Source organism: Bacteroidia bacterium, assembly GCA_041391665.1.
Classification (GTDB): Bacteria; Bacteroidota; Bacteroidia; order J057; family J057; genus JAGQVA01.
In genome coordinates this window covers 115,344-230,686 of the sequence record JAWKNO010000003.1, presented here as the reverse complement: position 1 = coordinate 230,686, position 115,343 = coordinate 115,344, and the positions used below count along the sequence as shown (strand labels likewise).

Sequence of the window (115,343 nt, the reverse complement as noted above, 5' to 3'; positions counted from 1 at the left end):
CGGGGCCGGCCAAAACTGCGCTGGTTTTTATCGGCGATTTTTGCTTGAGTTTATCTTCCAGTTCGGTCAGCTGAGCAGGGGTAAGTCCCCATTCAATAAGAAAGTGGAGAATAGCACCTTGTACTCCGCCTTGCGTTTCACGAGCTTCTGTGGTGAACTTCATGAACAAAAACTCAGGCGTTTGATCTTCTTTCATGCCCAGGTGCATGGCGTTTGCCGGCGGGAGGTAGTAATAGTTGTTTCCGCCGCCGCGATAAACCATGACCGCTGTTCCGTCGTTGAGTTTGAGCTCCATACCGGTTTCGTACTGGAGATTCTGGGCAGGCAGGGCCGAAAACAGGCCAAAAACAAGCATCAGCAGGGGCAGGGAGCGCCTGATATATATGGGTGAAAATTTCATAATGGATGTCATTAAAAATTGGGGTTATGGGTTAATTGGTGGTAATCACATCTTTAAATTTGTCGAGAACTTTTTGACCGTCCTGAACTTCTGCATCCCGGGAGCCTCCGGCCACGATTTGTTTGCCTCGTTCAAGCATTTGGTCGATAAAACTCTGATCTCCTTTTCTCAACTGCTCCGGTACGACAGCAAAAATGTAGTCAGTATTGATTTTCGCTTCCCAGTCTGTTACCATAGGACCTTTTTCTTTATGGGTAAATACCATCCGGTAAGCATATCCCCGGGTATTTTTATCCATATAAATGGTCTTTTCCATATAGGGTTGTTTGCTGTAAAGGCCGATATTCATATTGGTCTCCACTTCCTTCCCAAATTTCTCATATCGGAGCTGAAGGGTTACATTTCGGATTCCCAGATCTGAAAGTTCGTCCAGATCAACCTCATAACGAATATTGCGCGGCGTAACCGGAGGTGCCAGTGTTACCCCCTGCCAGCTTCCTTTTGTCCAGGTCGTATCGTTGGGGGGAAACACATTTCCTCCGCGAAGGCTCCACTGCACTTTGTATTCGTATTCATCAGGCGAAGCGTCCTGTGCTTTGGAATAGGTTACGGTCGCGCGGTTGCCATTTTGCTCAAAGTACGAACGGTCAAAAGTGAGTTGATGCGAAAAATCGTTGGCGCCTTTTACGTTGCGTTGTTTGCGCAGGCTGACCGTTACAAAATTTAACTCTTTTCCCATCATATCTTCGGCATCAAGGTCCATGATGACGTTTACATCACGGTGCTGGAAGAAAGGGTCGTTGAGCAGAACCGTTCCCACACATTTTGGATTATCCCGCACATTGTCGTACCACGATGCGAGGTTTTCGGTCATCTGAAAGGGCTTTTTGATGGCCAGTGCGTAGCTGAGGTTAAATGTGCGTTTCCGCTTTTCGATAATTGTTTCTGCAAACTCGCGACGAAATTTGTATTCGTCGCCTTGTTTGATATTGGGCATATCGAGTTTTTCCTGCTTGCCTGGGGTCGGGATTTCCTGAGCTTCTTTTTCGGTAAAACTATTCAGAAAGTGTTGGAAAAAGGCATCGCGAATAGCGGCTACACGCTGGTCATCTACATTTTCTTCAAAGCGGACAGTGATTACACCTTCCTCTTCCATTTTGCGGTAGAAGGTGCGCAACTCATCGTATTTGAATTTGGTGGTTTTTTTATTTCCGGAACCAAACCAGCCGATCAGTGCGCCGATGGGCCCGCCAGCTATCGCCCCTACTACACCATTAATGGCCTTTTCTCCATAATCTTTTTCTTCCTTGACGGTTTTTGAAAAATAGGCAGAATCCAACAGGTGAAGACTGTCCAGTTTGCTCCAGTCTTCTTCATAAAACCCTCTGGCAGCTGGTACTCGTACCGTATAGTTGTAAGAGAGGTTAATGGAAAGGTCTGCAATCGAACTGGTTTTTTGAAAAGTCGCATCCATCAGTTGTGCGCCTTTTTTGTCGAGTTCGGCGGCAACTGCGATTTTGTTGCCAGGGAAAACAGGTGCTTTTCCTGACATGACGAGCGTTCTTGTGCGTGCGCCTGTCAGGGTTGCAGAAACAATCCGGATGGAATTGTCTCCGTCGGGTTCAATCTCAGCAGCACCTTTGAGCACGGCGCCTTCGTATTTGGCTTTAAGCACCCGGCTCAACTCTGTTTCCTGTGTTTTGGTGAGACCATATTCCATCAACATGTGGAGGATTGCCCCACTGGCTTCGGCATCGGCATTGTTTTCATCGGTAAACTTCAGGAACAAAAACATAGGGGTGCCGTCCGCTTTTTTGGAAAGCCGGAGGTTGGTGGGCATGTAATAATAGTCCTTGGTCTTTTCGTCAGAAAGGGTAGCAGCCGCACCGTAAAGCGTGACGGCAGTTCCATCGGAAAGTGTTACATTAATTTTGTTCTCATTGTCCAGGATTTGCGCTTTCAACTGGCTGTCAATCAGTGTGATCGCCACAATCCAGAGCAGGAAAAACATTCGTGTGATCGTTGGGTATCCCATAGTCAATGGTTAATGGTTAATGGTCAATGGTTAATGATTAATGGGGGAATAGTTCTCTGATCAAAGTGCCGATTGCAAGAATCTGATCAGAATAGGCATATCTCCAGGCAAAAAATATACGGCTGTCCTTAAAGTCTTCGGGGTGTGCCATAAGTTTTTCCATGGCGACTGCATCATCTGCCGAAAACATAAAGGACGCTGCCATTTTCCCTCCGGGGACATTTGCGGGTCCAGCCGATGCCTTCAGCGAGCGGCGCATTATTTCCGCACCTTTGTTGTCAGAAATAATATAAAAGCCGGAGGCTGGCTCCAGGGGCTCTAGTGGAAGCGCTCCGTAAATGACTGCAGTACTGTCCATCTCAGATCTCAGCTTTTCTAAAGCTTCCTCTTCCTGACTGATATTCAGCCCCCAGGTAAGCATGACATGGAGCAAACCTCCGGTAACCGGGCCTTCGTCATTTTCTTTGAAAGTGAGAAAACTGTATTCCGGCTGGGAGTCCTTTCTGATGGAAATCCGCAGGTTTACGGGGAAATAATAAAACTGATGGCGATAATCTACAGACGGATACAGCAAAACCTGTGTCTGATCTGAAAGCGTCAATTTTACCTCTTTGCGCATATCAACCTGCTGGGCAAAACTTCCCGCAAAGGGAAATATGAATATCCCCAGCCAGAGAATCCGCATCATATGGAAATAGTTGCTAGTTGGAACCATTGGCTTTAGGTAATTCGTCGATAAAAATCAATCCGTACTCGTCTTGTCCTTTGTACTCCAGCTTGGACCCATCTTTTTTGATCCAGGTCAGAGAATAGGCTACTTTCTCCTGGTTGTTGGGCAGGGTGATTTCCATGCTTTTGGTCGTGAGATCATCTCCGGGACGAATGGTCTGCCTCACCTTTTTGGCCTGATCAAAAAATGGATAGGCAACTTCCAGAATGATGGCTCTCACGCCTTGTTCTTCCAAACCTGCCAGGTCTCCTTCAACTTCGATTTTGTGCCGGCGAAACGGGGTATATAAATTGATCATTGCTGCGTTGTCTTCTTCCCACGGGGTTACATAACTACCACCTCCCTGAAACTGCCACTGGGTCTGGTACTCGTAGTCTAACCATTGGACGCGGTTGGTGTCCTTAACCGAACCATAAACCATAGAAAGTTTTCCATTAAAATTTTGAAAGGTGCTTCTCTGAATCAGCACAGACTTCATGGTCTCCTGTCCTCCCTGGTGTTTTTTGCGCAGATTGACCGAAACGCTGTTGAGCATGGTGGCAAACTCTTTTTCCAGATCACCATCCACCCCGACAAAAATTTCTCTCTGCTGGAAAGCCGGATCCCATAGGGGCACGTCTCTGAAAAATCGTTCGTCCTGGCCGTATTTATTGTAAAGGTCTCCCGCGTTGAAGGTAATAAAATGGTGTCTGTCGACAGTTGACCGGCCATTGAAGGTCAGTACACTCGTGCCTTCGGTTTTCATGTCTTTGAGTTGGTAACCAACATTTAGCCCAAAACCAGTGGTATTGCGGCTGTTGAGCCCCCCACCGATCATGGCTCCGATGGCATCGGCAAGGCCTCCCTGCTGATCCTGCGGCACGCGCTCCGGCTGCACGGGATCAAACAACATTTTGAGCAGCTTGTCATAGACCGTATTGAGCAGCCCGTCAAGATTCGCATTTTCACCGATGGTTGTGAGGCGAATGGCGTTGTCCCGACGCATACGGTCAAAAGCCAGGCCTACATCTGCGGAGACAAAATAGATACTTCCTCCTGCCTTAAATGCCTCGCTTTTGCGCATTTCCGTCCAGTCTATCTCAAGTTTTGCGTTATAGCTATCTGTCAGTCCGGAAAAATTCAGGTCAAATACGACGGAAATATCCGAAGTTTTCATTTTCAGACTTTCCATTAAAAGTTTAGACTTTTCTGGTGTCAGGTCAAATGTCAAGGCAATTTTGGAGCCTTCCAGCACAGGCGCTTCTCCTGTCGAAAGTACCTCTACGTCTTTTTGGCCCGGTGCAGGTTTGAGGATGGATGAAACCAGGGTATAACGACCTTTATCAAAGATCACGGGGCCCCGGATTTTGACATCCTGATTGTTTAACTTTTCCTGCAGACCTTTTTGCGCATTTTTGATCTGCTCTTCCGGGGTGTCGTAGAGGAATAAAAAGTTCAGTAAAGCGCCGCCACCTGCATCGGTGATGACCGTTCCATTATTGCCGGCAGAAGGTTTGTTGATGACATAACGCAGGAGGGAAAACTGTGGATTCCCCGCTTCATCAGTTGCCAGTTTCCCCTCTGAGGGCAGGTAAAGGTAAGTCAGCGAATCGGTCAACAGGGGAAAACACCATAGCCCGGCTGCCCTCAACCCGCGGTCGATCATGACCTGTTGTGCCTGAACACTGGTTGTCAGCAACAGGGGGAGCAGCAGCAGCAGTAACCGGTGGCTGATATAAAACGAGTGGCTGGAATAAAACCGGTGGCTGAGGCCTCTCGAAGCCACCGGTTTTATACTTATATTTTTTCGGAATTTCATGTGTCTGTTGTTAGCTGTGGGCGGTTATTTATTAAACTCCGAGGGGTCGGGTGGCAGTACAAACATATATTCCCCTTCCAGCACCTGTGTTTTTTGATTGAGGATACCTTTTGTCGAATACCAGGAAATCTGGTAGGCAATAGGTTCACCCGGGTCGTGGTAAAGCGAGATACGATTGGTACTTTCCGAATCATCTGTCCGGAGAATAACAGTCTTATGTACCTGGGCTTTTCCCCCGAGAATGGTCATAAACCGAATTTGCGCAGACCTGATGTCAGCATCCTTAAACAATTGCCTGTCTGCATCTATTTCCAGTATTCGTTTGGTTAATGGCGGGGCAAGGGGAACAGAGGTCGCATTGTTTTGACTCCATTCATTCGCATCTGCCGGGAAAGTAATCGGGTTGGGTATTCCCTTTATGCTCCATACAATCCGGTAATCATAATTGAGCCAGTCTTCTCCTTTGGCTCCCAAACGGGGGTAGGTTACAGTCTGGAAATATTTACCAGTCAGATCTTCCTTTCTGAAAACCAGGTCTTTGGTTACGGATTCCTTGCCATTTCCGGGATCTTTTTTGAAGCTTACACTGACAAAATTGATCAGATCTTCGAATGCATTGGCGAATTCTCCATCTACCTGAAAATGTACATCACGCTTTTGGAAGGCGGCATCGTCGAGGTTGACGATACGGAAGTATTTGTCGTTTTCGCCCAAAGCATCGTACAGTCCGCCGATATTGCCGGAGGTATAAACCGGTACTTTGATGGTGGTGGATTTGCTGAGGTTGAGATAAAATTTATTCACTCTGATATCCTCCCTTTTTTTCATAACAAACTGGTCGTCGGTATAGTAGGGGGTATCATCTGCTCCGAGGAACGTGCGTGCAAACCAGCCGCGATCCTGACGGCCCTGGATTTGACCTTGTTCGACAGCAGTTTCTCTGTCGGGTTGTTTGGCCCAGCCGGTTTCTGCGTCGAAGATCAGTTCGATCAACTTGTCGGTAACCATATTGAGGATATTGTCCATATCCTTGGTATTGATATTCAGGCCGGCGGAGCGGTCAAAAACCTCAATTTTTAGCACCTGGTTTTGACGAAGTTCGTCGGTAATATTGCGGAGCTGTCTTTTGGTATAACCTTCCTGCTTGCTGTAAACACGGCTGAAGTGTTCATATACATTTTCCACTTCTGCGGTAATGACGGCATTGTAGCCTTTGACAGCCGCTTCATAATAGCCGTGGATGGAAACGGAAATGTCGGAAGTCGGACCTTGCAGTGATTCCCAAAGCAATGTTGCACCTGCCTGATTGAGTTTGGCTGCGATTGCCGCTTTGGAGCCGGGGAGGAGCGGCGCAAAACCAGAGGTGATAACAGAGCTGGTAAAAGGATTATCCCCTTCTGTATTGTTAAGGATCGCCGAAATTACCTGAAACGAAGCCAATCCGTTTTCGTCATCTTCAGTCGCCTGCATCATGGGAACCGGGCCTACGATACGTGCACCTGCGACTCTTTTGCCGAGTTCTATTTCTGCTGCGGCAACTACATTTTGAGGAAGGGTGAACTCCACCAGCGCATGGAAAATGCCGCCGTTGGTTTCTTCGCCGCCCTGCCCTACATATTTCATGCACAGAAATTCGAGGCTGCCGTCTTCTTTTGTTGCAAGCCGGGGAAACTGAGGTATATAGTAATATGCACGGAGGTCATCTTTGTCGCGTAAGAGCTGGATGCCATTAACCATTTCACGACCTTCATCATACATGACGACAGCAAAAATGGGCTGGATGGCAGTAAGGAGGAATAAGAAAACAGCAAGTGATTGTCTTATCATAATATTAAGATTTTTGCGTTGGGCCTGGGTGTCGGACTAAAAAAGGAGGAAAAAAAGTGTACTGTTGAAAGTGGTTGATAATCAATCAGTTGTAATACACCTTGTATATGGGCTACATGGATTGGTGCCGTTGGAGATTTTCAGTAAAAGATAAGGGTTTTTGTTTAAAAAATGCAATCGATTTCCCAAATATCAACGAGGTATCTGATATGGGTATTATGAGAATATGAAAAAATTCCCGGAAGAAGGGAGACTGGGGTATTTGCGGGCGTAAAAAGATCATTTTGGTTCCTTTTGTATTCTGTGAAAATTAGACGGGACACCTGACTGGAACCTGACCTGGGAAAAGAAAAATTATAAAACTTTTAGTTGAAAATGAGTTGCGAATTCTACCAGAATAAAAACCGCCGCACCAATGTTTTTGATACGGCGGCTAATAAGGCTGAATAATTACTAATAAGTTTTTTCCTGAAACGATTTTTTAGTTCTTCCGCCTCCGCCAAATCACCACAATCACAATCAAAAGAATCAGCAGTACCCAGATCAGCCAGCCGGGCAATCCATGCGCCTCCAGCCATTGCTGAACCTGCTCCAGAATATTGCCTACCGGCGCGCCTTTGATTTTGACCAGTTTGTCATTGAAAAAAGTAACGCCTTTGATGTCAACCTGAACCTGTTCCAATCCTGTAATGGTTGCAGGCAGCTCCGCGGTATAAGTGCCATCCAACTGATCAACTAATACAAGCGGTTTACCCTGAACGCTCACATTGATCTGACTGAGTCTGTTGGGGCCAATCATATGGCCAAATTTGTTGACTGGTGTAATGCTCAATATATTTCCTTTATCCAGTACCTGAATCTGAAAAGTAGTTTTACCAGCATCCGCTACGCCAAAGTCAATGACTGTGGAAACCAACTGGATTCTTTCATAGTTTCCGATTTTTGCGTGTCTGCCTTTGATGACAAATAGAAACTGATAGTTGCCGGAAAGTTCCGTATCGGTAAATGGCACTGTATATGTCCCGTCGCCGTTGTTGGCAAGCATGATCCTTCGGCTTTGAGGGGTGATTGCTTTGAGAAAATCTTTATTTCCCGCCACCAGGGCATCGTATTTCAGCTGTCCCGCCGGAATCTTTTTCTCTGGCGATTCTCCCTGTAAAGCTGTTTTTGCCTGGGCAAATACGTCGTTGAAATCCTGTCCCGGTTTTGCGAGGATCACATAGACCGAATCGGCATCATTAATCATATAGGACTGGCTGCCGTCGTTGTAAACGAGCTCCGCCCGAAGGGGAACGGTATCGCCCGGCTGAAGCATATTTTTGCCGATCAGCGTATTAAACCTGAAAGCTTCTTCTTCCACAAAAAGAGAAAGGTAGTAATTGCGTGAAGGGCCGTCGTGGCTTACTTCCCAGTTTCCTCCGAAAGAGGATAACCCCTTTTTGCTGAGCATGGCCGGGGTAATGGTGTAAATGCCAGTCAATGGGCCCTGAGCCTGATCAATCAAGGTTACTCCGTCTTTTTTGATCGTAACTTTTATCCTTCCTGTGCTGAAATTGACCAGTTTAAATACGAGACTTTCTGCCTGGTCATCCACGGTAAAGGACTGACTTACAGCACCTCCGTTTGGCAGTTTCCCTGTTCGCACACCGCCAAGTGTCGGCGAATTTCCCCGAAGGTTACTGACCAGGGTATTGTCCCACATGGCCAGGAAGCTGTCAAAATTCCCATCATTCTGAATGGAAAAATGCTGGCCGCCGGTTGTCGTTGAGACGAGGTTCATGATCGCGGCACCTCCGACATCTCCGAGGTGGATGGTGTGAATGGGAATACTTCCGTTGAGGCTGCTAAGATTGAGCGGCAGGGCAGCACCTGAAAAACCATTTCCACTAAACCCGAAGAGCGAACTGACAACCTGATTACCCGCTGCATTGATCGCCGGATCGGTATTTTGTGCACCGTCCGAAAATACAATGATATTGCCGTTTGTCCCTGCCGGGAATTGTTCATGTGCCTTTCTGATCGCTCCGCCAATACAGGTCATACCAAGTGGAGGATTGGCATTCATAAAATTGAGCAACGTACCGGGCGGTGGCGTGGAAAAGTTGGTGGTATGAAGCCCAGATGTGAGCCCAAAGCTGGTAAGTCCCTGCATAGACAGGTGATTGTCGTCAAAAAAGTGAATGCCCATCTGGTCTCCCGCTTCATTGCGGACGGCATCAAACTCCTGAAGAAAGTCGTTGGCGACAAGTTTGAGTGCCGACCATTTGGACTGGTCGGCAAGTCCGGTTGCGGTAATACCGGGAATGAGTCCGTACATACTACCCGAGCGGTCGAGGGTCATCATTACTTTCACGGGAGAGACGGTCGTAACGACAATGGAAAAAGTCTGGGATACATTACCCAGCGGCGAGTTGCCTGCATTGAAGGCGCGTACATTTACATCAATTGTAAAAGTACCTGCCATGGGAGGCACGCCTGTGATAGTGAGCTGTGTTCCCGGATATCGGGTAGTGCCACCTGCCGAAATACAACCAGGGAAAGCTGCGCCATTGCCGGTAATCGTGGTGATCCAGGAGGGCTGGGAAACGACGGTCCAGCAGGCATTGACTTCGCCCGCACCCGCATCGAGAGCGGCGACGATGGTGGTGGTATAAGGCGTACCTACGTTTCCGTTGGGCAGACTCGCTGTGGAAATGGTGATAGCCTGAGTTTGGAGTGTGAAAAAGAAAAATAAGCTGAATAAGCCCCATAGCTTTAAATAAGGGGGCAAACATAGCTTGCGCGAAAGAATGCAAAAACCTTGCATAAGAATAGATTTTAGGTGGAAAACGATACAATCGGATATGTCTATAAGACGGGAGGCAGCGATCTGGTATGACCAATTTGGGAAAATTTTCGGTTTTTGGTTATATATTTTTCCAACCCGCCTATTTATCAATCATCCTTTGATAAACTGATTCCTATTACTATGAAAACCGTTTATTATCAGCAATATGGCTCTCCGCAGGTTTTATCACTGAAAGAGATGCCCAAACCGGTCCCCGGTGCCGGCGAAGTTTTGGTGAAAATTCATGCCGCCAACGTAAATTACGGAGACATAGCCGCCCGAAACTTTGGGAATATTTCTGCATCGGAATTTAACATGCCCGGCATTCTCATGCTTTTTGCACGGCTTTCTTTTGGCTGGAAAAAACCTAAAAGAAATTTACTGGGCAGTGAATTTTCGGGAGAAATTGAATCGGTCGGGGAAAATGTTACTCTTTTTAAACCCGGAGATCAGGTTTTTGGATACACCGGAATGAACATGGGCACCCATGCAGAGTATCTCTGTGTAAAAGAAAATGCAGCGATAGACATCAAACCCTCCCGACTCTCCCATTATGAGGCTGCGGCACTTCCTTCGGTGGGCTGATGGCTCTTGGGCTTTTGCGGAAATTTGATATACATCCCGGCCAGAAAGTGCTGATAAATGGCGCCTCGGGGGCAATCGGCTCCATCGCTTTACAACTAGCCAAACATCGGGGCGCAGAAGTTACAGCGGTTTGCAGTGCGGCAAAAGCAGACTATGTAAAAACATTAGGCGCCGATTTTGTGATGGATTATACCCAAGGAATTTTAAACCAAAACCCGCAGCGATACGACCTGATCCTGGATGTTTTGGGTAAATTAAAATGGGCCGAAGTGCAAAACCTGCTGACCGAAAAGGGCGTTTGGCTATTGGCGAGTTTTAAGACCGACAAGCTCCTGCGCATGTTGGGGACCAATTTTTCTGGCAAACAAAAAGTAATATGTGCACTTGTCAATGACAAACCGAAAGATTTAAAAACCCTCCGGGAATTGGCAGAAAAAAAAGCCCTCAAAGTCATCGTGGACAAAGTTTTTAGACTTGATCAGGTTGCCGAAGCACACACCCACTATGAAACCCCAACCAACGGCGGAAACGTGATTTTGGAGATGGTTTCGGGATCGGCAGAAGAATAAAAATTTTATCCTTTAACCGCAGACAGACCGCTCCGCATGATATTCATTTCCTGAATTGCACCCGATTTGAACATATCCGGCTAAAAACGTATCTTTATGGGTGTTATCTGAGTATATTAGTAAAATGGCAAGAGATAAATATCACCAACATGTTCGGGAAGCATTAGAAAAAGACGGATGGGTTATAACACACGATCCATACAAAATTTCGGTAGGTTTCCGGAAAGGGTATATTGATCTTGGTGCTGAGATAATTGCGGCAGACAAGGGGTCTATAAAAATAGCAGTCGAAATCAAAAGTTTTTTAGGATCGTCCGATCTTTATCAATTTGAAGATGCTTTGGGGCAGTTTTTATTGTATTTGCCTGCTTTACAGAAAAGAGAACCAGAAAGAGTACTTTTTTTAGCCGTACCAGAGTTTTTTTATGAGAGTTTTTTCGACGATCCTTTCTTTGGAGAAGTTGCCGAACTTTATCATTTACGCATGATTGTCTATGATGAACAACAAAAAACAATTGTCAAATGGATCAGGTAAATATTTATAAATCGTTTGTTAAAGAAGTAGTGCTTTCAGTGGCAGCGATGACACCTTCAGACGAATTTTCGGAAACCCAGTCTATTCTGGATGACGAGCGTGGGCATTATGTTCTTATAGATATTGGTTGGAATAAGAAAAAAAGAACCTATTTACCTTTTTTACACATTGATGTAAAGTCTGACGGAAAGGTTTGGATTCAGCATGATGGTACGGATATCATTATTGCAGAGCAACTTGCTCAGAAAGGAATTCCAAAATCTGAAATTGTACTGGGCTTTCGTGCTCCTCATGTCCGCCCAATGATGGAGGATTACGCCGTAGAGTAGATTGCCGTTATTACGGATTTAAATAAAAAACCTCCCGCATCGGATATTGCGACGGGGAGGTCGAGAATAACTACTACTATTACAAACGAGGGGATAATACCTTACGGATGTTCATTTCTGGCTCTGATCGCCAGATCAACCAGATCACCGCCGCCACTGGCTCCATTTGTGGTTGAATTTTGCCATGACTGTACAGCTACCGCTCGTGGCCCTACTTCTCCTTCCCAAAAGCCAAACATAGGCCCCCCTGACTGGCCAGGAAATACATCTGCCTGATGGAAAAATATCTGATGGGCATCGTCCTGGTCGTCGTGGCCATTCATCGTAAACCAGCTCTGATATATGGGTCTTTGCATGCTGGTAAGGTCAGACGGATAACCAATATGCCACCAGGCAGCCAATGGATCCCATGCGTCGGTATAACGTCTCGTTCCCAGCCAGCCGGTGCGATCGCCGATCCGGTCATTCAGTACCAGCACAACGTAATCATACTGCCCTTCATCTCCGTTGCTGAAACCGTCATTGTTGTCCTTTTTCACCCAGTAGATATGCGTGGCATAAGTAGAGCCAAAAGGCGCATTGCCGTCAAAATAGGCGGGCGTGAAGGTAAGCCAGTCGGCAGCATAGCCGGGCGGGGGCGTCCAGTCAATGCCGTGATTGCAGGTAAGCAGATGGCGTGGGCCGATCATCACTCCGCTAAATGGACCAAAATTTGTTTCACACCGACCAAAAGCACTCCAGGGATAGGAAGTATCCTGAAATACCTGCCGCTGATCGGGGTTAAAAATCGTGGTATTATAGCGAAGGTCTTTCAGCATTTTGGATGGAATCCGGTTGATGGCTTTTGCCAGTTGTTGCGGATGTGGATCAAATGAAAGGTGGTCGGGGATAAATGCGGTAAACCGTTTGTCGTACTCCAGAATCTCCTGAGCAGAATACCTTTCTTCCAGCAGTCTGCCCTGCAGAGGTGGGGGAGTGGCTCTTACGCCCAGTTTTACTTTTTTCAGATTGAGGCGAATTTCGTAGCGGGTTTCTTTTTGATTCCCGTGGTTGTTTTCGACAGGGATAACAGAGAATTCTGCTTCGGGAATTTCATCACTGCTGATAAAAAAACTTTGGCTGATATCTCCCCGGTTGTCTGCCTGTGCAGCCCGCGATTTGAATAGCTGGTCAAAGTTGAGAAGTGAGGCAGGTTTGGGCGCATCGGAAAGGGTGAGGTTCACTACCAGGTCGATAATGGTTTCTGCACCGGCATTCCAGATAATACGGCTTTCGCCTACCAGTTGGTCTTCCTGAAATACACAAACATAAAGGTCGGGCCCCAGGAGTTCGGGCAATTGTCTTGAAAAATCAGCCTTTTGAAAGGAGATTGTGTAGTGTCCGTCATTGTCGGTTGTGGATTGACCCAACGGGTCATCGGGAGTCAGGAGGTCTTTGTCAAAAGCCTTGACAGTGAGACCTTTCATAGATTCGCCCTGCCGGTTGGAGATACGCCCGGAAAGCGAGTAAGTTAAAACAGGTTGTTTGGGCATAAGAACGATGTGATAATTGTAACCTTATGTGACGTACAAGCCGATTTAACCTGACCGGGATGGATTTTTTAGGCTGGTGGCCGGACAGGTTGACCGGTAAGCCTGGCGTAGCGCCAATATGCCCAGATGACAATCAAAAATACGCTACCCAGGGAATACAAACGATTCCTGTTCTGAGCTGCCTCGTACCCGGCTGACAGCGATTCGACAGTATCAGCCTCGGCTGGCAGAAGCCCGGATATTTCAGGGGCACTTAGCTGAAAAGTAAGAGTAGGGGCTAAAAAGAGCAGCGTCAACACGAAGATCCCGCTTATTGTCAGAAATTGCTGCCATCGGAGGTCTTTGATAGCCTTGGCTGCCAGGACCGGGTCGGGCAAAATTCCCACCTTGAAAGCGTCGCGGAGGTCGGGGTAATTGCGAAAGTTTAGGGGATTTAGGCGAAAAAATCGACCATCTTTCAACCCGACATACATCGTTTCCATTTTTCCACCTTGAGGCATGCTTACATAGGTGAAAGCGAAGCCGCTGATCTGTTCAAACATAAATTCCTTTTGACCAAAAAGCCCTTTCAACTGTACCCGGCCTCGCTGGATGTGGATGCTGTAATCATCTTTCCACAGGCCAAGAAGCGCAAGCACGGGTGCGGCCAGACCGATTGTGATCAAATGCCAGTAGGAGATCAGGTCATTCCGCTGACTGAAGATGAGCCAGACCATCCCAGCGAAGATCAGCGCGAAAATAGAGGTCACCACGATAAGGGCAACCCCCATTCTGGACTGAATGTCAGATACCTGGACTGTGTCATGCATAAGAAAAGTATGTTATAGCGTGAGACTTTTAAAGATAGATAAGTGGATAAATCCCATGAAATTAACTCATGGAATACCTGACCCGCAACACCCAAAACGGCCCGGAGCTGTTATTCCGGATTCTTCTTCTCTTCCTCATCGCCTCCTTTCATGCGCATGTAGCCCAGTCCTAAGGCAGCCAGCACGCAACCGATTCCGGCAGGGATGCCCCATATTGCGATAAGGGCTGACTTCAGCAATGAATTTCGCCCGGAGGCGTCTGCCCCCTCAGACATTTCGGGTTGACTGATCATGACGATGCCGATAATCAGCAGGGCAATAATCCCTATCCAGGGTCTGATTTTAGTTTGGTAGAATTCCATGATTCAATGTGGGTAAGGGAGTGAATGGGATTTTATAACAATCAATTTTCATTGGAAAACAGAACGTTTTTTGGGGAGGACAGGCTATTCTTAGAAGGCCGGGCCTGAGGTGAGGGTTTGCAACTCCAAACGCTGCTTTACCTTTCCAAAGCTTCCAGAATAAACCTTTGCAGGTTTTCTAATTCCTTTTTCTCTTCCTCACTCTGGCCTAAACTTGCGATCCGAATTCTATTTTCGTCGCTAAACTCGATGTACAGGGTACTCCCATGAAGGTAGGATAAAGCAGTAAAATCTTGTAACTGCTGGCTGAAAACTGGTCTTCCCAGCAGCGTAACGTGAATTTCTTCGTTTTCTAAATCAAAAACAACCTTACGGTCCAAGAGGAAGATAAATCCGAATGCTGCAAAAGCCAGCAACAACAGGAAAAACACCGTGAGCCAACCCGAATCCCCTGATTCTACCTGGCTGTAAAAATGGCATATCTTGATCAGTGCCGCCACTAAAGTAATCAAAGACAATGCTATTTTCCACTCAGAAAACAGGCGCACGATACAGAAACCACCGGGGATGGGTTTTACCCAGTTTTGGAGTTGATACTGCCGGATGGATTGGTAGAGTAGGTGTTCTTTTTCTTTTTCTTGTTCTTGATGTGCCATTTGCTTTGTTTTTTTTGACAGTGAAACCCTTCCTGTATTCGCCTTGACGATTGGAGATGGGTAGGTTAAAACAGGTTGTTTGGATAAAAGAACGATGAGATAATTGTAGCCTAATGTGACGTAGAAGCTGGTTTAGCCTGACCTCCTTGTACCAGTTAAACTCAAGTAGATTCATGTAGGTAGTCAAAAGGCAATTCCAACATTTATTCCTGCTTTGGGAATAAAGCCTGAGCGTGTGAAGAAAATTTTTTCACCAGCTTCGGCCATTCTTCCTTCGATTTTACTGGATCTGTATCCCCCACCTGCCAGTGCTTCCAGACACAATCGGTTCCAGATGATATGTTGGTATCCAACCAATACTCCGCCACTGTAGGCCGTAACATCCATCATATCTGTATGAATACCCTCACTTTCCAGGTCGAAGGTTCCCTTCCCAGTGTTGTAACGAGCCCAGCCACCACCAAAAAAGCCTTTAGGAACGTCGCTGGAGGCATAGGGTCTGAAATAATACCGCACCTCCGGAGTTACACCGACACCGGTAACTGATACCGAGACTTCATCCCAGACGACTGTATGGAATTGTGTCAGGCTCATCCCGAGTTGAAGCGACCATTGGTTGGGGAGGAAACGTTCGTATTGAACCGTTGCGGTGCTCAGGGCAAAATCAATGGGATCTGTTTTGATCCGGTTGTATTGTGAATGAAGCATGCAGGGGAAAAACATTCCTACGAGCAGAGAAATTATCAGGTTTTTCATTTCTATTTGGGATAAATGGTGGATGTTACTGACTGACAATATCGATGGCAAATTTTTGGGTGAAAGTAACCTTTTTGATCCCGGTATCGATCCCTGCGTCGTCTCCCTCAGAGTCTCCAACCATGGTGAAAGTTCCCCATGAGCTTGAGATAACATCGTCAAAAATGTTGGAATCCGTGTACTCAAAAAGTTTTCCCGTCGAGGCACCGGAAACATTTAATATTTTTTTCCCGACAGGTGCCGTGTAAAAGACATGATGGCTACTGTAACCGGATGCAGTAGTCCAGTCTGATTTCGTTTCCTGTGCATGCATATAAAAATACACCCAGGCCTGGCGGTCATTATGTCCTACATAACCGTAAACTTTGGTTTTGGGGCCGTGCCCGGCATATTCCCTGTCTCCGTTGGTATGGGGCGGTATAAATCCGCCAAAGAGGGAAGGTGTAACAGTGATCGTGCTGGTTACCGGTGGGGTATTTTGTTTTTGTATGATGCTCAATCCACCCAGAACAGTACCATTAAATCGGATTTGCAGAAAGTCATAACTGGCCAGAGTTGTCTCCATATTGGAGATATCAATAGTAAACTGATATTCGGTCTGAAACTTCTGTTTGGCTGAAATGTCGAGGCTATCATTGCCCTTCATCAGGAATACCTGATAAAGTCCCCAATAGCGAGAATCCATATCATAGCCATTATACTGGATAACTGCCCTGGTAACGGGATTTTGATTCAGGTCAATGGAGTTCATATTTGACTGGCAAAGGGTAGGAATGACAACGGAAGCTTCTCCCCCCAGAAACCTGATTTTTATGTCCTCCAGTGTCCGGATCGCACGGGTGGGGATTGCGTCCATAATACATACCACATTGCTGGACAAGGCGCCAATGGAGCTATTGATTAACTGCGTAACTTCAAACTTTACGGTTTCCTGAAGGTCGCTGGTCAGTTCCTTTTCCAGATTTTCGAGGGTTGACTGCCAGGCAGAAGAGTTATTCTCGATGGTTGATATCGCATGTTCAATTTCTGCCAGGGTCTCTTCGCGGGTGACTTCAATTTCGTTGATGGTTTCCCGGAACATTTCACATCCGGGGAGAATGATGAGGGCAGCTATGAGGCAAATCATGCCCAGCCGCACCAGATACAGATGCAGGTTTTTCATGTTAATTGGATTTGTTGAAAGGGTATGTTAATTTTTAGGCAACTAGATCAGAAATTAAATTCAAGGCTAATAATGATTCCCTATACCAAATGAGCATGCCAGCCATTAAAAAGTGCGTTAGGTGTTGGGATAGAATAATCAACATTGATTCAATTCAATGGTCAGCAAGTCGGGATTAAAAAGTAAACAGGTGAATTTATGTTGAGATATAAGCTAAAGGTGAGTGATTTTAATTAAAAAATTATTTCAGTAATCGTTTCCAGTCATAGATATTTCTGAGCATTTCTCCGGTTATGCGAATACCAAAATTCATTTGCATAGTTGCGTTTCCTCCAGCATGTATTCCCACTAATAGAGGAATTACACATTCACCGATTTTAGAGGACAACCATATCGGCGCACCGCTCTGGCTCCCTTCTGTATCAGCGAAATGAATAAACAAACGGCTGGAGATTTGTGAATCCACATTTGGTGCCGTGATTTTTTTCAATTGTCCTTCTCCCTGAAGAAGATTCGTTGTTTGAGCGGGATAACCGGCAACTTTTGCTATTTGCCCAAGAATGCATTTTTCGTCAAGACGAACCAGGCTGCCATTTGCGTATTTACCCCAATAGTCATATTTCGTAGCAAACTTGACGGCTGTTTTTAACCGGATGATTCCATAATCCCAGGGGAAATTGACAAAATTTTTATCCAGATTATTTCGAGGAATGGCCTTTCCATAGTTAGGATGCACTTTAAAAGAAGCGGATTCATAGAGACCAAAAGGAGTTTTTTGAGTATTATTCGCTCCAGGTATTACTTCAATTTTTACAAATTTTATCTGATTTGCGGGCTTTCCCAAGCCCATTAATACATGTGCACAAGTAAGTACAAAATTGGGACTGATCAAGATCCCTGATCCTTCAGACCACCCTCCCGCACCGGTTTTGGGATCTTCATACCGCACACGAACTTTACAAATCCAGCGATAAGGCGCAGCAGTAGTTTGAGTGATAGAAACGCGAGTGTCGGGGGGGAGGATTTCTTGTTCGATCGCTAAAAGATTTCGGTCGCGTGTGAATCCACTTCTTTCCATGTCAGCATTTTTTTACGTGGTAGGTTAATTTTTATCAATAAACACCCATCCTAGCGAGGTGAAGGATTTTCCTGATCTGCCTGATTTTTTTCGTAGCAGATTTAAATGTCCTGCAATCTCTTCTTTTGTTGCAAGTCGAATCGGGTAAGGAGTATTGACTCCGTTTACGCCAAAATCAATTCCCCAAACAAATGTATCCCAAATACTGACTCGTTTACCTACTACAATACAGAGAGAGGTTACTGCCCGCCATTTGGTTGTTCCTTGTTGGGGGGTAGGTGCTGGACGATTAGGGCGATCAGAAATATCGGTTCGTAAAGTTCCCTCGTCGTATTCTTTTTGAGTCCAGTAGAAAGGATTATCGTCTTCTGTAGGCAGATCTACTGAAAATGCGGGGAATGACCTATCTCGAAAAAGGGGTTGATTATGGCCATAAACGGTTTGTACCCAGTCTAGCCTTTTTCCTTCACGTCCTGTTCTTTTTGCCCTTAGAACGAATGAACCGTTGGATGAAATTAGGGTTTTATTCGAGATACGCCATTTTATCGGAATATGAATAATATCTCCACGTCTTATTTGAGTTGACAGCTTGCGTTTCTCAACCAGTTTTGCATTCTTTGGATCATTCCATATTTCCCGCCAGTCATCCGGATCAAAACCGTATTCTGCGGCTAATCCAATCAGCGTTTCTCCATAACCTACTCTTACGGGTTCGTAAAAAAGAATAGGGTCTGCTTGTGGGGCAAAATATTCCCGCTGAGTCGGTAGGGGTAAAATTTCCTGATTGATTTCAAACTCGTGGTTAGACCTTCTGCCCCCACGTTGAGCTACCTGAAACATTGTATATTTAGGATTAAAATCCTGATTAGTAGGATAGGGAGCCTCTCCACTAATATTTTTTTTCAATAATACAATTCGTCCTATGGTGGCAGTTGCTGCAACCTTTCCATTTACCACAACCGGCTGCATAAATTCATCCAGATGGGAAAAACCTTTTGCCAAAATGGCTCTTCCGATATGAGTAAAATAACGTCCCCTAAACTCATCTCCATGATTCATCAAAGCTTTAATATCCTTGATTAGAGGAGATCCCTTTCCCACATGTCCGATAAATTTTCCTCCCCGTTCATATTCATCCGGATAACCCCAAACATGCCCTAGTTCATGAGCCATGGTTTTTTTACTAATGTCAATGTGAACATTCACCTCTCGTGCTACTACTTCTGTATTCTTAGGAAAAAAAGGAAGTACCCGTTTTCCCTTTTGAAATACATCAATAACTTTATTAGCATTCTTTTTTTGAGATACGATTTTCACCAAAAATCGTAAAGTGATGCTTTTAGTGTATTTTTTATTAGCATCCATGATCTCAATTCTAGCAGCACGATCCCAGTAGCTGGCGGCTTCTTTAAGAACCTTAATAAAATTGGTTTTTTCTGCACTGCTGAAGTTTTCTCTAAACTTTAAAAATGCGTTTAAAGTGATAATAGCTTCATTGCTCCCGCTGTTGTATAAAAAATTAAAGTTACCGCCAATATAGGGAGCATCAAGATCCGTGTTATGTAGCCAAATCGTTTTTGATATTGCTGCTTGCGGTCGAGTAGCTGCTTTGTCATGAGGCGAATTCATTTCCGCCGTAACATTATTCCTGTCCATTGTGAATTAGTTTTAATGGTGAAAAAATTTATCACACCCCCTGCTCTATCACTGGTGTCTGGCTCGTCTCCAAATCCACGCCGGTCAGGGTGCGATAGGCGGTGCGGTAGCCTTCGATGCTGCTTTCGGCGGCGTTGAGCCACTGTTCAAGTTCTCCGCTGACGCTGGCGTCGGAAAAGTTGAGAACTTCCAAATCCAGCAGGATGGAGCGAATGTTTCTGGCACATTCAATATGGGTTTCAAAGCGGTTGCTTTCGTTGTGGACAGTACCGGTGCCTTTGACTACCAGTTTCTGGTATGCCACAGGAATATACTCCGCCGGGCTGTTGTATTCGGGGGGAATGCCCAGGGTTTGGCGCAGTTCTTCCACGAGTTTTAACCCGGCAATGGCCCATACGATGCCGCTCAGGGTCGTGTGGTAGTTACGTCCGTAGTTGAAGTTGTCAAATGATTTTCTCAACAGACTGATCGTGTCGCGAATGGTAACGAGGGTCGCCGTGGAGGTGATGCCGGTATTGTTGTTGGTAGCGCGAATGGCGGTTCCCAATCGTTTATCTTTGAAAAACTGAAGGGCCAGGTAGATAAACTTATGGAATTGCTGACCAAAGGCGGTATTTACCGATGAATTCAGGCTCAAACTGCGCCCAGCTTCGGTCGTCCAGCCAAATGACCGCCGATAAGCCGCGTCACGATCTCTCACTTTCGAAGAGTTTCCGCTTTCGGTCTGCCGGGTCATGGCTTCCAACACAATCGCAATCATATCGTCTTTTACATCTGGATGCACGGAACCGTTTGACATCGGAATCCCTCCCTGATAAGCGTATTCTTCCAGAATTCGTCCCAGCATCTGGAAGGTGCCCATTCGTTCGATATAATACAGCCATGCCAGATCGCCGATAAACAAGCGTTTGAGTTTTTGATTTTCAGCAACTATACGTCGGTTGCCTTCCAACTTGATACAGGGGGAAGGAAGGCAATGCTGAGGGGGCCAGTCGTTGGTTAGGCAGGGGTTTAATTGTAGAAGTTTTTCCAACCGACTCCGGTCTTGCTGCCCGGACGGAATCTCCTGATGCGGCAATCTACCCGCAACTACATAAGAAAAATACTCCGCAAAAAAATGGTTGACCGTAAGGTTGTTGATATTGGTTTCGTAATCGGGAATACTGTCAGTGAGGCCCAACATTACATCAGCGCAAGGCGGAAATGCCACGGCAACCGATTCGGTTTTGATAAGGGCCTCGTTGATTTTGTTGATGATTACGTCATTTGAAACGGGCGACACCCCCGCATTTTTGATCTGGGTCTGATTTAGTAAGGTGATCAGCGAATTGAGGAATTTTTCTGCATCACCATTAATTACCTGCTCGGTAGGAATCGCTTCCGATTTTTCGGGCAGATTGGTTTCTTGTTGCTTAGCCATAAATGCTTTATTAATCGTTTACAAAATGTTTTAGTTTTTTGAGCCATTCTCCCATCACCTTGTCCAGGTTTTCGGGAGAGAGGTATTGGGATTCCTTCACCAGACGGAATACCGCAAGCTGAGCCGAAGGGCGCAATCCGCGTAGAGTCAGTTTGCCGGATTTTGCACTCGCGGCAATCGGTTGTAGTTTTGCCGGGTGGAGGTTTTCGAGGTCAAAAAGAACGGTCATCGGTTTTCCCGACAACACTTTTAATCGGGTAGTGAACATTGCCCTGCTTACTACGGGCAGGTATTTTCGGCAGGTTTCGAGTAGATGCACCTGTTTTTCCGGTAGATTCTCCAACGGAAAAAGGTTTAGCCATTCTTCCTCCCAAATATCCCAAATACCTTTTCCCCAGACCTGCCGGCACCATTCAAAGTTGAGCAATACGCGCAACCACGGCGGAGGATGGGGGTCTGCATCGGATACCCGTGTCATCATCGCTGGAGGCAAAATCAACAGTTCACGTATTCCGCCTGCCGCAGCAATGCCCGAACAGCCAAACGTCCAGAAGTCGGGGCCAATTTCCGACATCCACATTCCAAACAAATGTTGAATACGCGAAGAACCCCCTTCTCTTTTCAGCACTTCGCCTACAATCTGTGGCCAGAGACCGACCATTCCCAGCCTCACCATCACTTCGTGTCCGGCTTCGTGCAGGATGGAGGTGAGATTCCATTTTTCCAAAATGCGGGAATACGGAATCTGAATCATGGCCATAGGATTGGCGGTGCCATCGGGGAGTCGTACATCCTGCCGTGCGATGGAAGCTCCAAAATGAGGATCCACATGCACCAGTGGCGGTTCAACCAGATGGAGTGCCGGATGATTACGGTAAAGCGCATCCTGTGCGAGTGCATCACACCCCGCCAGTAACGATCCTAATCCGGGGATTAGCCGCTGCGAGAGGATGTCAGCATACATATCAAAAAACTTGTAAGCTTTGGTCAGCCGGAGTTCGGTTTCCCCGAGTGCTGCGTACAACTTACGCTGTATATCCATATCTGCGGGGTTGGATCGGAGCAGTACCTTTATGTGTTCTGTTAGGGGTTGTTCCAGTTTTTCTGCCGAAACATGCAGGGCGTGGTTGAGCGCATTCCATTGCCGGGGAGATATATCCGACTCAGGGGGAAGCGCCACCATTTTCTGCAGCGAGGTAAGGGCTTCGATCCGACGCAGTGTAGCGGCGTAACGATGCAGGGGCGCGTTCATCGGCGACGAGGATTGTCTCGGATGACAATAACAATTTTTTCAATTTCCTCACCAGGTTTTTCACGCAGATTAATGACTCTTACCCCTTTTCCGCTTTGCGAGCGGTGATCTCTTACCCGGGGAGGAGGAGGAGTCTGTGGGCGTCCTGGTGATACTACCGGGGGCGTCGGAGAGGCCTGCTGTAGTGCGGTCTCAAACGCACGGCTTGCCAGGCGATCTGCTTCGATGGGGTCATCAATTTCGTAGTGAATATTGTCAGCGGCAAACTCCATGGCTGTCTGGATGGTATCGGTTACATTTTGAGCAACCTGTTGGTTGGCTTCTTCCGTATTTTCAGGTGCCACCCCCATTGCGGCCACGTCTTTGGTTAATGCTTTGGCTTCTTTCCGTACTGCTTTGATGGCTCTTTTACTCAGAGATTTAGCTCGGGATTTGACATTTTCGCCAAGCAAATCAGTTGCAGCATTTAATCCGTCCATAACGAGGCTTCCGCCAGGAATAAAGCTCGCAAAAGGTCGGGCGAATTTGAGGCCTTTTTTAATAAGACCTTTGGCAAATTTGCTGTTTTTCAGTTTTTTGAACAGTTTCCCGAAGAAAAATTCCCGGTGCATGTCGTCCACAATCTGGTCGAGTTCGCTTTCAAATTCATACTCCGATTCAAACTCACGCTGGGACAATTCGTAGAGACGTTCGGCATAACTTCCGGAGGAATAATCTTCTTCGTACTCATATTCGTTGTCCTCGGGGTCTTCTTCGTATTCGTATTCACTTTCGGGAGAATCCTCTTCGTATTCGTACTCAGATTCATCTCCGTCGAGCATACTTTCGAGTTCGGCTTCCATCTCCTCATCGGAAGGGGTGTGGTTGTGATTTTCCATCTCAAGCTCAAATTCCCGTTCGAGTTGGGACATGGTGTAATTGGATTGATTGCGATTCATAGATAGATTTGTTATAGTTTATGTTAATTCAGCATTTGCCACTTCTTTCCCACTTTTCGCTGTGTACCCAAGGTTTTGCTACTGCTTCACCACCCGCTTTGTCGCATAGCCCTTCTCACTACTCACTGTGAGCGTATAGATTCCCGCAGGCAGCGTGCGCAGGTCCAATTGTGTGCTACCCTGGGCGGCTTTGTCGAGATGTAGCCGGGTGATGAGGCGACCTGCTGCGTCGTTGAGGAGTAAGGTATAGTCGGCGGGCTGGTCGGCGTCGATGAATACACTCAGTATATCAGCGGTGGGATTGGGTGCTACAATCACCTGGGCCTGCAAAGTCTTTCCTGAAAATAGACCGGTCAGCGGGCTCCCTGCATATTTGTACATCCGGGTAGCGTGGTCGCTGGGCTGCCATTCTCCTGCATAGCCGAGGCGGGGACTCCTGAATTTTGCGTTGCCGGCCAGTTCGCTCGTGCCGATTTCTGTCCATGATGTGCCAAGGTCCGTGCTGATTATCGTGCGGAATGGGCCGGTGATATTGTTGGTACGTACCACGGCCAGGATGTAGTATGATTCGGGGATGAGCACGAGAGAGCTGATCAATCCGGGTTCCATTTCCGGGAGATCTGTCCACGTTGTCCCGCCGTCGGCAGTGTAGCGAAGGAGGTAAGAAGGTTCGCCATACTCAGAACCCACGCCGTGCAATGAATCTGCAAAGGAAAGGTCTCCCGCCAGCGCATCACTTGCCGTCCAACTCAATCCTCTGTCGGTGGACCGAAAAGCCCGGACCCAGGTAAAGGAATTAAAATTGAACGTAGAAAACCAAATGGTTTCACCACTGACAAAATAGTTGCCGCTAAATCCATACTCATCCGGCAGTACGGCGGGAATGTTGTTGCTGCCCGTGCGGGTCCAGTTTTGTCCCCCGTCGCTGGTGGTGTAGATCTCGAAGAAAGGGATAGTGTCATTGGCAGATACGGCAGGGTCGCCCATCGCGACGCCGTGTTGTGCGTCCCAGAAATGCACCAGATTGATATAAGAGCTGCCTTCCGCAAATCCTGTTTCAAACTGCCGCTGCCAGGACAGGCCCCCATCGGTGGTGTGCATGATATAGCTGAAATAATCAGCATCGATCCCGGTGACCCAGGCTTCATCGGCACTTATAGGGCAAATATTACTGGCATAGGGCTCTATCCCCAATGGAATTTTCCCGCCCGACCAGGTCGCACCTGCGTCGGCAGTTTTTACAAAAAACAGGCTGTCTATAGGGACCCAGCCATATTGCGTAGAATCGACATCGTATTTCATGGCGACTGCCCAGGCTACGGAGTCATTGTCTTGCGCAATGCGCAGGTCGGAAATGCCTATTGTGTCGGAAAGCACAGGTGTGAAAGCTTGCCACTGGGCCCGGAGGTTTGCTGTGGAGAGGCAAATCAAAAGTAACCCTGCGGCTACGTATCGTATTGAGTTGAAGTTTAGTTTCATTTGTGTTGATGTATAGATGTTGTATTTAAAAGCTTGTCGGTTATTCTTCCTATTTGCACATACCTTTCCCCGTGCGAAACAGGCGCGCACGTCCTATGCGCGATAATTTGACGCATAGGTTGTTTTGAAACTATTTAACAAAATTCTGTACCGGGGAATGGATTCTGCCTATTTCCCCAAATAGAGGATCATGGCTTCGGCGCGGTTGTTGACCTGGAGTTTTTGATAAATGTGATGTACATGCACTTTCACTGTGCCTTCCGAGATTGTTTTTGATGCGTCATTTTCATTGGGGAGTTTTGCGGCGATTTCTTTGTATAGAAGGCCCTGGGACAGCAGGTTTAAAATCAGCCTTTCTCTTTCCGTGAGTTCTTCCAGTGCGATTACCTGCCTGGGTGGCTGATGAAAACTTGATATTACTTTCTTCGCGATCTCAGGACTCATGGGCGCCCCTCCTGCACAAAAATCTTCCAGTTGCCTTTGCAAGGCACCGGGGATGTCTCCTTTTAAAATATAACCTTCTGCGCCTGCTTTCAGTGCCTCAAAAACACGTTCGTCATCGCCGTAAGAAGTAATGATCATAAAACGCATTTGAGGTTTGACAAGCTTAAGACGCAACAAACACTCAATCCCATCCATTTTTCCTGGCAACTTTATGTCCATGAGGACTATGTCCGGATTTTTTATGGGAATTTGGGTGAGCGCATCTTCTGCTGAATCACAACATCCCAGGTAGGTAAATCCCTGAAAGGAATCTATCTCTGATTCCAGCCATTGCTGAAATTCCGGATCATCCTCTACGATCATTACTGTTATTTTTTTCATAGCCTGGGTTGTTATATGACAAATGTACTTTTCGTTATAAAGAGCCGCAATACCACTTTCGTTTATGTGGCTTTGGGGTATGGGGCCTCAATGATGACTTTTGTACCCTGAGGGGTATTGGCCAGCCATTCGACGGTACCATTTATGTCTGAAACCCTTTTTCTGATACTTCTGATCCCTTTTCCGGTAAGATTCGCTGATGCCGAAATACCTTCCCCATCATCAGAAAGTATGATTTTTAGACCTAAATCAGTTAGTAATATTTGTAAATCAATACTTGTTGCTTTTGCATGGCGGGCAACATTCGTAAGCAACTCCTTTACAATGCGCAACATATTTAGGCGAAATTTACCATTGAGCGGGACATCCGTTTTTATTTCATCGATATCAATCCGGTAAATCAACTGTAATGCTTCAAACATTTCTGCTGATTCTCTTCGAATTCTTGCCAAAAGGCTGCTCAATTGGTCCATTTCAGGATCAGTGGCCCAGGAGAGCGCCCTTCGGTTCGTGTCGAGTTCTTCTGCCAGTTCAGAGACATTTTTAAGTGCCTGTATCAATTTTTCAGGCTCTGCGTTTCTTCGGGCTGAAACACCTAATATTCGCAGCCGGGAAAGACCTGTACCGAGTTCATCATGAATATCAGAAGCGATTCTGTCGCGTTGTTCCCGGAGTTTAAGTTCATTTTGCAGGAGACTCTCTCTTTTTTCAGCCTCACGTTGTTGTTTTTCTGCCACCAATTGCTGTTGATTGAGTCTGTAGCGGTAGTAAAAGGCGGTGGCAAAACCAACTATTGCGAGTGCTAAGGTAAACATCAACAGGCGGAACCAGACCGTTTGGGTAAAATGGGGATGAATCGTAAAATGGAAGGCCTTGGGATGTTCCTGCCAAATTCCTTCTGCATTACTTGCGGTGAACTTGAAATCATAGGATCCCGGATTAAGGTTGGAGTAGGTAACAAAGTTTTGTGTTCCCAGATCCCGCCAGGTTGTGTCAAGTCCGATCATTTGCACCTTGTATTGATTGTGGCCCGGGTCCAGATACTCCATCGCAGCCAGGTCAAACTGTATGCTTTTCTGATAGTATTTAAGTTCCAGGTCATTGAGGGTTTCTATGGATTGATGGTCATCTTTCCATAATTCTCCATTTATGTGCAATCCCACAATAGACAGCAGTGGCGCATGGCCCGCATCTTTTACAGAATCCGGGTGAAAACGGTCAACCCCTTGATTTCCCCCAAACCATATAAAACCATTCCGATCCTTAATTCCCGCTCCTGCACTGTATTCGCGGGAGCTCAGTCCATTTCGGGTAGTAAACTGTCGGGAAAAATTGCGCTTGGGATAATAACAATAGATACCCTGGTTGGTACTTAACCATATCCTTTCTTCTCCGTCGGGAACTATCGCATATAGGTAAATTTCGGGTAATCCATTTTTGACCCCAATCAAATCCATGTCCAGTGTATGGTTGTTTATTTTGCCCAACCCGGAAGAGGTCGCAACCCAAATCGTATGCGAAAAAGTATCCTCAACGATGTGGTTAACCAACCCATTTCCCGGGTACGAACGAATAACCGCTAAAGAGTCTTTTCCTATCCTTTCCCAAACATCCAGTCTTTCGCCTGTACCCATCCAAATTCGGCCCTGCCGGTCGGATAGTACATTCAGGATGTATGGATCTTCTGTTACAAAATGAAGACTGTCAAATGCTAGTGTTTTTTTGTTGAAAGTAAATAATCCTCTGTTTGTTGCGATAAGTAATTCAGATTCGTATTCCGCCAAATCGTAAAAAATAAAGTTGAAACCCGTTTGGATAAAAGATACATATAATCCTGTCTTCATATCTCTGATACCCAATCCGGCTTCTGAGATTTCCCACATTACGCCTGATTTGTCTTCCAGAATTTTTGAAAACCGGTTCAAGGTAGTTTGGGAGATATTTCCGTCAGCACTTTGGATATAGGTGTTCCTGGAATTGGCCAGCACCGCGACGGAACTATCTTTGAATGAATAAATTGCCCAAATGGCTCCTGTTTGATTCGGTGCGATGGGTTGAGAAAAAGTGACGGGTGTCAACTGTCTATATTCGACGCCGACACCTTCTACTGAATTCCAAAGGGTATTTGTTTTGCTCAGATGGATAGCTTCTCCCAGTTTGCTTATACTACTTATTAATAATGAAAAGCTATTCTGGGCGGGGTCAAATACGGCTATATCATTTCGCCCAACTTTCACGAGAAATTTCCCATCGGTAAAAGGCGTGATTTTTCTGTGTGTCTGACCTGTTTTATATGCGAAAAAATTGTTGCCGGATTGGTTTTGGCCGGTGTTATCTATTTTTAGTATTCCCTGGCTGGTAGATATCCAAATACGGTTTTCGTCTTCTATTTTACCATCAAAGTAAACGAAGGTATTGTTGAGAATCGGGTATGATTGTTTTTGAACAACGTTTCTCTCCCGGTCATAATTGATGATTTCACAACCTCCGGGAGGATTATCCCAATAACATGCCAACACCTGGCTTACATACCCCTCCGCATCCACTGAGACATGGCAACGTACACCAGGCAAGGGATGAAGATATTGGCTGGTAAGAAGCGTGTCTTTTTGATGGGTATCAAATACAAACAGATTGTTCTGGCAAATGACCCAAAGAAATCGGTCTCGTTCGAGATAAAAAGCGTAGTGGATTTTATTTTTGAGCGATATGCCATGATAAAAAATCCCGTACTGGTCAAAATTGCCACGACTTCGCCTGTAACAGTTGATTCCCGCTTCGGTAGTAAACCAGATATTTCCTTTGCTATCTTCAAAAAAATCGCTTTGAATATTGCGTCCCAGAATGCTTTTCTCAGATGTATCAGGTTTAAAAATCTGGATATGTCTGCCATCAAATCTGTTTAAGCCTTCGAGAGAGCTAATCCATACAAATCCATAAGAATCCTGATAAATGTAGGAATTGGTACTTTGAGAGAGACCCTCTTCAGGGGTAAGGCTATGTGAAGGCAGCGGGACAATCTGAGATTGTCCCGATATCAGGATTCCTGCAAAAAGAATTGTTATGATTCCGATTCTCAACACATAATCATTCTATTTGCGGTTTACAGCTTTTTTCCCAAATAAACTATTCCAGGTACTTTTAAAGAAATCGCCGAAGGCGAGCCTAAGTTTTAATGAGGGGCTCATCTTATAAATTGGTCCATAGGTTATGGGCATTCCTTGGCGTTCGGAAGTCTCTACAGCAACACGAAGCAATTCTTGCTCTCTCCAAATCGGAGGGCAGGGGGGGGCTATAACTAACGAAAGCGCCTGGTCTTCTGATACAGGCCCGGTATTTACTTCTAAATCACTAACAGATCGTACAGGATCTGGCTCAGGCCTTGCAACTAATGTTCGATAGGTTCTCATTATATAAATAGACTTTTTGTTGCTGGTATGTCGCTTATTAGGAAAAGAGGTTAATCCTCGGGTAATTTTGATTCCCGTAGTAGTAGATCTCTCTCCATAATTAAGAAGGTCATTGATTTGGCGGGTCGGAAAAAATGTGAGTCCAAACTCTACAGTATTATCATAAAAGTGAAGATCGCGGGCTGGTATGGGTATATCTAATACAATATTCTCAAACCATTGGGTTACTTGTCCCTTAGGAGAAAACTGAATTTCATAGGTAGCATCGTCATTAAGATATAGCCTACCCACTTTCAGAATGGACTCACCGTTTGACGTCTCCAGCTTTAAGATGAGACCTTTCACTCCCGGACTAGTATCAGAGAGGGCAGGGTTCCCTAAATTCAACATGTTAATCAAGGGGGCTGAATCAAGTATTTTTTCAATATGTGGGTTTTCCATATTTTTATAATTTTTGAATTTTAAATATATTTGATATCTAAAAATACATCTATTATTCCTTGAAAGCAATCTCGGTAAGGTAAACTTTCGTTTATTTCTTTTTTTATTAATTTTGGAAAATTTCCGATCAATGAAAAGACTTCGTATCAAAAATTTAGTACAGAAGTTTAGCTTAACTGTAACTACTTAGGTTCCCTCTCAAGGAAATAAAAAAAAAGGAGAGACCTGAAAAAAAATAATAAATTAGATAAAAAGAGCGCAGATGAACTTACCCGAAACGCTGGAAGGCTGTCATGAGTTAATACGGGAATTAATGGCCCAGGTGTTATCCTTAAGTGAGGACGTGAAGCGTTTGCGTGCGCAGTTGGACCAAAACAGTGGGAATAGTTCGAAGCCCTCGTCAAGTGATGGATTTCGGAAGAAGATTGTGCTGCCGAAGAAGAAAGGCAAAGGGAAGAAGTCGGGGGGGCAGGTAGGTCATAAGGGTCACACGCTGGAGATGGTAGCAGAAGCAGATGAGGTAGTGGCCTTGATACCGGATCGATGTGAGTGTGGAGAAAGTCTGGCGGGGGGGGAACCCCAACTGGCAGCCCGTCGTCAGGTGTTTGATTTGCCCGTTCAAGCGTTGTATGTGCGGGAGTATCAGTCGTATGAATGTCGGTGCCCGAAATGCCGCTCGGTGATCTACCAACCGTTTCCGAAGGAGGTGTCGTCGCCGGTCCAATATGGTTCCGGGGTCAAGGCGCTGGTGGCCTTATTAAACACGAAGTTTCATTTATCGTGGCAGCGGACGAGTGAATTATTTCTGGATTTGTATGGATATTCGATCAACGATCATACGCAGGAACAGGCACTGAGTCAGGCCTACGAGCGGCTGGCGCCGGTAGAAGCCGAAATCAAGGCACAAGTTGCGGCCTCGGCGGTGGTTCATGCCGATGAGACCGGGGTGCGAACGGCGGGGAAATTACACTGGGTGCATACCAGCAGCACCGCCGATTATACCTACGTCTATGGGCATGAAAAGCGGGGTCGGGAAGCGCTGGGAGACGCCTCGATTTTACCGGGATATTCGGGCACACTGGTGCATGATTGTTGGGCTCCCTATTTTTCTTTTGAACACATACGACATGCGCTTTGTGGGGCGCATTTGGTACGGGAACTTCAGGGGTTGAAAGAAAATGGATCCCGTTGGGCCGCCCGGATGCAACGACTGCTCTTCACCCTACATCAAAAAATCCAGACTGAACCGACCTGGCAACTCACCCCGGAAGATCCCTTCTGGCGACGCTACGATCTCATCTGCAAAAGTGCCAATAAGGAAGAACCCCCGCCGATCAAAAATCTCCGCGGAAAACCCCGACAATCCAAGGGCAGGAATTTATACAACCGCCTAAACAAATTTAAATCCGCCGTCTTATTATTTGCCTCACAAACCGATGTGCCTTTTACCAATAACCAGGCCGAAAGGGATATTCGACCGCTGAAGGTCAAACAGAAAAATGCGGGTTGCTTCCGAACCAAAATCGGACTGGATCGCTTTTGTCGGATTTATTCCTTTTTATCCACCCTCCGAAAACGCAACCGCAATGCCCTCAACGAGCTTACCGATTTGTTTGAGGGGAAAAATTCCTTTTTCCCCCTCTTGAGTACCTAAGTAGTTACGCTTAACTTATTCTAATACAACCAAAGAGATGACTCCTTAAGGGTTTTCGTTTCTGGTTCTGATCCTCTTTATATAATGGTCATGTTATGTCGGATGCCTTCCGAAAAACTCTTTACTTTTTGGTTTATATCATTGAATCTCTCCCCGGAAAATTGTACTTTACTTTCCTTGTTCGTAACAATTTATCAATTCTGATTAACTATGGATACTACATCTGCACTCAACGACTCCTCGCGATACTCGCGACTTCAGTTGCGTATGCTGGTCATCCTGCGCATGCTCATTGGATGGCATTTCCTCTACGAAGGCGTGGTCAAACTCTGGAACCCCAACTGGTCGGCCTCTGGTTACCTCATGGATTCCCAGGGGTGGTTTGCCGGCATTTTCCATTCGATGGCTGGCACGCCCTGGCTGCTCAATATTGTAGATTTTGTCAACGTCTGGGGACTCATTATCATCGGTCTGAGTCTCATCCTCGGGCTTTTTGCCCGCTATGCTGCCCTTGGAGGCATTGTCCTCCTCGCTATGTACTACCTTTCTCACCCGGCAATCATCGGCGCCAAATATGCCCTGCCCAGTGAAGGTAGTTACTTGTTTGTCAATAAAAACTTGATTGAGATGTTTGCCCTCGGTGTGCTCTATGCTTTCCCAACCAGTATTTATGTCGGACTTGAAAGGTTGCTGGCCCTCCGCCGTGGCGAATCTGTTCCCAGTGCTGAACCGGTTGCAGCAAAAATGACTGAAAAAGAAACCGTAGCCTGACATTTCCTTTTACCCCAAACGATAACCTATCATGGATAATCATAAAGAACAAAATTCCTCCTCCGGAATCGGCAGACGAGATCTGATCAAAGGCCTCGCTGCGCTGCCCGTTCTGGGTTTTTTCGGCCTTGGTGCCTGGGCAAAAAACAGCTCTGACAAGTCCCTCAAAAATAATATCCTCAACGAACTCAATATCCAGGCTGCGCCTCCGCCACCTTCCGGTGACATGGCCGGTGATCCTATCCGGATCGGGATTGTGGGCTACGGCATCCGCGGCGAACAACTCATGCGCGCCGCAGGATTTGCCAACAGCGAATGGAAAAAGAATATGCAGGAGGCCCTCGCCAAAAATCCGAATGACAACCGTCTTAAAGATTTTATGGAACAGGAAAACCTCAACATCCGCATTACCGGCGTATGCGACCTCTTTGATGTGCGTGCCGAATCTGCCATTGATGCGGGAAGTGTGGACGGTAATACGCCCAAGCGGTACGCGCGTTTTGAAGATATGATTGCCAGCAGTGATATCGACGCGGTGATCATTGCTACGCCTGACCATCACCACGCGCCGATGGCTATGGCCGCCGCACGTGCTGGCAAACATGTCTATGTTGAAAAATGTATGACCCACAAAGTCGGTGAAACTTACGAGCTGTACGACACCGTCAAAAGTTCGGGCATCGTCTTTCAGGTGGGACACCAGCATCGGCAAACACAGAGTTTCCTTACCGCACAGGATATCATCGCCAAAAATGTGCTGGGCCATATTAACCTGATCCAGATCTCTACCAACCGAAATGACGACAACGGTGCATGGCAATACACGATTCACGAAAAAGCAAGCCCGCAGACCATTGACTGGCAACAGTTTCTCGGCAATGCTCCGGCGATTCCCTATAATGCCGAACATTTCTTCCGCTGGCGCAAATGGTGGGCCTATGGAACCGGACTTTCGGGCGACCTGCTTACCCATGATTACGACCGGATGAACTGCATCCTGAAAATGGGTATTCCCGCTTCTGTTACGGCTTCAGGGGGAATCTATACCCACCGCGACGGTCGCGAGGTGCCTGACGTATTTCAGGTTGTGATGGAATTCCCGGAATATACCTCCGGCATCAGCCAGGAGCCTGGAAAAGAGAAAGGCATGACCTTCCTTTACAGTGCGACTTTGGGCAATCAGTATTCCCGCGGCACATTACTCATGGGACACGACGCTACGATGGATATCAGCAATTCGCTGACAGTATATGCAGACCCACGTTCGACACGGTACGAGGCCATGCTCAAAGACAAAGTCATTGCCCCTGAAACGCCCTTGTATGTGTATGATCCACGTGCCAAAGGTGTGGATGGCGTAACCTCAGCGACTGCTGCATACTTCGCCAATAAAGGATTGCTCTATACCTACCGCGATGGAAAGCGTGTGGATCCTACGCACCTGCATATTCGCGAATGGTTGAGCTGTATCCGGCATGGTGGTAACCCCAGCTGTGGTATTGAACAGGGTTTTGAAGAAGCAATTTCCGCCCATATGGCTACGATTTCTGTTCGTACCGGAAGAAGAGTAGAGTGGGACGCAGCTTCGAGACGTATTACCAATATCGATCAAAGTATGATGGAAGAAATCGGCGTAGCCTAAATTTTTCTGAATGAAAAACTTTTGGGCTGTTGCCGCTATATGTATGATGCTGGTTTCCTGCGAAAATAAACCGGAAGGAGTGGTTTTACAGTTCTCCGGTCCCGCGCAGGGGACCAGCTATTCTGTTACCTGCATGGATCCTGCGGGGCGGAATTTTCAACCGTCGATTGACTCGATTTTTGCTGTGATTGACCAGTCTCTTTCCACGTATCAGCCAAATTCCACCATCAGCCAGTTCAACCGCGACGATTCGCTTTCAACGGATGATGTTCATTTTCGGGAAATGGTGATGCAGTCGGGGGAAGTATATCGATTGACAGATGGGCTGTTTGATCCCACGGTGATGCCGCTTGTCAGAGCCTGGGGATTTGGCCCCGAAAAAGTGCCGGAAATAAAGGTAAACAATCTCGACTCCGTCAGGCAGTTTGTCGGATTCACACAATTAGCCCTCAGTACTTCGGATAAAGCGAGCAGATTTTACACCCTTAGAAAAAAGCAACCCGGCATACAACTCGATTTTAACGCTATTGCGCAGGGATATACCGTAGATGTGCTGGCCGACTTTTTTGAAAAAATGGGGATCAGAAACTATATGATAGAGGTTGGGGGAGAAGTAAGGGCGAAAGGAAAAAATCCGGAAGGCAAGTGGTGGACACTGGGTATTGAGCAGCCGCTGGAGATTGAGGGGATCAGCGTCATGTCTGCCATTGCAAATCTGGAAAACCGTTCGCTGGCGACTTCCGGCAATTACCGGAAATTTTATGTAAAGGACGGGGTGAAATACGCCCACACGATAGATCCGCACACCGGATATCCGGTCAATCATACCTTGCTGAGCGTTTCTGTTTTGGCGGAAAAATGCGCAACTGCCGACGCATATGCCACAGCTTTTATGGTAATGGGATTTGACCAGGCGTGGGAGTTTTTGGAGAAACACCCCGAATTGGGCCTGGAAGCCTATTTTATCTCCTCCTCCAAAGGAGAAGGCTGGGACATCCGTATGACAGATGGGATGGAGGCGGTTGTGGAGATGCCGTGATGTTTGTCCAACCAGAAACTTGTGTGCCTCAACCCAGGGTATTTCGACCGGATGCTCGCTATTCGGGAGAATGGGGGCTTAACTTGGTGGGGGGAACAGCGTTTTCATGCTGGGCGCTACGCGAAAACTTAGTTGTTGGTGGCTGTGCTTCTTTCTTTTGCCTTGTCATTCATTTCTTTAGTGCTTTTGAAATTCTAAAATAGCGTTTGTTCAACGCTTCTCTACCACCTTCCATTACCTCACAAACAGCATTTCTAATGTCTTTATCCTGAAGAGCTTTGTTTCCAGCTTTTACAACTTGTCCTCCAACGAAGTCCATATGGACAACATTGTCAGAATTTGCATTTACTGTTATGTTTGGATTGTGAGTAACAATCACCAATTGTCTTTTTTTCTTTAGCTTTTTGAACCCCTCTACAACAAAATTGGAAATAAGTTTAGTGTCTAAATCGTCCTCAGGTTGGTCAATAATTAGCGGAATATCATTTAAAGCTAAAAGCAAGCCTAACATACCTGCCGTTCTTTCACCTGCTGAACCTGCTTGAATATCTTCCTCTCTGCCTTGTTTTTTGAATTTCAAAATCAGTTTGTCTTCTGGAACCCAAACAAGTAATCTGTCAATGTCCTCGGGTGTATTTTGCTTCAAAGAGTCAAGGTGTCTTGCCAAACGTAAATCAAGATTTTTTTTGTCGGCTTCTGTTGCAGAAACGAATTTCTCTATTTCAGATTGTCTTTTTTGCCACCTTGTAGTTTCGTCTTCGTTTATTATTCTTGCTATTAAGCCCCAAGATTGCCCATTATCATCATTAGTTCCATAAATATCATTTGAAAATTCGCCACCTGATTTACGAAGTAGTTCTCTAATTGTAGAATTTGCATTATCAACGTCAGCCATTGGTTGCAATTCAATAATTAAAAATGGATTATCTGCATCTTCAAAAGCACGCCACCTTGAAATGACATCATTACGTTTTGCTCTTAATTCCTTCTCTTTTTCAATAATTGAGTTGTAAAGTTCCTCAAGACCTAAATTTAGAACTGAAAGTTCTGCTTTTTGAGATTCTATCAAACTAAGCTTCTCTGTTAATGTTGACCTACGCTGAATTAAGGTCTCGTAATTTTCAGTTCCTAAATCTTGTATGCTAGCAGCAATTTCAGCATACGCTTGTCTTGCAGATTCAAATTGTTGAAACCAAGAATGAGAGTTTAATTGACCTTGCAGATTTTCTCTATATGGTTCTAATAGTTGAAGAGCTTCTTCAAGTTTTGCCTTTGCTCCGGTAAGAGCAGAATTCATTTCTTGTATGAAACTCAATGAGTCATCAACAACTTTATCAGCAATTGTTTCAGGTACTTCTATTACAGGAGCCGATTGTACTACATTTTGAATCTGTGATATAAAGCCTGAAACACCTGAATTTGTATTTGAGAAAAACTTATTAGTTGCGGTAAGTTTATTGAAGTTGTTTAATGTTTCTCTGTAATCAGAACTTTCAAACAGAGCAACTGTATTGTTTACAGTTCCTAATTGTGCCCTAATATTTGTTTCTTCTGAAATAGCATTATTAAGTTTACGCTTTTGGGCACGCTTAGAAATCCATTGATTAATTAATGACTCTTTTGCTTCCTCCCAAGCTGGTTTGTCGAATTGTGAATCAATCAATTCAATTAGCTTTGATGGATTTCCCGTTAGTGCGTAAAGCTCTTTCTGATTAAAAATTTGTATTGGAAACAGTTCTTTGATGTTTGAAATTGTTATTGGTGCACTCCAATTTCCAGTTGAACTGTCAAACTCTTGGAGAGTATGTGAAGAGTTGTTCCATTTGATTAAGTACAACTTTCCATCTTTGAAAATTTCAATTTCGATAATTGTTTCGTTTCTAAGCATTCCTGTGCCGTTCTTGCGTCCAACTTGATTAAACTTGTCAAACTCAGATTGAACTTCATTTGGCATTTCGTCTATACGTGCTAAGGCAATTCTCAGGTAATTAATAATGGTTGATTTTCCTGAACCTCTACCTCCAATAACAGAAGTAAGCCAAGGGCTAAATTCTGTTTTTAATGGAGTTCCGTTTCCTGCTTTAAATCCATTTGTTACGGAAAGGGATTTTATGAAATATCGATTTGAAATTGAATTAGGGTCAATTGTGATTTCGTCTTTCCTGATTATACCGTCTTCTCTGTCGTGCAAAGCAAGTTTAAGTGCGTCTAATGAAGGTTCCCCCATTTTTACCCAAGTGAAATTTGTTCCAACTTGTGCCGCAATGTGGCTGTCTGTTCCAATTACTTCTGCTAATCTAAGTTTTGATTGGGTGTACACATCTGGTTTTGCAAAAGCTTTGTCGATTAATTCTATTGCCAATAGACCTTCAACTGCTAAAGTCTGCTTTAAAGTGTTGCCTGATTGATTTACAAACAAGCCACTTGCTTTGTCGATGTGGGCTGGAATTGCAATCCCACCCGCTTTGTGAATTTCGTTTATTACTAACTCAACAGATTTTTCAGTAACTGCATCGGAAGTTCCAAATTGATCAGAAGGGAAGCCAACAGCTCCTAAAAGAGCTTGTATCTTTTTTGTATCAGCCGAAATGTCAAATAATGCAAGGATATGAGTATTACTAGAAGCTGATATTTCAACACCAGGAAACAAATATAATTTTCTATAGCCCGCTGGTTTTGGTTCAACGGCTTCCATTGCAGCCAATGCAGTTTTTAATTTATCAATCCATTCGCCCGAATTGTGGTCAGTAATTGCAACGCAGTCTATTCCTGCTGTCATATACATAAGCAACCAATTTTCAGGTGTGATTGCCATATGAGTTACATCTCCTTTTCCAAAGTCGTTTGATGCTGGTGTGTGGTTGTGGAAATCAAATTTCCACCATTTTGCTCCGTGTATATATTCTTGCATTTATCTTTTCTGGGTTAATTTTATTTTTTAGGTGTCGTGTCCGTTAGCATTGCCACCAACGTTAAGTGTATGGTGTCGTGCGGGATTAAGAAGCGATTTCCTTTCAGTTTACACCTACTTTTTTTACGAGCCACAAACGCCCGAAAACCTCTGAAACCCGCATGCACTATACACATTGTTGTAGCGTCGTTTTTTATTCTATCACAGATTTTCTATCCATATCAGAATAAGGATAAAATCCATTTGCTTTCAGTTTTTTAATCAGTTTACCAGTGCCATTTTCCATTGCAAATTCCATTTCAGCACGATGTACTTCCATAACTAAAAGCAATCCATGTTTTCTGTCACCAATTTTAAATTCTTTATTTTCAGGCTTGTACTCATCAAGTATCAAACACAGATTTGGTTCTCCCTCGTTTTGCGGTAGTTCTATTGTCTCCAAAGGCTCAAGTTTTGCTTGAAACGAATAATTGCCAATCCCTGTAAAAATCCCACAAATCTTTCTTTCGATTAAATTAAAAGGATTTGTCTCAGTCGTATCTTGAACATAATCAAGTTTAGTAAAGGCAACCATCTCATACGTTCCTAATCTATTTGGAATCGGTCCTTTTCCATTTGGTTGTAATAGCTCCATTGTAGCAAATCCAGTACCTTTGATTCCGTTGGGAAAATAATAAATGTCAACTGTTCCACCAATATCAAATGGAATTATCGCATGTCCAACCAATTCGTGTGACTTTCCTAAAACAGCTTCCAATCCAGCCTACTAGACAATTTTGAAAAAAGGCGAAAAAAGCAAGAGTATTGTGTTTACCAAGACAACGATACCTATGCCTTTTTCGCAACTACTCAAATTTAGTAAAATCTACCAAGACTATGGTCTGGGTGCAGCAAAGAATTTTTACCTGCTCGTATCGCTGATCAGTTTGGGCCAAACGGTCAACCTGTACAAACTCAAGGACCACGTCAGCAGCGTACTGGGCAAGACACACACCGATGTGCAGAGCCACTACCAGCGGCTGATCCGATTTTTTAAAGACTGGGGTAAGTCGGAAGAATTTCTGCACGACATCCTGCGCCACAATCTGGGGCTGCTGCGTCAGGGGGGGCATCAGACGCTGATCCTTGACGGCACGAGTTGGCAGTTTGGCCAGACCGAAATCCACTACCTCGTACTGGCTGTCCAGGTAGGCGGCGTAGCCATCCCCCTGTACTGGAAGCAGCTCGGTAAGATCGGTACCTCTAATCAGGAAGAACGAAAAGAGATGATGGACGAGGCCCTCGGTATCTTCGATCTGCGTGGGATGACCCTGCTCGCAGACCGGGAATACATCGGCAAAGAATGGTTTAAGTACCTCAGCGACAAGGGCCTACACTTTGTGATCCGGATGAAGCGCGGCGACTACGAGCAAGATACTAATGCCGTCTGCGGGCGGAGCTATCGGGCCATGTACCGCCGCTGCCAGCAAAAAAAGAAAGTCGTCAGCAAACGGATCACCCTCAACCATACTTCCTATACCCTCGTCATGATGCCCAACCCTAAAGTCGGCGCAGACGAACCCGTCATGGTTTTCCTCACTACCCTTCGTAGTAGCCGATACGCCGCCGCCGCTTACAAGCTCCGATGGAAGATCGAGTGCATGTTCAAGCACCTCAAGACCAACGGCTATCACCTCGAAGACCTCAACCTCAAAGACGCGGGCAAAACCCGGCTCATGATGGCCCTCGTAGCCACCGCCTACCTGCTCGCACTCCGAGAAGGATGGCGAAGAAAAAAGAAAATACCGCTCAAAAAATACGCCGACGGAACCCGATGGCCAGCCTGCTCCCTCTTCCGGGCCGGACTCGCCTATCTGATCGAAAAATCCCAGCAACTACAACGATTCCTTACCTATCTTGAATCCATCTCCAAAACCCCTAAAACCCCTCCTGATTAAAAATGTATAGTAGTATGCTTCCAATCCAGCCATTTTTAATTCATAATCCTTATCTAATTCTTCTTGTGTAAATTCTTTTTTAACATCTTTCTTTCCGAATAGTTTTTTGAAAATACTCATGTCATTATTTTGATTTGGGCTTGAACATGAAATCATTGTCAAGCATATTATTAACCGTAAAATTCTACTTATCATTTTATGAATCAGTTTATTGTTTTGCAGTCTGCCAAAATGCGCTACAACATCCGCATAAATGCTACGCGTAGCGTTTATTTTCTTATTGACTCTTACGAATATCCTCCCTTTCCATCAGATTTACAAGTATCTGGCAAAGGTATATCCCGGCTATCCAAGTGGTGTTCGCAGCAAAATAAAGTAAACACAAGGGGCAGGAGGAAGACGCAAGGGACACAAGGGAAATGCTATCTTTGAGACCTTCGTGCTGTCTTTGTGTGTCTGCCTATGTAGATGGTTTTCTGACTTCCTCGGAAAATGGCATATTGTCCCGATCCTTTTTCGGCTATTCGCCCAGGTTTTCAATTATTTGTTGATAAAATTTCTCTCCAATATAGAAGTTCGCCTCAGTGATTAACTGATCTAAAATGGGGCGAACATTCTCAATCAGGTTTGCTTCTTTCGCACGAATGAGTATGCCTACTAATCCAATTATTTTTATCCCTAATGATTTTGCTATTCTTCTGCCAGCTCTTTCATCGATTGCTAAGTAATCAGCATTCAATTCTTTTGCCAGAGTAATTGCGGCCGCTTCCCCTGCGTCCAATGATTCTCGTAAACCTCTTTCCATATTTATGTCAACGGGATCCTGGGTTTTGATCCAGGAAGCGTTTCGAAATTGTTCAAGACTAATGCCATATTCCTCTAGTTGAAGAATTTCCAGCCTAACGGTTGTAGGGATTATTATTTCTCCAAATAGGCTGCTCAATATCTGCAATCGACTTATTTGGATTAGATTGCTAATTACGGAGGTATCGCTAATTATTATCACTTCTCTTTCTCATTTCTTCAACAGTAGCCAAATCCTCCATGTATTCCTCTAATCCATAATGAACCGGAATTTTCCGCTTAGCCAATTCTTGTTGCAGGATAAATTGGGGTTTATTTGCAAATTCACTCGCCTTACCAAGGGTAAAGATTTCCTTTTCAAACAAAAATATAGCCAACTCCAGACGAAACTCGCTTTCCGACATAGGAGCATTTTTGAGAAGATCATCGGTTATTAAAACACCCATTTATTGCTTTGTTTATTCAAATCTATAGGAAAATACGATTATTTGACCACTTTTGATACAATAATTAGACTTGGTAGCCAAAATCCATATCCACCCCCCATACCATTTTCCTCCTCATTTCCTCTCCCCAATATCCTCCCTTTCCCGCAGATTTACAAGTATCTGGCAAAGGTATATCCAGGCTATCCAGTGGTGTTCGCAGCAAAATAAAGTAAACACAAGGGGCAGGAGGAAGGCGCAAGGGACACAAGGGATTACACTTTGTCATTGGCCTCCGATTTCTCACCCCGCCCATTCAATCACTTCTCCCGTTTCTTCTCTGACGATTTCTTCGGGCAGGCATTTTAAAATAATGTCTGAAAGCGCTTCGATTTGTTTCATTTTTAAAAAACTTCTGGCTGTAATCAGACTGACTTCTCTGAGTGGGCGCCGGTTTTTAAAATGCCTTAACAGGGGTATATTTTCCGGACGAATATCTCTTATCGCCAACTGAGGCAGGAGGGTAAATCCAAAATTGTGTTCTACCATTCGTTTGACGGTCTCCAGGCTTCCGCTTTCAAACCGGATTGCAGGGTGGGCATCTTCATGCTCATATCTGGAACACAACTGCTGGATCTGGTCGCGAAAACAATGCCCTTCTTTCAGCAACCAAAGTTCTGATAAATCAAGCTCGTCGAGGGCTACCTCATCTTGCTGCGTGAGCGGATGCTGTGCCGAGAAATAGAGAAGAAATTCTTCAAAAAACAGGGGCTGTTTGCGAAACCCTTTCATATCTTTTGGCGCAACCATAATCCCTACATCGATCTGGTCCTGGCTGATTTTTCGAAGAATGACTTCAGACAATTGTTCCTCGATGACCAATTCTACTTTAGGATATGCCCGGGTAAATGCCGGCAGAAATAATGGAAGCAGGTATGGGCTTAGTGTCGGAATAATACCAATCCGAAATACGCCATCAATTTCATCCTTCAGACTCTGCATGATTTCGCCGATCCGGTTGATTTCCCGCAGGGCAATTCTCGCCTGGTCGATCAATATCCGCCCCTGGCGGGTAGTCATTACGGGTTTTTTACTTCTGTCAAAAATGATCACACCGATCTCTTCTTCCAGCTTTTTGATCTGCATACTGAGCGTGGGCTGTGTGACAAAACAGGCATCAGCTGCTTTGGCAAAGTGCCTGTGTGCATCTACTGCGACGACGTACTCGAGTTGCTGAAGATTCATAGGGTTTCTTTCGGTTTTGTGTTAAAGATAAATATTCGCATCTGCTACGCCATCACTCCCCTTACAAAAGAAACATTGTGCAGATAGGCATCCTCAATACTCGTGCCCTTTGGCGTCGCTCCTTCAATCACCACCCAGCCCGAATAATCTATTTCGTCGAGTACCGTGCGTATTCTCTGAAAATCTACCCGCCCTTGCCCCAGCAGAAAGTCATTTTCCTTGAAGTGAAATTCGCAAATCTGTGATTTCCCCAGCCAGACAATTTCTTCGTAGATGTCGTACCCCATTTTGTTGGAATTGGCGAGGTCGTAATACACCTGCACATTGGGAGACTCCACTGCGTCGATGATTTCCATGTGCTCTTTTGCACTGAGCCATGATTCTACTCCCAGGATGACCCCGGCTTTCTCTGCTTTTGGGGCAATTTTTTTTAGTCTCCGGATGACCTCCTTTGTGCCTTCTTTATCTCCTTTTATGTCGCCTTTGCTAAAAAAAGCCAGTAGAATCGCGTGTACGCCCAGCTTTTTTGCCAGATCAATGCTGCTGCTGACCCATTCTTCCGTGCGCGGATCAGACTTGTAGGGAACCTCATTCATCCTCCCGATTGCCAGACCGCCGATTTGAGTTCCGCTTTTTCTGGCAGCTTTTTGATAATTTCTTCTGGTAGTGGGGTCATTCAGATGAATGATATCCTGATCATTTACCACACTTACCTGTACCCCGTCGAGACCCAGTTTTGCGGCAAACTCAAATGCGGTCGGATCACATCTTTTACCGATCGACCAGTCGCAGGCACCGATGCGAAACCTTCGGTTTTCTCCTGCCAGTAGCGGTTTCATATAAGCACTTAACCCCAGACCAACAAGTCCGGCGGCTGAGGTTTTGATCATGGATCTGCGTGTAGGCATAGCTAGAGAGATATAAGGGGTGATAGAATATGTATTTACAAACGGGTAATTTTGCTGTTGGCTATTGGCTGTTAGCTATTGGCTGTTAGCTGTTGGCTATTGGCTGTTGGCTAAAGGCTAAAAGCTAAAAGCTAAAGGCTAAAAGCTATTTTGGTTATAAGGGAGTTTACTTGTTTTTGAATGGTGGTGAGGTTTTTTTGAATGCGTTCCACTTGTTGCTGGCTAAAGTAGTTTAGTTCAACACAGATTAATAACTGCGTTTCTAGTTCAAATGCGGAACCGATAGCAATTTCCAGGAAACGTTTGAATTCCCGTTCACTATTTCTGCTACATCCTTCTGCTATGTTGGATGGAATGGAAACCGCACATCGTTGCATTTGGCTTATTAAACCAAATTTTTCTGTATCCGGCAATAACTTGGTCACGGTATAAATGTCCTTTACCATTGATATTCCTTTTTTCCAGATTTCTAAATTTCTAAAGTCTCTCATGGTTGTTGGTTGTTGGCTGTTGGTTGTTGGCTGTTGGGTCTTGGCTGTTGGCTAAAGGCTAAAAGCTAAAGGCCAAAAGCTAAAAGCCAAAAGCCAAAAGCTAAAAGCCAAAAGCCAAAAGCCAAAAGCCAAAAGCCAAAGTCATGCGTCCGGTGCTGTTTATGGATCTAAATTCGCGGTGGTTTCTCTCACCTTTTTCCAAAGGTAATGTTCCGGTTGGGATAATGTTGTTTTTTCCTTATTCATTGTTCTCTGTTGTGTTGAAGTCTCTTCCCCCTTTACATTTCCCCCGGTGCTACCGGGGCGGGTACTAAATGACTGAGGGTGGTAGTAATATTCTCCCGCCTTCCTGTCCTTTGTATTTGCTTTCCAACAATTTGGGATGCCTATTTTCGGCTCAATAAATAAACACTTATATCCGCAACATCAGCTGGCTTTAGCCCCAGTCCGGCTGGTATGGGCATAATGCTCTGGTTGAGTTTTTCTTTTTTGAGAATATCTTCACTGCGAATAGCGCGTCGTTCGCCGGATAGTTCTTTGAGCATTTTGACATTACCGTCGCTCAGCAGAAACCCAAAGTATGTTGCTCCGCTTTTGGTTTCGATTTGTGTGGGTTCATAGCCAAAAGCAATCGAACCGCCAGGGTTAACTATCGCATCCACCAGCGAGATTCGGTCAAATTTGGTGTGAATCTGGCTTAGGTCAGGGCCAATATCATTTCCCTGTTCGCCCAGCTTGTGGCAGGTCAGACAGCTTCTTTCAAAAGTGGATTTGCCTTTTGCTGGGTCGCCTGTGGTTGCCGCAATGGCCGCTGCATTCCAGATTGCTTCATCGGCTGTTGTTTCATTTGTGCCTAAACCCAGACTGGTTATATCGGGACTTCGATAGTCCGCTCCGCCTGATTCATCGGCCTGTACAGGCAAATCGGCTGCCCAGGCCTGCCATTCGTTATTTTTCCTGTTTTCCACCCACCATAACGCGAGCGGCGCTATGTCTTTGCCGCCATGTTGTGCAATTTCCTGCATGGCAAGTGCGGCCTCCCGCTGTGGAATAAATGCCAGGGCGTCCATTGCTTGTTTTCGTTCTGTCAGACTAATAACAAATTCTGCAAGTGCTCTTTGCTTGAGGGCTGTTACAGCCTCCTCAGGGTGAAGCCGCCAGGCGATTTGGGAAATAGTCCCGGACCATTTGAGCGGATCGAGGTTTTGGGTGATTTTCTGATATATGACAGATTCTCCGCCTTCGGCTGCCATACCGAGGGCTTCGAGTTCCCAACGGTCATTGCCCTCATACTGGTCAAACAACCGTAACACAAGGCTTTCTTTTCGCTCCCAGGGCATAATTCGCAGGGAAACAGCCACCTCTCGTCGCACACCCGGCCAGGGATCATTGACGGCAATGGCTGCGTAAGCCAGGAGATTTTCAGGATCAGCTTCCCGCAATGCGCGATAGGCAGTAATTCTTTCCAACGGGTCTTTTCCCTGTTTCAGAATTTCTTCCACAACAGTCTGCCCTTCCGGCCCAAGCTGGGCCAACAGCCAGATGGCGCGGGCCCGAATGGCAGGATTAGGGTCGCTGAGCAATGGCTTTATCACGGCGACAATCGTATCTCCCTGATCTTTCAGCAGGACAAACCCCTGATTCCGCACATTTACTGAGGGGTTTTTCAGCGCTTCTATCTGCCCGGAGATGGTGGTGAAATCAAGTGCCGGAGGCGTAAGTTTTTTCCCTTTGGGCGTGATTCTGAATATTCTGCCATATCCTATGGAGTCGTGCATCTGGTGGCCACCGACGACCGGGTCATACCAGTCTGCCATGTACAGGGCGCCGTCTGTTCCCGCAACTACATCGCTTGGCCGAAACCAGCGTCGGGTGTCCTCAAATATTTCATTCCATTTATAACCTTCCGTCGAACCACCGATCGTCGTGATCAGATCATGTCTTTCCAGTTCGAATCCCGCACCATTAGGTTTGGGCTTGTATGCGAAAATGACATTTCGCCCTGCGTCCACACTTAGCAGCATTCCCCGGTATTTTTCGCCCAAAACTTCACTTTCATACACCGCAAACCCTGTAGGCGAGCCCGCACCCGTACAATCTCCGGCTGGCAGTACACCCGGGTCTTCCTGATGCCAGTGGGCGGAAAATATCGGCTGTTCCGGCTTTTGGTCAGCCTGCCATGTGCGGGTTCCATCGGCGCTGAAATACCCTGCATTGGCGCCTTCCATCAGCCAGGTTACCCGGCAGGTAACCACCTGGTCGTCGTTGTCATTTTGCCACATATTGCCGTAAGAGTCGAGGGCGAGTTCGTAGGCATTGCGGAAGTTGTGCGCCATCACTTTCAGCCCTGTACCGTCGGGGTTGATTCGAAGGGCCAGACCGCCCACCCAGATTCTCCCGTCGTCGCTAACTCTGGCTCCGGAATTTTCCTTGTTGTAGGGCGTTCCACCGGTATAATTGCTGCCCGAGCGCAATGTCCATCCGCTTTTATCCGTAACAGTATGCGGCCCGGCATTTCCGGTATTAAAATACCAGTGTCCGTCAGGGCCGGCGACAACTGCGTGGAGGCTGTGGTCGTGGTCAAATCCGCCAAAGCCCTTGAGAAATATCTCCTTTTTGTCGGGTTTGTCGTCTCCGTCTTCATCTGTGTAAATGATGAGGTGTGGTGCGCAGGAGACGATGACCTGTTTGCCGATTACCGCAATTCCCAAAGGAGCGACAAGATCTTTGTCCTGTACAAATACTTTGGAAAGGTCGCTTTTCCCGTCTCCGTCAGTATCTTCGAGAATAACGACCCTGTCGCCCTCCCCAAAGTGCAGGTGGTTTTTGGGCGAATTGTTGAAATCTCGGTAGTTGACAGCCTCAGTAACCCAGATTCGACCGCGGGCATCCACATCGAGGTTTGTGGGGTTAAAGAGCTGAGGAGATTCTGCCCACAGGGTTACCTCCAGATCATCGGGTAGGTAAAAAAGACTATCCGAAGAAGGTTGAATATTTAGCTGAAGCGGTACATATTCGATTGTGACGGAGCGGGGATCGTTACATCCGGCGAAAATCGCAGCCAGTAAAAAGAGTAGTAGTTTCTTATCCATAATTGCGGAGAAAAGGAAGTACAACGTTAGCCCAGCCTTATTGGGCGATTTGAATATACATTTTACAGTTGAGTTCTTTTATATTTGTAAAAGGAAATTAGTTTTCAATAAAGAAACCGAATATGAACCCCCCGATTAAAGTACTGGTTGTAGGCTGTGGAAATATGGGTGCATCCCATGCCCGGGCTTATCACAAAATGCCTGAGTTTCAAATTGTAGGTCTGGTAGCCCGCGGGCCCGAAAGCCGTGGCAGACTTGCCGAAGAGTTGGGCGGACTCCCGCAGTTTGATAGTTATGAAAAGGCACTTGCAGAAACCAGGCCCGATGCCGTTTCCATCAATACCTATCCCGATACACATGCACAATATGTGAAAATGGCACTCAATGCAGGTGCCCATGTTTTTGTGGAAAAACCACTCGCAGAAACGGTGGCAGAAGCCGAAGAAATTCGCGACCTGGCCATAGCCAAAGGCAAAAAAATCGTCATTGGCTATATTCTCCGCGTACATCCTGCCTGGGAAAAATTTATCGAGATCGCCCGCACCCTCGGCAAACCGCTGGTAATGCGTATGAACCTCAACCAGCAAAGCCACGGGAGTACCTGGGCTGTGCATAAAAACCTGATGAACTCCATGTCCCCGATTGTGGACTGTGGGGTACATTATGTGGATGTGATGTGTCTGATGACAGGGGCAAACCCTGTATCGGTCAATGCCATCGGTGCCCGGCTGACCGACGAGATCAAACCCGGGATGTACAATTACGGCCATTTGCACGTCACTTTTGACGATGGTTCTGTAGGCTGGTACGAAGCAGGGTGGGGGCCTATGATGAGTGAAACCGCCTATTTTGTCAAGGACGTGATCGGCCCGAAAGGTTGTGTGAGTATCGTGGATAAATCTGGTACAGAGCGCACCGGAGGATCTGATGATGTGGATGGACATTCTACTACCAATGCCTTGAAAGTGCATTATGCAGCTACGGGTGCTGATGGCAAATTTCTCAAACCCGACGAAATGGTCGATACCACTTTCGAGCCCGATCATCAGGGACTATGCGACCTGGAGCAGGCCGTATTCCTTCGCGCCATTCAGGAAGACATGGACATGACCGCCCACGTCAACGACGCAATCAACAGCCTGAAAATCGTACTGGCAGCCGATGAGGCATTCCGGACGGGTAGAACTGTTGTGTTGTAGTAGCTACTTCAATCCGGTGGCTGAGGTCGCTCGAAGCCCCGGATTTCGGATCCCATGCGAGGGCAATAGAATTATCAATCTGACCCTGTTAGCCTTATAAAATATCGTTTACAGAGATCGTAAGGTCAAAATCCGAGAGCGTGATTGTATCATTTTCCCGCGCAATTTCCCTGTATTTATAGATTCTATCTGAAGGAGTCCGGTAAATTTCTATCTCTTGCTCAGCAATATCTATCAGCCAGCACTCTTTGATACCTGCAGCAGCATACATGGGGAGTTTATTTTCCCTGTCCCAGTTAAGCGAAGAGTCCGAAACCTCAATGACCAGATGTATATCCTCTGGCCGGGGATGATGGGATATATAAAAGTCAGGTGAAGGCCTCAATACAGCTATATCCGGCTCGGGTTCTGAGAAGTTGTTGAGATGGACGGGATTTTGAACGCTAACCACAGCGCTCTTTTTTAAAAGCCGTGAGAGAATAGCATTAATTTTATTTACATGCCCCGCACATTTGCTTTCAATATGACCCATATTTATAATTTCACCATCAATCAGTTCTACACGATCCCTTTCAGTCAGAATCCCTGCTTCCGCCATACGGTGATAATCTTCTACTGAAACAAGACGTCGAACGGGTAATACAGCCATAGCTTTCTCTTTTAAATAAAGATAGAAAATCCTGAAAATTATCCCAAACCCGTAGCTTTCTGCCAGTCGAAAACCGCTATATTTGCGGCGTTATGCAGACAGGTATATCACTGACTGCTGCACATTATATGCGTGAACGAGCACTTATGGCAATTCTGGCCTCGGCGACGATGGCAGGCGCAAGCGGAGTCTTTATCAAGAATATTCATGTGGCGGCGACCTCCATGAGTTTTATGCGGGCGATTTTTCCCACGGCCATTGTGGGGGCCATTATGGTTTCCCGAAAGCAGCAAATTTTCCGCGGCAATTATCCCTTTATGATCGGGATTTCGGTACTCAATACGTTGCGGATGTATTTGTTTTTTACCGCTTTCATTTACACTTCTATTGCCAATGCTGTGTTGATATCCTATACATGGCCCATATTTGTCGCGCTGATAGGAAGTTTGTATCTGGATGAAAAAATTACCCGTCGCAATCTGGTGGTTATGCTGCTGGCTTTTTCGGGAATCGCGCTGGTCTATGCCGACAAACCCTTTACCTTTGCCAACCGCGATTTTGTGGGAATGACCGCAGCCCTGTTTACTGCCATGATCCATGCAACCAGCGTGGTGGTGTTTAAGAAAGTTTCTGGATTCTACAGCCGGACAGAAATTATCTTTTATCAGAACATGGCGGGGGTCGTGGTTTTCCTGCCTTTTATCCTCATCAACCGGCCTGTTCCCGACGGTATGGATGTATTATTTGGCGCCGGACATGCAATTTTACTGGGGACATTTGGTGCATATCTGTTTTTCTTTGGCCTGAAGCATCTGAAAGCAGGCACGGCTTCCACCCTTTCATATGTAGAGATTGTGAGCGCGCTGATGTTTAGCGTTTTCCTGATGAAGGAAACCATTACCTGGAATATGGCCATTGGCGGCCTGCTGATCATTTCGGCCACAGTTTTGTTGCGGAAGGAGTGATGAGAAGTATAAGAATTGAATGAAAAAACCATAACGAAACTAGACAATCTGGACTGTATTACGTACATTGAGAAAAAAGCAGATTATGCAAGCAATTACCATACAAGGACATTGGGGCGAATCTTTATTGAATCAGGCACACCTTCAACATTTTCTCGGTAAGCGTGTGATCGTAACCGTTATCGCTCTGGATGAGACACCTCCCCCACCTAAGCGGGAATGGAGTCTGCTCGGCAGCGTCAATCTCGGAGGAAAGCTGGATCTTGTGAATATACGGGATTTTGCGCATGAGTAGGATTATCCTGGACACCAATATATTGGTCTATGGTTTGGATGCCCAGTCGGGTTACTATGCCTCCGCTGTTGCAATACTGACCAATCCTGCATATGAGTTATCGGTGCCGACTAAGGTTATTTCTGAATTTTTTGCGGTTTGTTCGAAATTAAATGTTGGTATAGCTGATTCAATGAAGTTTTATCAGGAGGTTCAAAAAAATACCACCACTTTATATCCAACCCCTGCAAGCCTTGGCCACTTTGAGCAACTCATTCAAAAATATCAACCTCGTGGAAATCGAGTGTTCGATCTGGAAATCGTCTCTGTTGCAATGGCAAATGATATTCCTCAAATAGCAACGGCAAATCTCAACGATTTCCAGGGAATGCCTGAAATTGGTGTGTTGGCGTTGGTGGCGAAATGATACGGCAAGCCCTTAACAAAATAAAACTAATCGATATTTCCTCCTACCGCCAGACCGCTGGGGACGGACTGCGGGATGTCTTTGTCAAATTCAGAATCACTTAACGCATTCAGAAAAGAGATGATGGGCCCCATTTCCTTTACCGTCAACTTCAATTCTTTTATTAAGGGATCAAATTGCTGTTTTGTTATTTCTTCATTTCTGCTTTTACCATCTGCCATATCTTCATAAAATTCCAATACTTCTTTTAACGTATTAAAAGTTCCGTTGTGCATATAGGGCGCCGTAAACCGAAGGTTCCGCAAACTGGCTGTTCGAAATGCATACTCATCATTTGTCCCTTTATCGGGTTCCGATAATTTCGTGTTTTGTGGTACTCCTAATACGTGAGTTTTATAATCAGAAAACATGGGTCCATTATGACAATTACCACAACCGACTCTTTTAAACAACATAAACCCTTCTTTTTCAGCTAATGAGATCGCGCTGGAGTCTCCTCTCATATATTGATCAAACCGGGTATTGGCAGTTATTAAAGTTCGCTCGAAGGCTGCGATTGATTTTCCGATATTATCTGCATTGATGGGGTCGGGTTCAGGAAATGCCGCTTGGAATAGTGCGGCATACTTTGGGATACCTTTTAACCTGTTTACCACCTCGGCTAATATCTCCTCCTTCGAAAAATGAGTCCCTCTCATTTCTTCAAGTGCCAGAATGGGCTCCAATGCCTGTTTCTCCAGACTTTTTACCCGTGAATCCCAAAACATTGGTGCGTCCTCCGGGAGGTATTGGTTAGATGTACTGATCCCATTAAATGCAGCATTAAGGATTGTATGTGCATTTCGTTTTACAAATGGAATATTATTGGGCGTATTAAAGACCCTTTTGCTGGCAAACCCTTTTCCATTTACCCCTATGGATATATCTCTATATTCTGCATAACCATTGCCGGGGTGATGACAGGTTGCACAGGCGACATCTTTGTCCCCGGATAAAATCGGATCGTAAAATAATAACCTGCCTAATTCTGTTTTTTCGGCATCCGGAATGTTGTTTTTGGGGGCTTTTGCGATCTCGGGTAAAGCGCTATGGATATTTAAAGCCGCTAAAGCTTTCTTTTTTTGTAATTTTTCTGAACTGATTCTGGTTTCATCCGGTTCAGAGATGGAACATCGGCTTACTAACGTAATGACAAAAAAAATCAAAATAGTGCTGGGATACTTGTTCTTCATCACCTGGTAGACTATAAAGGGCTTTTGCCATACATGAGGATTATTGCCATTGCAAAACTAAGCTATATTAACCAGCGACAAAATGACTTTCAGCAGTACTATTCCGCAAAAATTCATGTTTATTCGCAGAGAATATTAAGAATTAAAAGATGTCTGACGAAATGAAACCCTGTCCCCAGTGTAAATCACCTTATGGATACTTTACCGGAGGGGAACTTTACGCCTGCCCGGAATGTGGTCATGAATGGAATCCGCAGGATTTGCAGGAAGAAGATACGCTGGTAGTAAAGGATGCCAATGGAAATCTGTTGCAGGATGGTGATTCGGTGATTGTAATGAAAAATTTACCCGTAAAAGGATCCACTGCTCCCATAAAGGCCGGTACCAAAGTGAAAAACATCCGGCTGACCGAAGGAGATCATAATATTGATTGCAAAATTGATGGTTTTGGAGCTATGGCTTTAAAATCGGAGTTTGTCAGAAAAGCCTGATTGCAGATAGCTTTAAAAGAATCGCAGAAGAATAGCTGACGAGGCTCTCCCTAAAATCTATCCACACTTGCCCAAACCAGTTTTTTTCTATAAATTGCCTAACGAACATTAGGTAGTTTATATGCCCATTTCTCAGATTCAATTGGTCAGCTCCCGAAAGCAGGAAATTCTCCAGGCTGCCCGCCGGCTGTTTAGTCAGAAAGGTTTTCAAAATGCCTCCATGCGCGACCTGGCACAGGCGCTTGATATCAAACCTGCAAGCCTCTACAGCCACTATCAGTCCAAAGATGAAATCCTGTGGGAAATAGCCATCCGCTGTGCCCGGGAGTTTCTGGAAACGGTTTTACCAATTGCTCATGAAAAAACTGCTGTACAGGACCGGCTTGACCGCATGATACGGGCACATGTGGAAGTGATTATCCGGAACCTGGATGCCTCAGCGATTTTTTTCGGAGAATGGACCCATCTCGACGAACCCCGCCGCAGCGAATATGCCGATCTGATCAACCGCTATGAATCTGCATTTATTGAAATCATTCAGGCTGGAATGAATATGGGGGTTTTTCGTCCGGTAAAACCGCGCTTCATCACTTCCATGCTCATCGCTGCGCTCAACTGGATTCACCAATGGTATCGCCCCGATGGCGAAATGACCATCGAAGATATTGGCAACGAAGCCAGTCGCTTCCTACTTGCCGGACTCTCTGTTTCACCCTTATCCAACCAATAATATGTACGGTAGCCTTTCTGTTATAGAAATCGATAATATGGGAACCCGTCTGGAAGATGAGGACCCGATCAAAGTCGCCGAATTTGAAGCCAAAATCGACGCCGGGCTAAAGATCGAACCCACCGACTGGATGCCCTATGAATACCGGCGCCAACTGACGCGGATGATCGAACAACACGCACACTCCGAAATCATCGGCGCCCTGCCCGAAGGTACCTGGATTACCCGCGCCCCGGGTTTTCGCCGCAAACTCGCCCTCATGGCCAAAGTACAGGATGAAGTCGGCCACGGCCAACTGCTGTATTCCGCGGCTGAAACCCTCGGCAAATCCCGCGAAGCCATGCTCAACGACCTGATCAATGGCAAATCCAAATACTCCAATGTTTTTAACTACCCGGCTGTAACCTGGGCTGACACTGCGGTCATCGCCTGGTTGATTGATGCTGGTGCCATCGTCAATCAGGTTACCAATTCTAAAGGCTCCTATGGCCCCTACGGTCGTGCGCTGGAGCGTATCTGCTACGAAGAATCCTTCCACCTCAAATATGGCCATGATACCGTCGTGCACCTCGCAACCGGTACGCCTGTACAAAGACAAATGGTGCAGGAGGCACTCAACCGCTGGTGGGAACCGATTATGCATTTCTTCGGTCCGCCCGATAAAATGTCCCAACATACCGAAAAACTCGTCAAATGGAAGGTGAAGCTCGCCACCAACGATGAAATGCGGCAGGCATTCCTGGATATGTACGTGCCCAAAATTCTGGAACTGGGGCTCGTCATTCCCGATCCCAATCTGAAAAAAAATATGGCAACCGGCCAGTGGGAATATACCGAACCCGACTGGGAGGTTTTCAAACAGGTGATCAATGGAAATGGCCCTTGTAATAAAGAACGTCTCGCTGTGCGCCGCTATGCCGAAGAAAAGGGCCGCTGGGTGAGAAAAGCACTGCTCAATCCTAAAGAAGAATACGTGGCCCCGCTGGCTTAATTCCCAATCACTATGCCCACTAGTCCCCAATCATATGACCCGCGGGTCAACCGCATCGAACTGCCTTCACAGGAAACGCCTTATGAAGATGGCGACCGTCTGCAATGGCAAAATTATGAAGTATTTACCCAACAGGAACGCGGTCAGCAGCATGTGCATGTAGGCGCTGTCCACGCTCCCAATGCAGAAATGGCCCTGATTCTGGCGAAAGAGCAGTTTGGACGCAGAGAACAATGCGCCAATATCTGGGTAGTAAAAAGCCGCGATATTCACGCTACGAGTTATGAGGACTCCGATATGTTCCAGCACGCTTTCGACAAAAGTTATCGCGAGGGCAATGGCTATAAGGTAAAAGATACCATTGAAACTTTTAAACGCGATCTGTTTGCCCGGCTGGAAAAGGAGGACAAAAAATCTGCCGAACCTGAGGCTGCGCCTTTAGAGAAAACCCGCGTGGAAAAAGGAAAGGCTGTTACAGTTGTGCATTTGCCGACCATTGAAGGCAAACCACCACGAAAAGTGATTATCAGAAATTAAGGCTTCTAAAGAATCAATATGAATACCGAAGCGATCAAAGATTTGCTGTACCGCATGGCGGATGATAAAGTGATCCTTGGCCACCGCAATTCCGAATGGGTGGGTATTGGTCCCGTACTGGAAGAAGATATTGCCTTTGCCTCCATGGCGCAGGACGAGATCGGCCACGCCTGGTCTTATTTTCAGTTGCTGGAAGAACTCGGCGAAACAGATCCCGACACCAATGCATTTATGCGGTCGGCCTATGAATATCGCTGCTGCCATCTGGTCGAATACCCCATTGGCGACTATGCATTTAGCCTGGTGCGCCACTATTTGTTTGACATGGCCGACAAAGTGCGGCTAAAATATCTGAGCGAAGCCGCTTACAAACCTTTGGCCCAACTGGCACAAAAGATTGCCCGGGAGGAAAAGTATCACCAGATGCACGCAAGGGTATTCCTGCAGCAATTGGGTAATTCTTCCGAAGAGGCAAACCAGAAATTACAGGCTGCGCTCGATGAGGTGTATCCGATAGCTTTCAGCATATTTGAGCCGACGGTTCATAGTGAGACTTTGGCAAATGAGGGCATTTTACCACTGGAAGACAGTCTGATGAAAGAATGGCGGATGGAGGTGGAAACCTTTCTCCGCGATTGCCGGCTGCATGTACCGTTGGCAGACGATATGCTCGAACACTTTGGCGGAAGAAGCGGCCATCATACGCCCTGGCTTTCTCCACTTCTGGCTGAAATGACCGAAGTTTTTGCTATTGATCCGCAGGCTAAGTGGTGAAAAAAATACGTTTATTATGTTTACCCGTGACCAAATATTCACCTTGCTTGAAGAAGTCAAAGACCCCGAGATTCCGGTGATTTCGCTGGTGCAGCTCGGGGTTGTGAAAGATGTGCGTGTGGAAGGCGAAAAGGTATACGTGGATATTGTCCCAACTTTTGCGGGCTGCCCAGCAATTGAGATGATGAAAAACGACGTGATCAAAACCCTGAGCGAAGCAGGCGTGAAGGAACTAGACGTACAGATCAAATACAAGTCGGAATGGACGACCAACCAGATCAGCCCGAAGGGCAGGGTATTGTTGAAAGATTTTGGCTTAAGTCCGCCTAGATCATTTGACGGCGAACTGACGCTGGAAGAGTTGGAATATGCACAATGCCCCAGATGTGATTCCGTAAATACACGGGTATTGAGTGTATTTGGCCCTACAGCCTGCCGGTCTATCCATCACTGCGAAGACTGCCATGAGACTTTTGAGCAGATGAAGCCGTTGTAAGCGGTACCGAATTAGTAAATGGAAATATTTTTCCGCTGACCAATTAATTCCCCCTGACAATAGATGCTGACATTGTAAGCACCGGTTTTAAACTGCCCGGATTCATCTTGCTCCAGCTGGATAGATATCACACTGTTGGTGCCATTGTATTTTAGAATCGACTTGGCAGAAGAAACTTTGGAGACCCCGTTTAGGGTAAAATTTCCACCTTTTGTATTTTTACTGAAAAAGGTTTCCCTTGTCAGGAAGTTCTCGAATACGAGGTAAATATCTTTATCGCCATTCGCCACATCTTTCCCTTCGACATCAAACTGGATTTTTAGTTTTTCAAGTCCTTCGCCTTTGATTTGGGTACCGGCAGGGGTATTTTCATTATTTCGATAAAACCTGAAGTTTGTGGCGCGGAACCCTTTCCAGTTGTCTTCCGGATTTGTAGTGGGCACAGGATCTGTATTGGTCTGTGGAATATTTGTTTTGCCTCCGCAATCAGAGAGTTGCTGACGTACGGATTGTGTCTCCTGATTCATGACGATAAACACACTGTCATAGCGCTCCATCAGGAGTACCATACTATCAATTTTCCGTGTGGTGGTGGAGTTGTCTATGACAAGCAGGTCAATTTCTTTTTTGTAAACCTCAATCTGGGAGGCATCGTAGAGTTTGCCTTTGGCTTCGTCCAGTTTTTGTTTGAGATCACGGATTGTGGCTTTGTCCACATTGCCCTGCTTTTCCAACTCCTCAAGTTTTTGAGTAAGGAAGTTGATCTCGTCATATTTTTGATCGAGAAGATCTTTTTTCTGCCCAAGGTCTCTGTCAACTTCACTTAGAACGATTTCCACTTCCATCAGGCTACTTTCCAGATCTTCGATTTCCTGTGTAAGTTCCTGAATGACATCCGCATCAGTTCTACTGCCTGACGGCCCTGAGAAATAACCGATTAGCAGAAAGGCAATGATCGTTAGCAGAACCATTCCCCCGATAATCAGTAAATTTTTGTTAGCCTTCATATTTGCCCTTTGGTAAAAAGTTCAAACAAATTTATACAATATCTGTAAATATTTTGCCACCAAACTTATGGCATGACCTGATATGTCAAAATATATGCCTGTTTTGCGGAAAAAATCAATGATTTTTGACGTTTGTCAGATAATTATATTTTGTTTTCGGAACTATAATGTAATTGAAAGTCTCTGCGAAACCTCTGCGTTACTCTGCGTGGTACTCTGCGTTCAAAAGCAGGGAAATGATCTCCGATCAACATCTCGAAGGTTCACGCAGAGTACGCAAAGGAATCGCAAAGTAACGCAAAGGGTGTTGTAGTCTCTGCGTTACTCCGTGTGGTACTCTGCGTTAATCTGCGTTCAAAAGCAGGGAGATGATCTCCGATCAGAGATTCTCCGGTTCACGCAGAGTACGCAAAGGAATCGCAAAGGAACGCAAAGGGTGCTATAGTCTCTGCGTTACTCTGCGTGGTACTCTGCGAAACTTTGCGTTCAAAAGCAGGGAGATGATCTCTGATCAGAGATTCTCCGGTTCACGCAGAGTACGCAAAGGAATCGCAAAGTAACGCAAAGGAATCGCAAAGTAACGCAAAGGGTGCTATAGTCTCTGCGTTACTCTTCGTGATACTCTGCGAAACTTTGCGTTCAAAAGCAGGGAGATGATCTCCGATCAGAGATTCTCGGGTTCACGCAGAGTACGCAAAGGAATCGCAAAGTAACGCAAAGGGTGCTATAGTCTCTGCGTTACTCTGCGTGGTACTCTGCGAAACTTTGCGTCCCTACACAGGAAAATGATCTCCGATCAGAGATGAACCGGTTTGGTTTCACCAAAATCTCAGCCGGAAATGTTCTTTTGCCTGTGGCCTTCTGATAAAGCAGATTCCCATAAAAAAGAGATCCAGGCTTACCGTGACTTCCGGAAGGGCGCAAATGGTTTCCCAGGCTTTCTTCATCTCTGCAGACCAGTAGATATCGTCGAGAATCAGGATTCCGCCGGGAGAGATATGAGGCAGTATGGTTTGTACATAGCTGATGGTCGGTTCATACCGGTGGTTTCCATCCAGAAACACATAGTCGGGCTTTATTTCTGAAAGGTCTAATTTTGCCAGAAGTGCCGAAAATTCTCCTACATGTACCTCTGCCTGAAAGCCGAAATCTTCAATATTCTTTTGGGCAATTTCTGCAAGCGCGGATGAACCTTCGAGGGTAATAAACCGGCTGTTTTTCAGCGCAGCCAACTGATAAAGGGAGGAAATACCCATATTGGTCCCGAGTTCAAGACATGTACCGGGCTGGAAATGCTGGCATAAACGATACAGTAGATTTCCCTCACGGGGTCTTCGTGCGGAAAGTCTGGCGATTTGACCCAGGGTTCGCTGTGTTTTTCCGCTTCCGCTGCCTCCTTTTCCCGCCCCAAAGTCCGTCAACGCGATTGTCTGTTTGCGCTGTTGAAAGGCTTTTCGAAGCAATTCTATTTTTTCCGTTTCAGGACAAGAATTACGTCGAATCACATTCACATAAAGGTCATAGACGAAAGGGGAGTGCAGCAGCAAAGCTCCCTGCGCCCGTCTGAGATGACGGAGGAAATAGAGGGTTTGGGATAAAAGTGAAAAACTTGCGATCGGAGCGGAATTACTGACTGGTTACTTTGTAATCAAATACCACATAGTCTCTGACATTTACCCCGGCGCCATCGTCTTTGATTTTGGTGATACGCATCACCGCAAACTGTGGGAAAGGCGCTTTGGTAAGTCTTACGATGACATAGTCTCCGGCTTTCAGCACAGGAGTCGTGCTGTAAGGCGCAGGGTCAGAGTAAAATGCCTGAGAAATCGTCTGATAGGTAGCTTCTTCGTAGTTGAAGCGATCTGCATTGGTAATCACAAATACAGAGTCTCTGCCAAGAAGCGTATTGCTGGGCGAAGTAATGGTCGGTGCCCAAATGCCCTGACCGGTATTTGAGTTTTCCGCAATATCAAGGTCCAATACATTGGGCGTCTGACCTGCTGCTGCCGGTAACTGGCGTCGCTGGGTAAAGTTAAACCCGTACTGTGAGTTGGATTTGCGGTTGAAAATACTGTCTTTCTGATAGGTAAGTACTTCAAACGGAGATGGATCCGGAGGGGTAGGAAGTACGCTTACCCAGAATACGGCAGATGCATAAGCCCCTTTTGAATCCACTGCGTAGCAGGTATAACGGATTTTAAAGTAAGGATTAACGGCCGGTACATCATCTACATAGTCATAAGTCAGATTCACGCCGGTAATGTCTTCCTCAAAAAGAATAACATCATTGCCGACAATCTGGTCATTCTGATCATAGATGGTGCCGATAGCACGGAAGACTTTGAGGGCTTCCCGGTCAGCCATACGGAAGGTAACTGTGAACACATCTCCTGATTCGAGAAGAAGGTTATTGGAGGCTGGCGCAAGAACCGTAATTGCCGGATCCTGATCTGCAGGAAGCAGTGGCTCAAGGTCAGTATTACAGCCACTGAAAATAAGTGCTACGGTGGCTATAGGTATAAGTAGGAAACAGAACGCCTTCGGGTATTTCATTTTTTACGAATTTAACTCCGCTAGAATACAAAAAAAGAGACAGAGTACAAAACTGGCGCAAAATATGAATCTATTCTTAACTTTGCGAATTGACGCCTGAATAAGATGAAAAAAAACACATTGATTCTGATTTTTTTATTTGGTGTTTCTCTCTGGTTTTTTTCCGGCTGTAGTACGGCTGTTGATGAAAATCAGGAGCGGGAGGAGCAAGTGTCCGATCTTCTTCACAAAATGGATTCGGTTGATACCGAAGCATTGCTGGACTCTCTGGCTGCCGAAACGGATTCTATCCGGGAAGCACTTGATCTGGAGCGCAATCAACAAAACGCCCCGGATAATCACTGATCGTAGCTATATTTTTGAGAAAATCGGTTGCCCCAGCCCATTAGTCCGGTGCCTCCTCCGGAGTGGACGACCAATGCCGTTCCCTGAAATGATTTTTTCTGGATGGTTTCCCGGGCGGTCATGAATAACTTAGTGGTATAAACCGGGTCTGTCAGTAACCCTTCTTCCAAAGCCAGCCTGCGTGTTTCATTCAGAATGGTAGCGTTTACACTGCCAAATGACCGGCCTGTAAGCGGAATATGATACTCGGGCTCCACAACTTTTCCCAAAGTGATACCTGTCAGGGTGTGAGTCCAGGTTTGCGTTTCTTTTAGTATCCGGGAAAAATAGTCTGTATCGCCTGCTATCAGTACTACATGTATCTGGGTTTTCCTCCCCAGTAAATGGTTCATCATTACCAGTGCTGCTGCCATTAATCCCGTGCCTGAGTCAATAAATATATGGTCAAAAGTAACTCCGGCTTCTGCTTCATTTCGAAGGATGTCCAGCATCAGCGTGAGTGCGCCGGGAAGTGCCGGTTCACAACTACCCCCTTCCGGAATAAAAAAGGCGGATGTTCCCTGTTCCACCACCCATTTGCCTGCAATTTTTTCAACTTCTGGCCACAGACGGGAAGAGAGCCAGGTCAGCTCGTCAGGTTGGGTGAGCAAATCCAGCAATAGTCGGTTTCCGTTGAGCGCAGCTTCATGCGCTTCCTTTACAAAGATGTGGGGCTTAATCCCTTTTTCCCGAAGGATCTGAAGTATACCCGGCAAGTGATTGGAGTGGCTGCCGCCGGCCAGCGCTATTTTGTGAATATTTTTTTCCAGTAAAAAATAAATCAAAGAGGCGTACTTTCTTCGCTTACAACCCGAAATACCAAACCCCGAATCATCTTCTCTTTTGACAAAAACACTCGCAAAAGGTGTACTGAAACTGCGTAGCGGGTGAATTCGCGTCTGAGGCAGCAGTTCTGCCAGACATCGGGATTTTATATCTGCTTCGATAAGTTCGTATTCCCTATGATTCATTTGTGGAAGGTTTATCATTCAAAGTTAGATAAATAGATGCGGGATTTAGAGGGTATTGCGATTTTTGTATATCTTTACCCGGCAATCTACTTCCTGCAGCTATGACATTGATTTCCTCCATTTCTGGTATCAGGGGTACTATCGGCGGTACTGTCGGCGATAATCTTACCCCTGTTGATATTGTTCACTTTGCATCAGCTTTTGGCACCTGGCTTACCCTCAAATCTGCCTCGCGGATTGTGGTTGTCGGTCGAGATGCCCGCCCTTCGGGCGATATGGTTCACCATCTGGTGACCGGTACGCTCATGGGGCTGGGATTTCAGGTCGTTGACCTTGGTCTGTCCACTACGCCTACGGTAGAGATTGCTGTTCCCGAGCTGGAAGCCGCCGGGGGCATTATTCTTACCGCTTCTCACAATCCGGTAGAATGGAATGCGCTGAAACTCCTCAACTATCGGGGTGAATTTGTCACTAAAAAGGATGGCGTCGAAATCCTCGAAATCCTTACCAATAAATACTATCAGTTTACAGAGGTTCAAAACCTCGGTACCGTTACCAACCGCGATGATTTTGTCGATATTCATATTCAGAAGATTTTGAATATGAAGCTCGTAGATCGCTACGCAATCGGAAAAGCTAATCTCAAAGTGGTCGTCGATGGCGTAAATAGCAGCGGGGGCCTTTTTGTTCCTCAACTGCTTACTGCGCTGGGCGTGAAAAATGTGGTGAAAATCAACTGCCAGCCAAACGGATGGTTTACTCACAACCCGGAGCCTCTGGAAAAAAATCTCTCAGAAATCTGCGACTATATCCGTGAAAATGGTGCTGACCTGGGTATTGCTGTTGACCCCGATGTGGACCGCCTGGTGTTTATCGATGAAAATGGCAAAATGTTTGGCGAAGAATATACCCTCGTAGCGATCGCTGACTATATTCTCCACCACCAGAAAAGCGCAGTGGTTTCCAATCTTTCCTCCAGCCGGGCACTGAAAGATGTCGCTGAAAAACATGGCTGCCGCTATTATGCTTCTGCTGTTGGCGAGGTAAATGTGGTTGAAATCATGAAAAGAACTGACGCGCTGATCGGTGGGGAAGGAAATGGGGGTATCATTTATCCTGAACTTCACTACGGGCGCGATGCCCTTATCGGGATAGCCTTGTTTTTATCTCACCTCACCAAGTCTGGCATTACCTGCTCCGCGCTCCGCGCCACGTACCCTGATTATTTTATGGCGAAGGAGAAGATCGAGCTGAATGACGGGATCAATATAGAAGCGTTGCTGCAGGCTTTCAAAAAAAGCTACCAACATGAAAAAATCAATGATGTAGATGGCATAAAGGTGGATTTCGCTGATTCATGGGTGCATCTGCGTCTCTCCAATACTGAGCCGATTATCCGTGTTTATACCGAAGCGCCTACTCAGACCCAGGCAGATGCTCTGGCTCAACGGATTATTGGAGAAATCCAGTCGATGATCTAAGCCCTCACCGGCATGGTTACAACCACTCTGGTTCCAGTCTCTTCCGAAAATTCTTCGAGATCGAGTACAGTTATGTTGATATGGGTATGATCGAGCGTGTTGAGGGTCTCTATTCGTTCCAATATCAGTTCCATTCCTTTGGAAGTATGTTTCAACTGACTCATGGCGCGCAATTCTGCTGATTTTTTTCTGCCGATCCCATTATCTTCAATCGTGCAGGTAAGGATATCGTCAGTCTGTGTGAATGATATCCTGATTTTTCCCTGACGGTCTTCCAAAGGCATAATCCCATGCCAGATGGCATTCTCTATGTATGGCTGCAAGAGATTCGTGGGAATTTCTGTATTGTATACATCTACAGTTGGATCTGTAATAAATTCATAAACAAACCGGTCTTTGGTACGGAGTTGCTCCAGCGTCAGATACAGGTCGAGGGTACTGAGTTCTTCTTCAATGGTCAGGTAGTTTTTTTTGGCATGATCCAGGGTGCGGCGGAGCAATTGGCCAAAACGAGATATATATCGAATAGCAGAACTTTTGTCGTTGTCTGTAATATACCGTTGAATCGAGTTGAGTGAGTTGAAGGTGAAATGATGATCCATCTGTGCGGCCAGTGCTTCCTGTTTTACCATGGCGATCCGATAGTTGAGACGAAGCTGCTCCTGAGTGCGAAGGCGCTGCACTCGCAGATAAATGTACAGAATAACCAGCAGAATGGCGGCCAGCGGTGCGCCAAACTGAAACCAATAGGTCTGATACCAAAGTGGTGTCAGGATAATTTTGAGGTCAGCCGTGTACGGGCTCATGACTCCATCGCTGTTGCTGCCCCTGACCATAAAATGGTAGTCTCCCGGATCAATTCGGGTGTATTGGGCAATAGTTTTTTCTGAGGGTTTGCTCCAGTCCTGATCATACCCTTTGAGTTTAAACTGATAGAGATTTTTTCCCGGTCGCGAAAGATCCAGCGCGATAAAACGGATTTCCAGGTGCTGGTTGCGATAGTTGGGTAAGCGTATTTCTCTGCGTACCTGCCAGGCGGTGTCTGTCTCAATTTCTTCACCTGAAACCTTTACCGACTGAATCAATACATGGGGCTGGAAAATGCTGTTGTCTTCTCCAATACTGTCTGGATAAAAGCTGGTAAATCCATTTAAGCCCCCAAAAAACATTTCTCCGTCTGCGGCTTTCAGATATGCGCCTGAGGCAAATTCTTCATCCTGAAGTCCATCCTGTGTGCTGTATCGGGTAAATGTTCCGTTTTGCTGCTCAAACTTCGCAATTCCCTGGTTGGTGCTCATCCACAGGTTTTGATTATTGTCGCTGAGAATGCCATAGACCATATTATTGGGAAGCCCGTGCTCTATCCGGTAATTTTGATAGGTTTGGGAAGTGAGGTTGTAATATAGTAGGCCTGCTCCGTAGGTTCCGAGCCAGATATGATCGTTGTTTTTGTAAATGGAGACGGGGTAGAAAAGATTATTGGCACCCGAATGTAACGGATTCCAGCCTCCGATGACGAATGTTTCGTTTCGGAGATCATATTGATAGAGCCCCCATGAAGAGATAAACCACAACATTTGGGTGGAATCTTCGGGTAAAATATCCCACAAATAGCCATTCCATTTGATGTTGGCACCTGACTTCATTGAAACGGATCGGATCATCTCCTGGTCCGGATCGTGGCCGCTCCATCCACTGTTTGTGCCCAACCAGATTACGCGCCGCCCCTCAAATATGGATTCTTTTATGGCTCTGATATCTTTGCCGGGAATATTTTGCGGGGCATCCGTATCGACAGGGAAATGGTCTATGACGCCTGTTTGCAGCCGGATAATATCTAGTCCAAGGTCCATGATTCCCACATATACATTATCCTGCCCATCTTCATACACCGAAAAAATCCCATTGCCGCGAAGCCCGTTTTTTCCTTTAAGGTTTTGGCTGTAAATGTCCAGAATGGTTTTGTCTGTTTTATCCAGCAGATATAATCCCTGGTTGGTCGCAACCCAAAGCCGGTTGTTTTTTCCTTCAGCAAAATGGAATACCATCAGTTCCCGGTTGCGGGCGCCAAAAACGGTGTGATTCCATGTTTTGAATTTTTTCTCCAGATGGAGTTGCGCTTTATTCAACCCGCCATTAGCCGTTCCCACCCAAAGATTTTGAGATTCATCTATGTGCAGGGCGATGACAGCATCATTAGTGAGACTGAAAGGGTTGTTGGGATTGTGCCGGAAAACAGAGAACTCGTTTGCCCCCGGTGGCAGGTAACTCAATCCGTCAGAAGTTCCCGCCCAGATTCCCCCAAATTTGTCACAGGTAAGCGCAAGCACATAGGGATGGCTCAGGCCATGTGTTAGGTTCATGTGTTGCAGCTTTTGTTGTTCGGGCAAATAACAATAAAGCCCGTTGAGGGTACCTATCCATATCTCGCCGTGCAGGCCGCGCTGGAAACAGCGAATATTCCTGCCATTCAACTCAGCCAGAATGGCGTCAGTTGACCCACCGGGTTTCGCGATACTACTTCCTGAAGCGACAGTAAAAAGCCCATTGGAAGTGCCAATCCAAAGTTGGCCATTCACTTCGATGAAGTCCAAAGCAACGCCAAAGACCTCCGTGCTTTCAAAACCATCACATACCGGATTGTAGATGTTGTAGCTGGTTGAATAGTCTATTCCTGCTAATACCGATCCGTCTTTTCTGCAATAAACCGAATTGACAAATCTTCTGTGAATAGCCGAAGGGTTTAGTTGATCGGGTAAAAATCTTCTGAATTTGCCCGAAAACGGGTCATAGCGGTTGAGCCCGCCCTGGGTTGCGATCCAGACATTCCCATCTGCATCTACGTCCAGCGCCTTGACATCCTGAAAACTCAGCGTTGTCGTATCGAGAGGCGAAGGATGGAAGTTTGTAAAATGATAACCATCGTATTTGCTGAGCCCATCCCAGGTCCCTACCCAGAGAAAACCATAACTATCTGTGGTTAAGGCTTGTACAGACATATTGGGGAGTCCGTCTTCCAGTCCAAAGTGCTCAAAGCGCAACTCATTGGGCTGACCAGAAACAGAAAACCCCCATACACAGCAAACCCATGCGACCATTAAAAATGCAAGTGGGGAAACCTTCATATAAAAATTAAGTTTATACTTTTCGGTTTCCCCACAATATACGACAGCAGATGAAACTATCACAGTTGGTAGATCATTGTCCATTGTCCAAAATAGTGATTTGGATGGTTGGTGTTGCTAATCTCTGCGGAACGGTAACAAAGGGTGTACCCCGTAGCGAAACGATTTTTCCGCCAGGTAATGCCCGCTTCCCATTGTCTTATCAAAATATTCAGATTGCTATAGCTGATGCGGTGTTCAGAGTGTCGAAACTGTCCCTGAAGCAAGGCATTATATGCCTGTAATCGACACTGGTAGCTACCATGAAAGAAAAATTCCTGTTTTCGGGCAGTTGAGCCTGTTGTATTGATCCATCCCAGTTTGCTGCTGATACCGGCTGATACACTGGTGAGGTAGCCTGCTTCAGCGGAAGCTGTAGATGAGATAGAAAAATGTTCTGTTTCAGGATTATTGCGGCTTTTCCAGATGAATGGAAGCAATTTTTTGTCTATCGATACAGCGTATCTGAATGTTGGCTCTCCTCCCTGTGAAATCTGATTTTGCCAGCCCATGGGCTTATAGGGATATTCATGTCCTGTAATTTTTCTGGAAAGGGCGTGCGCGCCGCCCTGCACATTTTTGGCAAGGAATAACCCCAGCAAACCTGCTTCCAATGAAGATTGGATAAGGATTCCTTTTACCGGGTTGGAGGAGATCCGGGAAGTTGTAACTGAAAAAACGGAAGCATATGGACGGTCTCTGAAAATGGTGTGGCTGATCCGAAGATTATCGGGGGTGAATAGTTTCACTTCCCAACGCGTGCTAAACGTTGAAGCGTAAGCCGACTTGTGCCAATTGGAAATTTTTGTGGCCCGGTCGGCCAGATTGAGTAAATACCCGGCGGGATTTGCGCTTCCTTGGCCGCCGCCGAAGGCAATCCCCATACCGAAGGTATAGTCTCTGTCTTCATTTAATGGAAAATAAAGAAGGTCGTTGTCAAAGTAGAAGCTGATAGTTTGCACTGACTGCCCAATGCCTGATTGTAAAAACACGAGCACGAATAGTAACAACAATGAAACTGATCGCATAAGCTGTAAGTTTATAGGACAAAAAATCGATTGATCGTCTATCGGTATCCGTTGTTGAGTACATAGGAGGGATTAAAGGCAGTAATGAATACCTTCTCGCCAAAATTAAACCCTCTGCGACGCATGCGTCGCGTAATCCGGTGGGTAAGTTCTCCGAAAAATATTCCCCCCAAGGGCGTCGTAAATAGATCCTGTCTGCTGGGTTGTTCTTTTACGGCTTCATAGCCATATTCCCAAAGCAATGACTGACCGAGACAAAATAGGGAAGCCTCCCATACTTTTGCTCCCTGGCTGCGGATGCTGTTGTAATACCAGGCTCCCTGATAGCTGTGGCCTATATAGTTGATAATGAACCCATCGTTATCCCATACTGGCTGACGGGTCCACGCTCTCCGGAGGTTGGGGCCAACGGCTGGCAGAAATGCAGATCTCTCCCAATTGGTTATGTCTGAAGGGAGAAGAAACAAACCTGCGCCAATCGACAGGTTATAGGAGGCACATAGGAAATTACCACGAATGATTTTGGGGCCAATGCCCTTGTTTGCATTGCGAAAATTAAGCTCCGGCGAAGTATAGGCTGATGGAATATGCTGATCCTGATGGGTGAATGCAAAATCTGTGGATGAAAGGATAATATCTGTTTGAGCAAGGACTGAAGGGAAATACAGATAAAGGAACAATAACATCAATGGATAGGGGAGGAGTAGCCGCATAACTGTGATGGTTAATTTTGCTACAAGATAATAGTGACACCCACTCTCCTCAACCTGCAATGAGCCATAGGGGGGATTCTCCGGACGGTTGGGGAAAGTGGGTGAACGACAGGCTATTTTCTGATGACCACTTTTTCCCTTACTAAAAAGGTCTGATCATTATCAGAAAGTTGCAGAATATAAACGCCTGAGGGAAAATTGTTTACATCCAGAGAATGCGTGTTTTTTCCGGGGCTGCCTGCCATATTTTTTTCCTGATAGACGACCTGTCCCTGGGGGGAAAACAGCGTGAGCGTCATGTTCGCGGTGTAGGTATCTGTTTCCCATTCTGTAAACAATATATCCGTAGCCGGGTTGGGGAAAATGTTTAGCTGGTGCGTATCTGCCCAATTGTCTATTCCATCTGTGAGATCAAAAGCCAGGGCATCAAGGAATAATACACTGCCGATGCCCACGGTAGCATTTGAGGCGATATGATCGGGATCACTGGCGGCAAAAACAATCAAAACCGTATCCGGATTCAGGATAGATGCGCTAAGATCAACCGGTACTTCGAAGTAGTCCCATTCTGCCGATGGGACCAGCTTCTTTTGAAATGTGCCCAATACTTCGGTTTGCCCTGTAAATCCATTGAAAACCGTGAAGACTACATAGGCAAATGCCGTATCATTTCCCACCGGTAAGTACTTATAAAATCCACCCAAATTTCCAGGCTTTGAAGGACCAGTATACGGTTTCCCTCCGTGGATGCCATTGTCGTCGATAAGTCCGTTGGTAATCAGCGCCAATGTATCTTCAAAAGGCAGGATCTGGGTTTCTATTCTTACTGCCGCGCTGCCTTCAAATGCCTCTTCTACCCGCGTGACTGTTGGTAATCCATTGACGGCTACAACGGTTGGGTCAATACTTCGCCACCCTTCGGGATCATCATCTGAAACGACTGTCCAGTTTTCAAAATCACCGCCGGGAATTTGTTCGGAAGTACCTGTGAACACCAGGTTGTCTATTTCTAACCAACTTCCGGGAAGCGGGTTGTCAAATCCGCCGGAAGTAATAATGATAGATAAAGTATCGGGTTGGGTAAAAAAAGAATCTATGTCAAAAGCCACATTGGTCCAGTTTTGCCCGGAAGAACCCGTGATAGGAAACAACGCGATATAGGTAAATGTGCCGCCCGCCTGGAAAAATAAGGCAATCAGTCCCGTATCTCCGGCGGCAATGTCGTAGCGCATACAGAGCGTAAACGAGTCGGGCATGCCGATGTAGGGGATTCCCCCGCCGTCAATTTCAAATCCCGGTTTTCCTGTATAGATAAATCCGGGGAGCGTGTCTGTACCATTTTCAAAGGATTCGAGGCGTATGCCCAATCCGTTACAGCCATTCACTTTCGTGACATTGGACTGCCCTGCAAAAATATAACCCAGCCCGTAGGTTCCTGTCAGAAAGGTTTCTGGTAACTCGTATATCGTATCCGTTTTCCAGCTTTCAAATCCACTATTGAAGATTTGGGCAGAGGAAGTCAGCATAAGGCCGATTACAGCCAGAGAAAGTGTGATGAGTTTTTTCATTAGTATTGTTTTTTACCAGACGAAAAAAAAAGTAAAATATGAGTAACAAATCATAAAAATCAGTGTCATCTTCGTGCCATCCAGAATGGAACACAGATAACGCAGATTGAGCAGATATTCGCAGATTGATTCCGAGCAAATCATAAAAATCAGCGACACCAGCGTGCCATCCAGAATTGAACGCAGATAACACAGATTGAGCAGATATTCGCAGATTGATTCCGCACAAATCATAAAAATCAGCGACACCAGCGTGCCATCCAGAATGGAACACAGATAACACAGATTGAGCAGATATTCGCAGATTGATTCCGCGCAAATCATAAAAATCATCGACACCAGCGTGCCATCCAGAATGGAACACAGATAACACAGATTGAGCAGATATTCGCAGATTGATTCCGCGTAAATCATAAAAATCAGCGTCATCTGCGTGCCATCATATCACTACGACCATTTGTTAGAAAGTAAGTTTCTACAACCTGAATCCAATCCCAAAACCAGCAGGCGGAAGTTCTTCCGGGTTGGCATTTTCATCTATCAGACCAAGATTCAGTTGTAGCCAGGAATTAATTCTGCCGGAGGTATAGTGAAAGGTAAAAGGTATGCCATTGGACCCTAAGGCCATTTCCATCCCAAAGCAACTTCGTTGGCTGGCAGACTTGATGGAAAATCCGGTGAAAAAATTCATCGTAGGGATGGCGAATTTATTTTCGTTGATATTAGTAATAAGCCCTGCGACAGCCTGTTCTTCCCGCCAGCGGCTAAATGCGCCAAACTCAGTGGCCCAACCCGCCTGAATGCCTACAATATGATACTCAAAACGCGGCGTCCCAACGGTAACACAGGCGGAGCCTCTGACTCCACCACCAAAATAGCTCAGACTTTGGGACACTCGTTGCATATCATAACTCCCACCATATAAAAACCCTCCATAAGTAGTCCTAAGGTTTTTGGTGGAATATGCCTGGTGCAATTGTACCTGTGCAAAGAAACTTTCCTCATCCGGCTGATATTCAATCCCATTGTGAATAGAACCGGAAACCCAGTTTTGTTTTGTATCAGTACCTGAATATATGGCCCGGGCCTGGTAGGGAAAATTATTTCCGCTGATCGCCGGGCCATAAGCCGGAGCGCAACCTGTCCATTCAAAAAGTATGGAGACCAATGCCAAAACCAATCCTATTGTTCTCATAGATAGCTTTTTAAGATTTTGAGAAATATGGGCGATTGGCAAATAAAATTCCACCCGCATTTATCTACAGGGGGGAAATCAGGGACGGATGGGGAAATTTTTATCTTTTTTTAATCTTTACCCAACCTGCGGGTTGGGGGAGACGTGTATGGGGAAAATTGCAATAAAACCATTTGTTCTATAACCAAAACCTAATCAGGATATTTCTCATGAAGAAAATTAGTCTGTTTTTATTTGTGCTGATGGCCACCTTTGGTCTGAGCCACGCGCAATATCAGTTGTTTGTCAACGGAGATGTCAATGACAATGGAATTCCTGTCCCATTCCAAACGGTATTTATCACGCTTCAATCTGGTGGTTCTCTGTATTATGGAGATTCTACGTTTACCGATAGTTTGGGCAATTTTTACTGGGTTACGACTGTGCAGAACCAGTTTCCGCAGGGTTTAGTCACCGTAAGCACCATGGGCTGCAACGGCATGGTAAGTGATACTTCCGGATACTGGAGCGGCAACAACAACCAGTATTTTAGCCTCAACAGCTGCCCCCCCGGTGGAGGAAACTGTACGGCTTCCATCTATATTTCTCCTTTAGGCGTGAACACAATTGCTTTTTCCGGCCAGGTATCCGGCGGCGTGCCCGGTGCGATATTTAGCTATTTCTGGGATTTTGGAGATGGTACTTCTTCTACCCTTCAAAACCCTGTACATACCTATGCGCCGGGGAATTATACCCTTTGCCTTACCGTCGTTGATAGTGTAGGAAACTGTTCGGATACTTTTTGCTCAAGCATTTCTGTTTCCGGCTCGGCCATATGTGATGCACAGTTTTATGCTATTCCTGCAGGGCAAAACAGCTTCTGGTTTTACTCCGATTCGCTAGCCAACTGGAATGCTACTTATAGCTGGTCATTTGGCGACGGAACCAGTTCTTCATCCATGATCCCTCAGCACACCTATGCCAATCCCGGCACATATCTGGTATGTCTTACCGTGACAGATTCAGCCAACAACTGTACTGACACCTTCTGCGATAGTGTAGTTACCGGCCAGGCAACTTTCTGTCATGCAGATTTTACCGCCATTAACTCTCAATCAACGGTTGTCTCTTTTACCAACCTTTCATTTAGCAGCAATCCTTCACTTCCGCTGACCTACAGTTGGTCTTTTGGCGACGGTTCCAACTCAACCCAGATGAACCCCACCCATGTATATAATGCACCGGGTGTATATACAGTATGCCTTTACATTGCCGATGCCGGAGGTTGTGCAGATTCGATATGTCAGACAATCACTGTAGGTAATAGCGGTCCTAACTGCTCGGCGCATTTTTATCATTATCCTTCAGGCCCCGGCTCCGGTACCATCCAGTTTATCAGCGACAGCTTATCCAACAGTCTGACTACCTCTTACAGCTGGGATTTTGGAGACGGCAACAGCTCCACCCAGGCGAATCCCTCCCATGTATTTAGTGTACCAGGTACCTATCTCGTTTGCCTCACCGTAACGGATTCCGGATGTACAGACACTTTCTGTGATTCTGTTTACCTCGGCGGATTTCCTAATTGTCAGGCAAACTTTGCATGGACAATTTCTCCCGCCGGGCTGTACAGCTTTACTGACTTATCAACGAGCGGATCTCTCGGTTCTCTGATTTACTTCTGGGATTTTGGCGATAGCACATTCTCTACTCTGACCAACCCTACGCATACTTTTTCCACTCCGGGTCCATGGGCGGTTTGTCTTACCATTGTGGATACTACGAATGGCTGCGCAAGTGCTTTCTGCCAGGTCGTTACCGGTCAGAATTCAGGGCTGTATTCCGTCAGTGGATTCGTATTTACTGATAGCAGCAATATGATTTACGACGGTATCGCATACCTGATCGTACATGATTCGGCAAATGGTACGCTTACGGCGATAGACACTGTGAGTATTTTACAGAATTACTACAGCTTCTTTAATGTAGCGCCCGGCACTTACCTGGTCAAGGCAGCGTTATTGCCAACTTCTCCGGATTATGCCAGCTATATGCCTACCTACCTCGGCGACGAAATGTTTTGGTCAAATGCCACAAGTACAATTGTTACCAACACCAACATCTTTAATCCGCCTATTTTCCTTGTACAGGGTGCAAATCCCGGCGGTCCCGGCTTTATTGGTGGTCTGATCAGTCAGGGAGCAAATAAAGGTCCCGGCGATCCGCTTTCAGATATTTCTGTATTGCTGATGCACAATGACGGTACGGCTTCCGGTCATACCGTTACAGACGCCAATGGCGAATTCAGTTTCAGCAATCTGGCTTATGGCACTTACAAAGTACATGTCGAAGTTCCCGGCAAACAAAGTGAAGAGTGGGTGGTAGTCATCGACGGCACCAATGCAACATTTGAAACCGCTAACTTTGAGGTTGGCAGCACCCAGATTCACGCCGTCGGCACCACCGCGATTGACCAGTTTACAACAGGTGAAGTACTCGCTGTATTCCCGGTTCCAGCAAGAGATGTGCTGAATATTCAGGTTAGTTTCTCTGAGCCGGTGAATGTGGGACTTACGCTGGTCAATATGATGGGGCAGACTGTCGCAGTGAAAACCGAAGGTCTCGTTGCAGGTTCACGTGAACTTTCGCTGGATGTTCGTAACTTGCCACAGGGAACTTATCTGCTTCGCATTCAGGCGGATGCTCAGGTAATTACCCGCAGAGTGCTGGTAAAGTAGTGTTGTAAATTATATGATGCGAGACATATCCCCAGAGCTGATCCGGGCCTGCATCGAAGAGGACCGGCTGGCACAGTCCCAACTGTACAGGCGTTGTTTTAACGTCCTGATGGGGGTATGTGTTCGCTATATGAAAAATGAAGATGACGCGGTTGCTGTCCTGAACAACGGATTTCTTAAAATCCTCAAAAATCTCGACAAACGCCGCCCGGAGGTGCCTTTTGAAGCCTGGATACGAAGAATTATGATCAATACCATCATTGATGAGTTCCGGAAAAACAAAAGGCATCTCCAAACAATTGCTTACACAGATTTTGAAAGCGGCTCGTTTCCTGAAGATTTTATCGACATCAATGAAGCCGAGCAGAAGTTTGATGCGGAAGCGATCGGTCAGATGATTCAGGAGCTTCCGGAAATGAGCCGCAAAGTTTTTAACCTTTACGCCGTCGACGGGTACAGCCATAAGGAGATCGGAGAAATGATGGGCATTTCTGACGGAACCTCAAAATGGCATGTGTCTTTTGCCCGTACACGGATCAAAGAAATGATACAAAAGGCGATGAATGTAATCCATACCTTTTTACTATGAGTGATCACGAAAAACTGGACGATTTTCTCCGTGAAAAGCTGGAAGGCCGGTCATTCGAATTTAAGGATGCCTACTGGGATGCTGCTGAAAAAGTCATCCTTGCTGACCAGGCTGCGCGAAAAAAACGCAGATGGTTTTTCCTTATTTTTATTTTTTTCCTCACTGGTGGAGGCCTTTCGTCTGCTTACTATTCTCTGACTCAATCCGGGCATTTGCACGATAACGAAGGCGCGCAACTAGCTGAAAACTCGTCCGCAACTATAGCCCAACCGCGAAAACACATTGATCATATTGAGATCGTAGAAGAAATCTGCGATGAATCTCTTCAGGTTTTTGCTGAGAAAAAAACCACTAGTAGGAGCCTGAAAAAAACACCTTATCGCAAAAAAATTACTATATCTGGCGAATTTCACCCTTCGGGGAATGTCGTTTTGTCCGGGGAAGAAAAAGCCTTTCCTCATGTGCTTGCTCAGGAGGAGACGCTCCCCGGACAATCGTATCAGCAAATATTTTCTTCGGTGCATGCAGTTCGTCCATGGCGTAATCAGCTTTTGTCCAGGATGAATGATTCGCTGCTGTATAAACACACAGCCAAAGGCATACCCATACGCAGGCGGAATTATTTCGGACTCACCCTGGGCAATACTATATCCCCGGGTTTGCGCAATACTCAATCTGCCCGCGCACCTTTGAGCAATTCGCCGGTGGTGGGGTTCCGGTATGCTTATGCGATTACTCCTGCTGTAAGATTCCAGACCGGACTAACCTATCAGAGCAGGGGAGGGTTGCAGGCAGATTCTACCTATCGTTCGGTGGCATTTGCCTTTGGCGCGGAGACACAGGCTACGACCATTTCTCCGCAGACTTTACACTATCTGGAAGTACCACTGCTGGTGGATTTCAGGCTTTCTGGCAGGCACTACGTAATGGCCGGAGTCAACGTATCGAGGCTGGTCAACAGCCGAAGTCTGGTCACGAAGCAACTTATTCTGCCTTTTGATACCGAAGATCAGGGAACCACCCGTGAGTGGGGATATACGCAGGGATTTAAACCTGTGGACGTGAGTGTCATGGCAGGTTACGGCTATTATCTCAATAAGGGAGTAAGAGTAGGCATTCAGGGCAATTATGGTCTGCGGGATATTACCGATGAGAAATTTTTCCTCAATACAACCAAAGACCGAAACCTGCAACTGCGATTGATACTGGAGTATGACCTGGTTCATTTTTAGTTGAAAACATGAAAAAGATTTTTTTGATATTGATAAGCGGATCTGTGCTCTGGTCGGGGTGTCGGGAAAAACCGCTGCCCGAAGAAGTTATTGGTAACCCCGACTTTTTTATTTCAGCGACCATTGAAAACAATCCGGTTGATATTCAGGCTGGTATAGATGATTATTACATGTCAACCGGCTTCTCAAAAGATCAGTTGGACATGTATTCGTTTCGCGCAACCTTTACCCGCCTCAACTGCCCCCAGTGCCCGGGCGAACTGGAAGTGGTGATTCGCGATACAAAAGTGCGTGCCCCGGGAGAGACCATAAACCCGGGGGAAGTGTTTTCCCAGCCCGAATATGGTTTTTTTCAGGACAAAGGCGCCAACAAGCAGGTCTATCGCGTCCATTTTACCAATGAATCGGGCGGGCAATTGTCTGACTCTTCCTACATCTGGGACTTTGGCGACGGAACCGTTGTCTCTGGAGCAAATCCTGTACATGACTACACCGATACAACACTCACAAGTGCCAACGTATGTCTGGAAACGCAGGATCCGTCAGGTTGCATTACAACCATTTGCAACGAAATCGACTTTACTGCGCCCGGGTGTCAGGCAGACTTTACCCATACCCTTGACCAGACCATTAGTTATGTCACCTTTTTTGCCAAAGTATCGGGCCAGCCGCCTTTTAAATACAGATGGGATTTTGGCGATGGATATAGCGCAACGCTGGGAAATCCCGGCTATTTTTACGCCAATCCCGGATTATATACCGTTTGCCTTACTGTAACAGACGTCAATGGGTGCATCTCGGAGATATGCAAAAACGTAGCGGCAGACCCTGCTTACTGCGAACATAACTTTTCCTATGTCGTTGAGAAGACTACCGTGGTTGAACCGGTTCAACCCGCAGCGGTGACGGTCAACTGGCGCAACAGCGAAGGGAAGCGATTTACCTCTGCCGAAGACCTCCAGCCGGAGGAGAGTTATTTTCAAATTGTAGAGGAGGAAACCTATAGAAATAACGAAAAGGGAGAAAAGGTGCGCAGATTGAGGGTAAGGATGAGCTGCGAACTTTTCTTTGACGGAGCAGTCATCTCCCTCCGCGAGGCGGAGGGCTGGATCGGGGTGGCGTACCCGTGAAAAAATCCAGAATTTTTTTTGTAAATTGGGGGGCGGAAAATAAAGCAGGATGCAATTTGTAGATGTAAAAAATGATGTCGCCTTCCAGAAGGCAAACTAGAAGAAAAAGAAGGGGTAGTTGAAAGATGCTGGAATGAGAATATGCCGGTCGAAATCATCGCCAAAATTGTAGCTCTGCCAATGGCGGATATCGAAAAAATCATCTCCAAAATCGAAAAAAGAAAAGCAGGCGGGGTATAAATACGTCCATTCCAACTATTCGGAGTAATCGGAATATAATGGTGAAATCGGTATATTGGCTATGCGATTATTTACAGAGCAGCCAAAATGAAACGAAGAAAATTTCTCCAAACCTCCGCAACCGCAGCTGTATCTCTTTCAGCATGGAATCCACTTTCTCTCAATCTGTCTTCCAGAAAAGCAGGAGATTTTTTTCTCGGTACTCCTGTTTTACCTGAGTATTTATTTGACAGAGGCATTGCCAACTGCCTCGATGCTATGCAGGAACTTGCCGGCATAAATACGGTCATGACGTTCAGCCACGACCATGTTTTTAATCAGTACCAAAAAAACTACCGCCCCAAGACGGACGAAAACGGACGAGAATATACCAACACCTGGGTAAAGTCAACCCCTGACTATTATCCCAATCCCCAATGGATCAGGCAGGACTCTGGTGCCAAATACGCCGGCAGAGATGTGCTGAATGAATTGTGGTCAGAGGCCGAACCCAGAAAAATGAAAGTATATGCCCGCATTCTGGAGCCCTACGTTATTACGGGTGCTATTCCCGGATTTGAAGAGTTTTCCGAAGTTGATGTATATGGGGAAAAAGGGAAAAATGTCTGTTTCAACCATCCCGGCTATATTCGTTATTGGGAAGCAATTGTGGAGGATCTGGTAAAATCTCATCCTTTCCTGGAGGGCTTTAAGTTTGGACAGGAGCGGGGAGGGCCTTTACTGGCCGCGCTGGGGAAAAACATTTCGGGAACCTGTTTTTGTGATCACTGCCGCAAACTCGCTGCGGAGAGAAATATTTCCATAGAAAGAGCCAGACAGGGGTTTATTGAGATTCAAAATTTCGGCAACCGAATAAACGCAGGAGAAAAACCCGCTGATGGCAATTTTTCGGCTTTTATGCGCATACTTTTTCAGTATGCAGATGTGCTGCTTTGGGAGCAATTCTGGATGGATTCCCGCGAAAATCAGCGAAAAAGAATGTACAAGCAGATCAAACAGATCAATCCCGACATTCAGGTGGGCTGGCATATTGATCATGGCATGACCTGGGATATTATGATGCGGGCCACCTGGGACTATCGCAAAATGGGGGCGTATTCTGACTGGTTGAGTGTTGCGGTTTACTTTGACAGCATGGGGCGTCGTTCGTTGGGGCATTATCAGCGCAACTATGAAAAAATACTGTTTGGGGATGCCGATCCCCGCTATTCATATCCTATGTATCTGAGCATGCTGGGGTATGATCCGGAGACGGAACCAAGGCTGCAACAGCACCTCGAAAGCGATACCGAATTCAGCGCCGATTATGTTTTTCAGGAATGCCGCCGTGCGGTACAAAATGTGAATGGCGAAGCCCGGGTATACGCCCGCCCCGGGTTTGATATGCCGGGTTATGATTGCGATATCACGCCGGCACAAGTATATGAAGCTGTAACGAAAGCCCTCGAAGCCGGGGTAGACGGGCTTTGGTGTGGCCGGGAGTGGGACGAACTTTCTCCCGATAACGCAAAAGCGTTTGGCGATGCCGTGAGAGCGTGGATGAGGAAACGGTAAACCGGGTTGTGCAATTGTAACTAAAAAGCTATTCTCATTCCCCCGATATATTTGGGATGATGGGAAAATATTGGCAGATTTATGGGAAAGCAAATATTTTTGGCAGATGATTTTAGAAGAATTGAAGCCCAAATCGACCAATTAGTTTACCAACTTTACGGTTTGACGGAAGAAGAAATAAAAATAGTAGAAGGAAATTGAGATGAGCAAAATCAGAATAAAAAACTTTGGCCCCATCAAGTCAGGCTATCAGGCGCAGGCAGGATGGCTGGACATAAAAAAGGTTACGGTATTTATCGGCAATCAGGGTTCGGGCAAAAGCACTGTGGCAAAGCTGGTTTCAACCTTAAGCTGGATTGAAAAAGCAATGGTGATGGGAACCATAAGGCAGGATGAATTAAATACGCACAACCGGTTTTTGAAACAGTTGGCCTATCAGCGCATCGAAAGATACGCCACTCAGGAAACGCATATTGAGTATATCGGGAAAGCTTTTGCACTCAGCTATATTGCCGGAGAATTTGAGGCCAAAAAAACAAGTGAAAACGGTTACCTGCTTCCCAAAATCATGTATGCCCCTGCTGAGCGGAATTTTTTAAGTTCAGTTGACCGGCCCGACAAACTCAAAAATTTACCAAGTACCCTTTACACTTTCAATGATGAATTTGATGCAGCAAAAAACTTTTTTGCCAGCGGAATCGAATTGCCCATCAACAAAGTAAGATTTGAATACGACAACCTGAATAAACTGGCCCGTATTGTAGGGGAGAACGGAGATTATGATCTCCGCCTTTCAGAAGCTTCCAGTGGTTTTCAATCAACTGTTCCATTGTTTCTGGTCACAAAATACCTTTCTGATAGTCTGACGGCAGAAAAAGACCTCTCCATTGAAGAAAATTCTTTGGAAGAACAGAAAAAACTGGACAAGGAAATAAAGAGTATATTGAACGATCCGCAGCTTACACCGGAAATCCGACAGGCTTATTTACGTCAGTTGAGTGCCAAAAGAAAAAGAGCCTGTTTTATCAATATCGTTGAAGAGCCCGAGCAAAATCTATTTCCTTCATCTCAAAGAAGCTTACTGTATGAATTGCTCAGCCATACAAAGCCTGAAGGCAATCAGTTGATAATGACTACCCATAGCCCTTATTTGATCAATTACCTGACCCTGGCAGTGAAAGCAGAAATGGTAAAAACAAAACTGGATACCGAAGAAGCAAAAAGGAAACTGGCAGAAATCGTTCCTTTAGGATCTACCTTATGTGCAGACAATCTGGTCATTTATGAAATGAATGAGCAAGACGGCTCAATAAATGTATTGTCGGATTATAAAGGGCTCCCCTCGGATGAAAATTACTTAAACAGTAGTCTCGAAGACTCGAATGAATTATTTGCTCAACTACAAGAAATTGAAAAAGGATGGCGATAGATTTTTTTCAGGAGAAATGCCAAACAAGGACTATTGAAACAGTTTTTGGGATTTACGATGCTCCACCTGCGACCCTTTCCTTTACAAATGCAGATGATTGGAATGTTTGGGTTGACAATGCGGGTGCTAAAGAAATAACACATACTGCTATTGACGAATGTTTGGGGATTCCTGATGCAGAAGGAGAAAGATGTGAGAGTATGATGGCTTACGATGATGTGTTAATGTTTATTGAACTTAAAGACAGAGATGGTGGCAGGTGGGCAGGAAAAGCAAGAAACCAGTTAAAAAACACCATCGCACTTTTTAAAAGAGATTCAAATATTGCTGCATATACAAGGCATTACGGGCATATTTCAAATAAACAAAGACCCCATTTTAAAGCTGGTGGCAAGAATTTCAGCCAGCAATTTGAAGACGAAACAGGTTTCATCCTCCGGGTGAGTGATGTGATAAAAATCGAATAATTTTAAAACTTTTACACCCATGATCCGAGCATTGATCATAGATGATGAAGAGGACGCCCGCGTGATTCTGCGCAGCTACCTTTCCATGTATTGTGAGATGGTAGAAGTGGTTGGCGAAGCCGACGGGGTAAAAACCGGCTTAAATGCCATTCAAACCCTGAAACCCGACCTTGTTTTCCTGGATGTAAGGCTGAGTCCGGGCAGCAGCTTTGATATATTACAGCAGCTCGAAGAGTTGAATTTTGATATTATTTTTACCACTGCATACGATGAGTATGCGGTAAGAGCTATAAGATTTTCAGCGATTGATTACCTGCTCAAACCCGTAGATGTTGATGAACTTGTCAAAGCTGTCGGAAAAGCCGGCGAAAAAAAGCGGGAAGAAGGACGGAAAATCAGGTATGATATTTTTAAAGAAAACCTCGGCATCCTCAATGAACAATTTGGCCGAATTGTATTGCCCACCATGGACGGGTTTGTCGTCGTGGAAGTAAAAAATATCGTCAGATGTGAGGCCGACAGAAATTACACACAATTTTTTTTCGTGGACGGGAAAAAGACAACGATTCCCCGCACGATGAAGGTTTACGAAGAATTGTTAAGCAACCTCGGTTTTTTTCGCGCACACCAATCTCACCTGATCAACCTTCAACAGGTTACAGCGTACAAACGGCGCAAAAAGGGCGGTATAGCCATACTTCAGGATCACACAGAAGTACCGGTTTCAGAAAACCGAAAAGATGAATTTATAGAGCGGTTTAATCCAATCTGAAAAACAGATTGTGGGAGCGGAGCGGGCTGGGATTGTACAATATACAAATTTTATTAGATTTGGCAATGGCCCGTAATCTTTTCCTCAACCCCATCCAGATTCTCCGGCTGGCGGCATTTGCACTGTTGCTGGGACGTGGATGGCAGTTTGTCTTCCTTCAGACACCCTTTCACCTTTGGCAGGAAAATCCCGGTGATACATCGTGGATCATATCTTCGATAGGTGTTTACTGGATCATTTGTTCTGTTCTTGTCTGGTTTGTGAAAACCGGAGACCGGTGGCTTCAGTTATTGCTGGTATTGGCGGTTGTACCCTTGCTGGTAATGACATTTGCAATGTGGCAGACCAGCCAGTACCAGTTGGCACAATTGATCGAACAAACCGCACAGTGGGCGACGCCTCTGTTGTTGCTGTACAGTCTGTCTGCGTTTCCCGGAATGTGGTTTTCTGTGCAAAACGCACCTTCTTTTGATCGAATGACCCTGATCGTTATTGCGTTGGTTTTTACAGGACACGGCTTGTATGCCAGCGGGGTATTCCCGCAGCCCGCCAATTTTCATTATATGGTTACGAGTATTTTGGGTGTTTCGGGACCTCCAGCCTCACGTTTTTTGTTGGCGGCGGGTATTGTGGATTTTGCAGTAAGTATAGGGATATTTTTACCCCGGTTTAGGCGATTAAGCCTGATCTACATGACAATTTGGGGGCTTTTGACAGCATTTGCAAGAATCGTCGCATACGTATCGCCGGCAGATCTGAATACCACCTTGTTTGAATGGTTGCCTCAAATGCTATTCAGGCTGCCACATGGTCTGCTGCCTTTGGTGATTTTTCAAAAAAATTATTTACAGAAAAAAAAATTATGACGTAGTTAGAGGTAACGACTAACCCCAATTGCTATGACTACTACCGCATGTAAATTCCTTTATCTTCTCCCTATTCTCCTTTTATGGGCAGGTTGTACACCTGATCCTGAAGAAAAAACTGATCAGGGTATGACAAACGAACAACTCAGGCAGGAACTAACTTTCGCCCTTAATGAACAACTGCTGGACAAATGGTATCCTGCCATTATTGATAAAGAGCAGGGCGGGTATCTTTCTGATCTGGACTACAAGTGGGAACCCAACGGACCCCAGAATAAAAGCATTGTTACCCAGGCTCGCCATTTGTGGGTTACTTCAAAAGTTGCGATGTTTTACCCTGACAAACCCGGTTACAGAGCGTATGCAGACCAGGGATACGCATTCCTCCGCGACAAAATGTGGGACCACGAAATGGACGGCTTTTTTTATACGGTCGATCGGTCAGGCGAATGGAAAAGTGGGGAAAATGATGCCGACAAATGGGCTTATGGAAATGCATTTGCCATATTCGGGTTGGCAGCCTATTACAAACTTACCGGTTCGGAAGAGGCCCTTGATCTTGCGAAGAAAACATTTATGTGGCTGGAAAAATACAGCCATGATCCGGTAAATCAAGGTTATTACCCGTTTCTCAACCGGGAAGGGAAAGCCTTTGGCCGCGATTTACCGGTACCGGCGGGACAACCGCAGCTGGGATATAAAGACCAGAATCCCACCATACATTTGCTGGAGGCATTTGCCGAGTTATATCCTGTCTGGGAAGACAGCCTGTTGAGGGCCAGATTTGAAGAAACGCTTGTTACCATCCGCGATACCATCACCCGTCCTGAAGGGTATATGAATCTCTATTTCACCCCAGACTGGAAAGAAGTTTCTTATAAAGACAGTAGTGCCGAATCGCGCGAGAAACATTACAATATCGATCATGTGTCATTTGGGCACGATATCGAAACAGGGTTTCTGCTACTGGAAGCCGCCGAGTTATTGGGCGAAAACTGGTACAACGAAACCCTGCCGGTAGCGAAAAAGCTGGTTGATCACAGCCTGGAAAAAGGGTTTGATCATGAGATTGGCGGAGTCTATGAACAAGGGTATTATTTTCCCGAAGGAATGAAGATTGTAGATGAGCGAAAAAACTGGTGGGCACAGGCCGAAGGATTTCACAGTCTGTTGCTTTTTTCCACCATTTTCCCTGAAGAAAAATCCTACAGAGAAGGGATGCTGCTCGAGTGGGATTATATCAAAAAATATCTGATTGACCAGACCTATGGGGGCTGGTATAGTTTCGGTACAGACCATTCTCCCGAGACTATTACCCGAAACAAAGCCAATGTCTGGAAAAGTGCTTACCACGATGGTCGCTCCCTGATGTATTCACTGAAGTTACTGGAAACAGGGGGGCACTAGTTTGAAGATTTTCGCTAAAATCTAAACAGAAAGACTGCTTTCTATCAAGATAGTTTGCTGTGAAGTAACGCAGATGCTATATTTTCCCTCTGCGTCTGCCCGTGCAGATGCGATTCCTTCGCGGTGTTTGGAAACCTGTGGTGACAGGGCTTCAGCGGGCAAACAGCTTCACTGGTTGAAGGAGCTGCGGGGAGCGTTATGGACTGAGTGCGCATTTCCCTGAGAATTTTTTTCAACCAGTGAAGTGATAATTTAAGCAAACAACTTTTTCAGACTCTTGCTTTTTTATATTCGACTTATTATATTGTGTATGAAATACGCAAAGAACCCGACTTAAACACTGTATTTTCTTGCTTTATAAACCACTACTACTATGAACACGCTTGTGAGTAAATTTGAACGTATTGATGAAAACTCACGTCTCCCCAAGTACCGGCAGGTCATCAATACAATTCTGGAAGAAATCAACCAGGAGTTTTTTAAGCCCGGAGACCGGATTCCATCTATCAACGAGACGAGCGAGGAGTACTATTTATCCCGTGACACAGTAGAGAAAGCATATCGGGAACTAAGCCAGCGCGGGGTGATATCATCAGTCCCTGGAAAAGGATATTATGTAAATGGCACAATTGAAATTGCTAAAATACGTGTAATGGTGGTTTTTAATAAGCTCACTGATTACAAGAAGGTGATTTTCAATTCGTTTGCTAAGGCTTTGGGAAAGCGGGCATGTATCAATTTCCATGTGCACCATTCTGATTTTAAATATTTCGAGGAATTGATCCTGGACAATATTGGCAATTATGATTACTATGTGATAATGCCACATTTTTACGATTGTAAAGATGAGGTGGAGGCTTTGTTGAAAAAAATCCCCCGGAATAAGCTTCTGATTATGGACCGTCATATCAGAGATTTGGACGGGAGTTTTAGCTGTATTTATCAGGATTTTGCCAAGGATTTGGAAGGCGCTCTTTTTTCGGGGTTAGACCTGTTGAAGAAGTATAAAAAATTATATCTGATATATCCCCGGCAGGCCAAATTTCCGCCAGAGATTCGTGTGGGTTTTCGCAATTTCTGTCATGACGCCAACTTTGACTACGATTTAATACCTACGGCTGTCGATCATACCCCTAAGAAAGGCGAGGCTTATGTAGTGCTGGAGGAATCAGATCTGATTGAATTGGTCAAAAAATGCCAGAAGTTGCGTTTGGAGCTAGGAAAAGACGTTGGCATTATTTCTTATAATGATACACCGATGAAAGAGGTTGTCGGAAACGGGATTACTGTGATTTCCACAGATCACCTCAAGATGGGGCAGGTAGCTGCGGATATGATTATCAATAAAAACCGGGAGTCTGTGAAGAATCCATTTTATCTGCTGAGAAGAAATTCGCTATAATGATTCATGAAGTTTTTGGTTAATTATCACACCCCCACTGTTAAGCGTGTAAAGGGCTGATCGAAGATCAACCCTTTGCACAATTACTTTTTCAGCGAAAAGACTATACGTCACAAATTTTGATGGAAGCTCTCAGTGAAGCTAGCGGATCAGGGCCGGCCGGGATGAACTCCTGAGCAACATACCCTTTATAACCCGTTTCTAAAATCGCCTCCATGATTGCCGGGTAGTACAGTTCCTGTGTTTCATCAATTTCATGACGACCAGGAACACCGCCGGTGTGATAATGAGCAAAATAAGGATGGAATTCCTTGATGGTGGCAATCACATCACCTTCCATGATTTGCATGTGGTAGATGTCATAGAGCAGTTTGAACCTTTCAGACCCCACTTTTTTGACCAGGTCGACTCCCCAGGGCGTGAGATCACACATATAATCAGCGTGATTTCGTTTACTGTTGAGCAATTCCATGACAATATTGACATTGTGTTTTTCTGCCAGTTTTACTACAGGATCCAGTCCGACTGCACAGTTTTCCATGCCGACTTCGTCGCTCATGCCATTGCGATTGCCCGAAAAACAGATAATGTTTTTTAGCCCCATTTCAGCAGCTTTGGGGATGATCTCAGCGAGATCTTTGTACAATTGCGCATGGTATTGTGGGTCATTAAACCCTTTGGTAATGCCCAGCGGGCTTCCAAAAGACATGGACACTTCCAGTCCGTGTTCAATAGCAACATGCCATTCGTCGGGGTTGAGAAGGTCAATTGCCTTCAGGCCCATTTCTTTAGCGGCTTTACACAAATCTTCCAGCGGAATTTTGCTGTAGCACCACCGGCAGACAGAGTGGTTGATATTACCTTTTAGTTCCATAGCCTCTTCAGGTTTTTGCGTACTGGTTGCTGCATCTGCACAACTCATCAGTGCAGGGAGGCCAACCGAGCCCAAAGTAATAGTTTTTAAGGCATCCTTACGGGAAATTTTTCGAGCCATAGTAGTTTTTTTTAGAAATTTTTTAAAAGAATATGCGTGCTGTTAACAGTATAGTACAGGACAGTAGCGCGCTTTAATTTACCGTTATTTATAGAGTAAAAAGCAATAAATCGAAATTTTTTGTAGTAGTTTGGTTCATAAAAAAGGGACAGAAGGGTTACTGTCCCTTTATTTTTTCTACGGCTTCTCTCAGCTTTTTACCCGGTTGAAGATAGTTATGCCCTTCCCAAAATGCTTCGTCATATTCGCCTACCTGTTCCTTCAGCGATACCTCATCATTGATCAGTTCACTATCGGCAAAACGGTCTGCTTTCCCCGGATCCATGCGGGTAATCAGCATTTCGAGGCCCACCCCGATATCCATAGATTCAGGCATATCAAATTTTCCTTTGGTGGTAAGCACTCCGCCAAAATCCAGAGAAGAATAGTTGAGATACCATTTTCCCCGGTCATATACATAGTCAGTCTTTCCAGATTCAGCATTATAGGTCAAACGTATGCCCAGGGTACGCATCATGGCAAGTGCAGCCGCAGCTTTAAAGCCCAGAGCCCGGGTCAGGGGAAATTTTTTACCTCGTTCACTCAGCTTGTAGTCTATGGAAGCAAAAGCCAGTGTTTGTAAATCGAGATAAATCTTCCCCTGATACAATCGCCGGTCGAGTTTCTCTTTTTGGTCAAAGCTGATGACATAGACATCTCTCCCTGCAAGTGTACTGACGCCGTCGATTTTGTATTCGTAGTGTTTAAATTCTTTGGGATCGAGGAAATTTTCGCCCAATGTTTCGCCGACTATGGCTTTTCCTATGATACTTTTGGGGCCGCCGCCACCGATATTCACGGTAACCTTTTCCAGTAGAGCAGAGTCCATAAATGACCTGCCTTTGAGAAGCCGGAGGCGATTTCCGCTGGTTTCTTCCTTTTCATTGGGGACTTTGAAAATATCTACGACAGCTTCACTAAACTGAGCAGGTTTTGTGTCCCGCCATATCATTTCCCGGTAAAATCCCTGCATATTCAGCGGATTGTGGTTGTAATTTTCGGGAATGGCGGCGATGGCCTGCCGCAGGAGGTCTTCAGGTTCAACTGGCCGGATCACCACTTCATGAAGTGATACGACTTTCTCGCGGAGAGAAATCGTACCCATTTCCAGTGCATCATTTCCCGAAACGGCTTTTTTTAACACTTCATACCCGATATGGGAAAAATAGACGGTATCCGATGCATTTGAGGGGAGTTTCAGTAAAAAATAGCCGTCCTCGTTGGTAAGGGTACCGATACGGGCATTGAGGGCGCGTATTTGTACAAATGGCAGTGGCTCAAGGGTTTCCCCATCAACAATCCTTCCGGAAAGTCGGTTTTGGGTTTGGGCTGACAGCGTAGCTATTGCCAGCAGGAGAATAGAAAGTATAATTTTCATCAGAGCTGTGTTTGTCTGTTATGATCGTCAGAGGGAAAAAACAGCAGAAAAGTTGCAGCCACTGTTATTTTTTCAGACGAAACACATAAATATCCTGAAAATGCCCTGCGGTATCTTTCATGAAAGGCTGAAGCCGGGGTTCGGCAAACAGGCTGGTATCGCTCAGAATCAGAAAGTCTGCCCCTCTCCAGTTGACAAATCCCATTGTTTCTGTATAATCTTTATATTTATTTCCCACCCATCCTTTCCGATCCATCAGGTATAGGTCGTAATTGGGTTCAATGCTGGGAATGCTGACTACCTTTTTGTCTTTGGTTACTCCAACAGAGTCCAGAAAGTCTTGAAACTCCGGCTGATAGAAGGCTTCTTTACTACGGTAATTTTGGTGGTTTCCATAATATCTGCTCTGCATTTCCATTTTTGCATAGTAAACATTGTAGAAGAAAAAACCAGCGATCAGCACTTTAAAGACGGGAGAGCTAAAGAGTACCTGAAAATCTTCTTTGAGCACTTTTGCGCCCATTAAAAAAATCATCGCCGGGAAAATCGACGTCACAATCATATAATAATCGTGGATGTCAAACTTTACAAAAAACAGATAGATATATGCCACTACACCTATAAAAGCCATGGCGCTGAGGGCAAACAATAATTTGTTTTTCCTGCCGGTCGATGAAAACCCAATAAGTGTCATGACGATCAGCAGGAGATGCATGGTGGTAGAATAGTAGTTGGGCCCGATAAACCGGAAATACTGAAAGATAATGAACTGAAACTTAGTCTGATCCAGATCTGTCAGCGGGGTCGCTTTATTGACAAAATAAACATCATGAGCTTTGCTGTAAAGGTCCGCATAAATATACCATGCGGCAATCACTGCAACAGCCCCTGCAAAATACAGGACATATTTCCAGCGGGGTTTGGGAAATATCGTTTGTTTCTCGCCAAAAGAAGCCCATTGGTTCCACTCAAAAAACCAGATCGCGCCCGCCATGAGGAGGCTGATTCCCGCCGAAAGTTTGATGAGCATGCCGAGGGTGAAGCATACCATGGCCCAGACAAACTGCCGGTGAATCTGGGTTTGGCTGTATTGAAAGAAAAACCACCATCCGAGCAGGCAAAGACCAATTGCCGGAGCATCAGGCAGGAAATTATTAGTATAATAGACCATTGCCGGCGATACAAACAAAGCCGTAATTGCAATGGCCGGCCAGAACTTTTCGCCTGTAAGCAAATTGACTGTACGACCATATCCCCAAAGCCCGGCAAATACAATCAGGATGTTGATTGAGCGGAAAATCCATTCGCCTGGCCCGAGAAGCCGGTAGAGCATACCCACAATCCAGTAGATGATGGGAAATTCTCCGGCTGAGCTGCCTGTGCCAGCCCAGAAGAGATTGTGAAAATGAGGGGTGAAAAAATTAGCGGTTGTGGAGTAATAATTCCAGGCCATAGATGTACAATCCGACTGTCGCCATGAATGAATGCTTTGTGGAGGCAGGGCGATGATATTCTGATAGCCGTAATAGATAAACAGGAATATCAAGGTATAGAAAATGATCGCATTGATAGAAGTCGCCAGTTGAAGGAAGCGGGATTTGTTCATACAGTAGATTGTTGGGCCAATTTACAAAAGATATTACGGCTTTTCCTAGTCATCCAAATCAACAAAATAGAGCGGATTTTCCTGCATTTTGGCCATAACTGCTGCCCACATTTCCGGGACAGAGATAAGCCATGCTGTAGCAAACAATACTTTATTTTTTCTGAGGAATGGTTCTTCCAGCACGTTTCTCAGCCGGTCATATCGCTGAATCCATCCGTCGAAATTGTGAATCTTATAGTTTTTCTTCCAGGTTTTTCCATTTGCCGTAAGCATATATTGCTGAGGTAAATCGCGAAAGAGATAAGGCGGCGCGATATGTTCTTCTATAGCATGAAAAGAGGTGTTTGGACTAAGACCACACCCCAGCATCAGGATATAGCCATTGAGATCGCGAAGTTTTTGAAAAGGAGAATTTGTCCCACAGGGCGTATCGTCTTCTTCATGTCCGGAAAGCATGGTTTCTGCGAGTGGGCCTGTGCCGCACACAGAGTGTGTGGGGTGAATGCTTCGCAGTGTGCCGGGCCTTGTCCTGAAATATTCCGGAATCGAACCTACATTCGAAACGGTATGGGCGCGGTCAAATACCGGCTGGAAATTATTGACATGTTCATAACTGAGGCAGGGGAGGAGGAGCGTTCCTGTCGGCCCGAGCGCATGTAACAGTCCCTGGATGACCGTTTCTGGTCCTCCTGCTACATACCCCATGCTGCTCAGAGAGGCGTGAACGAGCAGTGTACTGCCGGCCGGGAGGCCCAGTGTTTTTAGATCATTCTCAATTCTCCCAACAATTCTATCCATTACCGCAAAATGGTTACTGTGCCACTTAATAGCCTGTCAACCGGTTTACGGTTGAGTAGTCCCTGGTATGAAACCCGCCATGCATATACACCGGGTGGGCTGGGGCTTCCTTTGGAATAACCGTCCCAGTGGACATCGGGATTGTCAGTTTCAAATACTAGTTTTCCCCACCGATTGAATATTTGCAATTGATAACCTGACATTTCACATTGAAAGACCGGGAAAAAATAATCATTGACACCATCCTGGTTGGGGGTAAATGCGTTGGGCATAAATAATGTGCAGTCGCAGTCTTTATATTCGACCCTGACACTGTCCCTCATCGTCTGGCAGTAGTCGGTTAGTTCGACAAAATACAGCCCTGCTTCCCGTATTTCACGTTTTGGGGAAGTATTGCCGTCCTGCCAAAGATAAGCCAGCGCATCGGGATGGGAAATGTCCAGAATGATCGCTTCATCCGGGCAAAGGACCGTATCCGGGCCCAGGTCAGCTTCAGCAAAAATGGACTGACTGAAGATAGTATCACTGAGAAAACATCCGGAAACGGTTACATCTACCCAGTATTTCCCGGTAGCATCGATCAGGAAGGATCCATTGGTAGATCCATCCTGCCATTGGTATTGTGCACCGGGAGCGGTTACATCCAGCCTATAAGTATCATTGTCGCAGAGAATGGTATCCGGGCCAAGATCGACTTCCGGCAGGTTTTTGATGGAAATCGCTACAGTATCTTTATCCTGGCAGCCATCTTTGGAGACGGTTACGGAGTAAATTCCAGGGGTTCGTGCAATGACTATGGAGTCTGTCGAGCCAAAGCTCCACCGGTAGCTGGCTCCCGGATAAGATGCGTCAAGTAAGACAGTTTCTTCCGGACAAATTTCCCGGTCAGGTCCAAGATTTGCCTGCGGATCAATCATATCAATCACGACGGTGTCGACAAGTTCGCAGCCTTCAAACGTACTGCGCACCCAGTAGGTGCCGCCTGTAGTTACGCGGAATGTAGAAGCCGTGCTTCCATCCTGCCAGAGATAGCTGTCTTTGTCATTGCCTGCATCGAGCAAGAGAGTATCACCCGCACAAATTTTTTGTGATTCACCCAGGTAGAGGCTGTTGTATTCGGAGAAATACCCATAAGCTGCGCCAATACCGGTATCATAGAAAACACCTAAATGAAAGAAGCCATTATCATTTCTGACTCGGTTGGTGCTGGCATTGCTCAGGCTGGAAGTAACGGCAATCCTTGCAGAAACCCACTGACTGGAGGTGCCGGGAACTGTGGTAAAAGCGGAAGCCGGGATGATACCGGTAGCTCCGTTTAGGGTAAAATTTCCTTCATTTCCTTTTTCGGTAAGCAGGATCAGATAGACACTCCCGCTACCCCTTGCAAAGCCCACTTCTTTTGCCCCTGTACAGCCTATGGCGGGGAGCAGTGCACTGCCGGCTTCGTCTCCTGCGCCGGAAAGGTGTAGCACATAAATAGGGGCAGAAGCGCGTATATGCATGGCTGACCCAAGGATATCTTTACCAACGGATTCCCCTGCGTTTAGGGTATATTGCGGCACGGCGTTGCCACTGAAGTAAATGGCCGTATTGTTTTGTGTAGCTGTGATATAGACTTTTTCCTGATTAGCCGAACCTTTCACTACGATATACTCTTTGCCGATGACAGGCTCAGGTACCAGTTGGTCGCCGATGAGATCCCAGCCAAATCCGATGAGGATAGAATCATCCGAGCCAGTAATGGCGATGGGTTTGTCGGAAACTACCTGTGAGCCGGCGAGGTGTGAATATCCTGACGTGCCTACTGCTCGTGCAGAGTAGGTTTCCCCACGATTGAGTGTAATGGTAAAAGCTGTATTGGCGTTGTGGCCGATAATGGATTGTTTTGGGGTAATGGTAACCGTCGTTTGGTCTCTGGTCGCTACAATCTCAAAGCTATCACTGCCATGCATATTGAGAAAATTGGTCTGGCTGGGGATAAAAAAATGAGTGCCCAAAGCATTTTTTCCTTTCAGAACATAGATCTCGGGGTTATAGGGGTTGGCTACTTCATAATAAGCGGCAATCGGAGAGGTTGACTGGATTAGCAACCCGTTGGGGTTGACATTATTTGCAGGAATATTTTCAATATACTGTATATAGCTTGTGAGGTCAATGGTGCGGGTTTCATTGGCATTTACCGTAACCTGGACCGTAGATGCGGAAGGGCTTGCCGGGCGGGTTACTGTTACTGTAGCAGGCCGGTCAAATGCGGAAACCTTAAGCTGTATCGGGCGATCACCATGGTCAATGGATACTTCTGGTGCGGCAAACCAGAACTCGGTGTCAGTCTGAGCCTGAAGGTGATCAACTGATACCATCCATAAGAAAATAAAAAGCAAGAGTAATCGCATAATAGTAGCATGTATTATCGTCATACAATCTACATAACTTTTGCGATTGTGGGTACGGGAATTGGGTATATCCAAGGTGGGCAGGGTGCTTAACCCCGTTAACGGGGTTAATTTATGGAAAATCTCTCAACTTTCATAACAGCTAATATAAAACTTTGCAAAAAAAAATCAAATAATCTTATTTTTTAATCAACAGATGTTTAGTCGGTTGATTGATATTTTCCGCATACCCCAACAAAAGCTAATCTTCAAGTCAAATATTCGTGTTTAAACTTCGCCAACTGCGTATCAGTTCCCATGATGAAGAGTTTATCGCTGGATTCCAGTTCTTCTGTAGCGGTGGGGTTAAGTTCTATTGGTCGGTCGGCGTGTTTTTTTCCTAAGACCAGTACGCCGGTTCGGGCCCGGATTCCAAGTTCTGCCATGGTTTTTCCCACCAGTTCCGGGTGTTCGCGACAATCAAACACTTCCAGCCTGAGGTTATGATTTCCCTCACCGGATACTAATTCGATAAATTCATTTAGTGCCGAACGTGTAATCATATTGACCATTTTCCGCCCTCCGATTAAGTTGGGTACAATGACTTTGTCTGCACCTGCACGCTTGAGTTTCGATATGGAGGACTCATGTGAAGCCCGGGCTACGATTTGAATCGTCGGGCTCATTTGGCGGGCCGTAAGGGTAATGTAGACATTCTCGGCATCAGTGGACAAAGAGCTGATTAATCCTTTAGCCTTGTGAATGTTGGCTTCTTCAAGGACTTCTTCATGCGTAGCGTCCCCTTTAATCGCCAGCACCTGATGCAGTAGCATAAATTCATCAATTACCTCCTGATGATTTTCAATGACGACAAATGGCTGTTTTTGGCGAATCAGCTCAATAGCTGCTTCCCGCCCGTTTCGACCTAAACCACAAATAATAATGTGCCCAGAGAGTTGTTTCACGATTTTATTGGCTCTATAACGGTCAAATATATATTTGACTTCTCCTTCAATGACAAAAGTTGTGATTGTAGTAATCGCATAAATATAAATCCCTGCGCTGATAATAATCAGAACAATTGAAAATATTTTCCCTCCAGCACTTAATTCTCTAACCGTTCCAAACCCCACCGTACTCATGGTAATCACGGTCTGGTAGATGGCATCCAGTGTGCCATACCCTTCAATGATGGAATAGCCAATGGTGCCAACCAGCGAAGTTCCCGCCAGAAGCGAAATTGCCATTATGATTTTTTGCACCGAGGCTGGAAGTTGCATAGTATGTTGAATCCTAATGTCATGATAAAATTACATAATCTGAAGCTCGGGAGCTATATTTTGTCGATAGATAATTCATAAAATCTGTCGCATCCTCCGAAGAATAAGTTGTTTAGACAACGCTATTATTTCTTTATCTTGGGATTTTATTCAATCATTACCCAATGAATATATCCTCTCTTCGAAATGATACCCCCGGTACAGCTCACCGCATTCATCTCAACAATGCAGGTGCAAGCCTTATGCCTTCACCAGTCATAAACAAAATCAAGGAAATTATTGACCAGGAGAGTCTGGAAGGTGGATATGAGGTGATGATGGCACGTGAAGGGGAAATACGCCAGGCGTATGATTCTCTCGGACAATTGCTCCATAGTCAAGGGCATAATATAGCCTTCTCTGCAAGCGCCACGGATGCCTGGTCGATTGCAGTTTCTTCTGTTCCGCTAGGCAACGGCGATGTGATCCTTACTTCTACCAATGACTATTGTGCCAATCAAATCACTTTTCTGGCGCTGTCTAAAAGGGTGGGTGTGAAGGTAATACATGTTCCCGATACAGAAGCGGGAGGAATCAGTGTGGATGCTTTCTCCGATTATGCAAAAAAATATCGTCCTAAACTGGCCGCTGTTACGCATGTTCCTACTAATTCGGGACTTGTTCAGCCTGTAGGGGAAATTGGTAAAATATGCCGCGAAAATGAAATCCTTTATATCGTCGATGGTTGTCAGTCCCTGGGGCAAATAGATGTAAATCCGGAAGAAATAGGCTGTGATTTTTTCAGCATTACGAGCCGCAAATTCCTTCGCGGCCCGCGAGGTATGGGTGCGCTGTGGGTCTCTGATCGTGCGCTGGCGATGGGACTGGAACCCATATATATGGATCTCAATGGAGCTGAGTGGACCGATGCTCAAACCTATATCCCCCGCGCAGATGCCAAACGCTACGAAACCTTCGAGTTCTCCTATGCCCTTCTTCTGGCTATGGGTGAAGCTGCCCGCTATGCGACAAATATCGGTATGCCCAAAATTGAAAACAGAGTAAATGCGCTTGCCGCCTATACCCGAAACCGGTTGGCGGAAATCGACGGGGTAAGGGTGCTGGATGAAGGCAAAAAACTTTGTGGCATTGTTACCTTTCATATCAACGGAAGGAATCCTTTAGAAATCAAAACCCAACTGGATAAACGGGGAATAAATTGCTCCCTGGCTTTCCGTCGCAATGCAGTTATAGATTTTGACCGCAAAGGGGTAAGCTGGGCAATTCGGTTTTCTCCCCATTACTACAATACGGAAGTTGAAATCGACGAGGTACTTAGCCAGCACTTTTGAGGCAGTACAGGATGCACTTTCTGGTAGAATTCCTTATCTTATATATGAATTATGTCTTAACCTCAATAATTTATTTCTATTTCCATGAAATCTATAAACATATTATCCATTATCCTTACCGGATTTCTGACGGTGTCTCTGCTTTCCTGTAAATCAGGCGGTGCAGCAACAGCCAGCAGTACGCCAAAAACAAAAACAGAAGCGGCGCCCGCACTCAGTATTCTTGATCTGCTGCGCCGACAACCGTTTTTGTATATCACGGGTTCAGGCGCTAATGCCAGGGTACAATTGCGCGGTCAAAAGACGATTTCAGATCCGGATGAAGAGGTGATGTTTTTGCTCGATGGCCAAAGAATCGGCATAGGCTATCAGTCTGTTCAGGATATAAACCCCAATGATGTGGAAAGTGTGGAGGTGATCAGAGATCAGGCCCGTCTGGCCCGATATAATATCTCTTCTATGACAGGAGCCGTCAATATCAGAATCAAAAAGCAATAATTGTATGAAACCATTTGTCTTACTATTTGCGTTTGCTGCCCTGCTATTTGCCAGTTCGTGTAAAAGCAACGGCTCAGTAGCACGGGACGCCGCTTCCACGATGCGAGATACGCCTGCCTCTACCATGGCTGACCTGCTTCGCCGACAGCCCAATTTGCAGGTTTCGGGTACGGGCGAAAATATTCAGTTGCAGATCAGAGGCCAAAATACAATGATCACTTCAAGTGAACCACTGATTGTCGTCGATGGGTACCGGGTAGGCTCCGGATATTCAGCGATCCAGTCTATCAACCCGGCAGACGTAGCCCGGATCAATGTGATCCGCGACCCGGGGCAACTATCCGGCTATGGCCTTGGCGCAGCCAATGGGGTAATTGAAATTATCCTCGTGAAGTAGCGGCGCACCGATAAAAAACTTCCTTCTACCGTTTAAATGATATTCCCGGCCGCTTGTAAATCCGGGATTGATGAAGAACGAAACGACGGGCATATTCGCTCCTGTCATTTCGTTCTTTCATTTTTTTTCATTCACTAATTGCACAAATCTATGAAGACACATTATTGCAGGGGCATAATCGCCGCCCTGTATGTTCTGCTTGCCTGTACTTTTCAGTCGGTTCGCGGGCAGGAAAATTACATGCCGGATATGATTCCGCCTTCTCCAACAGCCGCCGCTTTAGGTAAATATGGAGAGGTTCCGGTAAGTCATTACACAGGAATTCCCAAAGTCAATATTCCGCTATGGGAAATTCATGCACGTGATCTCAACCTCGATATTTCTCTGTCTTATCACGCAGGTGGGGTTAAAGTCGAGGAAATCGCCTCCTGGACAGGGCTTGGCTGGTCTCTCAATGCCGGTGGGGTGATTACCCGTACCGTCAGGGGACTGCCCGACGAATTGCCCAACGGGTGTTTTAACCATGTCATCCCTGCCGCCAACAGTATCGATGAGCAGGCAGACTACAATTACCTCTACGCGGTCTCGGAAGGCACGATAGATGCGCAGCCTGATCTTTATTACTACAATTTTGCCGGGCGGAGTGGTAAATTTTTATTCGAAGAAAACGGAGACATCTTTCCCGTTCCTTATGAGCACATCAAAATTGAAAGAATCTCTGCCTACAAGTTTCAGATTACCGATGAAAATGGTATCCGATATATTTTTGGAACAAGCCTGGCTGGAGAGGAGGCCTATGAAGTCACCAGTGCTGTAGGCCACAACAATATCGCTGCGCCATTTGTCTCCAGTTGGTACCTCACCGATATCCTTTCTCCTTCCGGTAAGGAAACCATAACCATGAAATACAGCTCAGCCGGAGGACATCTTACCCAACCGGTATCAGCCGAAGTCAAGTACCAGCCATTGCCCAACAACCTTTTTTGTCAGGTACCTCCGGCTCCTGTATTTACCAATATTGCAGCGGTTATGGATAAAGCAATGAAACTTACAGAAATCAACTGGCCCAATGGGAAAATAGTTTTTGTCAAAGATGGCACCCGAAATGACCTGGGGACAGCTAACCTGGACTACAAGCTTACCTCCATGGTTATTTATAACCGAAACAATCAGGAAGTGAGGCGCATAAATCTGGCTTACAGCTATTTCAACAACAGCGCATCGGACTATAAGAAAAAGCGTCTGAAACTGATTAGTATCACAGAAAAAGCGCCCAACGGGGATACAAAACCTCCCTATTTATTTTCCTATGAGGAAAGTGTGGCTCTGCCCTCCCGTACTTCCAAACAACAGGATCATTGGGGTTTCTATAATGGAATGACCTTTAATGATAATATCAATTCGCTCATTCCTACAGTCACCATCGGAACTCAAACCTATGCAGGGGCCAATCGCACACCCAACTTCAATTTTGCAAAGGCTGGGGTCCTTACAAAAATTACCTTCCCGACAGGCGGATACTCAAAGTTTGAGTACGAATTGAACACCATCGGCGGTGGCGGAGAAGCCAGCGGGCTTCGGGTCAAAAAAACCACTACACACGACGGAATCGATCCGGCAAAAGATATGGTTCGGACTCTGGTTTATGAAGATCCCGCAAACCCTGGGATTTCCAGCGGAAAACTGGTCCGCCCGCTTTCGCCCTACTATGAGAGCCTGACCTTTATCATTGACGACCCCAGTACCACGTTGCCTGGAAAAACGATAGACTGTATTTTCTTTAAGCTATCTTCATTCAGCACCATCGCGCTGGGGCGTACCCAGGGGGGAACTGTGGGATATACTCATGTGACGGAATTGCTGGGAGTAAATGGAAGTAATGGAAAATCAGAACTTGAATTCTCCTTTATCGCGGATTACGATATAAACAGTACGATGGACTGGCATAGGGGGAAACTGCTCAAAAAAACTGATTATGCCCGTACTCAGACGGGTTACCGGAAGGTAAAACAGGTGATTAATACTTTCAGTTTCAGTGGCTCTATTTTCCTCGAACACGATATCGTTGCCCTGCATGTAAAACCCCAAAAGCTGGGCATATCTCCCTTCATTGGCCCCGGTATCAATTATCTCGGACTTTTTGATTTCTGGGAATCTGCAACTCAAAGCCGCTGGGTCATTCCCACTTCGACGATTGAGCGAATCTACAATGATGATGGGGTCGATTTCTCTGAAAAGAAAGTGGAGTATGAATATGACAACTATCGTCACGGTCAGGTAACCCGGACAATTACCACAAATAGTGACGGAAGGGTAATGGTAAATAAACAAAAATATGCAATGGATTATGATCCCAATCTCTCGCTCGGTATCGCCTCCAATAGCCCTAAAGTGAAGGATTTTCTGGATAAATTTATGCGAAGTGTGTTGATTGAAGTTCAGTCATGGGAAGGCCCGTCACTCAACAACCTTTCGCTTATCTCTGGAAATTTGAGAGAGTTTGCGGAGGTCTCCGGTTCATCCAATATTGCTAATAAACTAATTTTGCCCATCGCTGTCTGGAACTTCGAATCTGTTTTGCCCGTCTCATCTTCAACATTTACCCCTGAAGAGTCATTGGGCACTTTTCCCCAGGTATATGGAAAACTGATTCCCGGATACCAGGTAGCAGGGAAAAACTGGTACAAAAAAATCGTTCAGTACCAATATGATACTTTTGGCAATGTCATTCAACAGCAGAAAATATTTGGCAATCCGGTGTCTATTATCTGGGGCTACAATAATCAGATTGCAATTGCTCAGGTGAATAATGCCACAGCCAATGAGGTCGCTTTTTCCAGCTTTGAAGATGTCCATTCCGGCAATTGGGCTTATACAGGCACGACGGTAAACACTTCTGCCAAAACTGGTGAAAGATGCTATGCGCTGTCCTCCGGCAATATCATGAAGGCAAATATCCCCGCCGGAAATTATCTGCTCAGCTACTGGGCAAAGGGCACGGTCAACACCTCTACCGGCACAGCCACTGCAAATTCGGGTATGGATACAGACAATAATGGGTGGACGTATATAGAGAAAAAAATCAGCTTTTCGGGCAATTCCACCCTTACCATTTCGGGTTCGGGGCAGATCGACGAATTGCGGCTTCATCCCGAGGATGCCACTATGACTACCACGACATATGATTCCAATCTTCAACTGAAAGGCATGTGTGATACACGGAATATTAAAACCAGCTATGAGTATGATCTCATGGGCAGGCTAAGACTGACACGCGACCATGAGAGCAATATTCTTCAGAAAACCACCTACAACTTTAAAAACTAGTTACGTGAACAGCATAATGAAAACCATGAAAAGGCACATTTGTGCCGGGGTCGCGATGACATGGGCGCTGGCGGGAAGCCTGACTGCTCAGTCTGTGAACCAGCATTTTATTCAGACAGAAGTGGCCCGTAAACCGGTAAGTTCAGAAAATGCATGGGCAAACCTGTCTGATCTGGAGGAAAAACACCGGTCTGTGCAATACTTTGACGGTCTGGGACGTCCTATTCAGACGGTAGAAGTCAAAGCCTCCGTCAAAGCCAAAGACGAAGTCAGCTTTCAGATATATGATGTTTTTGGACGAGTGCCCAGGGCTTATTTGCCTTATGAGTCTACCAGTACCAATGGCGGAAACTTCAGAACCAATGCGCTGGGAGAACAGGATGCCTATTTTGATATGATGGGATTGATCGCACCTGCTGACCGGGATTATCCCTTTTCCGATCATGTAATGGAACCTTCTCCTTTAGGTCGTATGATTGAACAGGGCGCACCCGGATTTGACTGGCAACTGGCTCAGGGACATACGAAAAAAATCTATTACCGCACCAATGACCTTTCGGTCGGGATTGATGTCGTAAACCGCTGGACATACAATGCGGCTACCGATCAGTTTGTCGCAGCGGGCACTTACCCCGCCAATTCGCTTACTATCATAGAGACAAAAGACGAAAACGGACAATCGGCGATTGAGTATAAAGACAACGCCGGACGGATCATTTTGCGCCGGGATCAGGTGAATGCATCTACCTCCGTAAACAACCCGGCTACCTGGGCCAATACCAGCTATTTGTACGACCATTTTGGCCGGCTGCGAATCGTAATTCAGCCTGAAGGAATGAAAACCGTACTCACAAATGGTGGCAATATTTACGCCAACTCCATCATTTCCAATTTCGCCTTCTCCTGCCAGTATGATGAAAAAGGGCGCATGATCGCGCAAAAGGTACCGGGCGCCGGTTGGAAATATTTTGTCTATGATCCGCTTGACCAACTCGTGCTTTCTCAGGATGGCGCGCTCCGCGCTCAAAATGCCCAGTACTGGACATTTACCAAATATGATCATCTGGGCCGACCGGTGATGACGGGTATTTTTCAGAATACAGCCAACCAAACCCGCGATCAACTTCAGGCTTCCATTCGTACCGGATTTGAAAATGGCCAGCTTAAACCGTTTGAATCCCGATCTCCACTCAACTTTGATCAGTTTCAGGGCTATTCAAATCAGGCTTTTCCTCAGGTCGTAAAGGAGATGCATACTGTCACGTGGTACGATCATTACGATTTTAATCTCGATGGTATCCCCGATAAGGTATATACGTTTGAGCCTGAAGTTCCTGATAATGATCCGTTTAGAAGAGTAGCAGGACAGAAAACCGGCACTCGGACCTGGATACTCAACAAGGACACCGACATGCCCGATAGTATGTTGTCGGCAATATTCTACGACGACAGAGGCCGTGACATTCAGGTCATTACAGAAAACCATATCGGGGGAGTAGAATTGTTGACCCGCAAGTATGATTTCAACGGAAATGCGCTGCGGAAAGTACACAGGCATACCGATGAAAACAGAAACTATGCGGTCATCAATGACTTTACTTTCGACCACCGGGGAAGAGAGCTCACCAATACTCAGACCAATGAACTCGATGGCGTCAAAGATACGCCGGTAATGATTTCTTCTCTGGAATATGATGCTTTGGGCAGGTTGTCAGAAAAAAATCTTCATTCAACCAATCAGGGCAACTCCTTTACTCAGTCGATAGACTACGCTTACAATATCCGCAACTGGCTGACAGATATCAACCAGATCAATCCGCAGTGCAGTGTTACCGGTACGGCTGAAGGGCCCGGAGGTGAACTTGTAAATGTGGGTACACAGGAACTGTCCAACATTTTTGGGGACGACAATACGGAAGATATCTTTGGTATGAAGTTGTATCACAACTCGGGCTTTACCGCGCTGAACGCTACCGCAGTTGCACAATACACAGGTAATATCTCGGGGATCGTCTGGCAGACTGCTTCAGATTGTGATGTCAAGGGGTACGGCTTTCAATACGATGAAATGGCCAGGCTGAAGGATGCGTGGTTTGCAGTAGAAGGTGCCAATGGTGTATGGAATGAACAGCTTAACCGCTACTCTGTCAATGACATTTCCTATGATCTCAATGGCAATATCCAGAAGCTGAAACGAAAAGGAAAAACGGGAACATCTTCGTATGGCCTCATCGATGACCTGACCTATACCTATACCGGCAATACGGTTACAAAGGTAAAAGACAAGATTACTTCGTCCTTTTCCAGTCTCGGGATTGACCATTTTTACGATGGAAATCCTACCACAACAGACTATTTCTACGACGCTGGCGGCAATATTATTACCGACAACAATAAGGGGATTTCCATCACCTACAACCACCTGAGTAAACCTGTCAAAATACAGTATAGTAACGGAAGCCGCGTCGAATTTGTGTACGATGCCGGAGGAAATAAACTCCGCAAGAAAGTCATTGCCGGCACGACGACAAATGAAGATTATGTCAACGGGTTTTTTTACCAGAATCAGGAACTTCTCTTTTTTACCCACAAAGAGGGGCGGGTAAATTTTGTCAATCAGTCTGCCTTTGAATATCAGTATAACCTGACCGATCACCTGGGCAATGTAAGGGTGAGCTTTCGGCCAGATAATGTTATCGATTGGGTGATTGTGCAGGAAGATCATTACTATCCCTTTGGTATGCGCATGGGCGGAAAATCTTATCAAAGTGGGGTAGAAAACGGACTCCGGTTTAATGGGAAAGAACTGACCTCTGATCTGAATATAGACTGGTATGACTATGGTTTCAGATGGTATATGCCAGATATCGGACGCTTTGTAAGTGTCGATCCTCTGGCCGATAAATTTACCTACCTGACTACTTATCAGTACGCCGAAAATACTCCTGTTCAGGCTATGGACCTCGATGGCCTGGAGGCTATTTATGTCAACCCCAACATGTCGATCTATGATAATATAGCGGCAAATATGTATAGCGATGTGTCTATCCTGGAAGCGCTGGTAGAATTGCTAAAATCAGGAACGCCTGAAGGGCAATATCAGATGGTAAAAGGTGTGGCACAATTTGGCTATGAACTGTATCAGGATCCGGCAGGTGTTGCGACCCAAATCAAAGATCGTGTGGTGAATACCTTTAAGGATCTTAATAGCTCAGATCCTAAAGTAGCAGGCACAGCGCATGGAAAATTCACGTTTTTTGTAATAGAGACTGTCGTAGGTGCAAAAGCGCTGTCCCCGTTGGGTAAAGCCAGGGTATCTGTGCCGCTGGCAGCTGAGACCGAGACGGTCACGGAGCGATTTCTGATTCTCTATCGGGGTGATGCGACTCCCTCGCGGGTAATTAAGTCTTATGCAGCAAAGGACGGGGGATATCTGCACTCTCAGAAAATCATAGAAAACAGTAATCTCGACGACCTCATGAAAGCACATGCTGAAAATAGTTTTAATCCCAAATCGCCATTAATATCTTTGACAGATGATCCGGAAGTTGCTCGGTATTTTGCTGGCCCAAAAGGAACGGTTCACGTTCTGAGAATCCCTGAAAGTCGGGTAATAAAAAATCCTTACAATAATTATTCAATCCCAACTGGCCAAAGTGAAGCAGAGTATCTTGTTCCTAATTATATTCGACTTAGTGAATTTGTAAATCCTTAATAATTTTCAGTTATGAGTACTATTCATTCAGATGATCTACGGTTGGAAGACGTTCCAAAACCAACAGCAAAAATTGATTTAATCGATTCCTTTGCGCTTACTTTTGATGTATCGGAAGTGGGCAAGGCAGGAATGGATCTAAATCTGGAAAGTGATCTTCCCTCATTGTCTTTGCCTGAGTTGCGGTGTATCCTTTATACGGAGCAACGGCGCTGGAATCATTTTCACAAGCGTTACGATCCTCCGGTTGAAGCAAAACTCAGAGAGATTGTTCAACTGATCAGGGATAGTATATAGTCCATCCGGTGGTCATTCCGGATACTGAGAAGTTATTCGGAATGGCCACATTTTCTTTCATTTACAAGCACCACCAAAAACACAATCATGAAACATGTATTCAGCAATCGCTTGCTGGGCCCAGTTGTGCTTAGCATTTGGGCCGGGGTTGTTTTCCGCTTTGCAGATGGCTTGCAGCTAAACGATGGCCCTGTGCTCACACATGAGGAAGATCTGACCATCGTTCCTGTCATAGAGTTTGGTAAAAACCCTGAACTGCTTTTAAACTATGGCGATCCTTTTGCTGGTTTTGATGCCCGCAAAGTTTCCGGTATCACTTCCTTACAACCCCAATTATTCCCCCAAAAACCAGTTCCGCCGCCGCCTTCAATTCCAGATATCGCATATCTCGGCGGGGTAAGCCATAACACAGAAGTTTCCCTTACCGGAGTAGTTGCCGTAAGCGGTCGAAACAGGATGATTCGCGAAGGCGATACCCTCAAAGGGTTTCTTATCAGCAAACTTACCCCTGACTTTGTCAGACTGGGCACAGGTAGTCAGTCTATGACAATAAAAAAACAAAACCTGTTAACCATATATCCATGAAATTTTCCGGTAGTACAATGGCTTATGCGATGACCATTTCTTTGGTGATTGCAACTATGCTGGGCAGTATTCTTGCCGTCAATGACCATTACCGCCAAATACTACATGGCCGATATGCAGAAGAACGGGCAATGGAAAACCTTCGATCGGGTATGGCCTGGCTGATGAGTCAAAATCCTGCCCGGGAAGAAACCTATGCGGTTGAACTTTTTGAATCAACAAGAGACAGCTTTTATGCTTCTGCCGAAGATTGGGGGTTGTTGAGACTGATACACGGAGAAGGGGTTTTTGCTCGATTTCGGGAGCGCCGCTCCTGCCTTGCCGGGCAATCCATCGCTGCGTCGCCTGCCGCCCTGATAATGAATGGAGTCAGCCAGCCATTGACAGTCACGGGAGATACACGAATCATGGGCGATGCAATTTTGGGACGGACAGACATTCACTCCGGAAGGGTAGGGAACAGGGTTTATTCGGGAGACCAAATGGTGTACGGAAAAATCTTTCAATCAAGCACAAACAGTCATCCGGTTATATCCGAAAATGCGGTCGAACCTTTGAAAAATATTCTGCAAAATCTTCCTTTCCCCCTTCCCGGTGTGCTGCAACTAAAACATATACAAGCAGTACAACCCTGGGAAGGGGAGGGATTGGAAATCGTCGAAAAGCAGTCGGTGGTTCTGGATGAAGTAGCTCTATCCGGAAAATGCCGCATCATCTCCGCAAACCAAATCGTAGTTTCAGCCACAGCGGAGCTGGAGCATTGCCTGCTTTTTGCCCGCAAGATTGTAATTCAGAAGGGCTTCTCCGGGCGAGTTCAGGCATTTGCCACAGATACTGTAGAGGTTGAGGCCAATGTCCACCTTCATTATCCTTCTGTCGTGGGTGTGATAAAAACCGATGTTACTCCGGTATATATGACACTGGATACGGGTGCGATTCTTGAAGGTGAACTCCTCTTCGACCCTGGAGAAACCGTTATTCCCCGTAATGCCGATGACTATGTTTTGATCAACCCCGGTTCTACGGTGTATGGGCTCGTAAAAATCCATCATAACCTCGACCTTAGGGGAAAGGTAAATGGCAGAGTGATTGCAGGCAATTTCCTGCTGAAAACACCTGCAACCGTATATTTTAACTACCTGATGGACGCCGAAATAAACCTGGGAGAACTTTCCCCTGAGTTTTCCGGAGCAATCACAGATGCAGGCGGATGGCTCAAAATCATTGAGTGGCTGTAAGGTGGAAAAACGAATATTACCTCACCGGCTCAAGGGAAGTTCTCTACTGGAAGTGATCGTAGGGCTCTCTGTTTTGTCAATCGCTTTCTCCGGCGGATGGGTCGCCTTCCGCCAGATCACCGGAATATATGCGCCCGCCGAACAGTTTCACACCCAGATGCTGGTGCGACAGGCCTTGTATCAGGTGCTGACCTGCAATAATATTGAACATGAATACCCCATTGATGGTAGAGTCCTTAGTTGTAAAGTCACGCCTTTATCTGCTCAACCTCCATTATTTGAAATTACTGTTAGCTGTCACTACAAAAACCGCTTGCTGGAAACACGCACAATCATCACCACATTAAGACTTTGTAACCATGAAAACTATTTTGAAACCCAATCTGTACGCGTTTACCCTTCTGGAAATGATGGTCGCCATGACCCTGACCGGGCTGCTCATTTTATTTGGGCACCAGATCATGCAGACCTTTGACAAAAGCAGCAAAAACTACCATGCAACTATGCTGAAATCTCTGGACTTAAGCAGGATTGTCAGCCAGGCTTCCTATGATTTCTGGCACGCTGTCGATTTTGCAGGTAAGCAAACGGGGGACGAGCTGGTCCTGGTTCTGAATGATGTGCAGGGATTGCCTCTTATCTATTACCTATTAGGCGATTCGGTATTGATCAGGAAAGAAGGGGAGCGAACAGATACTTTGCGCGGAGTTCAGGCAAGAGAGGGAATGGCCGGAGAAATGATAATCTCTGACTCCGGTCGATTGTTTTTTCAGATGTTTTTACTTCCGGAACGAAGCATAGCGGTAAGAAAATGAAACCTCTGTATCTAAGTCACCTGCCGCGAAAAAACACCGGAATTTCTGCTCCGCAAAATACCCCGGTCCGGTCTTTTAGCGAATGGGAAATGAGGCTTGGCCCGGCCATTTCCCTTTCAGAAAAGCAGCGCATTTATCACCTGCTGGCGATTTTGCTGCGATCAGGCCTGGGGATTATGGATAGCATAACGGTTGTAGCAGAACAAGCATCCACGAAAGATATCCGGCAGATACTTACCCATATTTGCGACGAGCTTGCGGGCGGAAAACCCCTGTCTTCCAGCCTGGAAGCTCAGGCAAAAGTGTTTAGTTCTTTTGAAGTGCACAGTCTCCATATGGGAGAACAAACCGGGCGGATGGTGGAAGTGCTGGATAATCTGGCGATTTTTTTTGACAAAAAGGTCAAGCTTCGCCGGAAAATTATTCAGGCACTTTCCTATCCTGCTGCGGTTGTAGGTATTTCTTTCCTTGTCTTGTCCTTTATGCTGGCTTTCGTTGTGCCCATGTTTCGGGATATTTTCAGGCAGTTTGATGCAAAACTTCCCGCTATTACAGAATGGGTAATAAACATTGCTGGTTTTTTCGGATCAGGCGGATGGCTGCTGTTTGTCGCAGCAGCTATAGCGGGCTTGTGTGGATTTTTTCTTCGGGAAAAGTTATGGATGAAAAAACTTTCCGCAGCTGCTTCTGGGCAAATCCCTTTGTTGGGAAGTCTGATCCTGAAATTACATCTTTCGCGGTTTGCCTACAGTCTGGGTATGCTCCTTTCAGCCAAAGTTTCTCTTGACCAGGCACTGTTTCTGACCGGAGAAATGATGTCTTATTACCCGATTCAGCAGGCAGCGCAAAATATCCGAAAGGTCGTTGTGGAGGGCGGTACTTTGTACGATGCGGTTCGGCAAACCCATGTTTTTCCCGTTTTTTTTGTACAGATTATCAGAGTAGGAGAGCAAACGGCTCGGCTGGATGAGATGATGAACCAGCTGGCAATGACTATGGAAGAAGAAACTGAGAGGGTAATTCAGCAACTCACTCAATTTATAGAACCCCTGCTGATCGTGGTGCTAGGTGGAATGGTCGCATGGATATTGGTTGCGATGTACCTGCCAATGTTTGAGCTGGGGAATGCCATTGGCTGATTATTTAAACATACAACAATCATGAAAATCAAACAAAGTTTTTCAGGGATGACCCTGACCGAATTGCTCGTCGTCCTGGCGATATTGGGAATCCTCCTGTTACTCGCCTTTCCGGTATTAAAACCTATTATTTCCCGCACTTACGCCATGGAAGCGCGCACCAACCTGCGGCATCTGGCAGAATTGCAGGAAAATCATTACATGACCAATCTTCAATATAGCGCTGACTTACAGACCATAGGATTTGAGCAGGCAACATTGGCGACGGAACACAACGGAAACGCCCACTATCTGCTGGAAATAGTACAAGCAGACCGGGAAAACTTTATGGCCCGGGCTACTGCCGTTACAGATTTTGATGGAGACGGCAAGTACAATGTCTGGGAAATCGACAAAAGCGGAACTCCCAAAGAACTTATACCAGACTGAGCAGAGCGCGACAATGATTTAACTCAATAATGACTATATTTTTCTTAACACTGGGAGCGGGCAACTGCCTGCTTACTGCCTGGCAGGATTTTCGTTACCGGGAAATACATATCCTTCCCCTCGGGCTACTTGCCCTGGGAGGCGTCTGTTACCGCTGTAACGAAGACGGGTGGGGTTTTGCGGGAGACTGGATGATCAATCTGGCCTTTTTGGCAACCATACTGGGCGTAGTATGGGTTGTTTACAGGGTCAGAGGGACGGAGAAAGTGATGGATGTAAAAATGGGGTGGGGAGACGTGATTTTTCTCATGATACTGGGAATATGGTTCAAACCTTTCTGGTTTCTCCTCTTTTACAGCGTAAATACCTTTTTTCTGAGTGTCTTTTTTCTTATCGGAAGAATGACCGGCCTTATCCCAAAAACCTACCCGATTCCCCTGGCAGGCATTCTTGGTATTACCTTTTCTGTTTTTATGCCTTTCTGGCATTACTATCTGGCCAAAATTTATTTGTACTCATGAAAACACAAACTTTCGAAATCGATTTTCGGGCCGTTGGCCTGTTGAAGGCGGAAGAGGCTCATTTTTTTCGCCTGGTACCGGTGAAGGTTGGACCGGATATGATTTCTGTTATCGGCGATACCCGTTCAAAAGATCACCTTGTCCAGGCTCACTTGCTATTGGGTAAGTCCCTGGATTTTACGGAAATCTCTCCCGAAAAGCTCAATGATATGCTGGCTTCTGTCTATCCCCGGACGGGAATTGCCGGGGCAAATGTTGCATTTTCAGAATCAGACGAATCGTCTGATGTGATTCGCTTCATCAACCGTACGGTGGATGAAGCTATCAGGCAAAAAGCCAGTGATATTCACTTCGAGCGCTACGAGTCTGAGGCCCGCATCCGCTTTCGCTGGGAAGGGCAGCTCGTCGAAAAGTATGAGATCTCTCTCCCCCGCTATAATGCCCTGATCAGCCGGATAAAAATAATGGCAGATCTCGATATTTCCGAACGAAGGCTGCCACAGGATGGCAGGATAAAAATTGATTCTGCCACAGGTCCCGTCGATGTGAGGGTTTCTACCCTTCCCGGTAAATATGGTGAGAAGGCGGTTCTCCGGCTTCTGGTTCGGTCTCAGGAGCATCTGGATATCGCGCGGCTTAACCTTGGCCAGGCAGAAGAACAGCGGTTCAGGCAGGCCATCTCCCGCCCAAATGGAATCATTCTTATCACCGGTCCCACCGGAAGCGGAAAAACAACGACGCTGTATGCCACCCTCAACCACCTCAATCGTCCCAACAAAAATATCCTGACGGTCGAAGATCCTGTAGAATATAATCTTTCCGGGATAAATCAGGTGCAGGTTCGCGATGACATCGGGCTGAGCTTTGGGCGTACGTTGAGGGCATTTCTCCGCCAGGACCCCGATATTATTATGGTTGGGGAAATACGAGATGGTGAAACCGCACAAATCGCTATCCGGGCAGCACTTACCGGGCACCTGGTCTTTTCTACCCTTCATACCAACAGCGCCGGAGATGCCATTACGCGACTACAGGATATGGGCATAGCGCCATATTTACTTTCTGCCTCTCTTCGTATGGTCGTCGCCCAAAGGCTTGTCCGCATTCTTTGTAATACATGTAAATCGCTTTCGGAGGAAATCATTTTCCCGGAACTGCAACAGGCTTATGGTATCCATAGCCATTATGTGCCTGCAGGCTGTACAGACTGTTTTTTTACCGGATATACAGGGCGTAAGGCGGTGTTTGAGGTTCTTCCCATCAGCAAATCGCTGACCAATATGATCAAAACAGGGAGTCTGGATATCTATTCTTATATGCATACCCATCATATCTGTTCATTAACTCAAAACCTTAAAAAAATGGTTTCTGAAGGAATTACTTCTCTGGAAGAGGCTTATCAGCATTGGAATCATGAAAATTAATTCAATTCTCAGGGTCTCGATTTTAGTGAAAATTATGGCCTGCCTGTGCTTTTGCCTGCCTTTTTCGGGCTTCGGGCAAACAGAAGATCGAATAGAAAAACTGGCTGTTCAACTCGATTCGCTCGCCAGATTCATTCCCGGTTTGAATGAAAAGACTACCATTTCCATGCGGGATGTGTCGCTCTCCGAATACGTTCGGGCAGTGGGAGCTGAGCATAAAGTGAACGTATTTATCGATGATACGCAGGGCCTGTTTCTTACAACACATTTGATCGATGAGCCGGTAAAATCAGTCTTTTTATTTTTATGTACTCATTTTTCCTACTCCATACAGGCAACGGGCGCTATCCTTTCTTTTTACCCCTGGCAGCCTCCGGCAATTGTGCATGAGCGTCAGGCAACAAAGCCACCAGCCATATTTTTTTCGGAAGGGAAATTGTCCTGCGACCTGAAAAACGATAGCCTGTACAACGTGCTGAAAACCATTTCCTCACTTACCGGGCGCAAACTGATCACTCAACCGGGAACTGATGGCGTGCTTACCGCTTTTCTTCCACCTACCGACACCGATACGGCGCTTCAGGCGATTTTTGCCGCTAATGGTTACAAAATCAGTAACCGCAACAAGGGCTTTCAGGTGATTCAGCCATTGCAGACCCGTAACAGTTCCCAGCAGAAAGGCAGCCTGAATTTCAATATTGAAGCATTTTCTGATGCCGACTATTCATATCTGACTATTGAGGCAACCGATGCCGATCTGGAAATCCTGCTTCGCGAGATATTTGCAGAATTGCATGCCGACTATCTGATCTATGATCATTTGGAGGGGGCGGTTACCCTGAATGCGGAAATCACTCTGCTGGATGATGTGTTGAAATATCTTCTGCAGGGAACCAATTATACTTTTAAACGTGAAGGGAAATTATATCTGGTAGGCGCAAGATCTCAGAATGGGCTGAATACTATTCGGGTGGTAAATATGAGCCATCGTCCGACTTTTCAAGCAATGGATCTCATCCCCGGCGCATTACCTGAAGAAAGGCAAAACACCCCATCCCCAATCTTAAGACCTGTAACTGCAACTCCCCGTCAAAACTACCCGGATGGTAATTATTATGGGGAACAATCTTCCGGGTTTTTCAGCCCGGGGATTTCTGTGCCGGAAATCCATACCTCCCCTCCGCAGATTTCCCGCTTGAAAATCGGAGATACAGAAGTAGTCGAATATCCGGAACTAAACCGGATGATTCTCAAAGGGCCGATAGAGCAGGTAGATGAGATCGCTGCATTCCTCAAAGAAATCGATCAGCCTGTGCCCATGGTAAAAGTAGAAATGATTGTGGTCGAAGTGAATAAAAACCGACTTGTCAGTACCGGTATGAAGGTGGGTATGGGCAATGCGGGCGATTCTTCATTGGTAAAAAATCTTTTTCCCGGCATTGATTTTTCTGCGAATGGAGAACAGATCAATCAGTTGTTGTCAAACATTCCCGGGCTTAGTCCGATCGGTGTGCTGGATGAAAACTTTCACATCAGCCTTCAGGCGCTCGAAACCAGGGGGAATGTCAAAGTCAGGATGAAACCCGTACTCTCCATGCTCAATGGAAGAGAATCCAGTCTGACCATCGGCCAAACCCAGTATTTTCTGCTTGAAACCCAGACTGCAAGCACGGGTGCAGTCAGCAATTTTCAGCAGTTTACCCAACGCTTCGAACGAATAGATGCAAATATCACACTTTCGATCCGCCCCTATATTTCTGATGGGGAAATGGTTACCCTTGATATTATTCCCGATTTCACCACACCCGTCGGATCATTTGACGCAGACGTTCCTCCGACCATTTCTACCCGAAGGTTTATTTCTTCCATTCGGGTTAAGAATGGCGAAACTGTCATTTTGGGAGGATTAAGTCAGGAGGAGTCGAGGGAAAATACAAAGGGGCTCCCTTTCCTGAGCCGGGTCCCTGTTCTCAAATGGCTGTTTGGCAATGTGGACAAAAACAAAGCCGAATCTTCTCTGATCATTTATCTCACACCCACTATTCAATATCAATGATTCGCAAACTGCTGATTTCGTTGGGTTATTTTGGTACCCATATTTTATGTGGTGTCGAACTTTCATCAGAAAGCCCTGTTTCCCGTGTACTATTGGTTCGCAACAACAAAGGCCGGCTGGATGTACTGGAGCAAAAGAAATTTGAGGATCATCCCTCATTACTCACTTATCTGGCTAAATCCCCGGGGTTGCCGCTGGTACTTAAAACCCAGGGACTTTCTGTCGGTAAATGGCTGACAGAACCGATTGCTGACCCTTTGCGGGAAGTAATGGGCGTATCAATAGAAAACAAAAAAGACTTTGTCATTCAGACATTTCCGGGCGCTGAAAAAGGTGAAGTATTTGCTGTGGTAGCGCGGAAAGAAACGCATGATCGGTTATTTGAAGCCTTGGGCCTTATCCAAAAACGGATAGTCAGTCATTATTTTTCCAATGTGATATTTTCTGCTTTGATTCCCTTTCTATCGGGTTATTCTCCCCCAAAGACCTACCTTCTTCAAACACCTTCCGGGGATTATTGGTGGCGAAATGGCCTGGTTGCAGCACAAGACATTCAGGGGGAAATTGTAACAACAGCCAGCTGTGCTGAAGATCTTGATATGGATGAAGAATGGCTTCCCTTGTATGGTGCTGTTGTGCATAGCTGGATTTTCCCGCATAGTAACCCCACTTTTTCCAAAATCAGGCTCCATCAGCAGGCGTTAAAGAAAACTCACCGATGGATTCGGGTGATGGTATGGATTTCAATGGTACTTGCCGGATTGTTGTTGCTGAATATGGCCATGAGAAGTGTGATTTATCTAAAACGCAAACAGACAGAAGCACAAATAGGCGCAGGAAGTATGCTTCTCAATAAAATGGCGGAGAACCAGCGTATGATTGCAGCGTTGAGGGAAAGATTTGGGCAGTATCAACAACAAAATTTTTCCAGAGTATCCATATTGACAGACCGGATCGCTTCTGTTGCTGATAGCGATATTGTATTTGAGGAAATGATCATTTTCCCATCGATAAAAGAGCTTCGGAAAATTGATGAAAAATTGACCGGCCAGCCTCCCGATATGCTGATCCGCGGCCAATCAAAAACTTCTATTGCGGTGTCTTCTATGGTAGAAGAAATGGGGAGGATCAATGAAGGCGTAACCGCAGGTCTGTTTTTTAGTGAATATGATTATGTTTCCGGTATGTATGAATTTGTCGTCACAGGATTTGTTCAATCAGAAAAAAAGTAGAATGACCCTTTCATTAATCTTCAAAAATATATCGTGGATCTTGCCAGTTGTGCTATTGCTGGCGGGTATCCATTTGGCAGACTTTACCCGTAATTCCTTTACAAGGCTCTCTGATCTGCAAATTCTTGCAGAAAGAAATGATTCTGTCCAAAAGGCCGGAGATATTATGCGTAAACAGGAAGTGATGCTGGTGTCGCTTCGCACAGCATCTGAAAAATACAGGAATGAAAACCCTGCAAGGGATTTTGCTTTATATCTTGAACAACACTGTAGCGAGGCAAACGTAAAAATCACCGCTTTACCCGGCCAAAGCCAAATTGGTGAAAGCGTTTCAGGAAAGGTGATGGAAAAGTTCCAGCTTCAGGGTGAATTTTTCGATATGCTTCAGGTACTTTTTGATATGGAGATCCAGGATCATATTGCCCAAATCGAGCACTTGCGCTGGCGAAGGCAGAAGGTGATGGTAAATGGCAAAATGATCTATTACCTCGTCGCAGATGTCGTCGTAGAGAGATGATTTTGTCCCCAAATTGTGTCGTTATTTTTTCTTATTTTTAACTATCAAGGGAATTGTTGAAGTATGCCATCTAAAAAGACAGAACTTAAAGAGATCCTTCGCGAACTGGCGATTGCCAGAAAGGATGCCGACGATGATCTAAAGGAAACCCGTGCTGTACTGGCGGAAGTATCCTCCTATTTCACCCATTCGAAGGAAAGTTTTAAAGAAATCGAGGAAAGATTCAAAGAAACAGATTTGCGTTTTAAGGAAACAGACCTGCGATTCCAGGATATGGAATCTCGGTTCAAGGACACAGAGGCCCGTTTCAAGGACACAGAGGCTCGTTTCAAGGACACAGAGGCTCGTTTTAAAGAAACCGATGCCATGTTCAAAGAGGTGACTGCTCAGTTCAAAGAAACCGATAAACGTATAAAAGCTGCCTACGACCTGTTTGAGGGGCAATGGGGAAAATTGATGGAAAGTCTGGTAGAAGGCGACCTCGTTCAATTGCTTCGGGCGAGAGGAATTGACATTCACCAGACCACAGAGCGCATCAGAGGCTCACGTAATGGGCATAACTTCGAATTTGATATAATCGCACATAATGGCAATGAGATCGTAGTAATGGAAGTGAAAACCACGCTTCGGGTAAATTATGTAAAGTATTTTCTCCATAAACTGGAACAAGTAAAAACATTTTTACCCATGTATAAAGATTTTCGCGTGTATGGCGCTATTGCCTATCTTAAAGCAGAGGAAAACAGTGATCGTTTTGCAGAAAAGGAACGTCTGTTTGTGATCCGTGCGACAGGAAATTCTTCAAGCATCGTCAACCCGCCAGATTTTATACCCCGGGTATTTTGATAGGGTATCCCCGCTGAATCTTGCAAACCAGGAGAATAATCTGTATAATTTCCCGGATATTCCGGCAATTATTCAAAATTATGAAACTCAGATTCCTCCTAATTACCGCTCTGTGCCTGTTTGGGCTGTCATCACTTTCTGCAAAGATCAGGCTTCCCCGCATCATTGCCGATAATATGGTTTTGCAAAGACATCAGCCGGTTCCAATATGGGGTTGGGCAAATAAGAATGAAAAAATAACGGTTTCATTTCTTCACCATACGCTCACGACCAAAGCTGGAAAGGATGGCAAATGGCGGGTAGATCTTCCTTCATTGAATGCCGGAGGCCCATACGAAATGGTGATTTCCGGAAAAGATGAAACCCTTACCCTCAAAAATGTACTCGTAGGTGAAGTCTGGATTTGCTCCGGCCAGTCAAATATGGAATGGCCTATGAGCCGCACCAATGACGCCGAAAAGGAAATCCGAAGAGCAAATTATCCTTTTATCCGCCTCTTTAATGTAAAAAATAATATTCAATTTTCTCCTGTAACAGACCTGAATGATGAAGTCTGGGCAGAATGTAGTCCTGAATCTGTCCCGGGCTTTTCGGCAGTGGGTTATTTCTTTGGTAGAAAAATTCACCTTGATCTTGATGTACCCGTCGGACTGATCAGTACCAATTGGGGTGGCACCAATATCGAGACCTGGACCAGCCGTGAAGCGATTACGCAGGTGGAAGGATTTGAACATTCGGTGGATGATCTGAACTCAGATCGAATGGATAAAGAAAAAGCTGCACAAAAGGCAAAGTTTGATTTGCTGATGTCAGAGTTTGGCGACACCCAGGGAGGGATTGTAGATGGACAGGCACTCTGGGCTTCTCCCGACCTGAATATCAAAACCTGGAAACTGATGGAATTGCCGGGGTTGTGGGAAGGAAAAGGCCTGGAAGGGCTGGATGGCGAGGTATGGTTTCGTAAAGTGGTGGAAGTCTCTCCTGAATTGGCGGGCAAATCCGCCGAAATCCACCTGGGACCCATTGATGACAGCGATGTTACCTGGATAAATGGCAAAGTCGTGGGGGAAACTAATCAGAAATACAATGAATCGCGCGTTTATAAAATACCCTCAGGTGTCCTTCGCCCGGGCAACAATACCATTGCCGTCAGAGTCGAAGATACCGGCGGCGGTGGCGGTATGTATGGAAAACCCGAACAGATGTATCTCCTGGCCGGTGACCAGAAAATCAGTCTGAGCGGCGACTGGCTGTACCGGATCAGCCCTGAAGGTATGAAACTGGAACTCTCTACGATGGGCCCCAACGATCGCCCTACGTTGCTGTTCAATGGCATGATCGCCCCTTTAATCCCCTACGCGATTCAGGGTGCAATATGGTATCAGGGCGAATCCAATGCCGGAAGAGCCTATCAGTACAGAACGCTTTTCCCTACGATGATTCAGGATTGGCGAAACCATTGGAACCGGGACTTTCCTTTCCTGTTTGTGCAACTGGCCAATTTTATGCCTGCCAAGGATCAGCCGGGCGAAAGCGAATGGGCCGAACTCCGGGAAGCTCAATCGATGACCTTAAACCTTCACAGAACCGGTCAGGCTGTCATCATTGACATCGGAGAAGCGAATGATATTCACCCCACCAATAAACAGGACGTCGGCTATCGGCTGGCATTGGCAGGGCTGAAGGTGGCTTACGATAAAAATATTGTTTATTCGGGTCCCACTTACCGCTCTATGCAGATAAAGGGGAATAAGATTGTAGTGGATTTTGAGAATGTGGGTAGTGGATTGGAAGCAAAAGGCCCCTATGGGTATCTCTATGGCTTCGCCATTGCCGGGGCAGACAAAAAATTTGTGTGGGCAAAAGCCGAAATTCAGGGAAATCAGGTAGTTGTGTGGAGCGATGCCGTGCAGGTACCTGTAGCTGTGCGCTACGCCTGGGCAGATAATCCGGCAGATGCCAATCTCTACAATAAGGAAGGCCTCCCCGCAGGGCCTTTCCGCACAGATCTGTGGGATGGGCTTACTGTGGGGAGGAAGTAAATGGACAAATCCGCTTAGAGGGTTTTGATTTTTATGTTTTTAAACCACACGGGATCGCCGTGATCCTGAAGTGCGATATGGCCTTTTCCCGCGCGACCATACAATGGCCACTGGGTAAATTTGCTCGCCTGATAGAGCGCTTCCCATTCTGGACTTCCCAGCTGATAGTCAACGACTTTTTTGTCGTTTAGCCAATGCTCAACGTGTCCGTGATCTACGACAATCTTAAAGGAGTTCCACTCACCGGCGGGTTTTACCGCAGGCTCAGAAAGCGGATGCAGATCGTAGTTGGACCCGGCCTGATGGCTGGGAAGTTTTGCATCTGCGTGGCGCTCGTCATCCAAAACCTGAATCTCGGGGCCTGAAAAGTAAACCTTGTCCAATGTGTCGGATTCTACCACATGGAAAAATACCCCGCTGTTACCTCCTTCGGAAATCTTCCAGTCAAGCGTGAGGATAAAACTATCATATTCTCCGTCGGTAACAATATCCCCTCCACCTTTGCCTGAAAGGTAAAGCGCGCCATCCTGAACCTGCCATACAGGTGAAATGGTGTCTGCATTGTAATTATGCCATCCGGCAGTAGTCTGCCCGTCAAACAGCGGCACAAAGCCGGCATCCGCATCTGTCTGCTCCGCAGAAGATTCTTTTTCAGCCGCAGGCTGACATGCTATTGCCAATAAAATCAGTCCTGCAAAAAATAATGGAAATGTTAAGCTTTTCATAAAATAGTAATTTTCAAAATAGCGGTTAAAGGAGTAGTAATGTTATGTCTGAATCGTCTTAAAACGATACAAATAAGCAAACAAGGATTTAAAATCCGCTATTGCCGGTCTTTTTATTTTCAAATTTTTGTCATATACTCATAGTGTTATCTCTTAACCTCAAAAATTATGATTGAAAACAAGAACAACCCTCGCCGTAAATTTTTACAGACGCTGGGCCTGGGTGGCCTGAGTCTCGCCACCATGTCCATGGCGCCTATCGAAGAGCAGCTGGAATATACTACTCAAAATGTAAACCGAAATTCCGGCCCTTCGGACCTTAAAATCACCGATATGCGGATCGCCGAGGTCAGTGGTGTCATGTTCCGTACTCCGATTGTTCGTATTTATACCAATCAGGGCATTATTGGGCATGGTGACGTCAGAGACGGAGCCGCCAAAGAGTATGCGCTTTTTCTGAAAAGCAGGCTGCTCGGTGAAAATCCATGTAATGTGGAAAGGCTCTTCAAAATCATCAGCCAGTTTGGCCATCACGGTCGCCAGGGTGGGGGTGTTTCCGGTGTCGAAATGGCGCTGTGGGATATCGTAGGTAAAGCCTACGGTGTGCCCGTATATCAGTTGCTGGGTGGTAAATACCGCGACAGAGTCCGCGTTTATTGTGATACAACAACCTCCTCTGATCCTCACGAATATGCCAGAAGGATGCAGGAACGGATTGACAAAGGTTATACCGCCCTTAAAATGGATATCGGTATCAACCTGCTCAAAGATACGCCCG

The 115,343-nt window shown here is 45.9% G+C and carries 99 protein-coding genes (2 of these 99 cut by a window edge); 51 read left to right on the top strand and 48 right to left on the bottom strand.

What is annotated here, in order from left to right; all coding sequences use genetic code 11:
* The 6 genes from R3D00_23760 to R3D00_23735 form a co-directional block, all read right to left on the bottom strand.
* On the bottom strand, positions 1 to 400 hold the start of the coding sequence (locus R3D00_23760; protein MEZ4776211.1) for a hypothetical protein. The gene continues 1,694 nt to the left of window position 1, outside the view; 400 of the gene's 2,094 nt are visible here — the first part of the coding sequence; it begins with the start codon at positions 398 to 400; the stop codon falls past the left edge of the window.
* 31 nt (positions 401 to 431) lie between these two features.
* A complete protein-coding gene (locus tag R3D00_23755) occupies positions 432 to 2,435 on the bottom strand; it encodes a hypothetical protein (GenBank protein MEZ4776210.1) in 2,004 nt (667 codons plus the stop codon).
* A 37-nt stretch (positions 2,436 to 2,472) separates the two neighbouring features.
* A complete protein-coding gene (locus R3D00_23750; GenBank protein ID MEZ4776209.1) occupies positions 2,473 to 3,123 on the bottom strand; it encodes a hypothetical protein in 651 nt (216 codons plus the stop codon).
* A 13-nt stretch (positions 3,124 to 3,136) separates the two neighbouring features.
* Complete coding sequence (locus R3D00_23745) at positions 3,137 to 4,963, bottom strand: hypothetical protein (protein ID MEZ4776208.1); 1,827 nt, start codon at positions 4,961 to 4,963, stop codon at positions 3,137 to 3,139.
* A 24-nt stretch (positions 4,964 to 4,987) separates the two neighbouring features.
* Positions 4,988 to 6,790: a hypothetical protein gene (locus R3D00_23740; protein ID MEZ4776207.1), complete on the bottom strand. Its 1,803-nt coding sequence runs from the start codon at positions 6,788 to 6,790 to the stop codon at positions 4,988 to 4,990.
* 481 nt (positions 6,791 to 7,271) lie between these two features.
* The gene (locus tag R3D00_23735) at positions 7,272 to 9,596 is read right to left on the bottom strand and encodes a vWA domain-containing protein (protein ID MEZ4776206.1); all 2,325 of its coding nucleotides are present in this window, start codon (positions 9,594 to 9,596) and stop codon (positions 7,272 to 7,274) included.
* 162 nt (positions 9,597 to 9,758) lie between these two features.
* On the opposite strand from R3D00_23735, the gene R3D00_23730 reads away from it, so the two are divergent.
* The 4 genes from R3D00_23730 (at position 9,759) to R3D00_23715 (ending at position 11,635) form a co-directional block, all read left to right on the top strand.
* Positions 9,759 to 10,202, top strand: a complete 444-nt coding sequence (locus R3D00_23730) for an alcohol dehydrogenase catalytic domain-containing protein (GenBank protein MEZ4776205.1) — start codon at positions 9,759 to 9,761, stop codon at positions 10,200 to 10,202.
* Positions 10,202 to 10,771: an NAD(P)-dependent alcohol dehydrogenase gene (locus R3D00_23725; protein ID MEZ4776204.1), complete on the top strand. Its 570-nt coding sequence runs from the start codon at positions 10,202 to 10,204 to the stop codon at positions 10,769 to 10,771. Before R3D00_23730 ends, R3D00_23725 begins: the two co-directional genes overlap by 1 nt.
* Positions 10,772 to 10,895: 124 nt before the next feature.
* Positions 10,896 to 11,306 carry an element excision factor XisH family protein gene (locus tag R3D00_23720; protein ID MEZ4776203.1) on the top strand — a complete coding sequence of 137 codons (411 nt, stop codon included), beginning with the start codon at positions 10,896 to 10,898 and terminating at the stop codon, positions 11,304 to 11,306.
* Positions 11,294 to 11,635, top strand: coding sequence for a XisI protein (locus tag R3D00_23715; protein ID MEZ4776202.1), 342 nt, complete (start codon positions 11,294 to 11,296; stop codon positions 11,633 to 11,635). The genes R3D00_23720 and R3D00_23715 overlap by 13 nt, the downstream gene beginning before the upstream one ends.
* A gap of 101 nt (positions 11,636 to 11,736) precedes the next feature.
* On the opposite strand, the gene R3D00_23710 is transcribed toward R3D00_23715, so the two are convergent.
* The 15 genes from R3D00_23710 to R3D00_23640 all read right to left on the bottom strand — a co-directional run bounded on the left by R3D00_23710 (position 11,737) and on the right by R3D00_23640 (position 29,411).
* Positions 11,737 to 13,167, bottom strand: a complete 1,431-nt coding sequence (locus tag R3D00_23710; protein ID MEZ4776201.1) for a hypothetical protein — start codon at positions 13,165 to 13,167, stop codon at positions 11,737 to 11,739.
* Positions 13,168 to 13,235: 68 nt separating this feature from the next.
* Complete coding sequence (locus tag R3D00_23705) at positions 13,236 to 13,976, bottom strand: hypothetical protein (protein ID MEZ4776200.1); 741 nt, start codon at positions 13,974 to 13,976, stop codon at positions 13,236 to 13,238.
* A gap of 110 nt (positions 13,977 to 14,086) precedes the next feature.
* Entirely contained in the window at positions 14,087 to 14,338 is a 252-nt protein-coding gene (locus R3D00_23700) for a hypothetical protein (protein ID MEZ4776199.1), read from the bottom strand.
* A 137-nt stretch (positions 14,339 to 14,475) separates the two neighbouring features.
* Positions 14,476 to 14,994, bottom strand: a complete 519-nt coding sequence (locus R3D00_23695) for a hypothetical protein (protein ID MEZ4776198.1) — start codon at positions 14,992 to 14,994, stop codon at positions 14,476 to 14,478.
* Between the two features lie 183 nt (positions 14,995 to 15,177).
* Complete coding sequence (locus tag R3D00_23690; protein MEZ4776197.1) at positions 15,178 to 15,750, bottom strand: DUF3575 domain-containing protein; 573 nt, start codon at positions 15,748 to 15,750, stop codon at positions 15,178 to 15,180.
* Positions 15,751 to 15,775: 25 nt separating this feature from the next.
* A complete protein-coding gene (locus R3D00_23685) occupies positions 15,776 to 16,912 on the bottom strand; it encodes a hypothetical protein (GenBank protein ID MEZ4776196.1) in 1,137 nt (378 codons plus the stop codon).
* A 241-nt stretch (positions 16,913 to 17,153) separates the two neighbouring features.
* Positions 17,154 to 17,990: a trypsin-like peptidase domain-containing protein gene (locus R3D00_23680; GenBank protein MEZ4776195.1), complete on the bottom strand. Its 837-nt coding sequence runs from the start codon at positions 17,988 to 17,990 to the stop codon at positions 17,154 to 17,156.
* A 24-nt stretch (positions 17,991 to 18,014) separates the two neighbouring features.
* Positions 18,015 to 19,646 (bottom strand): hypothetical protein, encoded by a 1,632-nt coding sequence (locus R3D00_23675; GenBank protein ID MEZ4776194.1) that lies wholly within the window; start codon positions 19,644 to 19,646, stop codon positions 18,015 to 18,017.
* A gap of 31 nt (positions 19,647 to 19,677) precedes the next feature.
* Complete coding sequence (locus R3D00_23670) at positions 19,678 to 21,066, bottom strand: hypothetical protein (protein MEZ4776193.1); 1,389 nt, start codon at positions 21,064 to 21,066, stop codon at positions 19,678 to 19,680.
* A gap of 10 nt (positions 21,067 to 21,076) precedes the next feature.
* A complete protein-coding gene (locus R3D00_23665) occupies positions 21,077 to 22,318 on the bottom strand; it encodes a hypothetical protein (protein ID MEZ4776192.1) in 1,242 nt (413 codons plus the stop codon).
* On the bottom strand, positions 22,315 to 23,256 hold the full coding sequence (locus R3D00_23660; GenBank protein MEZ4776191.1) for a hypothetical protein: 942 nt from the start codon (positions 23,254 to 23,256) through the stop codon (positions 22,315 to 22,317). The genes R3D00_23665 and R3D00_23660 overlap by 4 nt, the downstream gene beginning before the upstream one ends.
* Before the next feature lie 78 nt (positions 23,257 to 23,334).
* On the bottom strand, positions 23,335 to 24,735 hold the full coding sequence (locus tag R3D00_23655; GenBank protein ID MEZ4776190.1) for a T9SS type A sorting domain-containing protein: 1,401 nt from the start codon (positions 24,733 to 24,735) through the stop codon (positions 23,335 to 23,337).
* 168 nt (positions 24,736 to 24,903) lie between these two features.
* Positions 24,904 to 25,560 carry a response regulator transcription factor gene (locus R3D00_23650; GenBank protein MEZ4776189.1) on the bottom strand — a complete coding sequence of 219 codons (657 nt, stop codon included), beginning with the start codon at positions 25,558 to 25,560 and terminating at the stop codon, positions 24,904 to 24,906.
* A gap of 62 nt (positions 25,561 to 25,622) precedes the next feature.
* Positions 25,623 to 28,643, bottom strand: a complete 3,021-nt coding sequence (locus tag R3D00_23645) for a triple tyrosine motif-containing protein (GenBank protein ID MEZ4776188.1) — start codon at positions 28,641 to 28,643, stop codon at positions 25,623 to 25,625.
* 9 nt (positions 28,644 to 28,652) lie between these two features.
* On the bottom strand, positions 28,653 to 29,411 hold the full coding sequence (locus tag R3D00_23640; GenBank protein ID MEZ4776187.1) for a hypothetical protein: 759 nt from the start codon (positions 29,409 to 29,411) through the stop codon (positions 28,653 to 28,655).
* 262 nt (positions 29,412 to 29,673) lie between these two features.
* Here R3D00_23640 and R3D00_23635 point away from each other — a divergent pair, with 262 nt between their 5' ends.
* The 4 genes from R3D00_23635 (at position 29,674) to R3D00_23620 (ending at position 34,517) form a co-directional block, all read left to right on the top strand.
* Positions 29,674 to 31,065 carry an IS66 family transposase gene (locus R3D00_23635; protein MEZ4776186.1) on the top strand — a complete coding sequence of 464 codons (1,392 nt, stop codon included), beginning with the start codon at positions 29,674 to 29,676 and terminating at the stop codon, positions 31,063 to 31,065.
* Between the two features lie 210 nt (positions 31,066 to 31,275).
* Positions 31,276 to 31,836 carry a DoxX family membrane protein gene (locus R3D00_23630; GenBank protein MEZ4776185.1) on the top strand — a complete coding sequence of 187 codons (561 nt, stop codon included), beginning with the start codon at positions 31,276 to 31,278 and terminating at the stop codon, positions 31,834 to 31,836.
* Positions 31,837 to 31,867: 31 nt separating this feature from the next.
* Positions 31,868 to 33,478 carry a Gfo/Idh/MocA family oxidoreductase gene (locus tag R3D00_23625; protein MEZ4776184.1) on the top strand — a complete coding sequence of 537 codons (1,611 nt, stop codon included), beginning with the start codon at positions 31,868 to 31,870 and terminating at the stop codon, positions 33,476 to 33,478.
* 10 nt (positions 33,479 to 33,488) lie between these two features.
* The gene (locus R3D00_23620; GenBank protein MEZ4776183.1) at positions 33,489 to 34,517 is read left to right on the top strand and encodes an FAD:protein FMN transferase; all 1,029 of its coding nucleotides are present in this window, start codon (positions 33,489 to 33,491) and stop codon (positions 34,515 to 34,517) included.
* Positions 34,518 to 34,686: 169 nt separating this feature from the next.
* Here the strand turns inward: R3D00_23620 and R3D00_23615 are convergent, their stop codons facing one another.
* On the bottom strand, positions 34,687 to 37,428 hold the full coding sequence (locus R3D00_23615) for an AAA family ATPase (protein MEZ4776182.1): 2,742 nt from the start codon (positions 37,426 to 37,428) through the stop codon (positions 34,687 to 34,689).
* A gap of 193 nt (positions 37,429 to 37,621) precedes the next feature.
* Positions 37,622 to 38,185: a hypothetical protein gene (locus R3D00_23610; GenBank protein MEZ4776181.1), complete on the bottom strand. Its 564-nt coding sequence runs from the start codon at positions 38,183 to 38,185 to the stop codon at positions 37,622 to 37,624.
* Positions 38,186 to 38,258: 73 nt separating this feature from the next.
* Between R3D00_23610 and R3D00_23605 the strand changes: the two genes are divergently transcribed.
* The gene (locus R3D00_23605; GenBank protein MEZ4776180.1) at positions 38,259 to 39,365 is read left to right on the top strand and encodes a transposase; all 1,107 of its coding nucleotides are present in this window, start codon (positions 38,259 to 38,261) and stop codon (positions 39,363 to 39,365) included.
* Between the two features lie 520 nt (positions 39,366 to 39,885).
* Here the strand turns inward: R3D00_23605 and R3D00_23600 are convergent.
* The 6 genes from R3D00_23600 to R3D00_23575 all read right to left on the bottom strand — a co-directional run bounded on the left by R3D00_23600 (position 39,886) and on the right by R3D00_23575 (position 46,330).
* Positions 39,886 to 40,170, bottom strand: a complete 285-nt coding sequence (locus R3D00_23600; GenBank protein MEZ4776179.1) for a DUF3368 domain-containing protein — start codon at positions 40,168 to 40,170, stop codon at positions 39,886 to 39,888.
* Between the two features lie 187 nt (positions 40,171 to 40,357).
* Complete coding sequence (locus R3D00_23595) at positions 40,358 to 40,615, bottom strand: UPF0175 family protein (protein MEZ4776178.1); 258 nt, start codon at positions 40,613 to 40,615, stop codon at positions 40,358 to 40,360.
* A gap of 282 nt (positions 40,616 to 40,897) precedes the next feature.
* Positions 40,898 to 41,839, bottom strand: a complete 942-nt coding sequence (locus R3D00_23590; GenBank protein MEZ4776177.1) for a LysR substrate-binding domain-containing protein — start codon at positions 41,837 to 41,839, stop codon at positions 40,898 to 40,900.
* Between the two features lie 44 nt (positions 41,840 to 41,883).
* Positions 41,884 to 42,747, bottom strand: coding sequence for a sugar phosphate isomerase/epimerase family protein (locus tag R3D00_23585; GenBank protein ID MEZ4776176.1), 864 nt, complete (start codon positions 42,745 to 42,747; stop codon positions 41,884 to 41,886).
* Between the two features lie 131 nt (positions 42,748 to 42,878).
* A complete protein-coding gene (locus R3D00_23580; protein MEZ4776175.1) occupies positions 42,879 to 43,238 on the bottom strand; it encodes a four helix bundle protein in 360 nt (119 codons plus the stop codon).
* Between the two features lie 386 nt (positions 43,239 to 43,624).
* On the bottom strand, positions 43,625 to 46,330 hold the full coding sequence (locus tag R3D00_23575; GenBank protein MEZ4776174.1) for a c-type cytochrome: 2,706 nt from the start codon (positions 46,328 to 46,330) through the stop codon (positions 43,625 to 43,627).
* A 122-nt stretch (positions 46,331 to 46,452) separates the two neighbouring features.
* Between R3D00_23575 and R3D00_23570 the strand changes: the two genes are divergently transcribed.
* Positions 46,453 to 47,529, top strand: a complete 1,077-nt coding sequence (locus R3D00_23570; protein MEZ4776173.1) for a Gfo/Idh/MocA family oxidoreductase — start codon at positions 46,453 to 46,455, stop codon at positions 47,527 to 47,529.
* A 94-nt stretch (positions 47,530 to 47,623) separates the two neighbouring features.
* Here the strand turns inward: R3D00_23570 and R3D00_23565 are convergent, their stop codons facing one another.
* Positions 47,624 to 48,178: a Uma2 family endonuclease gene (locus R3D00_23565; protein ID MEZ4776172.1), complete on the bottom strand. Its 555-nt coding sequence runs from the start codon at positions 48,176 to 48,178 to the stop codon at positions 47,624 to 47,626.
* Positions 48,179 to 48,270: 92 nt separating this feature from the next.
* Between R3D00_23565 and R3D00_23560 the strand changes: the two genes are divergently transcribed.
* The 3 genes from R3D00_23560 (at position 48,271) to R3D00_23550 (ending at position 49,844) form a co-directional block, all read left to right on the top strand.
* On the top strand, positions 48,271 to 49,143 hold the full coding sequence (locus tag R3D00_23560) for a DMT family transporter (protein ID MEZ4776171.1): 873 nt from the start codon (positions 48,271 to 48,273) through the stop codon (positions 49,141 to 49,143).
* An 85-nt stretch (positions 49,144 to 49,228) separates the two neighbouring features.
* Positions 49,229 to 49,438 carry a hypothetical protein gene (locus R3D00_23555; protein ID MEZ4776170.1) on the top strand — a complete coding sequence of 70 codons (210 nt, stop codon included), beginning with the start codon at positions 49,229 to 49,231 and terminating at the stop codon, positions 49,436 to 49,438.
* On the top strand, positions 49,431 to 49,844 hold the full coding sequence (locus tag R3D00_23550) for a PIN domain-containing protein (GenBank protein MEZ4776169.1): 414 nt from the start codon (positions 49,431 to 49,433) through the stop codon (positions 49,842 to 49,844). The genes R3D00_23555 and R3D00_23550 overlap by 8 nt, the downstream gene beginning before the upstream one ends.
* A gap of 26 nt (positions 49,845 to 49,870) precedes the next feature.
* Here R3D00_23550 and R3D00_23545 read toward each other — a convergent pair whose 3' ends face one another.
* Positions 49,871 to 51,076, bottom strand: coding sequence for a cytochrome c peroxidase (locus R3D00_23545; GenBank protein MEZ4776168.1), 1,206 nt, complete (start codon positions 51,074 to 51,076; stop codon positions 49,871 to 49,873).
* A gap of 149 nt (positions 51,077 to 51,225) precedes the next feature.
* Here R3D00_23545 and R3D00_23540 point away from each other — a divergent pair, with 149 nt between their 5' ends.
* The 6 genes from R3D00_23540 to paaD all read left to right on the top strand — a co-directional run bounded on the left by R3D00_23540 (position 51,226) and on the right by paaD (position 55,095).
* The gene (locus tag R3D00_23540; protein ID MEZ4776167.1) at positions 51,226 to 51,567 is read left to right on the top strand and encodes a zinc ribbon domain-containing protein YjdM; all 342 of its coding nucleotides are present in this window, start codon (positions 51,226 to 51,228) and stop codon (positions 51,565 to 51,567) included.
* Between the two features lie 121 nt (positions 51,568 to 51,688).
* The gene (locus tag R3D00_23535) at positions 51,689 to 52,297 is read left to right on the top strand and encodes a TetR/AcrR family transcriptional regulator (protein MEZ4776166.1); all 609 of its coding nucleotides are present in this window, start codon (positions 51,689 to 51,691) and stop codon (positions 52,295 to 52,297) included.
* Between the two features lie 37 nt (positions 52,298 to 52,334).
* A complete protein-coding gene (gene paaA / locus R3D00_23530; protein MEZ4776165.1) occupies positions 52,335 to 53,288 on the top strand; it encodes a 1,2-phenylacetyl-CoA epoxidase subunit PaaA in 954 nt (317 codons plus the stop codon).
* A 12-nt stretch (positions 53,289 to 53,300) separates the two neighbouring features.
* Positions 53,301 to 53,825 carry a 1,2-phenylacetyl-CoA epoxidase subunit PaaB gene (gene paaB, locus R3D00_23525; GenBank protein MEZ4776164.1) on the top strand — a complete coding sequence of 175 codons (525 nt, stop codon included), beginning with the start codon at positions 53,301 to 53,303 and terminating at the stop codon, positions 53,823 to 53,825.
* A gap of 18 nt (positions 53,826 to 53,843) precedes the next feature.
* Positions 53,844 to 54,599, top strand: a complete 756-nt coding sequence (gene paaC, locus R3D00_23520) for a 1,2-phenylacetyl-CoA epoxidase subunit PaaC (protein ID MEZ4776163.1) — start codon at positions 53,844 to 53,846, stop codon at positions 54,597 to 54,599.
* A gap of 16 nt (positions 54,600 to 54,615) precedes the next feature.
* Positions 54,616 to 55,095 (top strand): 1,2-phenylacetyl-CoA epoxidase subunit PaaD, encoded by a 480-nt coding sequence (paaD, locus tag R3D00_23515; protein MEZ4776162.1) that lies wholly within the window; start codon positions 54,616 to 54,618, stop codon positions 55,093 to 55,095.
* A gap of 11 nt (positions 55,096 to 55,106) precedes the next feature.
* Here the strand turns inward: paaD and R3D00_23510 are convergent, their stop codons facing one another.
* The 3 genes from R3D00_23510 to R3D00_23500 all read right to left on the bottom strand — a co-directional run bounded on the left by R3D00_23510 (position 55,107) and on the right by R3D00_23500 (position 58,655).
* The gene (locus tag R3D00_23510) at positions 55,107 to 56,102 is read right to left on the bottom strand and encodes a hypothetical protein (protein ID MEZ4776161.1); all 996 of its coding nucleotides are present in this window, start codon (positions 56,100 to 56,102) and stop codon (positions 55,107 to 55,109) included.
* Between the two features lie 818 nt (positions 56,103 to 56,920).
* Entirely contained in the window at positions 56,921 to 57,607 is a 687-nt protein-coding gene (locus R3D00_23505; GenBank protein MEZ4776160.1) for a class I SAM-dependent methyltransferase, read from the bottom strand.
* Positions 57,608 to 57,728: 121 nt separating this feature from the next.
* A complete protein-coding gene (locus R3D00_23500; protein MEZ4776159.1) occupies positions 57,729 to 58,655 on the bottom strand; it encodes a hypothetical protein in 927 nt (308 codons plus the stop codon).
* A gap of 105 nt (positions 58,656 to 58,760) precedes the next feature.
* Between R3D00_23500 and R3D00_23495 the strand changes: the two genes are divergently transcribed.
* A complete protein-coding gene (locus R3D00_23495) occupies positions 58,761 to 59,000 on the top strand; it encodes a hypothetical protein (protein MEZ4776158.1) in 240 nt (79 codons plus the stop codon).
* Here the strand turns inward: R3D00_23495 and R3D00_23490 are convergent.
* Positions 58,994 to 60,010: a pyridoxal-phosphate dependent enzyme gene (locus R3D00_23490; protein ID MEZ4776157.1), complete on the bottom strand. Its 1,017-nt coding sequence runs from the start codon at positions 60,008 to 60,010 to the stop codon at positions 58,994 to 58,996. The two genes, R3D00_23495 and R3D00_23490, sit on opposite strands and share 7 nt — an antisense overlap.
* Positions 60,011 to 60,111: 101 nt before the next feature.
* Here R3D00_23490 and glmM point away from each other — a divergent pair, with 101 nt between their 5' ends.
* A complete protein-coding gene (gene glmM / locus R3D00_23485) occupies positions 60,112 to 61,491 on the top strand; it encodes a phosphoglucosamine mutase (GenBank protein MEZ4776156.1) in 1,380 nt (459 codons plus the stop codon).
* Here the strand turns inward: glmM and R3D00_23480 are convergent.
* The 6 genes from R3D00_23480 to R3D00_23455 form a co-directional block, all read right to left on the bottom strand.
* Positions 61,488 to 64,616, bottom strand: a complete 3,129-nt coding sequence (locus R3D00_23480) for a two-component regulator propeller domain-containing protein (protein ID MEZ4776155.1) — start codon at positions 64,614 to 64,616, stop codon at positions 61,488 to 61,490. The genes glmM and R3D00_23480 overlap by 4 nt on opposite strands.
* A gap of 59 nt (positions 64,617 to 64,675) precedes the next feature.
* Positions 64,676 to 65,683, bottom strand: coding sequence for a DUF2219 family protein (locus R3D00_23475; protein MEZ4776154.1), 1,008 nt, complete (start codon positions 65,681 to 65,683; stop codon positions 64,676 to 64,678).
* 38 nt (positions 65,684 to 65,721) lie between these two features.
* Positions 65,722 to 66,396, bottom strand: a complete 675-nt coding sequence (locus R3D00_23470) for a DUF3943 domain-containing protein (protein MEZ4776153.1) — start codon at positions 66,394 to 66,396, stop codon at positions 65,722 to 65,724.
* A 113-nt stretch (positions 66,397 to 66,509) separates the two neighbouring features.
* Positions 66,510 to 67,964, bottom strand: coding sequence for a T9SS type A sorting domain-containing protein (locus tag R3D00_23465; protein MEZ4776152.1), 1,455 nt, complete (start codon positions 67,962 to 67,964; stop codon positions 66,510 to 66,512).
* A gap of 12 nt (positions 67,965 to 67,976) precedes the next feature.
* Positions 67,977 to 68,378, bottom strand: a complete 402-nt coding sequence (locus R3D00_23460; protein MEZ4776151.1) for a hypothetical protein — start codon at positions 68,376 to 68,378, stop codon at positions 67,977 to 67,979.
* A 61-nt stretch (positions 68,379 to 68,439) separates the two neighbouring features.
* Positions 68,440 to 69,159: a hypothetical protein gene (locus tag R3D00_23455; GenBank protein MEZ4776150.1), complete on the bottom strand. Its 720-nt coding sequence runs from the start codon at positions 69,157 to 69,159 to the stop codon at positions 68,440 to 68,442.
* A 209-nt stretch (positions 69,160 to 69,368) separates the two neighbouring features.
* Here R3D00_23455 and R3D00_23450 point away from each other — a divergent pair, with 209 nt between their 5' ends.
* The 11 genes from R3D00_23450 to R3D00_23400 all read left to right on the top strand — a co-directional run bounded on the left by R3D00_23450 (position 69,369) and on the right by R3D00_23400 (position 82,964).
* On the top strand, positions 69,369 to 71,876 hold the full coding sequence (locus R3D00_23450) for a PKD domain-containing protein (GenBank protein MEZ4776149.1): 2,508 nt from the start codon (positions 69,369 to 69,371) through the stop codon (positions 71,874 to 71,876).
* 13 nt (positions 71,877 to 71,889) lie between these two features.
* Entirely contained in the window at positions 71,890 to 72,465 is a 576-nt protein-coding gene (locus R3D00_23445) for an RNA polymerase sigma factor (protein ID MEZ4776148.1), read from the top strand.
* Positions 72,462 to 73,697 (top strand): outer membrane beta-barrel protein, encoded by a 1,236-nt coding sequence (locus tag R3D00_23440; protein ID MEZ4776147.1) that lies wholly within the window; start codon positions 72,462 to 72,464, stop codon positions 73,695 to 73,697. The genes R3D00_23445 and R3D00_23440 overlap by 4 nt, the downstream gene beginning before the upstream one ends.
* Before the next feature lie 8 nt (positions 73,698 to 73,705).
* A complete protein-coding gene (locus R3D00_23435) occupies positions 73,706 to 74,827 on the top strand; it encodes a PKD domain-containing protein (protein MEZ4776146.1) in 1,122 nt (373 codons plus the stop codon).
* A 327-nt stretch (positions 74,828 to 75,154) separates the two neighbouring features.
* Positions 75,155 to 76,621, top strand: a complete 1,467-nt coding sequence (locus R3D00_23430) for a hypothetical protein (protein ID MEZ4776145.1) — start codon at positions 75,155 to 75,157, stop codon at positions 76,619 to 76,621.
* 202 nt (positions 76,622 to 76,823) lie between these two features.
* Positions 76,824 to 78,050 carry an AAA family ATPase gene (locus R3D00_23425; protein MEZ4776144.1) on the top strand — a complete coding sequence of 409 codons (1,227 nt, stop codon included), beginning with the start codon at positions 76,824 to 76,826 and terminating at the stop codon, positions 78,048 to 78,050.
* Positions 78,041 to 78,517: a hypothetical protein gene (locus R3D00_23420; protein MEZ4776143.1), complete on the top strand. Its 477-nt coding sequence runs from the start codon at positions 78,041 to 78,043 to the stop codon at positions 78,515 to 78,517. The genes R3D00_23425 and R3D00_23420 overlap by 10 nt, the downstream gene beginning before the upstream one ends.
* Before the next feature lie 19 nt (positions 78,518 to 78,536).
* A complete protein-coding gene (locus R3D00_23415) occupies positions 78,537 to 79,289 on the top strand; it encodes a LytTR family DNA-binding domain-containing protein (GenBank protein MEZ4776142.1) in 753 nt (250 codons plus the stop codon).
* Between the two features lie 65 nt (positions 79,290 to 79,354).
* On the top strand, positions 79,355 to 80,155 hold the full coding sequence (locus tag R3D00_23410; GenBank protein ID MEZ4776141.1) for a hypothetical protein: 801 nt from the start codon (positions 79,355 to 79,357) through the stop codon (positions 80,153 to 80,155).
* A 33-nt stretch (positions 80,156 to 80,188) separates the two neighbouring features.
* Positions 80,189 to 81,562, top strand: a complete 1,374-nt coding sequence (locus R3D00_23405; protein ID MEZ4776140.1) for an AGE family epimerase/isomerase — start codon at positions 80,189 to 80,191, stop codon at positions 81,560 to 81,562.
* 373 nt (positions 81,563 to 81,935) lie between these two features.
* Complete coding sequence (locus R3D00_23400) at positions 81,936 to 82,964, top strand: GntR family transcriptional regulator (protein ID MEZ4776139.1); 1,029 nt, start codon at positions 81,936 to 81,938, stop codon at positions 82,962 to 82,964.
* A gap of 103 nt (positions 82,965 to 83,067) precedes the next feature.
* Here the strand turns inward: R3D00_23400 and R3D00_23395 are convergent, their stop codons facing one another.
* The 6 genes from R3D00_23395 to R3D00_23370 form a co-directional block, all read right to left on the bottom strand.
* Positions 83,068 to 83,958, bottom strand: coding sequence for a TIM barrel protein (locus tag R3D00_23395; GenBank protein ID MEZ4776138.1), 891 nt, complete (start codon positions 83,956 to 83,958; stop codon positions 83,068 to 83,070).
* A gap of 157 nt (positions 83,959 to 84,115) precedes the next feature.
* Positions 84,116 to 85,375 carry a carboxypeptidase-like regulatory domain-containing protein gene (locus R3D00_23390; GenBank protein MEZ4776137.1) on the bottom strand — a complete coding sequence of 420 codons (1,260 nt, stop codon included), beginning with the start codon at positions 85,373 to 85,375 and terminating at the stop codon, positions 84,116 to 84,118.
* Between the two features lie 64 nt (positions 85,376 to 85,439).
* Positions 85,440 to 86,981 (bottom strand): glycosyltransferase family 39 protein, encoded by a 1,542-nt coding sequence (locus R3D00_23385; GenBank protein ID MEZ4776136.1) that lies wholly within the window; start codon positions 86,979 to 86,981, stop codon positions 85,440 to 85,442.
* A gap of 45 nt (positions 86,982 to 87,026) precedes the next feature.
* Positions 87,027 to 87,779, bottom strand: coding sequence for an AAC(3) family N-acetyltransferase (locus R3D00_23380; protein MEZ4776135.1), 753 nt, complete (start codon positions 87,777 to 87,779; stop codon positions 87,027 to 87,029).
* Positions 87,779 to 90,172, bottom strand: coding sequence for a gliding motility-associated C-terminal domain-containing protein (locus tag R3D00_23375; GenBank protein ID MEZ4776134.1), 2,394 nt, complete (start codon positions 90,170 to 90,172; stop codon positions 87,779 to 87,781). Before R3D00_23375 ends, R3D00_23380 begins: the two co-directional genes overlap by 1 nt.
* A gap of 248 nt (positions 90,173 to 90,420) precedes the next feature.
* A complete protein-coding gene (locus R3D00_23370; GenBank protein ID MEZ4776133.1) occupies positions 90,421 to 91,398 on the bottom strand; it encodes an NAD-binding protein in 978 nt (325 codons plus the stop codon).
* Positions 91,399 to 91,595: 197 nt separating this feature from the next.
* On the opposite strand from R3D00_23370, the gene R3D00_23365 reads away from it, so the two are divergent.
* The 18 genes from R3D00_23365 (at position 91,596) to R3D00_23280 (ending at position 113,840) form a co-directional block, all read left to right on the top strand.
* Entirely contained in the window at positions 91,596 to 92,762 is a 1,167-nt protein-coding gene (locus tag R3D00_23365) for an aminotransferase class V-fold PLP-dependent enzyme (protein ID MEZ4776132.1), read from the top strand.
* An 84-nt stretch (positions 92,763 to 92,846) separates the two neighbouring features.
* The gene (locus tag R3D00_23360) at positions 92,847 to 93,260 is read left to right on the top strand and encodes a TonB-dependent receptor plug domain-containing protein (protein ID MEZ4776131.1); all 414 of its coding nucleotides are present in this window, start codon (positions 92,847 to 92,849) and stop codon (positions 93,258 to 93,260) included.
* 4 nt (positions 93,261 to 93,264) lie between these two features.
* Entirely contained in the window at positions 93,265 to 93,657 is a 393-nt protein-coding gene (locus R3D00_23355; protein ID MEZ4776130.1) for a TonB-dependent receptor plug domain-containing protein, read from the top strand.
* Positions 93,658 to 93,807: 150 nt separating this feature from the next.
* A complete protein-coding gene (locus R3D00_23350) occupies positions 93,808 to 96,984 on the top strand; it encodes a hypothetical protein (GenBank protein MEZ4776129.1) in 3,177 nt (1,058 codons plus the stop codon).
* Between the two features lie 25 nt (positions 96,985 to 97,009).
* Positions 97,010 to 100,699, top strand: coding sequence for a DUF6443 domain-containing protein (locus tag R3D00_23345; GenBank protein MEZ4776128.1), 3,690 nt, complete (start codon positions 97,010 to 97,012; stop codon positions 100,697 to 100,699).
* Positions 100,700 to 100,711: 12 nt separating this feature from the next.
* A complete protein-coding gene (locus tag R3D00_23340) occupies positions 100,712 to 100,996 on the top strand; it encodes a hypothetical protein (protein ID MEZ4776127.1) in 285 nt (94 codons plus the stop codon).
* A gap of 87 nt (positions 100,997 to 101,083) precedes the next feature.
* The gene (locus R3D00_23335; protein ID MEZ4776126.1) at positions 101,084 to 101,581 is read left to right on the top strand and encodes a hypothetical protein; all 498 of its coding nucleotides are present in this window, start codon (positions 101,084 to 101,086) and stop codon (positions 101,579 to 101,581) included.
* Positions 101,578 to 102,819, top strand: a complete 1,242-nt coding sequence (locus R3D00_23330; protein MEZ4776125.1) for a hypothetical protein — start codon at positions 101,578 to 101,580, stop codon at positions 102,817 to 102,819. Before R3D00_23335 ends, R3D00_23330 begins: the two co-directional genes overlap by 4 nt.
* 359 nt (positions 102,820 to 103,178) lie before the next feature.
* A complete protein-coding gene (locus R3D00_23325; GenBank protein MEZ4776124.1) occupies positions 103,179 to 103,634 on the top strand; it encodes a prepilin-type N-terminal cleavage/methylation domain-containing protein in 456 nt (151 codons plus the stop codon).
* The gene (locus tag R3D00_23320) at positions 103,631 to 104,773 is read left to right on the top strand and encodes a type II secretion system F family protein (protein ID MEZ4776123.1); all 1,143 of its coding nucleotides are present in this window, start codon (positions 103,631 to 103,633) and stop codon (positions 104,771 to 104,773) included. The genes R3D00_23325 and R3D00_23320 overlap by 4 nt, the downstream gene beginning before the upstream one ends.
* A gap of 21 nt (positions 104,774 to 104,794) precedes the next feature.
* Entirely contained in the window at positions 104,795 to 105,202 is a 408-nt protein-coding gene (locus tag R3D00_23315; protein ID MEZ4776122.1) for a type IV pilin protein, read from the top strand.
* 29 nt (positions 105,203 to 105,231) lie between these two features.
* Positions 105,232 to 105,723 carry a prepilin peptidase gene (locus tag R3D00_23310; GenBank protein MEZ4776121.1) on the top strand — a complete coding sequence of 164 codons (492 nt, stop codon included), beginning with the start codon at positions 105,232 to 105,234 and terminating at the stop codon, positions 105,721 to 105,723.
* A complete protein-coding gene (locus R3D00_23305) occupies positions 105,720 to 107,147 on the top strand; it encodes a GspE/PulE family protein (GenBank protein ID MEZ4776120.1) in 1,428 nt (475 codons plus the stop codon). The genes R3D00_23310 and R3D00_23305 overlap by 4 nt, the downstream gene beginning before the upstream one ends.
* A 34-nt stretch (positions 107,148 to 107,181) precedes the next feature.
* Entirely contained in the window at positions 107,182 to 109,203 is a 2,022-nt protein-coding gene (locus tag R3D00_23300; protein ID MEZ4776119.1) for a hypothetical protein, read from the top strand.
* Positions 109,200 to 110,435: a hypothetical protein gene (locus R3D00_23295; GenBank protein MEZ4776118.1), complete on the top strand. Its 1,236-nt coding sequence runs from the start codon at positions 109,200 to 109,202 to the stop codon at positions 110,433 to 110,435. Before R3D00_23300 ends, R3D00_23295 begins: the two co-directional genes overlap by 4 nt.
* Position 110,436: 1 nt before the next feature.
* Complete coding sequence (locus R3D00_23290) at positions 110,437 to 110,952, top strand: hypothetical protein (protein MEZ4776117.1); 516 nt, start codon at positions 110,437 to 110,439, stop codon at positions 110,950 to 110,952.
* A 63-nt stretch (positions 110,953 to 111,015) separates the two neighbouring features.
* On the top strand, positions 111,016 to 111,798 hold the full coding sequence (locus R3D00_23285; protein MEZ4776116.1) for a hypothetical protein: 783 nt from the start codon (positions 111,016 to 111,018) through the stop codon (positions 111,796 to 111,798).
* A gap of 80 nt (positions 111,799 to 111,878) precedes the next feature.
* Positions 111,879 to 113,840: a sialate O-acetylesterase gene (locus tag R3D00_23280; protein MEZ4776115.1), complete on the top strand. Its 1,962-nt coding sequence runs from the start codon at positions 111,879 to 111,881 to the stop codon at positions 113,838 to 113,840.
* A 14-nt stretch (positions 113,841 to 113,854) separates the two neighbouring features.
* Here the strand turns inward: R3D00_23280 and R3D00_23275 are convergent, their stop codons facing one another.
* Positions 113,855 to 114,565, bottom strand: coding sequence for a DUF1080 domain-containing protein (locus R3D00_23275; protein ID MEZ4776114.1), 711 nt, complete (start codon positions 114,563 to 114,565; stop codon positions 113,855 to 113,857).
* A 168-nt stretch (positions 114,566 to 114,733) separates the two neighbouring features.
* Between R3D00_23275 and R3D00_23270 the strand changes: the two genes are divergently transcribed.
* Positions 114,734 to 115,343, top strand: partial view of a mandelate racemase/muconate lactonizing enzyme family protein gene (locus tag R3D00_23270; protein ID MEZ4776113.1) — the start only. The gene runs 782 nt beyond the window's last position; 610 of the gene's 1,392 nt are visible here — the first part of the coding sequence; the start codon lies at positions 114,734 to 114,736; its stop codon lies beyond the right edge, outside the window.

Coding starts and splice junctions, on each gene's coding strand:
- R3D00_23490 (MEZ4776157.1), bottom strand. CDS start 60,010: ATGAATCATAGGGAATACGAACTTATCGAAGCAGATATAAAATCCCGA.
- R3D00_23730 (MEZ4776205.1), top strand. CDS start 9,759: ATGAAAACCGTTTATTATCAGCAATATGGCTCTCCGCAGGTTTTATCA.
- R3D00_23585 (MEZ4776176.1), bottom strand. CDS start 42,747: ATGCCTACACGCAGATCCATGATCAAAACCTCAGCCGCCGGACTTGTT.
- R3D00_23455 (MEZ4776150.1), bottom strand. CDS start 69,159: ATGAGAACAATAGGATTGGTTTTGGCATTGGTCTCCATACTTTTTGAA.
- R3D00_23735 (MEZ4776206.1), bottom strand. CDS start 9,596: ATGCAAGGTTTTTGCATTCTTTCGCGCAAGCTATGTTTGCCCCCTTAT.
- R3D00_23695 (MEZ4776198.1), bottom strand. CDS start 14,994: ATGGCACATCAAGAACAAGAAAAAGAAAAAGAACACCTACTCTACCAA.
- R3D00_23460 (MEZ4776151.1), bottom strand. CDS start 68,378: ATGATTTACGCGGAATCAATCTGCGAATATCTGCTCAATCTGTGTTAT.
- paaC (MEZ4776163.1), top strand. CDS start 53,844: ATGAATACCGAAGCGATCAAAGATTTGCTGTACCGCATGGCGGATGAT.
- paaB (MEZ4776164.1), top strand. CDS start 53,301: ATGCCCACTAGTCCCCAATCATATGACCCGCGGGTCAACCGCATCGAA.
- R3D00_23325 (MEZ4776124.1), top strand. CDS start 103,179: ATGAAAACTATTTTGAAACCCAATCTGTACGCGTTTACCCTTCTGGAA.
- R3D00_23510 (MEZ4776161.1), bottom strand. CDS start 56,102: ATGAAGGCTAACAAAAATTTACTGATTATCGGGGGAATGGTTCTGCTA.
- R3D00_23310 (MEZ4776121.1), top strand. CDS start 105,232: ATGACTATATTTTTCTTAACACTGGGAGCGGGCAACTGCCTGCTTACT.
- R3D00_23375 (MEZ4776134.1), bottom strand. CDS start 90,172: ATGCGATTACTCTTGCTTTTTATTTTCTTATGGATGGTATCAGTTGAT.
- R3D00_23390 (MEZ4776137.1), bottom strand. CDS start 85,375: ATGAAAATTATACTTTCTATTCTCCTGCTGGCAATAGCTACGCTGTCA.
- R3D00_23315 (MEZ4776122.1), top strand. CDS start 104,795: ATGAAAATCAAACAAAGTTTTTCAGGGATGACCCTGACCGAATTGCTC.
- R3D00_23700 (MEZ4776199.1), bottom strand. CDS start 14,338: ATGGAATTCTACCAAACTAAAATCAGACCCTGGATAGGGATTATTGCC.
- R3D00_23500 (MEZ4776159.1), bottom strand. CDS start 58,655: ATGAAATACCCGAAGGCGTTCTGTTTCCTACTTATACCTATAGCCACC.
- R3D00_23320 (MEZ4776123.1), top strand. CDS start 103,631: ATGAAACCTCTGTATCTAAGTCACCTGCCGCGAAAAAACACCGGAATT.
- paaA (MEZ4776165.1), top strand. CDS start 52,335: ATGGGAACCCGTCTGGAAGATGAGGACCCGATCAAAGTCGCCGAATTT.
- R3D00_23365 (MEZ4776132.1), top strand. CDS start 91,596: ATGAATATATCCTCTCTTCGAAATGATACCCCCGGTACAGCTCACCGC.
- R3D00_23360 (MEZ4776131.1), top strand. CDS start 92,847: ATGAAATCTATAAACATATTATCCATTATCCTTACCGGATTTCTGACG.
- R3D00_23450 (MEZ4776149.1), top strand. CDS start 69,369: ATGAAGAAAATTAGTCTGTTTTTATTTGTGCTGATGGCCACCTTTGGT.
- R3D00_23680 (MEZ4776195.1), bottom strand. CDS start 17,990: ATGGAAAGAAGTGGATTCACACGCGACCGAAATCTTTTAGCGATCGAA.
- R3D00_23400 (MEZ4776139.1), top strand. CDS start 81,936: ATGAACACGCTTGTGAGTAAATTTGAACGTATTGATGAAAACTCACGT.
- R3D00_23465 (MEZ4776152.1), bottom strand. CDS start 67,964: ATGAAAAAACTCATCACACTTTCTCTGGCTGTAATCGGCCTTATGCTG.
- R3D00_23495 (MEZ4776158.1), top strand. CDS start 58,761: ATGAAAAAAAACACATTGATTCTGATTTTTTTATTTGGTGTTTCTCTC.
- R3D00_23670 (MEZ4776193.1), bottom strand. CDS start 21,066: ATGGCTAAGCAACAAGAAACCAATCTGCCCGAAAAATCGGAAGCGATT.
- R3D00_23635 (MEZ4776186.1), top strand. CDS start 29,674: ATGAACTTACCCGAAACGCTGGAAGGCTGTCATGAGTTAATACGGGAA.
- R3D00_23590 (MEZ4776177.1), bottom strand. CDS start 41,839: ATGAATCTTCAGCAACTCGAGTACGTCGTCGCAGTAGATGCACACAGG.
- R3D00_23555 (MEZ4776170.1), top strand. CDS start 49,229: ATGCAAGCAATTACCATACAAGGACATTGGGGCGAATCTTTATTGAAT.
- R3D00_23480 (MEZ4776155.1), bottom strand. CDS start 64,616: ATGAAGGTTTCCCCACTTGCATTTTTAATGGTCGCATGGGTTTGCTGT.
- R3D00_23600 (MEZ4776179.1), bottom strand. CDS start 40,170: ATGGAAAGAGGTTTACGAGAATCATTGGACGCAGGGGAAGCGGCCGCA.
- R3D00_23605 (MEZ4776180.1), top strand. CDS start 38,259: ATGCCTTTTTCGCAACTACTCAAATTTAGTAAAATCTACCAAGACTAT.
- R3D00_23710 (MEZ4776201.1), bottom strand. CDS start 13,167: ATGCCCAAACAACCTGTTTTAACTTACTCGCTTTCCGGGCGTATCTCC.
- R3D00_23550 (MEZ4776169.1), top strand. CDS start 49,431: ATGAGTAGGATTATCCTGGACACCAATATATTGGTCTATGGTTTGGAT.
- R3D00_23725 (MEZ4776204.1), top strand. CDS start 10,202: ATGGCTCTTGGGCTTTTGCGGAAATTTGATATACATCCCGGCCAGAAA.
- R3D00_23410 (MEZ4776141.1), top strand. CDS start 79,355: ATGGCCCGTAATCTTTTCCTCAACCCCATCCAGATTCTCCGGCTGGCG.
- R3D00_23535 (MEZ4776166.1), top strand. CDS start 51,689: ATGCCCATTTCTCAGATTCAATTGGTCAGCTCCCGAAAGCAGGAAATT.
- R3D00_23715 (MEZ4776202.1), top strand. CDS start 11,294: ATGGATCAGGTAAATATTTATAAATCGTTTGTTAAAGAAGTAGTGCTT.
- R3D00_23640 (MEZ4776187.1), bottom strand. CDS start 29,411: ATGGAAAACCCACATATTGAAAAAATACTTGATTCAGCCCCCTTGATT.
- R3D00_23385 (MEZ4776136.1), bottom strand. CDS start 86,981: ATGAACAAATCCCGCTTCCTTCAACTGGCGACTTCTATCAATGCGATC.
- R3D00_23420 (MEZ4776143.1), top strand. CDS start 78,041: ATGGCGATAGATTTTTTTCAGGAGAAATGCCAAACAAGGACTATTGAA.
- R3D00_23475 (MEZ4776154.1), bottom strand. CDS start 65,683: ATGCGATCAGTTTCATTGTTGTTACTATTCGTGCTCGTGTTTTTACAA.
- R3D00_23625 (MEZ4776184.1), top strand. CDS start 31,868: ATGGATAATCATAAAGAACAAAATTCCTCCTCCGGAATCGGCAGACGA.
- R3D00_23630 (MEZ4776185.1), top strand. CDS start 31,276: ATGGATACTACATCTGCACTCAACGACTCCTCGCGATACTCGCGACTT.
- R3D00_23355 (MEZ4776130.1), top strand. CDS start 93,265: ATGAAACCATTTGTCTTACTATTTGCGTTTGCTGCCCTGCTATTTGCC.
- R3D00_23415 (MEZ4776142.1), top strand. CDS start 78,537: ATGATCCGAGCATTGATCATAGATGATGAAGAGGACGCCCGCGTGATT.
- R3D00_23570 (MEZ4776173.1), top strand. CDS start 46,453: ATGAACCCCCCGATTAAAGTACTGGTTGTAGGCTGTGGAAATATGGGT.
- R3D00_23650 (MEZ4776189.1), bottom strand. CDS start 25,560: ATGAAAAAAATAACAGTAATGATCGTAGAGGATGATCCGGAATTTCAG.
- R3D00_23300 (MEZ4776119.1), top strand. CDS start 107,182: ATGGCCTGCCTGTGCTTTTGCCTGCCTTTTTCGGGCTTCGGGCAAACA.
- R3D00_23755 (MEZ4776210.1), bottom strand. CDS start 2,435: ATGGGATACCCAACGATCACACGAATGTTTTTCCTGCTCTGGATTGTG.
- R3D00_23720 (MEZ4776203.1), top strand. CDS start 10,896: ATGGCAAGAGATAAATATCACCAACATGTTCGGGAAGCATTAGAAAAA.
- R3D00_23690 (MEZ4776197.1), bottom strand. CDS start 15,750: ATGAAAAACCTGATAATTTCTCTGCTCGTAGGAATGTTTTTCCCCTGC.
- R3D00_23685 (MEZ4776196.1), bottom strand. CDS start 16,912: ATGAAAAACCTGCATCTGTATCTGGTGCGGCTGGGCATGATTTGCCTC.
- R3D00_23565 (MEZ4776172.1), bottom strand. CDS start 48,178: ATGGCTGTATTACCCGTTCGACGTCTTGTTTCAGTAGAAGATTATCAC.
- R3D00_23615 (MEZ4776182.1), bottom strand. CDS start 37,428: ATGCAAGAATATATACACGGAGCAAAATGGTGGAAATTTGATTTCCAC.
- R3D00_23620 (MEZ4776183.1), top strand. CDS start 33,489: ATGAAAAACTTTTGGGCTGTTGCCGCTATATGTATGATGCTGGTTTCC.
- R3D00_23435 (MEZ4776146.1), top strand. CDS start 73,706: ATGAAAAAGATTTTTTTGATATTGATAAGCGGATCTGTGCTCTGGTCG.
- R3D00_23430 (MEZ4776145.1), top strand. CDS start 75,155: ATGAAACGAAGAAAATTTCTCCAAACCTCCGCAACCGCAGCTGTATCT.
- R3D00_23560 (MEZ4776171.1), top strand. CDS start 48,271: ATGCAGACAGGTATATCACTGACTGCTGCACATTATATGCGTGAACGA.
- glmM (MEZ4776156.1), top strand. CDS start 60,112: ATGACATTGATTTCCTCCATTTCTGGTATCAGGGGTACTATCGGCGGT.
- R3D00_23665 (MEZ4776192.1), bottom strand. CDS start 22,318: ATGAACGCGCCCCTGCATCGTTACGCCGCTACACTGCGTCGGATCGAA.
- R3D00_23370 (MEZ4776133.1), bottom strand. CDS start 91,398: ATGGCAATTTCGCTTCTGGCGGGAACTTCGCTGGTTGGCACCATTGGC.
- R3D00_23745 (MEZ4776208.1), bottom strand. CDS start 4,963: ATGAAATTCCGAAAAAATATAAGTATAAAACCGGTGGCTTCGAGAGGC.
- R3D00_23470 (MEZ4776153.1), bottom strand. CDS start 66,396: ATGCGGCTACTCCTCCCCTATCCATTGATGTTATTGTTCCTTTATCTG.
- R3D00_23660 (MEZ4776191.1), bottom strand. CDS start 23,256: ATGAATCGCAATCAATCCAATTACACCATGTCCCAACTCGAACGGGAA.
- R3D00_23595 (MEZ4776178.1), bottom strand. CDS start 40,615: ATGGGTGTTTTAATAACCGATGATCTTCTCAAAAATGCTCCTATGTCG.
- R3D00_23335 (MEZ4776126.1), top strand. CDS start 101,084: ATGAAACATGTATTCAGCAATCGCTTGCTGGGCCCAGTTGTGCTTAGC.
- R3D00_23345 (MEZ4776128.1), top strand. CDS start 97,010: ATGAAAAGGCACATTTGTGCCGGGGTCGCGATGACATGGGCGCTGGCG.
- R3D00_23275 (MEZ4776114.1), bottom strand. CDS start 114,565: ATGAAAAGCTTAACATTTCCATTATTTTTTGCAGGACTGATTTTATTG.
- R3D00_23740 (MEZ4776207.1), bottom strand. CDS start 6,790: ATGATAAGACAATCACTTGCTGTTTTCTTATTCCTCCTTACTGCCATC.
- R3D00_23705 (MEZ4776200.1), bottom strand. CDS start 13,976: ATGCATGACACAGTCCAGGTATCTGACATTCAGTCCAGAATGGGGGTT.
- R3D00_23340 (MEZ4776127.1), top strand. CDS start 100,712: ATGAGTACTATTCATTCAGATGATCTACGGTTGGAAGACGTTCCAAAA.
- R3D00_23280 (MEZ4776115.1), top strand. CDS start 111,879: ATGAAACTCAGATTCCTCCTAATTACCGCTCTGTGCCTGTTTGGGCTG.
- R3D00_23330 (MEZ4776125.1), top strand. CDS start 101,578: ATGAAATTTTCCGGTAGTACAATGGCTTATGCGATGACCATTTCTTTG.
- R3D00_23305 (MEZ4776120.1), top strand. CDS start 105,720: ATGAAAACACAAACTTTCGAAATCGATTTTCGGGCCGTTGGCCTGTTG.
- R3D00_23580 (MEZ4776175.1), bottom strand. CDS start 43,238: ATGAGAGACTTTAGAAATTTAGAAATCTGGAAAAAAGGAATATCAATG.
- R3D00_23295 (MEZ4776118.1), top strand. CDS start 109,200: ATGATTCGCAAACTGCTGATTTCGTTGGGTTATTTTGGTACCCATATT.
- R3D00_23395 (MEZ4776138.1), bottom strand. CDS start 83,958: ATGGCTCGAAAAATTTCCCGTAAGGATGCCTTAAAAACTATTACTTTG.
- R3D00_23750 (MEZ4776209.1), bottom strand. CDS start 3,123: ATGATGCGGATTCTCTGGCTGGGGATATTCATATTTCCCTTTGCGGGA.
- R3D00_23440 (MEZ4776147.1), top strand. CDS start 72,462: ATGAGTGATCACGAAAAACTGGACGATTTTCTCCGTGAAAAGCTGGAA.
- R3D00_23655 (MEZ4776190.1), bottom strand. CDS start 24,735: ATGAAACTAAACTTCAACTCAATACGATACGTAGCCGCAGGGTTACTT.
- R3D00_23380 (MEZ4776135.1), bottom strand. CDS start 87,779: ATGGATAGAATTGTTGGGAGAATTGAGAATGATCTAAAAACACTGGGC.
- R3D00_23675 (MEZ4776194.1), bottom strand. CDS start 19,646: ATGGACAGGAATAATGTTACGGCGGAAATGAATTCGCCTCATGACAAA.
- R3D00_23285 (MEZ4776116.1), top strand. CDS start 111,016: ATGCCATCTAAAAAGACAGAACTTAAAGAGATCCTTCGCGAACTGGCG.
- R3D00_23405 (MEZ4776140.1), top strand. CDS start 80,189: ATGACTACTACCGCATGTAAATTCCTTTATCTTCTCCCTATTCTCCTT.
- R3D00_23445 (MEZ4776148.1), top strand. CDS start 71,890: ATGATGCGAGACATATCCCCAGAGCTGATCCGGGCCTGCATCGAAGAG.
- R3D00_23425 (MEZ4776144.1), top strand. CDS start 76,824: ATGAGCAAAATCAGAATAAAAAACTTTGGCCCCATCAAGTCAGGCTAT.
- paaD (MEZ4776162.1), top strand. CDS start 54,616: ATGTTTACCCGTGACCAAATATTCACCTTGCTTGAAGAAGTCAAAGAC.
- R3D00_23540 (MEZ4776167.1), top strand. CDS start 51,226: ATGTCTGACGAAATGAAACCCTGTCCCCAGTGTAAATCACCTTATGGA.
- R3D00_23575 (MEZ4776174.1), bottom strand. CDS start 46,330: ATGGATAAGAAACTACTACTCTTTTTACTGGCTGCGATTTTCGCCGGA.
- R3D00_23290 (MEZ4776117.1), top strand. CDS start 110,437: ATGACCCTTTCATTAATCTTCAAAAATATATCGTGGATCTTGCCAGTT.
- R3D00_23350 (MEZ4776129.1), top strand. CDS start 93,808: ATGAAGACACATTATTGCAGGGGCATAATCGCCGCCCTGTATGTTCTG.
- R3D00_23545 (MEZ4776168.1), bottom strand. CDS start 51,076: ATGAAGAACAAGTATCCCAGCACTATTTTGATTTTTTTTGTCATTACG.